This is a genomic window from Mycobacterium sp. IDUB_24 (genome assembly GCF_055419385.1).
The window spans coordinates 115,344-228,479 of the sequence record NZ_JBVAXO010000001.1 but is presented as its reverse complement, the minus strand read 5'-3'; the positions used below and the strand labels follow the sequence as shown (position 1 = coordinate 228,479).

General features: G+C 66.9%; 112 protein-coding genes and 1 pseudogene (2 of these 113 running past the window's edge). 37 read left to right on the top strand and 76 right to left on the bottom strand.

From position 1 onward, the window contains the following. Both ACZYZF_RS01105 and ACZYZF_RS01100 read left to right on the top strand, forming a co-directional pair. Positions 1-888, top strand: the 3' portion of a protein-coding gene (locus tag ACZYZF_RS01105; protein ID WP_463834313.1) for a sulfotransferase family protein. 375 nt of this gene lie to the left of the window's left edge; 888 of the gene's 1,263 nt are visible here — the last part of the coding sequence; its start codon lies beyond the left edge, outside the window; its stop codon occupies positions 886-888. Between the two features lie 67 nt (positions 889-955). Then, on the top strand, positions 956-1,957 hold the full coding sequence (locus ACZYZF_RS01100; RefSeq protein WP_463834312.1) for a zinc-binding dehydrogenase: 1,002 nt from the start codon (positions 956-958) through the stop codon (positions 1,955-1,957). A 28-nt stretch (positions 1,958-1,985) separates the two neighbouring features. Here ACZYZF_RS01100 and ACZYZF_RS01095 read toward each other — a convergent pair whose 3' ends face one another. After that, entirely contained in the window at positions 1,986-3,188 is a 1,203-nt protein-coding gene (locus tag ACZYZF_RS01095; RefSeq protein WP_463834311.1) for a winged helix-turn-helix domain-containing protein, read from the bottom strand. Between the two features lie 130 nt (positions 3,189-3,318). Between ACZYZF_RS01095 and ACZYZF_RS01090 the strand changes: the two genes are divergently transcribed. Next, a complete protein-coding gene (locus tag ACZYZF_RS01090; RefSeq protein ID WP_463834310.1) occupies positions 3,319-4,560 on the top strand; it encodes a hypothetical protein in 1,242 nt (413 codons plus the stop codon). Here the strand turns inward: ACZYZF_RS01090 and ACZYZF_RS01085 are convergent. Then, complete coding sequence (locus ACZYZF_RS01085; protein ID WP_463834309.1) at positions 4,542-5,033, bottom strand: dihydrofolate reductase; 492 nt, start codon at positions 5,031-5,033, stop codon at positions 4,542-4,544. The two genes, ACZYZF_RS01090 and ACZYZF_RS01085, sit on opposite strands and share 19 nt — an antisense overlap. Beyond that, positions 5,030-5,830, bottom strand: coding sequence for a thymidylate synthase (locus tag ACZYZF_RS01080; protein WP_463834307.1), 801 nt, complete (start codon positions 5,828-5,830; stop codon positions 5,030-5,032). Before ACZYZF_RS01080 ends, ACZYZF_RS01085 begins: the two co-directional genes overlap by 4 nt. Before the next feature lie 42 nt (positions 5,831-5,872). Here ACZYZF_RS01080 and ACZYZF_RS01075 point away from each other — a divergent pair, with 42 nt between their 5' ends. Together ACZYZF_RS01075 and ACZYZF_RS01070 are read left to right on the top strand one after the other, a co-directional pair. Beyond that, the gene (locus ACZYZF_RS01075; RefSeq protein ID WP_463834306.1) at positions 5,873-6,622 is read left to right on the top strand and encodes a dienelactone hydrolase family protein; all 750 of its coding nucleotides are present in this window, start codon (positions 5,873-5,875) and stop codon (positions 6,620-6,622) included. A 22-nt stretch (positions 6,623-6,644) separates the two neighbouring features. Further along, positions 6,645-7,562, top strand: a complete 918-nt coding sequence (locus ACZYZF_RS01070; RefSeq protein ID WP_463834304.1) for an HpcH/HpaI aldolase/citrate lyase family protein — start codon at positions 6,645-6,647, stop codon at positions 7,560-7,562. 7 nt (positions 7,563-7,569) lie between these two features. Here ACZYZF_RS01070 and ACZYZF_RS01065 read toward each other — a convergent pair whose 3' ends face one another. The 4 genes from ACZYZF_RS01065 to dapB are packed head-to-tail and all read right to left on the bottom strand — an operon-like array spanning position 7,570 to position 9,703. Further along, on the bottom strand, positions 7,570-8,034 hold the full coding sequence (locus tag ACZYZF_RS01065; protein WP_463834303.1) for a hypothetical protein: 465 nt from the start codon (positions 8,032-8,034) through the stop codon (positions 7,570-7,572). A 12-nt stretch (positions 8,035-8,046) separates the two neighbouring features. After that, a complete protein-coding gene (locus ACZYZF_RS01060) occupies positions 8,047-8,502 on the bottom strand; it encodes a flavodoxin family protein (protein WP_463834302.1) in 456 nt (151 codons plus the stop codon). Beyond that, positions 8,499-8,969 carry a hypothetical protein gene (locus ACZYZF_RS01055; RefSeq protein ID WP_463834301.1) on the bottom strand — a complete coding sequence of 157 codons (471 nt, stop codon included), beginning with the start codon at positions 8,967-8,969 and terminating at the stop codon, positions 8,499-8,501. Before ACZYZF_RS01055 ends, ACZYZF_RS01060 begins: the two co-directional genes overlap by 4 nt. Further along, entirely contained in the window at positions 8,966-9,703 is a 738-nt protein-coding gene (dapB, locus tag ACZYZF_RS01050; protein WP_463745507.1) for a 4-hydroxy-tetrahydrodipicolinate reductase, read from the bottom strand. Before dapB ends, ACZYZF_RS01055 begins: the two co-directional genes overlap by 4 nt. A 126-nt stretch (positions 9,704-9,829) precedes the next feature. On the opposite strand from dapB, the gene ACZYZF_RS01045 reads away from it, so the two are divergent. Together ACZYZF_RS01045 and ACZYZF_RS01040 are read left to right on the top strand one after the other, a co-directional pair. After that, positions 9,830-10,432: a DUF222 domain-containing protein gene (locus ACZYZF_RS01045; RefSeq protein WP_463834299.1), complete on the top strand. Its 603-nt coding sequence runs from the start codon at positions 9,830-9,832 to the stop codon at positions 10,430-10,432. Between the two features lie 172 nt (positions 10,433-10,604). Then, positions 10,605-11,372: an META domain-containing protein gene (locus tag ACZYZF_RS01040; RefSeq protein WP_463834298.1), complete on the top strand. Its 768-nt coding sequence runs from the start codon at positions 10,605-10,607 to the stop codon at positions 11,370-11,372. A 2-nt stretch (positions 11,373-11,374) separates the two neighbouring features. On the opposite strand, the gene aldR is transcribed toward ACZYZF_RS01040, so the two are convergent. Further along, positions 11,375-11,887: an HTH-type transcriptional regulator AldR gene (gene aldR, locus ACZYZF_RS01035; protein ID WP_463745504.1), complete on the bottom strand. Its 513-nt coding sequence runs from the start codon at positions 11,885-11,887 to the stop codon at positions 11,375-11,377. Between the two features lie 93 nt (positions 11,888-11,980). Between aldR and ald the strand changes: the two genes are divergently transcribed. The 3 genes from ald to ACZYZF_RS01020 all read left to right on the top strand — a co-directional run bounded on the left by ald (position 11,981) and on the right by ACZYZF_RS01020 (position 14,356). Continuing rightward, the gene (gene ald, locus ACZYZF_RS01030; RefSeq protein ID WP_463834297.1) at positions 11,981-13,108 is read left to right on the top strand and encodes an alanine dehydrogenase; all 1,128 of its coding nucleotides are present in this window, start codon (positions 11,981-11,983) and stop codon (positions 13,106-13,108) included. Positions 13,109-13,206: 98 nt separating this feature from the next. Further along, positions 13,207-13,758 carry a DUF4334 domain-containing protein gene (locus tag ACZYZF_RS01025; RefSeq protein ID WP_463834296.1) on the top strand — a complete coding sequence of 184 codons (552 nt, stop codon included), beginning with the start codon at positions 13,207-13,209 and terminating at the stop codon, positions 13,756-13,758. Positions 13,759-13,885: 127 nt separating this feature from the next. Next, positions 13,886-14,356, top strand: coding sequence for an Hsp20/alpha crystallin family protein (locus ACZYZF_RS01020; protein WP_463745501.1), 471 nt, complete (start codon positions 13,886-13,888; stop codon positions 14,354-14,356). Here the strand turns inward: ACZYZF_RS01020 and bla are convergent. The 6 genes from bla to ACZYZF_RS00990 all read right to left on the bottom strand — a co-directional run bounded on the left by bla (position 14,348) and on the right by ACZYZF_RS00990 (position 21,018). After that, a complete protein-coding gene (bla, locus tag ACZYZF_RS01015) occupies positions 14,348-15,232 on the bottom strand; it encodes a class A beta-lactamase (RefSeq protein WP_463834295.1) in 885 nt (294 codons plus the stop codon). The two genes, ACZYZF_RS01020 and bla, sit on opposite strands and share 9 nt — an antisense overlap. Positions 15,233-15,250: 18 nt before the next feature. Beyond that, a complete protein-coding gene (locus ACZYZF_RS01010; protein ID WP_463745967.1) occupies positions 15,251-16,540 on the bottom strand; it encodes a M16 family metallopeptidase in 1,290 nt (429 codons plus the stop codon). Between the two features lie 29 nt (positions 16,541-16,569). Beyond that, positions 16,570-18,825: a polyribonucleotide nucleotidyltransferase gene (locus ACZYZF_RS01005; RefSeq protein WP_463745499.1), complete on the bottom strand. Its 2,256-nt coding sequence runs from the start codon at positions 18,823-18,825 to the stop codon at positions 16,570-16,572. Between the two features lie 303 nt (positions 18,826-19,128). Then, positions 19,129-19,629 (bottom strand): LppU family putative lipoprotein, encoded by a 501-nt coding sequence (gene lppU / locus ACZYZF_RS01000; protein WP_463834294.1) that lies wholly within the window; start codon positions 19,627-19,629, stop codon positions 19,129-19,131. A 10-nt stretch (positions 19,630-19,639) separates the two neighbouring features. Next, a complete protein-coding gene (rpsO, locus tag ACZYZF_RS00995) occupies positions 19,640-19,909 on the bottom strand; it encodes a 30S ribosomal protein S15 (protein ID WP_163662220.1) in 270 nt (89 codons plus the stop codon). 113 nt (positions 19,910-20,022) lie between these two features. Further along, a complete protein-coding gene (locus ACZYZF_RS00990) occupies positions 20,023-21,018 on the bottom strand; it encodes a bifunctional riboflavin kinase/FAD synthetase (protein ID WP_463745497.1) in 996 nt (331 codons plus the stop codon). An 80-nt stretch (positions 21,019-21,098) separates the two neighbouring features. Here ACZYZF_RS00990 and mntR point away from each other — a divergent pair, with 80 nt between their 5' ends. From mntR to ACZYZF_RS00975, 3 genes are all read left to right on the top strand, one after another. Continuing rightward, positions 21,099-21,821, top strand: a complete 723-nt coding sequence (gene mntR / locus ACZYZF_RS00985; protein WP_463834293.1) for a manganese-binding transcriptional regulator MntR — start codon at positions 21,099-21,101, stop codon at positions 21,819-21,821. 68 nt (positions 21,822-21,889) lie between these two features. Then, entirely contained in the window at positions 21,890-23,059 is a 1,170-nt protein-coding gene (locus ACZYZF_RS00980; RefSeq protein ID WP_463745495.1) for an LLM class flavin-dependent oxidoreductase, read from the top strand. Beyond that, positions 23,056-24,270, top strand: a complete 1,215-nt coding sequence (locus tag ACZYZF_RS00975; protein ID WP_463745494.1) for an SfnB family sulfur acquisition oxidoreductase — start codon at positions 23,056-23,058, stop codon at positions 24,268-24,270. Before ACZYZF_RS00980 ends, ACZYZF_RS00975 begins: the two co-directional genes overlap by 4 nt. Positions 24,271-24,277: 7 nt before the next feature. On the opposite strand, the gene truB is transcribed toward ACZYZF_RS00975, so the two are convergent. Genes truB through ACZYZF_RS00960 form a run of 3 tightly spaced genes read right to left on the bottom strand, consistent with a single transcriptional unit; the run spans position 24,278 to position 26,851 of the window. After that, on the bottom strand, positions 24,278-25,192 hold the full coding sequence (gene truB, locus ACZYZF_RS00970) for a tRNA pseudouridine(55) synthase TruB (protein WP_463745493.1): 915 nt from the start codon (positions 25,190-25,192) through the stop codon (positions 24,278-24,280). Continuing rightward, positions 25,189-25,863: a 4'-phosphopantetheinyl transferase PptT gene (gene pptT, locus ACZYZF_RS00965; protein ID WP_463745492.1), complete on the bottom strand. Its 675-nt coding sequence runs from the start codon at positions 25,861-25,863 to the stop codon at positions 25,189-25,191. Before pptT ends, truB begins: the two co-directional genes overlap by 4 nt. Positions 25,864-25,891: 28 nt before the next feature. Continuing rightward, entirely contained in the window at positions 25,892-26,851 is a 960-nt protein-coding gene (locus ACZYZF_RS00960; RefSeq protein WP_463834292.1) for a metallophosphoesterase family protein, read from the bottom strand. 158 nt (positions 26,852-27,009) lie between these two features. Between ACZYZF_RS00960 and ACZYZF_RS00955 the strand changes: the two genes are divergently transcribed. Next, entirely contained in the window at positions 27,010-27,594 is a 585-nt protein-coding gene (locus tag ACZYZF_RS00955; protein ID WP_463745490.1) for a DUF3558 domain-containing protein, read from the top strand. A 49-nt stretch (positions 27,595-27,643) separates the two neighbouring features. Further along, positions 27,644-29,323, top strand: coding sequence for a CocE/NonD family hydrolase (locus tag ACZYZF_RS00950; protein WP_463834290.1), 1,680 nt, complete (start codon positions 27,644-27,646; stop codon positions 29,321-29,323). On the opposite strand, the gene ACZYZF_RS00945 is transcribed toward ACZYZF_RS00950, so the two are convergent. Both ACZYZF_RS00945 and ACZYZF_RS00940 read right to left on the bottom strand, forming a co-directional pair. After that, the gene (locus ACZYZF_RS00945) at positions 29,312-29,860 is read right to left on the bottom strand and encodes a DUF1802 family protein (RefSeq protein WP_463745488.1); all 549 of its coding nucleotides are present in this window, start codon (positions 29,858-29,860) and stop codon (positions 29,312-29,314) included. The genes ACZYZF_RS00950 and ACZYZF_RS00945 overlap by 12 nt on opposite strands. After that, a complete protein-coding gene (locus ACZYZF_RS00940; RefSeq protein WP_463745487.1) occupies positions 29,857-30,123 on the bottom strand; it encodes a DUF2277 domain-containing protein in 267 nt (88 codons plus the stop codon). Before ACZYZF_RS00940 ends, ACZYZF_RS00945 begins: the two co-directional genes overlap by 4 nt. A gap of 45 nt (positions 30,124-30,168) precedes the next feature. Here ACZYZF_RS00940 and ACZYZF_RS00935 point away from each other — a divergent pair, with 45 nt between their 5' ends. Then, a complete protein-coding gene (locus ACZYZF_RS00935; protein ID WP_463745486.1) occupies positions 30,169-30,924 on the top strand; it encodes an enoyl-CoA hydratase in 756 nt (251 codons plus the stop codon). A gap of 8 nt (positions 30,925-30,932) precedes the next feature. Here ACZYZF_RS00935 and ACZYZF_RS00930 read toward each other — a convergent pair whose 3' ends face one another. Then, on the bottom strand, positions 30,933-31,370 hold the full coding sequence (locus tag ACZYZF_RS00930) for a MerR family transcriptional regulator (RefSeq protein ID WP_463745485.1): 438 nt from the start codon (positions 31,368-31,370) through the stop codon (positions 30,933-30,935). A 45-nt stretch (positions 31,371-31,415) separates the two neighbouring features. Between ACZYZF_RS00930 and ACZYZF_RS00925 the strand changes: the two genes are divergently transcribed. Next, positions 31,416-32,033: a class I SAM-dependent methyltransferase gene (locus ACZYZF_RS00925; protein WP_463834289.1), complete on the top strand. Its 618-nt coding sequence runs from the start codon at positions 31,416-31,418 to the stop codon at positions 32,031-32,033. A 9-nt stretch (positions 32,034-32,042) separates the two neighbouring features. On the opposite strand, the pseudogene ACZYZF_RS00920 reads toward ACZYZF_RS00925, so the two are convergent. Next, positions 32,043-32,225, bottom strand: a pseudogene (locus ACZYZF_RS00920) (class I SAM-dependent methyltransferase); the annotation flags it as partial. Positions 32,226-32,512: 287 nt separating this feature from the next. Here ACZYZF_RS00920 and ACZYZF_RS00915 point away from each other — a divergent pair. After that, positions 32,513-33,856, top strand: coding sequence for an FAD-dependent oxidoreductase (locus tag ACZYZF_RS00915; protein WP_463745483.1), 1,344 nt, complete (start codon positions 32,513-32,515; stop codon positions 33,854-33,856). Here ACZYZF_RS00915 and ACZYZF_RS00910 read toward each other — a convergent pair. The 7 genes from ACZYZF_RS00910 to rimP all read right to left on the bottom strand — a co-directional run bounded on the left by ACZYZF_RS00910 (position 33,853) and on the right by rimP (position 41,658). Continuing rightward, positions 33,853-35,187 carry an MATE family efflux transporter gene (locus tag ACZYZF_RS00910; protein ID WP_463834287.1) on the bottom strand — a complete coding sequence of 445 codons (1,335 nt, stop codon included), beginning with the start codon at positions 35,185-35,187 and terminating at the stop codon, positions 33,853-33,855. The genes ACZYZF_RS00915 and ACZYZF_RS00910 overlap by 4 nt on opposite strands. A gap of 32 nt (positions 35,188-35,219) precedes the next feature. Then, positions 35,220-36,224 carry a DHH family phosphoesterase gene (locus ACZYZF_RS00905; RefSeq protein WP_463745481.1) on the bottom strand — a complete coding sequence of 335 codons (1,005 nt, stop codon included), beginning with the start codon at positions 36,222-36,224 and terminating at the stop codon, positions 35,220-35,222. Continuing rightward, a complete protein-coding gene (gene rbfA, locus ACZYZF_RS00900) occupies positions 36,217-36,720 on the bottom strand; it encodes a 30S ribosome-binding factor RbfA (protein ID WP_135453742.1) in 504 nt (167 codons plus the stop codon). The genes ACZYZF_RS00905 and rbfA overlap by 8 nt, the downstream gene beginning before the upstream one ends. Positions 36,721-36,734: 14 nt before the next feature. Then, on the bottom strand, positions 36,735-39,563 hold the full coding sequence (gene infB, locus ACZYZF_RS00895) for a translation initiation factor IF-2 (protein ID WP_463745480.1): 2,829 nt from the start codon (positions 39,561-39,563) through the stop codon (positions 36,735-36,737). A gap of 134 nt (positions 39,564-39,697) precedes the next feature. Continuing rightward, positions 39,698-39,910, bottom strand: a complete 213-nt coding sequence (locus ACZYZF_RS00890; protein ID WP_463745479.1) for a YlxR family protein — start codon at positions 39,908-39,910, stop codon at positions 39,698-39,700. A gap of 177 nt (positions 39,911-40,087) precedes the next feature. After that, complete coding sequence (gene nusA / locus ACZYZF_RS00885) at positions 40,088-41,116, bottom strand: transcription termination factor NusA (protein WP_463745478.1); 1,029 nt, start codon at positions 41,114-41,116, stop codon at positions 40,088-40,090. Further along, on the bottom strand, positions 41,113-41,658 hold the full coding sequence (rimP, locus tag ACZYZF_RS00880; RefSeq protein ID WP_463834286.1) for a ribosome maturation factor RimP: 546 nt from the start codon (positions 41,656-41,658) through the stop codon (positions 41,113-41,115). The genes nusA and rimP overlap by 4 nt, the downstream gene beginning before the upstream one ends. A 208-nt stretch (positions 41,659-41,866) precedes the next feature. On the opposite strand from rimP, the gene ACZYZF_RS00875 reads away from it, so the two are divergent. Together ACZYZF_RS00875 and ACZYZF_RS00870 are read left to right on the top strand one after the other, a co-directional pair. Further along, a complete protein-coding gene (locus ACZYZF_RS00875) occupies positions 41,867-42,388 on the top strand; it encodes a hypothetical protein (protein ID WP_463834285.1) in 522 nt (173 codons plus the stop codon). Further along, on the top strand, positions 42,385-42,864 hold the full coding sequence (locus ACZYZF_RS00870) for a ferritin-like domain-containing protein (protein ID WP_463745475.1): 480 nt from the start codon (positions 42,385-42,387) through the stop codon (positions 42,862-42,864). Before ACZYZF_RS00875 ends, ACZYZF_RS00870 begins: the two co-directional genes overlap by 4 nt. A 108-nt stretch (positions 42,865-42,972) precedes the next feature. On the opposite strand, the gene ACZYZF_RS00865 is transcribed toward ACZYZF_RS00870, so the two are convergent. The 9 genes from ACZYZF_RS00865 to mqo are packed head-to-tail and all read right to left on the bottom strand — an operon-like array spanning position 42,973 to position 54,012. Beyond that, positions 42,973-44,733 carry a proline--tRNA ligase gene (locus ACZYZF_RS00865; protein ID WP_463745474.1) on the bottom strand — a complete coding sequence of 587 codons (1,761 nt, stop codon included), beginning with the start codon at positions 44,731-44,733 and terminating at the stop codon, positions 42,973-42,975. A gap of 24 nt (positions 44,734-44,757) precedes the next feature. After that, positions 44,758-45,429 (bottom strand): VOC family protein, encoded by a 672-nt coding sequence (locus tag ACZYZF_RS00860; protein WP_463745473.1) that lies wholly within the window; start codon positions 45,427-45,429, stop codon positions 44,758-44,760. Continuing rightward, on the bottom strand, positions 45,410-46,957 hold the full coding sequence (locus ACZYZF_RS00855) for an MFS transporter (RefSeq protein ID WP_463745472.1): 1,548 nt from the start codon (positions 46,955-46,957) through the stop codon (positions 45,410-45,412). Before ACZYZF_RS00855 ends, ACZYZF_RS00860 begins: the two co-directional genes overlap by 20 nt. Positions 46,958-46,990: 33 nt before the next feature. Further along, positions 46,991-48,208, bottom strand: a complete 1,218-nt coding sequence (cobA, locus tag ACZYZF_RS00850) for a uroporphyrinogen-III C-methyltransferase (protein ID WP_463745471.1) — start codon at positions 48,206-48,208, stop codon at positions 46,991-46,993. Next, on the bottom strand, positions 48,205-49,560 hold the full coding sequence (locus ACZYZF_RS00845; protein ID WP_463745470.1) for a cobyrinate a,c-diamide synthase: 1,356 nt from the start codon (positions 49,558-49,560) through the stop codon (positions 48,205-48,207). Before ACZYZF_RS00845 ends, cobA begins: the two co-directional genes overlap by 4 nt. A gap of 2 nt (positions 49,561-49,562) precedes the next feature. Next, positions 49,563-50,177, bottom strand: a complete 615-nt coding sequence (cobO, locus tag ACZYZF_RS00840) for a cob(I)yrinic acid a,c-diamide adenosyltransferase (RefSeq protein ID WP_463745469.1) — start codon at positions 50,175-50,177, stop codon at positions 49,563-49,565. Between the two features lie 34 nt (positions 50,178-50,211). Continuing rightward, complete coding sequence (locus tag ACZYZF_RS00835) at positions 50,212-52,086, bottom strand: magnesium chelatase subunit D family protein (RefSeq protein ID WP_463745468.1); 1,875 nt, start codon at positions 52,084-52,086, stop codon at positions 50,212-50,214. Continuing rightward, the gene (locus ACZYZF_RS00830) at positions 52,086-52,559 is read right to left on the bottom strand and encodes a GNAT family N-acetyltransferase (protein WP_463745467.1); all 474 of its coding nucleotides are present in this window, start codon (positions 52,557-52,559) and stop codon (positions 52,086-52,088) included. The genes ACZYZF_RS00835 and ACZYZF_RS00830 overlap by 1 nt, the downstream gene beginning before the upstream one ends. A 13-nt stretch (positions 52,560-52,572) precedes the next feature. Then, positions 52,573-54,012 (bottom strand): malate dehydrogenase (quinone), encoded by a 1,440-nt coding sequence (gene mqo / locus ACZYZF_RS00825; protein ID WP_463745966.1) that lies wholly within the window; start codon positions 54,010-54,012, stop codon positions 52,573-52,575. A 325-nt stretch (positions 54,013-54,337) separates the two neighbouring features. On the opposite strand from mqo, the gene ACZYZF_RS00820 reads away from it, so the two are divergent. Then, positions 54,338-55,375 carry an alpha/beta hydrolase gene (locus ACZYZF_RS00820; protein WP_463834284.1) on the top strand — a complete coding sequence of 346 codons (1,038 nt, stop codon included), beginning with the start codon at positions 54,338-54,340 and terminating at the stop codon, positions 55,373-55,375. A gap of 8 nt (positions 55,376-55,383) precedes the next feature. Beyond that, positions 55,384-56,769: a mycothione reductase gene (mtr, locus tag ACZYZF_RS00815; protein WP_463834283.1), complete on the top strand. Its 1,386-nt coding sequence runs from the start codon at positions 55,384-55,386 to the stop codon at positions 56,767-56,769. Between the two features lie 24 nt (positions 56,770-56,793). Here the strand turns inward: mtr and nicT are convergent, their stop codons facing one another. Genes nicT through ACZYZF_RS00780 form a run of 7 tightly spaced genes read right to left on the bottom strand, consistent with a single transcriptional unit; the run spans position 56,794 to position 63,311 of the window. Further along, positions 56,794-57,900: a Nickel transporter NicT gene (nicT, locus tag ACZYZF_RS00810; protein WP_463745464.1), complete on the bottom strand. Its 1,107-nt coding sequence runs from the start codon at positions 57,898-57,900 to the stop codon at positions 56,794-56,796. Between the two features lie 57 nt (positions 57,901-57,957). Further along, on the bottom strand, positions 57,958-58,287 hold the full coding sequence (locus ACZYZF_RS00805) for an ArsR/SmtB family transcription factor (RefSeq protein WP_463745463.1): 330 nt from the start codon (positions 58,285-58,287) through the stop codon (positions 57,958-57,960). 9 nt (positions 58,288-58,296) lie between these two features. After that, on the bottom strand, positions 58,297-59,022 hold the full coding sequence (locus tag ACZYZF_RS00800; RefSeq protein WP_463745462.1) for a FadR/GntR family transcriptional regulator: 726 nt from the start codon (positions 59,020-59,022) through the stop codon (positions 58,297-58,299). A gap of 17 nt (positions 59,023-59,039) precedes the next feature. Then, positions 59,040-59,813, bottom strand: a complete 774-nt coding sequence (locus tag ACZYZF_RS00795; protein WP_463745461.1) for a 3-oxoacyl-ACP reductase — start codon at positions 59,811-59,813, stop codon at positions 59,040-59,042. Continuing rightward, positions 59,814-61,193, bottom strand: a complete 1,380-nt coding sequence (locus ACZYZF_RS00790) for an aldehyde dehydrogenase family protein (protein ID WP_463745460.1) — start codon at positions 61,191-61,193, stop codon at positions 59,814-59,816. Then, on the bottom strand, positions 61,190-61,942 hold the full coding sequence (locus ACZYZF_RS00785) for a gamma-glutamyl-gamma-aminobutyrate hydrolase family protein (protein ID WP_463745965.1): 753 nt from the start codon (positions 61,940-61,942) through the stop codon (positions 61,190-61,192). The genes ACZYZF_RS00790 and ACZYZF_RS00785 overlap by 4 nt, the downstream gene beginning before the upstream one ends. 1 nt (position 61,943) lies before the next feature. Continuing rightward, on the bottom strand, positions 61,944-63,311 hold the full coding sequence (locus tag ACZYZF_RS00780) for a glutamine synthetase family protein (RefSeq protein ID WP_463834282.1): 1,368 nt from the start codon (positions 63,309-63,311) through the stop codon (positions 61,944-61,946). Between the two features lie 201 nt (positions 63,312-63,512). Here ACZYZF_RS00780 and ACZYZF_RS00775 point away from each other — a divergent pair, with 201 nt between their 5' ends. After that, positions 63,513-65,102: an amino acid permease gene (locus ACZYZF_RS00775; protein ID WP_463745458.1), complete on the top strand. Its 1,590-nt coding sequence runs from the start codon at positions 63,513-63,515 to the stop codon at positions 65,100-65,102. On the opposite strand, the gene ACZYZF_RS00770 is transcribed toward ACZYZF_RS00775, so the two are convergent. Then, complete coding sequence (locus ACZYZF_RS00770) at positions 65,103-68,432, bottom strand: DEAD/DEAH box helicase (protein ID WP_463834281.1); 3,330 nt, start codon at positions 68,430-68,432, stop codon at positions 65,103-65,105. A 97-nt stretch (positions 68,433-68,529) separates the two neighbouring features. Here ACZYZF_RS00770 and ACZYZF_RS00765 point away from each other — a divergent pair, with 97 nt between their 5' ends. Continuing rightward, positions 68,530-70,335 carry an N-acetylglutaminylglutamine amidotransferase gene (locus ACZYZF_RS00765; RefSeq protein ID WP_463745456.1) on the top strand — a complete coding sequence of 602 codons (1,806 nt, stop codon included), beginning with the start codon at positions 68,530-68,532 and terminating at the stop codon, positions 70,333-70,335. Beyond that, positions 70,332-72,119 carry an N-acetylglutaminylglutamine synthetase gene (gene ngg / locus ACZYZF_RS00760; protein ID WP_463745455.1) on the top strand — a complete coding sequence of 596 codons (1,788 nt, stop codon included), beginning with the start codon at positions 70,332-70,334 and terminating at the stop codon, positions 72,117-72,119. Before ACZYZF_RS00765 ends, ngg begins: the two co-directional genes overlap by 4 nt. A 60-nt stretch (positions 72,120-72,179) precedes the next feature. Here ngg and ACZYZF_RS00755 read toward each other — a convergent pair whose 3' ends face one another. The 4 genes from ACZYZF_RS00755 to map all read right to left on the bottom strand — a co-directional run bounded on the left by ACZYZF_RS00755 (position 72,180) and on the right by map (position 75,957). Continuing rightward, the gene (locus tag ACZYZF_RS00755) at positions 72,180-72,743 is read right to left on the bottom strand and encodes an alpha/beta fold hydrolase (RefSeq protein WP_463745454.1); all 564 of its coding nucleotides are present in this window, start codon (positions 72,741-72,743) and stop codon (positions 72,180-72,182) included. A gap of 63 nt (positions 72,744-72,806) precedes the next feature. Beyond that, a complete protein-coding gene (locus ACZYZF_RS00750; RefSeq protein ID WP_463745453.1) occupies positions 72,807-73,481 on the bottom strand; it encodes a hypothetical protein in 675 nt (224 codons plus the stop codon). Between the two features lie 9 nt (positions 73,482-73,490). Next, entirely contained in the window at positions 73,491-74,996 is a 1,506-nt protein-coding gene (locus tag ACZYZF_RS00745; protein WP_463745452.1) for a cobyric acid synthase, read from the bottom strand. A 103-nt stretch (positions 74,997-75,099) separates the two neighbouring features. Further along, a complete protein-coding gene (gene map, locus ACZYZF_RS00740) occupies positions 75,100-75,957 on the bottom strand; it encodes a type I methionyl aminopeptidase (RefSeq protein ID WP_463745451.1) in 858 nt (285 codons plus the stop codon). A 134-nt stretch (positions 75,958-76,091) separates the two neighbouring features. Between map and ACZYZF_RS00735 the strand changes: the two genes are divergently transcribed. After that, positions 76,092-76,472 carry a PaaI family thioesterase gene (locus tag ACZYZF_RS00735; protein ID WP_463745450.1) on the top strand — a complete coding sequence of 127 codons (381 nt, stop codon included), beginning with the start codon at positions 76,092-76,094 and terminating at the stop codon, positions 76,470-76,472. 2 nt (positions 76,473-76,474) lie between these two features. On the opposite strand, the gene ACZYZF_RS00730 is transcribed toward ACZYZF_RS00735, so the two are convergent. The 3 genes from ACZYZF_RS00730 to ACZYZF_RS00720 form a co-directional block, all read right to left on the bottom strand. Beyond that, positions 76,475-77,062, bottom strand: a complete 588-nt coding sequence (locus ACZYZF_RS00730; RefSeq protein ID WP_463745449.1) for a DUF1707 SHOCT-like domain-containing protein — start codon at positions 77,060-77,062, stop codon at positions 76,475-76,477. Positions 77,063-77,085: 23 nt separating this feature from the next. After that, positions 77,086-78,909: a penicillin-binding transpeptidase domain-containing protein gene (locus ACZYZF_RS00725; RefSeq protein ID WP_463745448.1), complete on the bottom strand. Its 1,824-nt coding sequence runs from the start codon at positions 78,907-78,909 to the stop codon at positions 77,086-77,088. Between the two features lie 91 nt (positions 78,910-79,000). Next, positions 79,001-79,609 (bottom strand): TetR/AcrR family transcriptional regulator, encoded by a 609-nt coding sequence (locus ACZYZF_RS00720; RefSeq protein WP_463745447.1) that lies wholly within the window; start codon positions 79,607-79,609, stop codon positions 79,001-79,003. A gap of 74 nt (positions 79,610-79,683) precedes the next feature. Between ACZYZF_RS00720 and ACZYZF_RS00715 the strand changes: the two genes are divergently transcribed. Next, the gene (locus tag ACZYZF_RS00715) at positions 79,684-80,241 is read left to right on the top strand and encodes a peroxiredoxin-like family protein (protein ID WP_463745446.1); all 558 of its coding nucleotides are present in this window, start codon (positions 79,684-79,686) and stop codon (positions 80,239-80,241) included. Between the two features lie 18 nt (positions 80,242-80,259). Here the strand turns inward: ACZYZF_RS00715 and ACZYZF_RS00710 are convergent, their stop codons facing one another. The 5 genes from ACZYZF_RS00710 to sigI are packed head-to-tail and all read right to left on the bottom strand — an operon-like array spanning position 80,260 to position 85,631. Continuing rightward, a complete protein-coding gene (locus ACZYZF_RS00710) occupies positions 80,260-81,114 on the bottom strand; it encodes a GNAT family N-acetyltransferase (protein WP_463745445.1) in 855 nt (284 codons plus the stop codon). A 55-nt stretch (positions 81,115-81,169) separates the two neighbouring features. Beyond that, on the bottom strand, positions 81,170-82,312 hold the full coding sequence (gene ispG, locus ACZYZF_RS00705) for a flavodoxin-dependent (E)-4-hydroxy-3-methylbut-2-enyl-diphosphate synthase (protein ID WP_463745964.1): 1,143 nt from the start codon (positions 82,310-82,312) through the stop codon (positions 81,170-81,172). A gap of 29 nt (positions 82,313-82,341) precedes the next feature. After that, on the bottom strand, positions 82,342-83,562 hold the full coding sequence (locus ACZYZF_RS00700) for a M50 family metallopeptidase (RefSeq protein WP_463745444.1): 1,221 nt from the start codon (positions 83,560-83,562) through the stop codon (positions 82,342-82,344). Next, complete coding sequence (gene dxr / locus ACZYZF_RS00695) at positions 83,559-84,752, bottom strand: 1-deoxy-D-xylulose-5-phosphate reductoisomerase (protein WP_463745443.1); 1,194 nt, start codon at positions 84,750-84,752, stop codon at positions 83,559-83,561. The genes ACZYZF_RS00700 and dxr overlap by 4 nt, the downstream gene beginning before the upstream one ends. Positions 84,753-84,785: 33 nt before the next feature. Next, the gene (sigI, locus tag ACZYZF_RS00690) at positions 84,786-85,631 is read right to left on the bottom strand and encodes an RNA polymerase sigma factor SigI (RefSeq protein ID WP_463745442.1); all 846 of its coding nucleotides are present in this window, start codon (positions 85,629-85,631) and stop codon (positions 84,786-84,788) included. 93 nt (positions 85,632-85,724) lie between these two features. Between sigI and ACZYZF_RS00685 the strand changes: the two genes are divergently transcribed. Further along, a complete protein-coding gene (locus ACZYZF_RS00685) occupies positions 85,725-86,567 on the top strand; it encodes an NmrA family NAD(P)-binding protein (protein ID WP_463745441.1) in 843 nt (280 codons plus the stop codon). 12 nt (positions 86,568-86,579) lie between these two features. Continuing rightward, entirely contained in the window at positions 86,580-87,032 is a 453-nt protein-coding gene (locus tag ACZYZF_RS00680; RefSeq protein ID WP_463745440.1) for a nitroreductase family deazaflavin-dependent oxidoreductase, read from the top strand. On the opposite strand, the gene ACZYZF_RS00675 is transcribed toward ACZYZF_RS00680, so the two are convergent. The 5 genes from ACZYZF_RS00675 to ACZYZF_RS00655 form a co-directional block, all read right to left on the bottom strand. After that, positions 87,029-87,838, bottom strand: coding sequence for a DUF4097 family beta strand repeat-containing protein (locus ACZYZF_RS00675; RefSeq protein ID WP_463745439.1), 810 nt, complete (start codon positions 87,836-87,838; stop codon positions 87,029-87,031). The two genes, ACZYZF_RS00680 and ACZYZF_RS00675, sit on opposite strands and share 4 nt — an antisense overlap. Positions 87,839-87,860: 22 nt before the next feature. Then, positions 87,861-88,334 carry a histidine kinase gene (locus ACZYZF_RS00670; protein ID WP_463745438.1) on the bottom strand — a complete coding sequence of 158 codons (474 nt, stop codon included), beginning with the start codon at positions 88,332-88,334 and terminating at the stop codon, positions 87,861-87,863. Between the two features lie 98 nt (positions 88,335-88,432). After that, positions 88,433-89,785 (bottom strand): APC family permease, encoded by a 1,353-nt coding sequence (locus ACZYZF_RS00665; protein WP_463745437.1) that lies wholly within the window; start codon positions 89,783-89,785, stop codon positions 88,433-88,435. Further along, positions 89,785-90,666 (bottom strand): carbon-nitrogen hydrolase family protein, encoded by an 882-nt coding sequence (locus tag ACZYZF_RS00660; protein WP_463745436.1) that lies wholly within the window; start codon positions 90,664-90,666, stop codon positions 89,785-89,787. The genes ACZYZF_RS00665 and ACZYZF_RS00660 overlap by 1 nt, the downstream gene beginning before the upstream one ends. A 28-nt stretch (positions 90,667-90,694) precedes the next feature. Beyond that, a complete protein-coding gene (locus ACZYZF_RS00655) occupies positions 90,695-91,576 on the bottom strand; it encodes a TIGR03619 family F420-dependent LLM class oxidoreductase (RefSeq protein WP_463745435.1) in 882 nt (293 codons plus the stop codon). Between the two features lie 49 nt (positions 91,577-91,625). On the opposite strand from ACZYZF_RS00655, the gene ACZYZF_RS00650 reads away from it, so the two are divergent. Together ACZYZF_RS00650 and ACZYZF_RS00645 are read left to right on the top strand one after the other, a co-directional pair. Further along, positions 91,626-92,960 carry a cryptochrome/photolyase family protein gene (locus ACZYZF_RS00650; RefSeq protein ID WP_463745434.1) on the top strand — a complete coding sequence of 445 codons (1,335 nt, stop codon included), beginning with the start codon at positions 91,626-91,628 and terminating at the stop codon, positions 92,958-92,960. Between the two features lie 82 nt (positions 92,961-93,042). After that, positions 93,043-93,297: a DUF2631 domain-containing protein gene (locus ACZYZF_RS00645; RefSeq protein ID WP_463745433.1), complete on the top strand. Its 255-nt coding sequence runs from the start codon at positions 93,043-93,045 to the stop codon at positions 93,295-93,297. Between the two features lie 22 nt (positions 93,298-93,319). Here the strand turns inward: ACZYZF_RS00645 and ACZYZF_RS00640 are convergent, their stop codons facing one another. Continuing rightward, on the bottom strand, positions 93,320-94,186 hold the full coding sequence (locus ACZYZF_RS00640) for an acyl-CoA thioesterase (RefSeq protein ID WP_463745432.1): 867 nt from the start codon (positions 94,184-94,186) through the stop codon (positions 93,320-93,322). Continuing rightward, positions 94,186-94,776, bottom strand: a complete 591-nt coding sequence (locus tag ACZYZF_RS00635) for a hypothetical protein (RefSeq protein WP_463745431.1) — start codon at positions 94,774-94,776, stop codon at positions 94,186-94,188. Before ACZYZF_RS00635 ends, ACZYZF_RS00640 begins: the two co-directional genes overlap by 1 nt. Positions 94,777-95,002: 226 nt before the next feature. Here ACZYZF_RS00635 and ACZYZF_RS00630 point away from each other — a divergent pair, with 226 nt between their 5' ends. Beyond that, positions 95,003-95,710, top strand: a complete 708-nt coding sequence (locus ACZYZF_RS00630) for a DUF427 domain-containing protein (RefSeq protein ID WP_463745430.1) — start codon at positions 95,003-95,005, stop codon at positions 95,708-95,710. Between the two features lie 111 nt (positions 95,711-95,821). Here ACZYZF_RS00630 and ACZYZF_RS00625 read toward each other — a convergent pair whose 3' ends face one another. The 8 genes from ACZYZF_RS00625 to ACZYZF_RS00590 form a co-directional block, all read right to left on the bottom strand. Continuing rightward, entirely contained in the window at positions 95,822-97,060 is a 1,239-nt protein-coding gene (locus ACZYZF_RS00625) for a MinD/ParA family ATP-binding protein (RefSeq protein ID WP_463745429.1), read from the bottom strand. Positions 97,061-97,236: 176 nt separating this feature from the next. Then, positions 97,237-98,160 carry an alpha/beta hydrolase gene (locus ACZYZF_RS00620; RefSeq protein ID WP_463745428.1) on the bottom strand — a complete coding sequence of 308 codons (924 nt, stop codon included), beginning with the start codon at positions 98,158-98,160 and terminating at the stop codon, positions 97,237-97,239. 3 nt (positions 98,161-98,163) lie between these two features. Further along, positions 98,164-99,696: a flavin-containing monooxygenase gene (locus ACZYZF_RS00615; protein WP_463745427.1), complete on the bottom strand. Its 1,533-nt coding sequence runs from the start codon at positions 99,694-99,696 to the stop codon at positions 98,164-98,166. Next, complete coding sequence (locus ACZYZF_RS00610) at positions 99,678-100,382, bottom strand: SDR family NAD(P)-dependent oxidoreductase (protein ID WP_463745426.1); 705 nt, start codon at positions 100,380-100,382, stop codon at positions 99,678-99,680. Before ACZYZF_RS00610 ends, ACZYZF_RS00615 begins: the two co-directional genes overlap by 19 nt. A 35-nt stretch (positions 100,383-100,417) precedes the next feature. Then, positions 100,418-101,230, bottom strand: a complete 813-nt coding sequence (locus ACZYZF_RS00605) for an HpcH/HpaI aldolase family protein (protein ID WP_463745425.1) — start codon at positions 101,228-101,230, stop codon at positions 100,418-100,420. Next, on the bottom strand, positions 101,227-102,195 hold the full coding sequence (locus ACZYZF_RS00600; RefSeq protein ID WP_463745424.1) for a zinc-binding dehydrogenase: 969 nt from the start codon (positions 102,193-102,195) through the stop codon (positions 101,227-101,229). Before ACZYZF_RS00600 ends, ACZYZF_RS00605 begins: the two co-directional genes overlap by 4 nt. A gap of 1 nt (position 102,196) precedes the next feature. Beyond that, positions 102,197-103,426 (bottom strand): cytochrome P450, encoded by a 1,230-nt coding sequence (locus ACZYZF_RS00595; protein WP_463745423.1) that lies wholly within the window; start codon positions 103,424-103,426, stop codon positions 102,197-102,199. A gap of 7 nt (positions 103,427-103,433) precedes the next feature. Then, positions 103,434-104,138 (bottom strand): NIPSNAP family protein, encoded by a 705-nt coding sequence (locus ACZYZF_RS00590; RefSeq protein ID WP_463834279.1) that lies wholly within the window; start codon positions 104,136-104,138, stop codon positions 103,434-103,436. A 76-nt stretch (positions 104,139-104,214) separates the two neighbouring features. Here ACZYZF_RS00590 and ACZYZF_RS00585 point away from each other — a divergent pair, with 76 nt between their 5' ends. Beyond that, positions 104,215-105,081: an SMP-30/gluconolactonase/LRE family protein gene (locus ACZYZF_RS00585; RefSeq protein WP_463745421.1), complete on the top strand. Its 867-nt coding sequence runs from the start codon at positions 104,215-104,217 to the stop codon at positions 105,079-105,081. 9 nt (positions 105,082-105,090) lie between these two features. After that, complete coding sequence (locus tag ACZYZF_RS00580) at positions 105,091-105,927, top strand: thioesterase family protein (RefSeq protein ID WP_463745420.1); 837 nt, start codon at positions 105,091-105,093, stop codon at positions 105,925-105,927. A 12-nt stretch (positions 105,928-105,939) separates the two neighbouring features. Here ACZYZF_RS00580 and ACZYZF_RS00575 read toward each other — a convergent pair whose 3' ends face one another. Together ACZYZF_RS00575 and ACZYZF_RS00570 are read right to left on the bottom strand one after the other, a co-directional pair. Further along, the gene (locus ACZYZF_RS00575; RefSeq protein ID WP_463745419.1) at positions 105,940-107,136 is read right to left on the bottom strand and encodes an alpha-hydroxy acid oxidase; all 1,197 of its coding nucleotides are present in this window, start codon (positions 107,134-107,136) and stop codon (positions 105,940-105,942) included. After that, the gene (locus ACZYZF_RS00570) at positions 107,133-108,041 is read right to left on the bottom strand and encodes a cyclase family protein (RefSeq protein ID WP_463745418.1); all 909 of its coding nucleotides are present in this window, start codon (positions 108,039-108,041) and stop codon (positions 107,133-107,135) included. The genes ACZYZF_RS00575 and ACZYZF_RS00570 overlap by 4 nt, the downstream gene beginning before the upstream one ends. Positions 108,042-108,070: 29 nt before the next feature. On the opposite strand from ACZYZF_RS00570, the gene ACZYZF_RS00565 reads away from it, so the two are divergent. From ACZYZF_RS00565 to ACZYZF_RS00555, 3 genes are all read left to right on the top strand, one after another. Then, the gene (locus ACZYZF_RS00565) at positions 108,071-109,300 is read left to right on the top strand and encodes a cytochrome P450 (RefSeq protein WP_463745417.1); all 1,230 of its coding nucleotides are present in this window, start codon (positions 108,071-108,073) and stop codon (positions 109,298-109,300) included. A 722-nt stretch (positions 109,301-110,022) separates the two neighbouring features. Next, complete coding sequence (locus ACZYZF_RS00560; protein ID WP_463745416.1) at positions 110,023-111,024, top strand: hypothetical protein; 1,002 nt, start codon at positions 110,023-110,025, stop codon at positions 111,022-111,024. Positions 111,025-111,145: 121 nt separating this feature from the next. Continuing rightward, the gene (locus tag ACZYZF_RS00555) at positions 111,146-111,718 is read left to right on the top strand and encodes a DUF2510 domain-containing protein (protein ID WP_463745415.1); all 573 of its coding nucleotides are present in this window, start codon (positions 111,146-111,148) and stop codon (positions 111,716-111,718) included. Here ACZYZF_RS00555 and ACZYZF_RS00550 read toward each other — a convergent pair. Both ACZYZF_RS00550 and ACZYZF_RS00545 read right to left on the bottom strand, forming a co-directional pair. Next, a complete protein-coding gene (locus ACZYZF_RS00550; protein ID WP_463745414.1) occupies positions 111,715-111,906 on the bottom strand; it encodes a ferredoxin in 192 nt (63 codons plus the stop codon). The genes ACZYZF_RS00555 and ACZYZF_RS00550 overlap by 4 nt on opposite strands. Positions 111,907-111,917: 11 nt before the next feature. Beyond that, positions 111,918-113,136, bottom strand: partial view of a cytochrome P450 gene (locus ACZYZF_RS00545; protein ID WP_463745413.1) — the 3' portion only. 38 nt of this gene lie beyond the right edge of the window; the window shows 1,219 of its 1,257 coding nt (coding positions 39-1,257); its start codon lies beyond the right edge, outside the window; it ends in the stop codon at positions 111,918-111,920.

Sequence of the window (113,136 nt, the reverse complement as noted above, 5' to 3'; positions counted from 1 at the left end):
GGTCTCCCCCGCACCGGGACCACGCACCTGCACAACCTGCTCGCCGCGGATCCCGCACTGCGTTACCTGCCCTACTGGGAAAGCCTAGAACCCGTGGCCGGCCCCGGCGAAGACTCACCGGCACCGCGTCAGGAGCGCTGCGCCACCGGCCTGGAACTGGTGCACTCCTCGATGCCGGAGTTCCGGCGGATGCACGACATGACCGTCGAGCATGCTCACGAGGAGATCCAGCTGCTGGCCAACGACATCTCCGGCATGCTGTTCGAAACTTCCTATTACGTACCGAGTTTCGCCGCCCACTACAAGGCGCACGATCAGGCGGCGTCCTACGCGTACGTCAAGCGTAGCCTGCAGGCGATGCAATGGCTGCGCGGCGGAAACCGCTGGGTACTCAAATCACCCCAGCACCTGGAACAGTTCCCGACCCTGGCCGCCACATTCCCGGATGCGACTTTCGTTGTCACCCATCGTGATCCAGTCGAAGTGACGCTATCGATGATGACGATGATCTGCTATGCGGCGCGGATGACGGTGGACCGTCCCGATGTGGCAAAAGTGACCGGGCACTGGCTGAACCGTGTCGACGATCTGCTCGCCGGCTGTATCCGCGATCGCGACGCGTTGCCGGCCGGGCAATCCATCGACGTCCGGTTCGACGATTTCATGGCCGACGAGCGGGCCACGCTGGCCGGCATCTACCGGCTCGCCGACCAGCCGTTCGGCGACGATGTTCGCGCGGCAATGACGGACTTCCTCACCGAACATCCCCGTGGACGCTACGGGGGCGTCATCTACGACCCTGCCCCCCTAGGGCTCGATCCGGGCTCCTTGGCCGAGCGATTCCGCGCCTACCGGGAACGCTTTCTCACCACCACGGAGGACAAGTGAATCACACTGCACCACAGCCAATCTCGGCGGGGCGTGGGTTGCCACCGCGCTCGGTGAGCCCACCGAGGTGCTGGAGCGCCAGACCGTGGAGGTGCGGGCGCCCGGCCCCAACGAAGTCCGGGTGGCGGTCCGCGCGTTCTGCCTGAACTTCAACGACATCGACATCATCAAGGGGCGTTACACCACGCTGCCCCTGCAGCCGCCGTTCGTGCCGGGTATGGAAGCGGTCGGTGTGGTCGAAAGCGCGGGCCTGGGCGCCGAACACTTGATCGGCCGCCGCGTGGTCGGGATCCCGGTGATGGCGTTCGGCGGGTATGCGTCCTACGCCATCGTCGACGCCGCAACGGTGCTCGATCTGCCGGAGTGGGTCAGCGACGTCGAGGGCGCCGCCCTGCACTATCCGTTCCATCTGGGCTGGTTCGCATTACGCGAACGCGGTCGCCTGAAGCCCGGCGAAACGCTGCTGGTGCACGCGGCTGCGGGCGGAACCGGATCGGGCGCCCTGGTTCTCGGAAAGGCGCTGGGCGCCAAGGTGATCGCCACCGCCGGCAGTGAAGAGAAGCTCGAGCTCTGTCGCAAACTCGGCGCCGACCATGCCATCAACTACCGCGAGAGCGACTGGGTCGAGCAGGTCATGGACCTCACCTACGGCCGGGGCGTGGACGTTGCGTTCGACGCGGTGGGCGGCAGCGTGACGACAGATACGTTCCGTTGCATGGGATTCAACGGACGTCACCTGATGGCCGGGTTCGCCGAGGACATCGCCCTGGAGGACGGTGACTACATCTCACCGCGACCCATCGCCTACGGCAACTTCGACGTGTGCGGGGTGTGTCTGGTCTATGTGACCGATCCCCTGGCCGTACGCCGCACACTAGGGTTCAACTGGCCGGCCCGCTCCGAAGGCCTCGACGCCCACGTGCAGATTCTCGAGCTGATGCGCACCGGCCGGCTACAGACCGTGGTGGGCGACAACGTGGCGTGGGATCAACTGCCGCATGCATTGGCGCGGATGGCCGCCCGCGAAACCACCGGACGATTGGTGGTGAGCACCGGGGCGCACGACTAGACGGCTACCCAATGTCGGGGCGCACAGGTTATCCCCGCAGGCTCCGGACCAATGATGTGGCGAGATCGCCCCGCCGGGCGACCGTCACGTCATCGGCCCCGAGCCACGAGGCCATCGAGCGCAACTCCCCCGCCAAGGCGTCTGCCACCCGAGAACGGTCGCGGCCGTCTTCGGTGAAAGCGCCCAACACCTGCAACGCGGCATCGGAGCGTTTGAGATCCACCCGCGCCACCAGCTCCCCGTCGAGCAGAAACGGCCATACGTAGTAACCGAATTGGCGTTTGGGCGCGGGCACGTAGATCTCGATGCGGTAGTGAAAGTCGAACCACCGCTCCACCCGGGGCCGGAAGAAGACCAACGGGTCGAACGGGCACAGCAGGGCGGTGCCACGGTCCCGGCTCGGCACCGTCTGGCCCGCGCGCAGGTAGGCGGGGGTGCCCTCGACGTCGACGGGCTCAAGTTCGCCGTCCGCCACCAGCTTGGCGAGCGCCGGCTTGACCTGTCTGGCTCCCATCCGGAAGTAGTCGCGGATGTCGGCTTCGGTGCCGACGCCCAGCGCCGAGGCCGCGCGTAGGGCCAGCTCCCGAACCGCCTCCTCGTCGTCGACCTGCCGGGCCACGACCTCCGGTGGCAGTACGCGCTCGGTGAGGTCGTAGTGCCGGGCGAAGCCGACGCGCGTCGCCGTCGTCAGGACACCAGAGGACCACAGTGCCTCGGCCACCCACTTGGTCTCGCTGCGGTCCCACCACGGTCCTTTGCGGCCGCGCGGCTCGGACTCCAGATGTGCCTCGATCTGGCCGGCGGTCGACGGCCCGAGCTCGGCGACGGCGGCCACGATGTCCTCCGCCAGCTTGGGGTTCTTCCGGACGATCTCGGTGCCCCACCGGCCGTGGGTGTACTCCCGCATCCGCCATCGCAGCAGCGGCCAATCCTCGACCGCCATCAGCGCGGCCTCGTGCGCCCAGTACTCCACCAGAAGCCGCGGCGAACGCGCACTGTGCGACCACGCGGCCCGGTCCAGCGCATCCCGGTCATACGGACCCAGCCGACTGAACACCGGCGCGTAGTGCGCCCGCACCGCCACCGACACCGAATCCAGCTGCAGCACCTGAATCCGGGAGATCAGCTTGCGCAGATGCGCGCGGGTCACCGGGCCGCGGGGTTTGGGTGCGTGAAACCCCTGTGCGGAGACGGCGACGCGGCGGGCCTGCGCGATCGTGAGGGTGGCCACTTGGCCATCGTTCCCTATGCCACCGACAAGTAGCGGAGCGGATTGGAGCGAACAGACCGACAAGTAGCGGAGCGGATTGGAGCGAGGTGACCGACAGGTCCCCCGCCCCGGTTGGCCGATACTGGTCCGCGTGACGTTGGACTGGGATGCGTTCGAGACCGAGTTGACCCTGGCCGCGGCGGAATCGGTACGTGCGCTGGTCGCTGCGGCCGCCGCAGAGAGGCCCTATGCCGTGGCGTTCAGCGAGTTCTATGCCGAGACCACCGGCGTGATCTACCTCCCCAACCTGGCGCTGGCCACCGAGGAGTCGGTCGAGGATCCGGATTGCCGGTTCAGTCCACCGGACTGGGGGTACCAGGACTACGAGTGGGGCGAAACCGATTCGCAGTGGGGCACCCGGCTGAGCGCCGCCGTGACAGGCCTTCCCCGCGCACAGTGGGAGCAGGAGTGGGACCGGTTCGCCCTGGCGATGCTGAACATCGCCGCCGGGACTCGGATCGCTTTGGTCGCCGACGGGACCCTGCCCGACGATGCGGTCGTCTACCTCGATGACGAGGACGCGGATCTTCTGGTTCGGTCGGTGACCGAGGAGGAACTGCGCCGTCACTTCCCCTACTACGTCGCCGTGGCGGAAGCCGAACGAGACCTCCTAGCCATGCCGGTCGAGCAACGCGTGACAGCCCTCGCCGTAGCGGCGGGTCTGGCCGCCGGACCGGACAACGCACTCGGCCGTGAACGGGCGATCGAGCTTCTGCTCGATACCGGTGCGGCCGCGGTACCGGTCGGAATCGCGGCGCTCGGGCACTCCGAGAACGCCTGGACCGGCGCCAAACTCCTCGCCGACCTCAACATCGCGACGCCCGAGGTGTTGGACGCATTGTGGGCTGCACTACCTCTGCGCGGCAACGCCCACGACTGGGTGGCAACGGCCCTGGGCCGCCTCGGCGCCGGGCTGGAGGTGCTGGCACGCCGTGACCTACCGGCCGACAGCAGATCGGCCGCCGTCGCCGCACCGTACCGTTCGTTTCGCGATCATGGGCGCGGGCACCTGCCGCTGGACTACACGTTGCTGGCCGCCGGCCTCGCAGACCCGGCCGTCGCGGCGCTCCTGGCCGAGGACCTGAAACCGGGGCGCGGATTCTGCACGCTCGACGCCGCCGACCTCCCGGGTGTCCGGCCCGGCCTCAAGCATCCCGAGCCGCTGATCCGTCGCCACGCGGTCATCGTCATCGGTGATCTGATCGGGCCCATGGGGCCGAGCGATCTCGACAGCGACGACGTCGCGGCGCTGGAAAAGCGGATCGACGAGCTTGCCGCTGCAGACCCGGACAGCGAAGTACGCAGGCTGGCCGGTTACCGCGCTCGCACGTAGCTGGAAAATCGGTACCGAAGTCCCGAACCGCTGGTCAGCCACTCACCCGTGGTTTTGCTCCAGGAGTCGTCGAGCACCGGCGCCAACGCGTCGCCCTCGGCCGGGGCCAGGTCGATGTCGACCTCGGTCACCTCACACCTGACCGCGAACGGAAGGGCCTGCGCATAGATCTGCGCTCCGCCGATCACCCAGCCGCGGAAGACGTCGTCGAGTCCGCTCAGCACCTCGGCACCGTCGGCGACGTACCCAGGGTTGCGAGTGATGACGACGTTGCGCCGCTCCGGCAACGGACGGACCTTGGCCGGCAGCGACTCCCACGTCAGCCGGCCCATCACCACGGTTTGTCCGAGGGTGAGTTGTTTGAACCGGGCCTGGTCTTCCGGGAGATTCCAGGGGATACCGTTGTCGCGGCCGATGATGCCCGAGGTCGACTGTGCCCAGATCATCGCCAGCGCTCGAAGATCACCGGTCATACCGCGACGGGCGCCTTGATCGCCGGGTGTGGGTCGTAGTTCAGAATCGCAATATCCTCGTACTCGTAGTCGAAAATCGAATCACGTTCAGCCAGAACAAGTTCCGGGTACGGTCTGGGTTCTCTGCCGAGCTGGGTGGCCACCTGCTCGACGTGATTGTCATAGATGTGGCAATCGCCACCGGTCCAGACGAACTCACCGACGCCCAACCCGGCCTGCGCGGCCATCATGTGGGTCAGCAGGGCATAGCTGGCAATGTTGAACGGCACACCGAGAAACAGGTCCGCACTGCGCTGATACAGCTGGCAGGACAACTTCTCGTCGGCGACGTAGAACTGGAAGAAGGCGTGGCACGGCGGCAGTGCCATCTGCGGAATCTCGCCGACATTCCACGCCGAGACGATATTTCGGCGTGAGTCAGGGTCGCGTTTGAGCAACTCGAGGGCATTCGAGATCTGATCGATGTGCTCACCCGACGGGGTCGGCCACGACCGCCACTGCACCCCGTAGACCGGACCGAGATCGCCTGTCTCGCTGGCCCATTCATCCCAGATTGTGACACCGTGGTCTTGCAGCCATCGCACGTTGGAATCGCCGCGCAAGAACCACAGCAACTCGTAGATCACCGATTTGGTGTGCACCTTCTTCGTGGTGATCAACGGAAAACCAGCGGCCAGGTCGTAACGCAGCTGATGCCCGAACAGGCTGCGGGTGCCGGTACCGGTGCGATCGGATTTCGACACCCCCTGCTCGGTCACCTTCCGCAGCAGGTCCTCGTAGGGCGTCTGGATCAGCACACAGTCAGCTTACGTGCCGGCCCTGGGAGTAAAACGGTAGCCATGCCGACCACCACAGACACAATCACCACATCTGATGGCACCTGCCCCGTCACCGTCGCCACGCCGGAGGGTGACGGCCCCTGGCCCGGTGTCGTGCTGTTCCCCGACGCCGGCGGCCTGCGCCCCACCATGGAACAGATGGCGGACAAGCTGGCCGGATTCGGTTACGTCGTACTGGTACCCGACGTCTATTACCGCACTCCGGGCTGGGGCCCGTTCGACCTCAACACCGTGTTCACCGATCAGGAGCAGCGCAAGCAGCTCTTCGAGCTGATGGGCACGCTCACCCCCGAGATCATCGCCTCCGACGCCGAGGCGTTCTTCGATTACCTCGCCGCCCGGGACGATGTCGACGGTGAGACATTCGGCACCACCGGTTACTGCATGGGCGGTCGGGCGTCCCTCATCGTCGCAACCCGCGTCCCGAAGCGGGTCGCGGCCGCGTTGTCCTTCCACGGCGGCAGACTCGCCGTCGAAGACGATCCGGACAGCCCGCACCTGCTGGCCGACAAGATCCAGGCGGTGGTCTATGTGGGCGCCGCCGAGAACGACGCCTCGTTCACCGAGGACGACAGCAAGAGGTTGGAGGACGCGCTGGCCGGCGCCGCCGTCGAGCACACCATCGAGTTCTACCCCGCTGCGCACGGTTTCGCGGTGCCCGATCATGCGGCGGTGTACGACGAGGCAGCCGCGAAACGGCATTGGGAGAACACCGAGCGGGTGTTCGGGGCCGCTTTTGCCCCGGTATAGGCCGTGAGCGACGATTGACGGCGTGTACGACCAGCCTTTCTCCGACGAGTCCCATTCCAGCGAACCCGGGTTCCGCATCGACCCGGTACTGGCCCGGAGCTGGTTGCTGGTCAATGGCGCGCAGTATGAGCGCTTCACCCCCGCAGCCCGCTCCCGCGCCGACATCGTCGTTCTCGACATCGAGGATGCGGTGGCACCCAAGGACAAGGTCGCCGCGCGCGAAAAGGTGACCCGCTGGCTGGCCGACGGCAACAGTGACTGGGTCCGGATCAACGGCTTCGGCACCCCGTGGTGGGCCGACGACCTGGAGATGCTGGCCGGCACCTCGGTGGGCGGCGTCATGCTCGCCATGGTCGAGTCGGTGGACCACGTCACCGAGACCGCCCGGCGGCTGCCCAACGTGCCGATTGTCGCGCTGGTCGAGACTGCCCGTGGCCTCGAGCGGATCACCGAGATCGCCTCGGCCAAGGGCGCGTTCCGGCTGGCGTTCGGCATCGGCGACTTCCGGCGCGACACCGGCTTCGGCGACAGCCCGGCGACGCTGGCGTACGCGCGGTCGCGGTTCACCATCGCAGCCAAGGCCGCTGGACTGCCGGGGGCCATCGACGGACCCACGGTGGGATCCAGCGCGTTGCGGCTGTCAGAGGCCACCGCAGTCTCGGCCGAGTTCGGCATGACCGGGAAGATCTGCCTGACGCCCGACCAGTGCGCGACGGTCAACGAAGGCTTGGCGCCCTCTCAGGACGAGATCAGCTGGGCCAGGGAGTTTTTCGCCGAATTCCAGCGCGATGGCGGGGAGATCCGCAACGGGTCAGACCTGCCCCGCATCGCCCGGGCCAACAAGATCCTCGATTTGGCGCGGGCGTACGGCATCCACGAGCCGGAGTACAGCGACGACCCGGATCACGTGCCGGCCCCGTCCGACACCTACCACTACTGACGCCGGCTCAGGCCTGCGGTTTGTCGTCGTTGCGGTGCATGAAGCTGTTGACGGCGCGGGCGATACCGCGGCCCGCGTAGATTCCCGCGGCCACCGAGACCACGATCATCAACACGAAGGTCAACGTCCAGTTGGGCCGGCTGTGGCTGACGTTCCACCAGATGAACGTGAACAGCAACGCGCAGACGAACACCAGAATGTCGCGCCAATTTCCCCGATAGGACAACGCGGCTTCACGGAGCTCACGGGTCCGTTCACCGGCATCGATCAATTCGTCGATCCGGCGGTCGATGCTGGCCTGCATTCTGGCGCGCCGATCGACCTGGTCCGCCGGAATGCGGGCCAGCAGATCGAGATCCTTGGTGATCAAACCGCGTACGTCTGGTGGTTTGAGGTTGCCTGCAGCCGCTCCCAGCAGGGCACCACCGGCAATGGGCGCCGCCCCCAGCGCAAGTTCGGCAATTCCTGGCATTACGTCCCTCCATCACTCCATCAGCGTTGCGGCCAGGGTGCCACCCAGCTCGTAGGCCCGTTCCCGGATCCCGGCATCGACTGCGCCCACGACTTCGAGCACGTCCGCTGCCTTGACCAACGCCAGTCCCGTCACGATCTTGTCGACCGCATTCGCCGCACCCACGGTGTCGTTGTTGCCATGCACCCACAGTCCGTAGGGACGCCCGGCCACATGGTCGAGGCTCGGGTAGTACACCGTATCGAAGAAGTGCTTGAGCGCACCGCTCATGTAGCCGAAATTGGCTGTGGTTCCGAACAAATAGCCGTCGGCGGCCAGCATGTCCGGGACAGTCGCAGCTAACGCCGGCTTGAGTTCGACTGTGACCCCTGAGATGTCCGGATCGTTTGCCCCGGCCAGCACCGCTTCCAGGAGCTCTCGCGTTGCCGGCGACGGCGTGTGATGCACCACCAGCAGCGTCTTGGTCATGAGGCCTGCTGTTCCTGCATCCGCACCGCCGTGCGCATGGTCTCGCGCGCGCGGCCCCGATCACCGGCGAAGTCGTAGGCACGCGCCAGCCGGTACCAGCGAACCCAATTGTCGGGATCGGCTTCCAATTCGGCCTTCACCGTCCCGAACAGTTCATCGGCGGCGTCCCGTTCGATACGACCGGACGGCCGCGTCGGCAGCGCGCTGACGTCCAGTTCCATGCCCTGTTCACGGGCAAGGCGGGCCAACCGTTGATGCGCCAGCCCGGCCCGCAGCGTGGTGACCAGTACCCAGATGCCGATCAGCGGGAATACCAGCAGCGCCAGGCCCAGTCCGATGGCGGCCGGCTCACCCGAGGTGATGAAGATCCACGCGGTACGACCGAGCATCAGGAAGTAGGCGATCAGCGCCAGGCACATGAAGCCGATCACCAGTTGGATGCGCAGCGACCGCGCGCCGTCGTTCACGACAGGTCGAGCAGCGGTTCAATGCCGATGGTCAGGCCCGGCCGCTCGGCGATCTTGCGCACGGCCAGCAGCACGCCCGGCACGAACGATGACCGGTCCAGGCTGTCGTGCCGGATCGTCAGCGTCTCCCCCTGCGTTCCGAACAACACCTCTTGATGGGCGACCAGCCCGGCTACCCGCACTGAGTGCACCGGCACGCCGTCCACATCGGCACCGCGAGCTCCCTCCAGGCCGGTGCTGGTGGCGTCCGGGTTGGGCGGCATGCCTTTCCGCGCCTCGGCGATGAGCTTCGCTGTGCGAGCGGCCGTGCCGGACGGCGCGTCGGCCTTGTGCGGGTGGTGCAGTTCGATGATCTCGACGGACTCGAAATAGCGTGCCGCCTGCTGAGCGAAGTGCATGGACAGCACCGCGCCGATGGCGAAGTTCGGCGCGATCAGCACAGCGGCTTCGGGCTTCGCCTTGAGCCAGGCCTCCACCTGTTCGATGCGGTCCCAGGTGAATCCGGTGGTCCCGACGACGGCGTGAATACCGTTGTCGATGAGGAACTTCAGGTTGTCCATCACCACGTCGGGATGAGTGAAGTCGATGACGACGTCGGTCTTGGTGTCGGTGAGCAAGGTCAGCGGATCACCCACATCGACTCCCGTCGAAAATGTCAGGTCTTCTGCGGATTCGACCGCATGCACCATGGTCGCGCCGACTTTGCCCTTAGCTCCGAGAACACCAACTCGCATGATTGGGAGCCTACTGCCCGGGGTTGTGCGGGTATTGGGGCCGGTGCAAGGAAAACACTGGTCTCGTTTGTCACTACAGCCCCAAATCACGCAAACGTGTCGGGGCATCGAACTAGTGTTCGAATCATGGACGACGGAGTGGCTGCCAAGCTGGTCGCGTTGGCGGCCGCGGTCGCCAACCTGCAGTCTCTGCCTTTCACCGCCCTGTCCACCGCGCAGTTGCTGGACGTGCGCTCGGGGATGCAGCAGGCCCGCAACCTCATTCCCACCATCGAACACCCGGCGATCGCCGCATTGGCCGAGCAAGGCACCGCGGCGCGCATAGGCGCGAAGTCCTGGCCCGAAGCACTGCGTATCCGGTTGCGGATCCCTGGGACCGAGGCCCGTCGGCGCTACCGCGACGCCCTCAACTTCGCGCCACGCATCTCGACAACCGGAGAGTCGTTGCCGCCGTTGCGGTCGGCGACTGCAGCCGCCCAAGCCGGCGGCTGGGTCAGCGCCGACCACATCGAGATCCTGGAATCGTTCTTCCGCAAATGCCCGCCCTGGGTCGACGCGGTCGGCCGGGCCAGGTTCGAGGAGAAACTGGTCGCCGTCGCCGCCACCAACTCCCCGGAGACTCTGCAGCAAGCGGCCAACGAGGCGCTGTACCCTCGGCTGCGGGCCAGATCAACGCCTCGTCGGCCCCGGCAAATGGACCACCCACATCAACCACCGCGGCCAATGTGAGTGGGTCCCGCCTCCACTCCTGGATACCGGCCAGGCTCGCATCAACACGCACCACCACCCCCAGCGCTACTTCACCGAAACCAACAGCAAAGGCGACGACGAAACCGACTGCCGCCCAGGCTGATTGCACACAGTAGAGACCACACCGACAACCGGTCTCTAGGGTGGAACCATGCGCCTGATCTCGCTGACACCATTCGCCATCGCTGTTCTCGCGTTCGTGGGGTGCTCCGACGATGCCGCCGCCGACGATGCCGACCTCAACGGTCGCACGTTCGTGTCGGTGCAGGTTGAGGGCGATCAGATCCCCGGAAACGGGCCGCTGACGGTCGGTTTCGACGGGAACCGGATCAGCACTTTCGCGGGCTGCAACCACGGTTCGGGCACCGTCGACCTGTCCGGAGGGCGGATCGCCACCACCGCGTTGGCCATGACCATGATGGCCTGCCCGCCACCAGTCGGCGATTCGGACGCGTGGGTGTCGAAGTTCTTCGACGCCAAGCCAACCTGGTCTCTGGCGGGCGACGATCTCACGTTGCGTACCGACGCCGCGACCGTCACGTTGCGAGACAAGAAGGTGGCCGATCCCAACCGCCCGATCACGGGTACCACGTGGCGCGTCACCAGCCTGGTATCCGCGCAGGCGGTCACCACCTCGGTCGCACTTGAGAAGTCCAAGCCCACCTTGACCATCGCCGACGACGGCGCCGTGAGCGGTTCGACGGGCTGCAATCGAATCACCGGCCACGCAACCGTTTCCGGATCGAGCCTCGAGTTCGGCCCGCTGGCCACCACCAGGATGGCCTGCCCACCGGAGGTCGACGAGATCGAACAGGCCGTCCTGGGAGTCCTCAAGGGCACGGTGCAGACCACCGTCGACGCCGATCAACTGAAGCTCGTCGGCGCAGACGGCAATGGATTGGTCCTGCAGGCACAGTGAGCTCAGAGCGGTGACGCCCCCCGCAGATGCTCGAAGATCAGCGAGGTCTGTGTTCCGGCGACATCGGCGTCGGCGTTGAGGTTCTCCACCACGAAGGCTCGGAGGTCATCGGTGTCGCGCGCGGCCACATGCAGGATGAAGTCGTCTCCCCCGGCCAGGAAGTAGACGTCCATCACCTGTGGCCGGGTGCGGATATGGGCGATGAAGTTGCGGATCTTGCCCCGCGCGTTCGATTGCAGACTCACCGAGATCATCGCCTGCAGGCTCAGTCCGACGGCCGCCGGATCGATGTCGGTGTAGAAGCCGCGGATCACCCCGATCTCCTGCAGCCTGCGCACCCGGCCGTGGCACGTCGACGCGGCGACACCGACCGCGTCGGCCAGCGCACTGTTGGACATGCGGGCATCGGCATGCAACGCGAGCAGGATGCGACGGTCCACCTCGTCGAGATCCGGCCGAACATCCTTCGGTGAACGGGTCGCACGCACGGCTGAGATTGATGATTCTTCTGCCATGCACGGAGCCTAGCGAATCTTCATCCGAGATATTGCTCATTAATCGAAGGTTCTTCACAATTATTTCAGCACATCAACTTTGAAGGAGCCAGCATGCTCGTCGGTATCCCGACCGAGATCAAGAACAACGAGTACCGAGTGGCGATCACCCCGGCGGGCGTGGCGGAGCTGACCCGACGCGGCCACGACGTGATCATCCAGGCCGGCGCGGGCGAGGGCTCGGCCATCACCGACAACGACTTCAAGGCCGCCGGAGCCGAGATCGTCACCACGGCCGACCAGGTGTGGGCCGAGGCCGAACTGCTCCTCAAGGTCAAAGAGCCCATCGCGGCGGAGTACTCGCGCATGCGCAAGGGCCAGACGCTGTTCACCTACCTGCACCTGGCAGCGTCCAAGGAATGCACCGACGCCCTGCTGGCATCGGGCACCACCTCGATCGCCTATGAGACGGTGCAGACCACTGGACCAGACGGGTCGGTGTCCCTCCCCCTCTTGGCCCCGATGAGCGAGGTCGCCGGCCGGTTGTCTGCACAGGTCGGCTCGTACCACCTGATGCGCACCCAGGGCGGCCGCGGCGTGCTCATGGGTGGCGTCCCCGGAGTCGCACCGGCCGAGGTCGTCGTCATCGGCGGTGGCGTGGCGGGTTACAACGCCGCCCGCATCGCCAAGGGCATGGGCGCGCACGTCACGGTGTTCGACCTGAACATCAACACGCTGCGCAAGATCGACAACGAGGCGAACAGCAGCATCGAGACCCGTTACTCGTCGTCACTGGAGCTCGAAGAGGCCGTCAAGAAGGCAGACCTGGTGATCGGCGCCGTGCTGATCCCGGGCGCCAAGGCCCCCAAATTGGTCACCAATTCGATGGTGTCCCACATGAAGCCCGGCGCGGTGCTGGTGGACATCGCCATCGACCAGGGCGGCTGCTTCGAGGATTCACGGCCCACCACCCACGACGATCCGACGTTCGCCGTGCACGACACCGTGTTCTACTGCGTGGCCAACATGCCGGGCTCGGTGCCGCGTACGTCAACATTCGCGCTGACCAACGCGACCATGCCGTACGTGCTCAAGCTGGCAGACAAGGGCTGGCAGGCAGCCTGCGCGGATGACCCGGCGCTGGCCAAGGGCCTGTCGACACACGAAGGCGGGCTGCTGTCCGAGCAGGTCGCCTCCGACCTCGACATGCCGTTCACCGATCCGGCCGCCCTCCTGGCCTGATACCAAACACGATCGCCCGGCTGGAGTTGGCTCCGGCCGGGCGATCGCGCATTCCGGCCCGTAGCCATTCTTGACACGTGTCAAGTATGGTGGCGTCCATGTTGCAGCAGCTGTTCCCCACCGTCCCGTCGACCACAACCGAGGCGCTCGACGTGTTCGACGCGGCCGAGGCGGTCGAACCGGAATTCATGGTCGGCACCTGGCACGGCGCCGAACTGCCCACCGGACATCCGATGGACGGCCTACTAGCGGCCAGCGGCTGGTGGGGCAAACAGTTCGTCGACGGCGAGACCGTCCATCCGCTGCTGTTCCCCGCGAGCGACGGCGCATCGCTGTGGGCCCTCAACCCGACTCTGGCCTTCGGCGGCCTCGCGGTGTCGACCAAGATCCCACTGCTTCGGAATCGGTCGATGGTGGCGCCGATCGCAGCATTGCGCCCCGTGCTGCAAACCCGCGCACCCAAAGCCAGGTTGCGCACCACCCGCTACCGCGGCATCGACACCGCGACCATGATCTACGACCAGCTGCCCATCAACGACGTGTTCCGGCGACTGGCCGACGACGCCGTGATCGGGGCCATGGACCTACGCAACTCGGGTAAGCCCTATTTCTTCGTTCTGCAGCGCGACGACTCGCTGCAGGTGACTTAGCAGCCGCACGTACCCGTGCTGTTCACCGCGCATTCGACCGGCGGCTCCACGCCAGTGCTTGGATCGAAAGGGCAAGCGTTACAAGGCCTTTTCCTCCGATCTACGTTCCAAGACTGAGGAGTCACCCATGGTCAACCTGCCCGTCGCGCACCAGCCCCGCCCGTTGCTGCCCGAGCTTTCGGAGTTCTTCGCCGGGATCACGCCGTTCGCCGGCCTGCGCCCCATCTTCGAGCGCAACCTCATGCGCATCGAGGACGAGGTCACCGAGGATCACTACGAACTGCGCGCCGAAATCCCCGGCATCGATCCGGCCGCCGATGTTCAGATCACCGTGGCCGACGGCCAGCTGACCGTGAAGGCCGAGCGCTCCGAACGCGCCGACACCACGGCACGGTCGGAGTTCTCCTACGGTTCGTTCCTGCGCACCGTGACGCTGCCTGCAGAGGCTGACGAAGACAACATCACCGCCGGTTACGAGCGCGGCATTCTCACCGTGCGCGTGCCGTTGTCGCAGAACCCCGCCGGAGCCCGCCAGATCGAGATCCAGAACACCGAGAACGGCTCGGCCGCAATCGGATCCGCGGAGCACTCAGAGTAACGACGGCACCACGAGCCCCGTCAACTCACCGATGAGCGGACGCAGGTTGTCGGCCTTCGGGTCATCGGCCTGCGACCGCGTCATCACCGCCAACAACAGCCTTTGACCGGCGGGCCCGTAGGCGATCCCGACATCGTTGGTGCTGCCGTAATCGCCGCTGCCCGTCTTGTCGGCCGTGGTCCAGCCCTCGGGAAGTCCGGCTCGCACGCTCGATGTCTGATTGGCCCGCATCCAGTCCTCCAACTGGCGGCGCTGCGGCGGGCTCAAAGCGTCACCGGTCAGCACCGCGCGGTACCCGGAAGCCAGCGCAGCCGGGGTGGAGGTATCCCTCGGATCGCCTGGAATCGCCGAGTTCAACTCGACTTCCCAGCGGTCAAGCCGGGTGCGCTCGTCACCGACGCTGCGGGCGAACGCGGTAATTCCTGACGGCCCGTCAATGGTTTTCAGCAGCAGGTTGCCCGCAGTGTTGTCACTGCGCTGCAGCGCTGCCTGACACAACTGCGCCAGCGTCATCTCGGCACCGGCGTGGGTCTCGGTGACCGGTGAGTTCGGCACGATCGCGTTCCGGTCGACGAAGACGCGGTTGTCCAGCGACAGCTGTCCGCGCCCGACCATCTGCAGTACCCGCGCAGCGGCGTAACCCTTGAATGTCGAGCACATCGCGAACATCTCGTCGGGCCGATGGGTGAGGGCCTGCCCGGAGTCCAGATTGGCCGCGTACAAGCCGATCAGGGCATTGTCCCGACGTTCCAGCTCAGCAATCTGGTCATCGATCGGGGCGGCAAACGCCGGTGCGGCGGCCCCCACACCGGCACCGACGGCCGCTGCCGCCGCGAGCGAACCGATCAGAACATTGCGCCGTGAGAGTCCCGTCATCGGACCCACCCTAGCGGGTCAGCCGGCGATGGTTAGAAGCTGTTGCGGCAGAGCCTTTTTCGACCTATATGGGCCGAGCACCGCAGCACCGTACTCGCGGGACAGCAACTGGTGAGCGATAGCGTTGACCTCTTCGAGCGTGACCGCCTCGATCTGAGCCAGCGTGTGGTCGATGGTCCGGTGCTCACCGTAATTGAGCTCGCTGCGCCCTATCCGGTGCATGCGCGAACCGGAATCTTCCAGCCCGAGCACGAGCCCACCGCGCAACGAGCCCTTCGCGATCCGGCATTCGTCGGCGGTGATCCCGTCTCTGGCAACGCCTTCCAGAACGTCGGTGGTCACCCGGATCACTTCGTCGAATCGTTCCGGCTGGCACCCGGCATACACCGAGAGCGCCCCGCTGTCGGCGAAGGTGTCCACCGTCGAGTACACCGAGTAGGCCAGACCACGAGATTCCCGAATCTGCTGGAACAGGCGCGAACTCAGGCCACCGCCGAGTGCGGTGTTGAGCACCGACAGAGCCCACCGGTGTTCCCAGTGCCGGCCGGGCGTGCGAACGCCCAGTGACACGTGGGTCTGTTCTCCGTCGCGGTCGACCACGAGCAACGACGGCTTGCCCCCGACCCGGCCTGCACCCTTACGCGGAGCCACCGCGGTGCGACCGGCTTCGAGCCGCGGACCGAAATGCTGCCGCACCAACGACACGACCACGTCGTGGTCGATGTTGCCCGCGACCGCCACGATCATCCGTTCGGGGGTGTAGCGACGGACGTGGAACGAATGCAGCTGCGCGCGCGTCATCGTCTCGATCGACTCGACGCTGCCGATCACCGGGCGTCCCACCGGGTGATCGCCGAACATCGCCGAGAGGAAGACGTCGCCGAGACTGTCCTCGGGATCGTCGTCGCGCATGGCGATCTCTTCGAGGACGACGTCGCGTTCCACCTCGACATCCTCGGTGGCGCAACGGCCTCGCAGCACGACGTCGGCGACCAGGTCGACCGCGAGCTCCAGATCGGAGTCGAGCACATGCGCGTAATAGCAGGTGTGCTCACGCGTGGTGAACGCGTTCAGCTCACCTCCGACGGCATCGACAGCCTGCGCTATGTCGACTGCGCTACGCGTCGGGGTGGCCTTGAACAACAGGTGTTCCAGGAAGTGTGCGGCGCCCGCGACGCTTCGTCCTTCGTCACGGGAACCGACACCTACCCAGACCCCGACCGATGCCGAACGCACCGACGGGATGTACTCAGTGACCACCCGGAGTCCGCCGGGCAGATCTGTCCGGCGGACATCAGTGGTATTCAGTGCAAACGCCTTATGTCGAGCTGAGGCGATCAGGACTCGGCAGCCGAGGCAGCTTCGGCCGGCGCCGGGGCACCGTCCACTGCACCGGCGGCCTGATCCGCCGACTCCTCTTCGACGAGCACCAGCGAGATCTTGCCGCGGTTGTCGATATCGGCGATCTCGACGCGCAGCTTGTCGCCGACCTTCACCACGTCCTCGACCTTGTTGATCCGCTTGCCGCGGCCCAGCTTCGAGATGTGGACCAGGCCGTCACGGCCCGGCAGCAGCGACACGAATGCGCCGAAATCGGTGGTCTTGACCACGGTTCCGAGGAACCGCTCACCGATCTTGGGCAGCTGCGGGTTCGCGATGGCGTTGATCTTGTCGATCGCGGCCTGCGCCGCTTCGCCGTTGGAGGCTCCGACGAACACCGTGCCGTCATCCTCGATCGAGATCGACGCGCCGGTCTCCTCGGTGATCGAGTTGATCATCTTGCCCTTGGGTCCGATGACCTCACCGATCTTGTCGACCGGAACCTTGATGGTGGTGATCCGCGGTGCGTACGGGCTCATCTCGTCCGGCGCGTCGATGGCCTCGGCCATCACGTCCAGGATGGTCAGCCGTGCGTCCTTGGCCTGGCTCAGCGCACCGGCGAGCACCTTGGACGGGATGCCGTCCAGCTTGGTGTCGAGCTGAAGCGCGGTGACGAAGTCCTTGGTGCCTGCGCACTTGAAGTCCATGTCGCCGAAGGCATCCTCAGCGCCGAGGATGTCGGTGAGGGTGACGTAGCGGGTCTCGCCGTCCACCTGATCGGACACCAGGCCCATGGCGATACCGGCGACCGGCGCCTTGAGCGGCACACCGGCGTTCAGCAGCGACAGCGTCGAGGCGCACACCGAGCCCATCGAGGTCGAACCGTTGGAGCTCAGGGCCTCGGACACCTGACGGATCGCGTAGGGGAACTCCTCCACGCTGGGCAGCACGGGAACCAGTGCCCGCTCGGCCAGCGCGCCGTGGCCGATCTCGCGGCGCTTGGGCGAACCCACTCGGCCGGTCTCACCGGTCGAGAACGGCGGGAAGTTGTAGTGATGCATGTAGCGCTTGGAGGTCTCCGGTCCCAGCGAGTCGATCTGCTGGGCCATCTTGACCATGTCGAGTGTGGTGACACCCATGATCTGGGTCTCGCCGCGCTCGAACAGCGCGCTGCCGTGCGCCCGCGGAATGATAGCCACCTCGGCCGAGAGCGCGCGGATGTCGGTCACACCACGGCCGTCGATACGGAAGTGATCGGTCAGGATGCGCTGGCGCACAAGCTTTTTGGTCAGCGAGCGGTAGGCCGCGCCGATCTCCTTCTCGCGCCCGGCGTAGGTCTCGCCCAGGCGCTCGAGCACCTCGACCTTGATCTCGTTGGTGCGGTCGTCGCGCTCGTGCTTACCGGCGATGGTCAGCGCCTCCGACAGCGCCTCGGTGGCCACCGCGGCCACGGCGTCGTAGACGTCGTCGGCGTAGTCGGGGAACAACGGGTACTCGGCGATCTCCTTGGCGGCCTTCTCGGCCAGCTCGGCCTGAGCGTCGCACAGCACCGAGATGAACGGCTTGGCCGCCTCAAGGCCCTCGGCCACAACGGCCTCGGTCGGCGCACCGGCGCCGCCGGCGATCAGCTCGATGACGTTCTCGGTGGCTTCGGCCTCGACCATCATGATCGCGACGTCGTCGCCCACCTTGCGGCCCGCGACGACCATGTCGAAGACAGCCTTCTCCAGCTGCTCGACGGTCGGGAAGGCGACCCACTGGCCATCGATCAGGGCAACGCGCACGCCGCCGACCGGGCCGGAGAACGGCAGGCCGGAAATCTGCGTCGACGCAGAGGCGGCATTGATGGCGAGCACGTCGTACAGATCCTTCGGATCCAGGCTCAGCACGGTCACCACGACCTGGATCTCGTTACGCAGACCGCTGACGAACGACGGGCGCAGCGGCCGGTCGATCAGGCGACAGGTGAGGATCGCGTCGGTCGACGGACGGCCCTCACGCCGGAAGAACGAGCCGGGGATACGACCCGCGGCGTACATCCGCTCCTCGACGTCGATGGTCAGCGGGAAGAAGTCGAAGTGGTCCTTCGGCGTCTTGCTGGCGGTGGTGGCGCTCAGCAGCATGGTCTCGTCGTCGAGGTAGGCGACGACGGAGCCGGCGGCCTGCTGGGCCAGCCGGCCGGCCTCGAATCGGATGGTGCGGGTGCCGAAGCTCCCGTTGTCGAGGATTGCGGTGGATTCGAACACACCGTCTTCAAGTTCAACTACAGACATAGAGTCCGTTGGCCTCTTTCGATTCATTCAACTGTTTTCGCGGCGTCACGGTGGCGATACGCCACGGGCCCTGGATACGGCTACGGCCGTCGATCGAAGCGGCCGGATGGCCCCCCAGAGATAGTCCCTGTGTCGGGGTCCGGCAGCCACTACCGAAGACCGCCCGTCCAGGCGGGCCCGATATGACTCGCAGGAACAGCGCCCGCCGGATCGCGGATGCCGCACCTGAGTTCAGCGCAGAATTGAGCCACTGAACGCCCTCATGTTACACGGCAGCAACGGCCCAACAGCCATCCGTGCCAGCTAGGACACGTCCTCCACACATACGGTGAACTGGCGTTCCGGGTAGGCGTAGCCCACCCCGCTGGCGCACTGATCGACGTTCGACACCCCGCGTAGAACCTCGGTGGCCCGTTGCCGGTGCGGCGCAGAAGAATCCGCGCAGTCCACCCGATACGGGTCTTTGTCGTTCGCGGGGTCGATGCTCATGCAGCCGCCGGTGATCCAGTCGATGTCCAGACAGAGCGTCTGGGTCTCCTCACTGAATGCACTGCGCACCGAGTAGTAGGTGTCGACGTCGCCCGGGCACTGGTCGCTGTCGGTGACCGTGGAGATCACCTTGTAGTTCGACGCGTCGCTGCCGCACTCCGCCCGGCTGGAGTCCGGGCGCTCGTAGGTGCCGCTCATCTTCAGGCAGTCCCCTGCCTTCATGTCCGCGGCCGCCGCGGACGAGCATGCGGTCAATCCGCCGACGAAAAGTATCGCGGCTGCCCCGAGAGGGGCAGCCGCGGAAAGTGGTGGCATCGACGCCGCGTCAGCGACGCAGCCCGAGGCGCTCGATCAGGGAGCGGTAACGCGCCACATCAACCTGGGCGACGTACTTGAGCAGCCGGCGACGACGGCCGACGAGCAGCAGCAGACCGCGCCGCGAGTGGTGGTCATGCTTGTGCTGCTTGAGGTGCTCGGTCAGATCCGTGATCCGCTTGGTCAGGAGGGCGACCTGGGCCTCCGGCGAACCGGTGTCGGTCTCGTGCAGACCGTAGCTGGTCAGGATTTCTTTTTTCTGCTCGGCAGTAAGCGCCACGAAAGTAACTCCATCATTTCAGTCCCGCGAACATATTCTCGGCACAGCCACCGCGGACTGCAGCATGCACCGGATCGGGGCAAAGTCTAGCAGGACCGCGGCGAGCCGCGAATTCAGCTTTGCGAGTGCGCAGCCAGAATCGCGCGGGCCCGGTCGGTATCGGCCTCCATGGCCACCACCAGATCCTTCACCGAATCGAACTTCTCCTGCCCGCGAATCCGGGAGACGAAATCGACCGCGACATGCTGCCCGTACAGGTCGGCATTGGTGTCGAGCACGAACGCCTCGACCGTGCGGGTACGCCCGGAGAAGGTCGGGTTGGTGCCCACCGAGACGGCGGCCTGATATCGCTCGCCCGGAATCACGGTGCCCATCACCGGACCGTGCCCCAGCACGGTGAACCAGGCGGCGTACACGCCGTCGGCGGGAATCGCCGAGAACATCGGAGGCGCCACGTTCGCAGTCGGGAAACCCAGCACCCGGCCCCGCCCGTCACCGCGGACCACCACGCCCTCGACGCGGTGCGGTCGGCCCAGGGCCTCGGTGGCGGCCACCACGTCACCGGCGTCGACGCAGGACCGGATGTAGGTCGAGGAGAAGGTGACCCGCTCGTCGCGATGCTCGGCGTCGAGCGTTTCGGTCACCAGCGACATGCTCTCGACCGCGAATCCGAACCGCTCCCCGGCCGTACGCAGCATTGCCACGTTGCCTGCCGCCTTCTTGCCGAAGGTGAAGTTCTCCCCCACCACGACCTCGACCACATGCAGGTCTTCCACCAACAGCTCATGGATGTACCGCTCGGGGGTGAGCTTCATGAAGTCCGAGGTGAACGGCATGACCAGAAAGACGTCGACGCCGAGTTCCTCGACCAGTTCGGCCCGGCGGGTCAGCGTCGTCAACTGCGCCGGATGACTCCCCGGAAATACCACCTCCATCGGATGTGGGTCGAAGGTCATGAGAACCACCGGTACTCCGCGTGATCGGCCCGACTTCACCGCATGGCTGATCAACTCCGCGTGTCCACGGTGAACCCCGTCGAACACCCCGATGGTGACTACACACCTGCCCCAGTCCGTGGGGATCTCGTCCTGCCCACGCCAGCGCTGCACGCGATCAGCCTACGACCCGAACGCGCCGCGGTCTGCTCTAGATCCCCCGATCAGGTGATGATTGCCTAAACTTTCCTACTGTGAGTCCAGACGGTAACCACCAAGACCTCTCCACGGTTGCCCAGGACTATCTGAAAGTCATCTGGACAGCCCAGGAGTGGTCTCGCGAAAAGGTCAGCACGAAACTGCTGGCCGAGCGGATCGGCGTGTCCGCCTCCACGGCGTCGGAATCCATTCGCAAACTCGCCGATCAGGGCCTGGTCGACCACGAGAAGTACGGCGCGGTGACGCTGACCGATGCGGGCCGGCGTGCCGCGCTGGCGATGGTGCGACGGCACCGGCTCATGGAGACCTTCCTGGTGTCCGAGCTCGGTTACAGCTGGGACGAGGTGCACGACGAGGCCGAGATCCTCGAGCACGCGGTCTCCGACCGGATGCTCGATCGCATCGACGCCAAGCTGGGCCACCCCACCCGCGACCCGCACGGCGATCCCATCCCGGCCGCCGACGGTCAGGTGCCCACCCCACCGGCCCGGCAGCTGTCGGCATGCCAGGACGGCGACGCCGGCACGGTGGCCCGCATCTCCGATGCCGATCCGGAGATGTTGCGTTATTTCGACAGCGTCGGCATCAGCCTCGATTCCCGGGTTCGGGTGGTCGCGCGGCGCGATTTCGCGGGCGTGATCTCGGTGGCCGTAGGACGACCGGGCAAACCCGACGATCCGTCCGGCCGCGACGACACGAGCGTTCTCGTCGAGCTGGGCAATCCGGCGGCTGAGGCGATCTGGGTTGTCGCCAGCTGAATCATCAGTGAATCATCGCGATTTTTACCCGTGTGCCATAGCGGGATCGGCACCAACATGTCCTGTTCGTGACTGTCTCTCTGCACTGGTTCCTGCCCACCTACGGCGACAGCCGGCTCATCGTCGGCGGTGGCCACGGCACGCCCGCCGGTTCTGCCGGTGGTGACCGCGAAGCCTCGATCGACTACCTGGCGTCGATCGTCCGCTCGGCCGAGCGGTTCGGGTTCACCGGCGCGCTGATCCCGACCGGGGCCTGGTGCGAGGACGCGTTCATCACCGCCGCGCTGCTGGCCCGCGAGACCACCTCACTGGCGTTCCTGGTGGCGTTCCGCCCGGGTCTGGTGAGCCCGACGCTGTCGGCGCAGATGGCCGCGACGTTCGCCCGGCACGCACCCGGACGGATCCTGCTCAATGTCGTCGTCGGCGGCGAGGCCCACGAGCAGCGGGCATTCGGCGACCACCTGGACAAGGACGCGCGGTATGCGCGTTGCGACGAGTTCCTCGACGTGGTCCGGCGACTGTGGGCCGGTGAGACGGTCACGCACAAGGGCGAGTACATCGACGTCGAAGAGGCCTCGCTGGCGCTCCCGCCGACCCCGGTGCCGCCGCTGTACTTCGGCGGCAGCTCGCAGGCGGCGGGCCCGGTGGCCGCACGGCACTCCGATGTCTACCTGACCTGGGGTGAGCCGCCCGCGGCGGTGCGCGAGAAGATCGAGTGGATCCGCGCGCTCGGCGAGGAGCAGGGACGCAAGCTGCGCTTCGGTATCCGCCTGCACACCATTTCGCGGGACACCTCCGAGGAGGCGTGGGCGCAGGCCGACCGCCTGGTCGCCGCGCTGGACGAGGAGACGGTCGCCGCAGCGCAGGCCGGGCTGGCCCGCAGCCAGTCCGAGGGCCAGCAACGTATGCGGGCACTGCACGAGGCCAACCGTGTGAACGGCACCTGGAGCGACGCCCGCAGCTTGGAGATCGCCCCGAACCTGTGGTCGGGTGTCGGGCTGGTGCGCGGCGGCGCAGGGACCGCGTTGGTGGGCAGCCACACCGAGGTGGCCGACCGGATCGCCGAATACGCCGAGATCGGTATCGACGAGTTCATCTTCTCGGGCTATCCGCACCTCGAGGAGCTGTTCTGGTTCGGCGAGGGTGTCGTGCCGATCCTGCGCGAGCGCGGCCTGTTCGGCGGCGGCGAGCAGGCCGGTGCGCCCGCCTCGATCCCGTTTGTCGGTACGCCGCGATGACCGATCTGGCCGGCGCCGCCCGCATCTCGTCGGCGGAGACCGCGCTGACCGCCGCGGCACGACTGTCGAAAGCCTTCGCCGCCGACGCCGGAGCCCGCGACGCGCACCGGATACCGCCGCACGAGCAGGTTCGGGCGCTGAAGGAGTCAGGACTGCTGGCCTTGACCGTGCCCGCCGAACACGGTGGGCTCGACGTGCCGGTCACCGTCCTCGCCGAGGTGATGCGACTGCTGGCACACGGCGACCCGTCGATCGGCCAGATCCCGCACTCGCATTTCACATTTCTGGAGGCCTTGCGCTTGCAGGGCACGCCGGCGCAGCAGGCGTACTTCTACGGCCTGGTGCTGGATGGGGCGTTGTTCGCCAATGCCCAGTCCGAACGCGGGCCGCATCCCGTCGACGTGGACACCACCACGCTCACGGCGTCCGACATCGGCTATGTCCTACGCGGCCGCAAGTACTACTCGACCGGGGCGCTGTTCGCCGACTGGCTGATCGTGCGGGCCTCGCTCTCCGATGGTTCGGGGGTGCCGACGGCCGCCACGCCGAAAGCGATCGCATTCGTTCCGCGCGATACCGACGGGGTCGACGTTGTCGATGACTGGGACGGCATGGGACAGCGGACCACGGCCTCGGGCACCGTCACCCTCGATGCCGTCGAGGTACCCACGGCCCATGTCGTCGAGTTCAGCCCGATCTTCACACGACCCACGGTGTACGGGGCGCGGGCGCAGCTGCTTCACGCCGCCCTGGACGTAGGTATCGCCACCGCCGCGCTGGAGGAAGGGGTGCGCCAGGCGGGCAAGGCCCGGCCGCATTTCGAGGCGGCGGTCCCGAGCGCCGTCGAGGATCCCACGCTGGTGCAGGCGGCCGGTGAGCTGACCGTGACAGTGCGCGGTGCGGTGGCACTGCTCGCCGAGGCGGCCCGCCAGGTCGACGCGGCCCGCGGCGATCTCACCGAAGACAGCGCGGCGGCCGCCTCGATTGCGGTGGCGGTCGCCAAGGTGTCCGCGGCCCGGGCCGCGGTGGACGCCGGCAGCGCGCTGTTCGAGTTCGGCGGCACCCGCAGCGCCTCGGCGTCAGGCAACCTGTCGCGGTACTGGCGTGATGCCCGCACCCACACGCTGCACGACGCCACCCGATGGAAGATCCGCCACATCGGCAACTACACCCTCTCGGGCACGAAACCGCCTCGCCACGGCCAACTTTGAGTAGCCGCTACAACGTCGCGGGTCGCAGTACGACCACGTTCTTGGTGCGCGACGAGCCGTCCTGCAACAGTGCGATGACCTGACCGTCCGGTGCGGTGGCGGCATAGATCCCGCCGATCCCGGCCGGCGCCAACGCCCGCCCGTGGCGGGTGTCCTCGGTTTCCTCGGCGGTCAGGTCACGGCGCGGGAACCCGACCAGGCAGGCCTCGTCGAGCGAATAGCTCAGCCGCGCCTCCTCGGAAAGTTCATCGAGCGTGCGGGCCTCGTCGAGGCCGTAGCGGCCAACCTTGGTGCGGCGCAACGCTGTCAGGTGGCCACCCACCCCGAGTGCCACGCCGACGTCGCGGGCCAGGGCGCGGATATAGGTGCCCGAAGAACAGTCCACATCGACGTCCACGTCGACGAATTCGTCCACTCGACGGACAGCCAGGATGTCGAATCGGCCGATGCGCACCGGCCGGGCGGCCAGCTCGACGGTCTGCCCTTCGCGGGCCAGCTTGTAGGCCCGCTGTCCGGCGATCTTGATGGCGCTGACCGCCGACGGCACCTGCTCGATGTCTCCGCGCAGTGCCGCGACGGTGGACTCAATCTGCTCATCGGTCACATGCGCGGCCGAGACCGACTGCAGCACTTCACCTTCGGCATCTTCGGTGGTGGTGGTCTGACCGAGCCGGATGGTCGCGGCATAGGACTTGTCCGTGGCGGTGAGCAGACCGAGGATCTTGGTGGCACGTTCGATTCCGACCACCAGCACCCCGGTCGCCATCGGGTCGAGGGTGCCGGCGTGACCGACCTTGCGGGTGCCGAACAACCGCCGGCAGCGCCCCACCACATCGTGACTGGTCATGCCGGCCGGTTTGTCGACGATTACCAGGCCGGGTTTTGGACTGCTCCTCGCGTGCGCAGATTCTGGACCACTCACAGCACGATCGCCGTCAGCGTCACACCGTCACGCACCGACCATCGCCCGTCCAGCGCCGTCAGCGGTGGCCCGTGTTCGGCAGCCGGATCGATGAGTATCTGGGATCGGAATGTTCCGGCCGCGCCCGTCCCGTCCACCCCGAACGTGATGTGGGCATCTTCGAACCCGAGCCAGCGGTGCGTCAGCGGATACCACGCCTTGTAGGTGGCTTCCTTGGCGCAGAACAGGATTCGATCCCAATGCAGGCCGTCGGGAAGTCCGCCGAGTTCAACGCGCTCCAGCGGCAGCGAGATGGCGCCCAATACCCCCTCGGGCAGCACGTCATGCGGTTCGGCGTCGATGCCGACCGAGCGCACCCCGCCGACAAGCCCGACCACCGCACCGCGGAAGCCCTGGCAGTGGGTGAGGCTGCCGACGATGCCGTCAGGCCAGCACGGCTCGCCCTTGTCCCCCTTGAGGATCGGCACCGGGCCCACCCCCAGTTCGCCCAGCGCCTGGCGGGCGCAGTAGCGCACCGTGGTGAACTCGTTGCGTCGCTTCGCGACTGCGCGGGCCACCAGCGCCGCCTCCTCGGGCAGCGCAGTCAGGCCCGGCGGGTCGTCGTACAACTCGGCCGCGGCGAGCTTGTCCGGCATCTCGGGCAGGACCTGCCCCAGCAACGTGTCGCTCATCGTGCCACTCTGTTCTTCGCGCAAGCGCTCATCCGCGCCTGGCCTTGATCCGGTCCTGCACCTGCTGCGCGTGAGTCCGCATCTCATCGGTGATCTGGAAGTGTCCGCCGAACTCGTTGAGATAGCCCGGCGTGTAGTTGGGGTCGGGCAGGATCTGACGCAACCAGCGGAAGGGCTTGCGGCGGCGCCACTCCCGCGGATAACCGACCGAAACCTCCTCGAAGCGCACGTCGTCGTACCACGTGGTCCGCGGAATGTGCAGATGGCCGTACACCGAGCAGACCGCGTTGTAACGGGTGTGCCAGTCCCTGGTGGCCGTGGTACCGCACCACAACGAGAATTCCGGATAGAACATCGCATCGCAGGGTTCGCGGACCATCGGAAAGTGGTTGACCAGGATTGTCGGGGTCATCCAGTCCAGGTCGTCGAGTCGCTTGCGGGTGGCCGCCACCCGGTCACGACACCAGGCGTCGCGGGTCGCGTAGGGCTCACTGGACAGCAGGAACTCGTCGGTGCCGACGACGTTTCGGTCGCGGGCGATGGCCAGCCCCTCGGCCTTGGTGGAGGCACCCTCGGGCAGGAATGTGTAGTCGTAGAGCAGGAACATCGGCACGATCGTCGCCGGGCCACCCTGTTCGGTCCACACCGGGAACGGATGCTCGGGGGTGATGACACCCATCTGGTCGCACATGTCGACCAGGTAGTCGTAGCGCGACCGGCCGAAGATCTGCATCGGGTCCTTGTTGGTGGTCCACAGCTCGTGGTTGCCCGGAACCCAGATGACCTTCGCGAACCGTTTGCGCAGCAGATCCAGCGCCCATCGGATCTCATCGGTGCGCTCACCGACATCACCCGCGACGATCAGCCAATCGTCCGGTGAGGCCGGGTACAACGACTCGGTGACCGGCTTGTTCCCGTTGTGCCCGGTATGCAGATCGCTGATCGCCCAGAGGACAGGCTGCCGATCTCTCGACTCGTGATCATTCACAGTTGCACCACCACAACAGACCAGCCTAACGGTGCGCCGGAACCGCGAGGCATTGACAACTAGAACAGGTTCTCGTTTATGGTCGAGTCGGTCGCGGCGGACCGCTACACTCCCCGCAAGCCGGGGAACGTTTTGCCACCAAACTGCGAGGGAGTGTGATGGCTGCCAAGTTGCGCCTGTTGTCGGCATTGACGGCACTGGTTTCGGCGGTGATCGTGCTGTGGCAGTCGGGCCCGTCCGAGGGCGCGGCCGCCGGGCCGCTCCACCTCGACGTCACCGACCTCCCGATGACCAACGTGTCCACGACGATCAAATGGCCGATCGTCGAGACCACGGATCCGTCGCCCTTCGATCCGTGCAATGACATCCCGTTCGATGCGGTCCAGCGGATCGGCCTGGCCTACACGCCGCCGGAGCCCGAGGACAGCCTGCGCTGCCACTACGACGCCGGCGACTACCAGATGGCCGTCGAGGCGTTCGTCTGGCGCACCTACGAGCAGACCATCCCGCCCGATGCGGTCGAGCTGGACGTCGACGGACACCGGGCCGCCCAGTACTGGATCATGAAGCCCACCGACTGGAACGACCGGTGGTGGGTCACCTGCATGATCGCGTTCAAGACCAGCTACGGCGTCATCCAGCAGTCGTTGTTCTACTCGCCCGTCCACTCCCCGGACCGGCCGGACTGCTTGGCTGTCAACCTGCAGCGGGCCCACGAACTGGCGCCGTACTACAAGTTCTGAGTCGCGCCGCATTGCGAGAAGCACAGCGGGCGATCCGTAGCCTGGTCGCGTGAGCACATTGCGCCGGTACGCCGGCAAGGCCGTCAGCAGGGTTCTCGGGTTGCCGCCGCACACCACCGACTTCTCCGTGCAGCACGGACTGCGGGTCCCCATGCGCGACGGCGTCGAGCTCATCGCCGACCACTACGCGCCCCTCACCGACCGACCGGCAGGCACCCTGCTGGTGCGCGGACCGTACGGCCGTCGCTTCCCGTTCTCACCGCTGTTCGCGCAGGTATATGCGGCGCGCGGCTATCACGTGGTGTTGCAGAGCGTGCGCGGCACGTTTGGCTCGGGCGGCCAGTTCACCCCGATGGTCCACGAGATGGCCGACGGCGCCGACACCGTGGCCTGGCTTCGGGACCAGCCGTGGTTCACCGGTTCGTTCGCCACCGTGGGCCTGTCCTATCTCGGCTTCACCCAGTGGGCCCTGCTGGCCGACCCGCCGCCGGAGATGAAGGCCGCCGTCATCACCGTCGGCCCGCACGACTTCAGCACGTCATCCTGGGGCACCGGAGCGTTCAGCCTCAACGACTTCCTGGGCTGGAGCGCGATGGTCGCCCGCCAGGAGGAGCCCGGCATGATGCAAGCCCTCTCCCGGCAGCTGCGCGGGCCCGCCGAGCTCGCCAAGGCTACCGCCGGACTGCCGATGGGTACGGCCGCCCGTCAGTTGCTGGGCAGCGGTGCACCGTGGTTCGAATCCTGGCTGGAACACCCCGAACTCGACGATCCGTTCTGGGACCAACTGAGGTTCGACGAGGCATTGCAGCGGGCCGAGGTACCGATCCTGCTGCTCAGTGGATGGCAGGACCTGTTCCTGGACCAGAGCTTGAAGCAGTACGAGCAGCTCCACCGGCGCGGCGTCCCGGTGGCGTTGACAGTCGGCCCGTGGACGCACACCCAGTTGATGACCAAGGGAGTCGCCACCGTGGTCGGCGAATCGCTGGACTGGCTGGGCGCCCATCTGGCCGAGCAGGGTGAGACCAACCGCGGCAGCACGGTACGTATTCATGTGAACGGGCACGGCTGGGTGGAACTGGCCGACTGGCCGCCGGTCATGCCGGAGCACGAGTTGTTTCTGCAACCGGCTGGGCGGCTGGGCGCGATTGCGCCGCCTGACACTGCCCCACCGTCAGACGACAGTTGGTCTTCGCGCGAGCGCTCATCGACGTTCACCTATCACCCGGCCGATCCCACTCCGACCATCGGCGGCCGGCTCTTGGCCGCCAGCGGCGGCTACCGCGACGACACCCGACTGGCCCGGCGCAGCGATGTCCTGACGTTCACCGGCGACCCGCTGCCGGCCGACCTGTACCTGGCAGGCAGCCCCGTCGCAGAGCTTGCCCACAGCTGCGACAACCCGTATCACGACATCTTCGTCCGGATCAGTGAGGTGGATGCAAAAGGCCGGTCCCGCAACGTAACCGACGGATTCCGCCGGTTGAACGGCCATACCGGGCCGGTTCGGCTCGAGCTCGATGCGGTCGCGCACCGGTTCAGAGCCGGGTCCCGGATCCGGGTGCTGATCGCCGGTGGTTCACACCCACGCTTCGCCCGTAATCTGGGCACCGGCGAGCCGCCGGTCTCCGGTTCCCAGCTGGTGCGCGCCACCCACACCGTGCACCACGGTCAGGGCGGGATTTCCCGGGTGCTGCTGCCGGCCGGACCGAAGCCGCCGTCAGCCGACTGAGGTTCGCACCCGCTCGGCGACGTCGTGCAGCGTCGCATCGTCGCACACCGGCAGGCCCCGGACCGCCGGCACCGGCAGGTCGACCCAGCTCTTGCATCCGGCGAATTCGGGCGTGCGTATCAGCTGGATCGGCGTCAGCAGCGGGGCCACCTGGACGATCACGACGGTCAGTCGGTGCCTGGGGCGGAAATCGAGCCGGTCGGTGCGCACCGACTCGGCGGTCCAGATGTGCAGGTCGGAGAGTTCCTCGATCGCCTCAGGACGGTTCACCTCCACTGCTGCAACAACTTTCGCGCCGGCCCTGATGGTCACGGCGTCCTCGGTGCTGTCGGCCGCCGCGGCAGCGAGCAGGTGCTGATGTTCGGGGCGCACCCGCTCGGCGTGGCTGTGTGCAATCGTCGGGAACAACACAAACTCCGGCGCCGCCACCGAGAACCGCTTCTCGTGGATGCCACCCTTGCGCAGCAGCACGGTCTGGCGGCCGTCGAGCAGGGCGTGCACGGCCGCGCCCCACTCCTTGAGCCCAGGCTGCGTCACTGAGCGGCCAGCCGGGCGCGGACCTCCGGACGGCGCAGTGGCGGAACGGTTTTTGGTGGCTGCCGGCGCGGGGCCAGCCCGTCGAGCAGCCTGGTGGTGGTTTCGGTGACTTCGGCGACGGCAGCCTCGAACGTCTCGATATTGGCCCCGGTCGGACGGGTGATTCCGCTGACCTTGCGCACGTACTGGCGCGCCGCGGCCTCGATTTCTTCGTCGGTGGCGGCGGGCTGCAGCCCCCGCAGCTCAGTGATGTTGCGGCACATGACACCCACGATAGGCGCGTTGGGCCCGGCGGTTACGGTGAGCGCATGACCGATCCCGTACTGCTCGTCGACACCACCGACCGGGTTCGCATTCTGACCCTGAATCGGCCCCGATCGCGCAATGCCCTCTCGGCGCAGCTGCGCACGGAGTTCTACAGTGCGCTGCGTACCGCGCAGGCCGATGACGATGTCGACGTGGTCATTCTCACCGGGGCCGATCCGGTGTTCTGCGCAGGGCTGGACCTCAAAGAACTCGGCGACACCACCGAGTTGCCCGACATCTCCCCCAAATGGCCTTCCATGACCAAGCCGGTGATCGGTGCCATCAACGGTGCCGCGGTCACCGGAGGCCTGGAATTGGCGCTTTACTGCGACATCCTGATCGCCTCCGAGCAGGCCAAGTTCGCCGACACCCACGCGCGGGTCGGGCTGCTGCCGACCTGGGGTCTGAGCGTGCGGCTGCCGCAGAAGGTCGGGGTGGGCCTGGCCCGGCGGATGAGCCTGACCGGCGACTACCTTTCAGCCGACGAGGCGTTACGGGCCGGCCTGGTCACCGAGGTGGTCCCCCATGACGAGCTGCTGCCTACCGCTCGACGGGTGGCCACCTCGATCGTCGCCAACAATCAGGCCGCTGTCCGGGCCCTGCTCGCCTCGTATCACCGGATCGACGAGTCCCAGACCAATCAAGGCCTATGGATCGAAGCGGCATCGGCCCGCGCCTGGATGGCTACGGCGTCCGGCGACGACATCGCGGCCAGCCGCAGCTCCGTGATCGAGCGGGGACGCGCGCAGGTGCGGTGACAGGTTGATCAGTCGACGACCCACCCGGCCTGGCCGCTGGCGAGTTCCTCGACGCTCATCCCGTCGACGAGCCGGTCCAGCGCGCCGATCATCGTGTCGCATTCGCGTGCCGGGTGGTCTTTGGGGCATCGCAGCGCATGGGTCAGAAACTGCTGCGCCCCTTGCGCTTGCGCGATGACCCGATCCAGCGCGGCGATCTGCTCGCGCACCGTCTCGCGCCACTGTTCACTCGGCGCGTCGAGCACTGCGGCCGCGGTGTCGAGCGGAAGGCCCAACCGGTTCACAATCTTGAGCAGTGCGAGCCGGCGAAGCTCCTCGGGCCCGTACATGCGCTTCCCGGCCTGCCGCAGGCACGGGGACACCAGCCCACGTTCGTCGTAGTACCGCAACGCCGACGGACTCATCTGCAACCTCGCCGCGGCCTCGCCGATCGGGATCAGGTCCATGCCGCCATTTGACTTCAACCCGCCTTGAACCGGCAAGGTCTACCTATGAACGCCGCGCGTGCGATCAATCACCATGCCGAACACCCCGGGTTCGCGGGGGTCACCGGGGTGTTGTGCGGCTTGGTCTTCCTGCTGGTGGGCCGGGCGAAGGCCCGGCTGGCCGCGGATGTCGCGCAGGTCTCGGCCACAGACCACGTAGTCGATGTGGGTTGCGGACCTGGTACCGCTGCCCGAGTGGCCGCCCGGCGCGGTGCGCGAGTGACCGGCGTCGACCCCTCGTCCACCATGTTGCGCATCGCGCGGCTGGTCACGCCGAAACGCGCGCCGATCACCTGGGGTGAGGGCACTGCCGAGGCCCTGCCGGTGACCGACGGATCGGCGACCGTGGTGTGGGCGCTGGCAACGGTGCACCACTGGCAGGACGTCGACAAGGCGGTTGCCGAAGCCCGCCGCGTACTGACGCCGGGCGGGCGGCTGATCGCGATCGAACGCCAATCACCTGACGGGGCCACCGGATTGGCCAGTCACGGCTGGACGCAGCAGCAGGCCGAGGCCTTCGGTACCTTGTGTCGCGACGCCGGATTCGACGACGTCTCAGTGGCCGAGCGCGGCAGGGGCAAGCAGGCCACCTGGGTGGTCAGCGGTACGCGTCGGACTCACTAGTCTCCGGTACAGCGATGCCACCCCGAGTGCCAGGTCGATCTTGGCCGGCTGCGCCTCCTCCAGAGTCATTTCGCTACGCTCGAAGTATGCGCAGCTGTACGTCTGTGTCGGGTCCAGGAACAGCCGGAAGAAGGCGTCGGACAGGTCATAGTGGGTCCGAACGTCCTCGAAGTACGGGGTCAAACCGGACATAGTCGAATCCACCTTTCTGACACGTGCGGATGAGCGCGCCGGTTCATCAGGTCCGCGCAGGTAATTCGGAGCCGACGCCCTCGCGGATCACCTCGACTTCGTCGCGCCCGGTCCCCTCCGCGAGGTGCATCGCTCCGAATGTCAGTTGAGGTGGCCGTTGAGTGCCAATCTGTAGACGAGTGGAGACATCCGTGACATCAGCGCGCCAGTGCACTGGTTTATCTGCAGCCGACCGAAAAGGTCGACGTCATGAGCCGATTACGAGGATTCAGGTCAAGGAGGGCCAGGTGGACAGCGCCGCGTCGAGCCACGCCGTGGTCATCGGCGGCAGCATCGCAGGCCTCTGCGCAGCTGGTGTGCTGTCCGGCTATTTCGACCGCGTCACCCTGTACGAACGCGATGAACTACCCGACGAACCAGTCAATCGCCCGGCGATACCCCAGGGCCAGCACGTTCACCTGCTGATGGCCCGTGGAGCGCAGGAACTCGAAGGTGTTTTTCCGGGACTGCTGGACGACATGGCCGCCGCCGGCGTTCCGGTCGTGCACAACCAGCCGGAGTCGATTCATTTCGATGCCGCCGGCCATATCCTCGGTACCGGGCACGGGTTGCACGACAGCTTTACCGCGTACGTGCCGAGCCGCGGACAACTCGAATGGCAGATCCGCAAGCGCGTCAACGCCATCCCGTCGGTCGGACTGGAACAGCGGGTGGTCGTGCACCCGCAATTCGATCCTGAGACCAACCGGGTCACCGGCGTGGTCCTCGACGACGGCCAGCGTGTGGCCGCTGACCTCGTTGTCGACGCCTCCGGACGGGGCAGCCGCCTGCCAGGCTGGATGCAGCAGTGGGGCTTTGAAAGCCCGAGGGTCGATACAGTCCACATCGGGGTCACCTACGCCTCGCACCGGGTCCGGATCCCCGCCGGTCTGATCGCGGAGAAGATGGTGCTGGTCAGCGCAACTCGAGACCGGCAACTCGGCATGGGCATGTTGTTCCACGAGGACGGCACCTGGATGGTGACATCCTTCGGAGTGGCCGATACCGAACCGCCACGGGACTTCGCCGGGATGTGCCGGCTTGCCCAAGCCATACTGCCGGCGCATATCAGTTCGGCCCTGCAGGCCGGCGAACCGCACGGCAGCATGATGTTTCACCGCTACCCCACCAGCAAATGGCGCCGATACGACAAGCTGGCGAGCCTGCCCGGTGGGATCGTGCCGTTCGGCGATGCCGTCGCGAGCCTCAATCCCACCTTCGGCCAGGGCGTGACGATGACGGCTATCCAGGCCAGCAATCTACGTGCAGTCCTCGACACCGGACCGAACGATGTTGCTGCCCGACTGGCACATGCGACGGCACGGACCACATATCCGGTGTGGCTCATGAACGCGGTCGCCGATTACGCCGAGCATGGCGCCCAAGGCGACCGCCCATGGTGGTATCGGCCGCTGTACGGCCTGTTCGATCAGTTCCTCGGCGCAGCCGAGACGGACCCCGTACTGGCCGAATGGTTTCTTCGGCGCACGAGTCTGCTCGACAGTCTCTATCTCGCACCATCACCCCGGCTGATCGGGCGTGCGGTCCGCAACAACATCGGACAGTGGCGCGCCGAACGCTCGCGCCGCTAACCGGTCCCTGGCACCAGCCAGCGACCGGATAACGCCCGCCAGCCGACGAAGATCAGTCTCAGCACCATGAAGGTGCTCAGCCCCGACCAGATGCCGAACAGGCCCCAGCCGTAGATGAGCGACAACCAGATCAGAGGCAGGAAGCCGACCAGTGCACTGGTCAGCGTGGCGTTGCGCATGAACTTCGCGTCGCCCGCACCCAACAGCACACCGTCGAGGGCGAAGACGATTCCCGCCACGGGCAATTGGGCCACCAGGAACCACCAGGGCACCCTGATCGCCGCAAGCACCGATCGATCATCGGTGAACACCGGCGGCAACACCGAGGAACCGACGGCGAATACCAGCGCCAGCACCACACCGGCCATCGTGGAAAACAGCGTCACCCGCCAGGCCACGCTCTTGGCATGCGCGAGTTGCCCCGCGCCCAACGCTGCGCCGACCAGTGACTGCGCGGCGATTGCGAGTGAATCCAGCACCAGCGCAAGGAAACTCCAGACCTGCAGAACGACCTGATGGGCCGCCACCGCCGCCGCACCGAACCGCGCCGCGACGGCCCCGGCCGACAGGAAGCAGGCCTGGAACGCCAACGACCGCAGCAGCAGATCGCGCCCCATGGTCAATTGGGCCCGCAGCACCGCCGGCTCTATGCGCAGCGCAACCTTCTCGATCAGCAGGGCCCGCAGAAACAACAGTGCCGCCACCCACTGCCCCACCAGGTTCGCCACGGCCGAGCCGGCCAATTCCCATCGCGGCAAGCCCAGCCAGCCGTACACCAGCAGCGGACACAGCACCGCTGACACGGCGAACCCGAACACCACGTAGCGCAGCGGCCGGACGGTGTCCTGCACCCCGCGCATCCAGCCGTTACCGGCCAACGACACCAGGATCGCCGGGGCGGCCAGAATGGCGATGCGAAGCCAGGGCAGCGCGGCGTCCGCGATGTCGGAGCGCCCGGCGATCACCGACAGCAGCGGTCCCGCGGCGGCCTCTACCACCGCGATGATCAGCAGCCCCAGACCCAGCGCCAGCCAGGTGGCCTGCACGCCCTCGCCGACGGCGGACTGCCGGTCACCTGCCCCGAACATGCGAGCCGAGCGCGCGGTGGTGCCGTAGGACAGGAACGTGCCCTGCGAGTTGACCAAGCCCAGGATCAGGCCGCCGATGGCGAGCCCGGCGAGACTGAGTGCGCCCAACCGCCCGACGATCGCAATGTCGAACAGCAGGTAAATGGGCTCGGCGGCCAGCACGCCCAGTGCCGGAAAGGCCAGGCCCGCAATCCGGCGGGTAGTCGCCGGCGTGACGGGAACATCGCCTTCGGGTTCAACCATGTGACCGCCTGGGAGAGGCGCTCCGCATGCCGTCAGGCAAGAGCTTGCGCGAGCGCCTGCACGACATCGTCGGCCGGCCCGGCTGCCGAGTATCCGGCCGCGTGCGGGTGTCCACCGCCTCCGAAGGAGCTGGCGACCGTGGCGAGGTTCAGCGACTTCGCCCGCATCGACACCGACCAGTGTTGTGGCTCGATCTCTTTGAACACCGCGGCGACCTCCGCCTGTTCAGTGGTGCGCACGATGTCGACGATGCTCTCCACTTCCTCGGGCCGAGCGCTTGACCATTCATCATGCGACACAACGGCATACACGAGTCCGCGGCCGCCGACTGCGCCCGGCAGGAGCCGGGCCGAGGCCAGCACCCGTGACAGCATCGGCAACCACGCGAACGGGTGGGTGTCGAGCAGCGCGCGGCTGATCGAGGCGTTGTCCACCCCGAGTTCGACCAACCGGGCCGCCAACCGGTGTGCCCGCGCGGTCGCCCAGCGGAACGAGCCCGTGTCAGTGGTCAGCCCGGCGTACAAGCAGTGCGCGACACGTTTGTCGATGGGCTTGTCCCAGGCGTCGAGCAGTTCGGCCACCAACATCGTGGTGGAATCCGCCGTCGGGTCGACGTAGTTGGCCGAACCGAACAGCTGATTGGACGCATGGTGGTCGATGACCAGAACCTCGCGGCCGGCAACGGCCAGTCCCGCCAGCGCACCAAGACGGTTGACGCTCGGAATGTCCACTGTGACAACCAGATCAGCGTCATCCCGGATGGCATGCGGCGCGACCATCAGGTGGCCGCCCGGCAGCGTCTGCAGCGATTCGGGCAGCTGATCGGGAGCCGCGAAGGCTACCTCGACCTGCTTGCCCGCGTCGTCGAGCACCTGCGCAAGCGCCAGCCCGGCGCCGATGGTGTCGGCGTCGGGGTAGACATGGCACACCACGCTGATGCTCGCCGCGTCGGAAAGGAGGTCGGCTGCCGCACGCGCGTCGACACGCTGACCGGAAGGGCGCCCGTTGGGAGCCCCCGAATGAGCAGTATCAGTCATCCGTTCGATCGCGGTCACCGGCATCCTCTGTGTCTGCCCCGTCGGCAAGCCCGTCCATGTCTTCCGCCCCGCTCACACGGTACGGGTCTTCATCACCGGCATGCTTGGCGCCCTCCCGAACTCTCGCCAGATCCTCGTCGGCGGCCCGCGCCCGGGCCAGCAGCTCCTCCATCCGGTGCGCCGCGTCGGGCACGGTGTCCCGGACGAACGCCAGGGTCGGGGTGAATCGCACCCCGGTCCCGGCGCCCACCTTGGTCCGCAACACACCCTTGGCGCTCTCCAGCGCCGCCGCCACACCGGCATAATCCGGTTCCTCATCGAGACTGGTCCCGATGACGGTGTAGTACAGCGTGGCGTCGTGCAGATCACCGGTCATCTTGGCATCGGTGATCGTCACGCCGTTCAGCCGCGGATCCTTGATCTCGTACTCGATCGCCGAGGCGACGATGGTGGAGATCCGTTTGGCGAGCCGCTTGGCCCGTGCAGGATCAGCCATTTATGTGGACACCTTTACGTCCGTACCTTCTCGACGAGTTCGTACGTCTCGATGACGTCGCCTTCCTTGATGTCGTTGTAGGTCAGAGTCAGACCGCACTCGTAACCTTCGCGCACCTCGGTGGCATCGTCCTTCTCCCGCTTGAGCGAGGACACCGTGAGGTTCTGCGCGACCACCAGGTTGTCACGCAGCAGCCGGGCCTTGGCGTTACGACGCATGATGCCCGAGGTGACCAGGCAACCAGCGATGTTGCCGACCTTGGACGACCGGAAGATCGCCCGGATCTCGGCGCGGCCGAGCTCCTTCTCCTCGTACACCGGCTTGAGCATGCCCTTGAGGGCCTTCTCGATCTCGTCGATGGCCTGGTAGATCACCGAGTAGTACCGGATCTCCACACCCTCGCGGTTGGCCAGTTCGGTCGCCTTGCCCTCGGCACGGACGTTGAACCCGATGATGATCGCGTCCGAAGCCGAAGCCAGGTTGACGTTGGTCTCGGTGACGCCACCGACACCGCGGTCGATGACCCGCAGCTCCACTTCGTCGTCGATCTCGATGCCCATCAAGGCTTCCTCGAGGGCTTCGACCGTACCGGCGTTGTCGCCCTTGAGGATCAGGTTCAGCTGGCTGGTTTCCTTCAGCGCCGAATCCAGGTCTTCCAGGCTGATCCGCTTGCGGCTGCGTGCGGCCAGGGCGTTGCGCTTGCGCGCGCTGCGCCGGTCGGCGATCTGGCGGGCGATGCGGTCCTCGTCGACAACCAGGAAGTTGTCACCGGCACCGGGCACCGACGTGAAGCCGATGACCTGGACCGGACGCGAGGGCAGCGCCTCTTCGACGTCGGCGCCGTGCTCGTCGACCATGCGGCGGACGCGACCATAGGCATCGCCGGCCACCACCGAGTCGCCGACACGCAGGGTGCCGCGCTGGATGAGCACCGTGGCGACCGGACCGCGACCGCGGTCCAGGTGCGCCTCGATGGCCACACCCTGGGCCTCCATGTCGGGGTTGGCCCGCAGGTCGAGGGATGCATCGGCGGTCAGGACGACCGCTTCCAGCAGCGCCTCGATGTTGGTGCCCTGCTTGGCGGAGATATCGACGAACATGGTCTCGCCGCCGTACTCCTCGGCCACCAGGTTGTACTCGGTGAGCTGCGCCCGGATCTTGGCCGGGTCGGCACCCTCCTTGTCGATCTTGTTGACCGCCACCACGATCGGCACATCAGCGGCCTGCGCGTGGTTGATGGCCTCCACCGTCTGCGGCATGACTCCGTCGTCGGCGGCGACCACCAGGATCGCGATATCGGTGGCCTTGGCACCACGGGCACGCATGGCGGTGAACGCCTCGTGACCCGGGGTGTCGATGAAGGTGATCGGCCGGACGTTGCCGTCCAGATCGACCTCGACCTGGTAGGCGCCGATGTGCTGGGTGATTCCACCGGCCTCGCCCTCGCGGACGGTGGCGTTGCGGATGGTGTCCAGCAGTCGGGTCTTGCCGTGGTCGACGTGACCCATGACGGTGACCACGGGCGGGCGGAACTCGAGATCGTCCTCGTCGCCCTCGTCCTCGCCGTAGGTGAGGTCGAAGGACTGCAGCAGTTCGCGATCCTCGTCCTCGGGCGAGACGACCTGCACCTTGAAGTTCATCTCGCTGCCGAGCAGCTCCAGCGTGTCGTCACCGACCGACTGGGTTGCCGTGACCATCTCACCGAGGTTGAACAGCGCCTGGACCAATGCGGCCGGGTTGGCGTCGATCTTCTCGGCGAAGTCGCTCAGCGATGCACCGCGGGCCAGCCGGATGGTCTCGCCATTGCCCTTCGGCAACCGCACACCACCGACGACCGGTGCCTGCATGTTCTCGTATTCGGCGCGTTTCGCGCGCTTCGACTTGCGGCCGCGCTTGGGAGCACCGCCGGGACGACCGAACGCACCGGCCGCGCCACCGCGCTGACCGGGACGGCCACCGCCGCCACCACCACCGGGGCGACCGCGGAAACCACCGCCGCCACCTGCGGGTGCGCCGCCACCTGCGCCGGCACCGCCGCCGCGGTAGTTACCGCCACCGCCGCCGCCACCGGGGCGAGCGCCCTGACCGGCACCGCCGGGACGTGGGCCACCACCGGGACGCGGGCCGGGACGCGGGCCGCCCCGTCCGGGCGCACCGGCGCCGGCCGGTCGCGGCGGCATGTTGCCGGGCGACGGACGCGGGCCACCACCGGGACGCGGGGCCCCGGGACGTGGCTGCGGACGCGGGATGGGCCGCTCGACAGGCTGCTGCGAGGAGAACGGGTTGTTACCGACACGCGGAGCGCGCGGAGCCGGCTTCGGGGCACCCGATGCCGGACCCGGACGCGGTCCGGGCGTGGCACCCGGGGTAGGCCGGGGACCGGGCGTGGTGCCCGGGGCCGGCGCTGCCGGGGCGCTGGGCGCAGCTGCAGCCGGTTCACTCGGCGCGGCCGGAGGCTGCGGAGCGGCGGGCTTGGGTGCTGCGGGCCGAGCCGGGGCGACCGGTGCGGCCTCAGCCGCCGGAGCCTGAGGTTCGGCCACCGGGGCCGCGGGCGCGGCGGGCTTGGCCGGTGCCGGCTTGGCCGCCGTGGCGGGGCTGGGAGCCGGAGCGCCCGGCTTGGGTGCCGGAGCAGCGCCACCCTGGGGGCGGGGCTTGTCTTCGGTCTTCTTGCCGCCGGCCGGTGAGCCGAGCGCTTCGCGCAACCGACGCGCGACCGGCGCCTCCACAGTGGAGGACGCCGACTTTACGAACTCGCCTTGCTCCTTGAGCTTGGCCAGTAGTTCCTTGCTGGTGACACCGAGTTCCTTAGCCAACTCGTGCACACGGGCCTTACCTGCTGCCACTACATCTCCTCGTCTGGAGGCAACAGCGGTGGTAGGCGCCGCGCCTCGGGTTTAGCTATGACGCATGGTCATCGGGACTTCACGGTGTGCTCATGTTCTTCGCTACCTGTTCTGTTGCCGGGCGTCCGAATGCTTCAAGAGTCTCGGTGATCTTCACCGAAGCTCTCGACGTACTCGATCACCGCGGATGTATCCGGTGAACCGGTGAGTCGCAACGCTCGGACGAAGGCTCGCCGCCGCACTGCCATCTGTGCGCACTGTTGGTCGGGGTGCAACCACGCACCACGCCCAGGCAGGCTTGCCGCGGGGTCAACGGTTACGGAACTCGTCCCGTTCCCGTCGGTCACCGCAACCACTCGGAGCAACTCGGCGGCCAACTCTCGCTTCCGGCACCCGATGCAGGTCCGCACTGGTCCGACAGAGGAGTCGGAGGTGCTTCGATGCGTCAGAGCCGGAGTCTCGCGCTGGATCACGGCTGAGTCTACCGCCCCGAGGGCTGTGCTCCGAAACGCCGGTCACTACTGTCAGTCGCGCACCGCCCCGGGCCGGACTTCAGCGTCCGGCTGCGGCGCCGCATCGCTGCGGATATCGATCCGCCAACCGGTCAGCCGGGCGGCCAACCTGGCATTTTGCCCTTCTTTGCCGATCGCCAGGGAAAGCTGGAAGTCCGGCACGATCACCCGCGCCGCGCGCGCGGCCTCATCGATCACCGATACCGATACGACCTTGGCCGGCGAAAGGGCGTTGGCGACGAACCGGGCGGGGTCCTCGTCGTAGTCGATGATGTCGATCTTCTCGCCGGACAGTTCGCTCATCACATTGCGCACGCGCTGGCCCATAGGGCCGATACACGCGCCCTTGGCGTTCAGTCCGGGCACCCGTGAGGCGACCGCGATCTTGGACCGGTGCCCGGCCTCCCGGGCGACCGCCACGATCTCCACCGACTCGTCGGCGATCTCGGGTACTTCCAATGAGAACAGCTTGCGAACCAGGTTCGGGTGGGTGCGTGACAGCGTGATCATCGGCTCGCGGGCACCGCGGGTGACGCCGACGACGTAGCAGCGCAGCCGGTCGCCGTGCTCGTAGCGCTCCCCCGGCACCTGCTCGGCGCTGGGGATCACCCCTTCGGATCCCTTGGTCTCGCTGCCGATCCGTACGATGACCAGGCCTCGAGCGTTGGCCCGCGCATCGCGCTGGATGACCCCGGCCACGATGTCGCCCTCGTGAGCCGCGAACTCCCCATAGGTCTTCTCGTTCTCGGCGTCGCGCAACCGCTGCAGGATCACCTGGCGAGCCGTCGTCGCCGCGATCCGGCCGAATCCCTCGGGCGTGTCATCCCATTCGTGCAGGACATTGCCGTCGGCATCGGTCTGACGGGCGATCACCTTGACCACACCGGTCTTACGGTCGATGTCGATGTGCGCGTCGGGCTCATGCCCCTCGGTGTGGCGATACGCGGTGAGCAGCGCCGATTTGATGGTCTCGACGACCACGTCGACCGTGATGCCCTTGTCGGCCTCGATGGCATGCAGCGCCGCCATGTCGATGTTCATTCGCCGGCCCCCTTCCCGGTTTCTCCCGACAGTTCCAATTCACGTCGGTTCGGAGGTGAAAACTCCACTTGGACAACAGCTTTGGCGATATCAACCAGGGCGATCTCACGGACGGCCAGATCGCGGCCATCCGGCACCACGACCTCCAGTACGGTGCCGTCGGTTTGCCCGATCCTTCCGGTGAGCACCGAACCGTCGGTCAGCGCGAGTTCGGCCTTGCGCCCGCGGGCGCGGCGGAAATGCTTGGCCTGGGTCAGCGGCCGGTCCACACCCGGCGAGGTGACGTCGAGCACATACGGCTTGTCGCCCTGCGCAAGCTGGTCGAGCAATTCCGAGGACCTCCGCGACAGCGCAGCCAGGGAATCGAGATCGAGACCCTCGTCGCCATCGGCGATCACGGTGATGCGGGGCGGACGAGTCGATGCGTCGATGACGACATCGTCGATTTCGTAACCGGCGCGCGCGAACTCGCCGTCAAGTAGCTCGATCACCTTCGTCTGCGACGGCAAATCCGCAGACCGCAACTTTGGATCCGGTGCCACGGCGAGCTCCTCATCTTGAATTGTCTCCGACACAAATCCCAGGGCCAGCCACCTGGATCAGCCCCGGAATTGCCTATCTACGATACGCCAGGCCCCCGGCAGCAACCGCCAATCGAAGTTCGGTGCGTGGCGAATGCCGTCGCACCGGTGCCGGGCGGCCAGTCAGCGCCCCGTCAGGCGAGTACCTGAGCAATGGCAGGATGTTCACGTGCCGAGCGCCCATGCAGACATCAGCCGGCGGCGCGTACTGCTCTCGGCCGCGGCCCTTGCCCTGCTGGGCGCCACCGCCGCCTGCAGTACGTCGACGTCTCAACCTGAAGTGGATGACCTGACCGCGCAGTGGGATCGGGCGCGCGCCGACAGCGCGCTGGCCGCCGACGCGGCCGCCGCACAGCCTCCGCAGGCGCAGGTCACCCGGGCGCTGAACGCGGTGGCGGCCGATCGCACCGCGCACGCCAAGGCCCTGTCTGACGAGTTGACCCGGATGACGGGTGCCGCCCCAGCGAACGCCGCCACCTCCACCACCGGAAGCACGGCCAAGGCCCCGCCCGGCGCCGGGGCAGACGCGTCGGCGCCCAGTGTCGATGACGTGGTCGACGCGCTAAAGGAGTCCGCCGACAAGGCCGCCGGCGTGGCCCGCAGGCTGTCCGGTTATCGCGCCGGCCTGCTCGGATCGATCGCCGCCTCGTGCACGGCCGGCTACACCGTCGCGCTGGGAGGTGCACAGTGACCTCACCCGGACCACGTTCGACCACCTCGCCCGCCCGGCCGACCACGGCCGCCGACGCCGCGCTGTTCGATGCGGTGGCCGTGGAACACGGGGCCATCTACGGCTACGGGCTGGTATCGGCCCATTCGACGGCCGAGGACAACGCCCTGGTGGCCACGGCGATGGCCGAACACCGGGCCCGGCGCGAGGCCGCCATGGCCATGCTCGAAGCACGCTCGGTCACGCCGCCGCTGCCGGCCGCCGGGTATCAGTTGCCGGCGCCGGTAACCGACCCGACCGACGCCGCCAACCTCGCGATTCGCATGGAGGAAGACACCTCGGTCGCCTGGCGTGCGGTGCTCGAACAGGCGACCAGCGCCGACGACCGCACCTTTGCGGTGACCGCACTGACCCAGACTGCCGTCAGCGCGGCCAAGTGGCGCGCGATCGTGAATGCCTGGCCGGTGACGGTCGCGTTCCCGGGCGGCGGTGAATAGCCCCACGCTGCGGTATTGCGCTGACGCCACGTCACCCGTTTCCGCCGATTTCTACCGGAGGGCGGCCGCTCGCGACCCGCAGCCGCCCTGGTGCAGAAAGCGGCAGCCTCAGCCGGCGGTCAGTGCCGCTGAGATCTCGGTGGCAGCGTCGTCGACGGCGATCTCGCGGTTCTCGCCGGTAAACCGGTTGCGAAGCTCCACCACACCGTTGGCGAAACCGCGGCCGACCACCACGATCCACGGCATGCCCAGCAGCTCGGCGTCCTTGAACTTCACCCCGGGTGACGCCTTGCGGTCGTCGAACAGCACCTCATGGCCCAGCCGGTCCAGCGCCGCGACGAGTTCGGTCGCCCCGGTCCGCGCGGCGTCGTCCTTGTTGGCCACCACCACGTGCACGTCGAATGGCGCGACCGACGCCGGCCAGCGCAGGCCCAGCTCGTCGTGCTGCTGCTCGGCGATCACCGCGACCATGCGGGACACCCCGATCCCGTACGAGCCCATCGTGAGCCGCACCGGCTTGCCGTCCTCGCCGAGTACGTCGGCGGTGAAGGCATCGGCGTATTTGCGGCCCAGCTGGAAGATGTGGCCGATCTCGATCCCACGCGCCGAGGTCAGCACACCGGCGCCGTCGGGTGACGGGTCACCGTCGCGGACCTCGGCAGCCTCGATCGTGCCGTCAGGCGTGAAGTCGCGGCCGGCCACCAGTCCGACCACGTGCCTGTTCGGCGCGTCGGCACCGGTGATCCACGCCGTGCCGTCCACCACGCGCGGATCGACGAGGTAGCGAACCCCGTTGTCCAACAATGCCTTCGGACCGACGTAGCCCTTGACCAGGAATGGATTCTTGGCGAAGTCCGCGTCATCGAGAAGGGCGAACTCGGCCGGCTCCAGCGCGGCACCCAGGCGCTTCTCGTCGACCTCACGGTCACCGGGCACCCCCACTGCCAGCAGCTCCCACTCGCCACCGGGCACGCGGGTCTTGAGCAGGACGTTCTTCAGGGTGTCTGCCGCGGTCACCTCACGATCCGAGAACTGTTCCAAGCCAACCGAATTGGCCCAATCCACCAGGGTCGCGATGGTCGGGGTGTCCGGGGTCTCGTGCACCTGTGCCTCGGGCAGACCCTCGATCGGCAGCGGCTCCGGCGCCCGGGTGATCACCGCTTCGACATTGGCCGCGTACCCGGAATCCAGGCAGCGCACGAAGGTGTCCTCACCGACCTCGCTCTCGGCCAGGAACTCCTCGGAGGCACTGCCGCCCATTGCGCCCGAGACCGCCGACACGATCACGTAGCGCACGCCCAGGCGGCCGAAGATCTTCTGGTACGCCTCACGATGGGCGTGGTACGCGTTCTTGAGACCGTCGTCGTCCACATCGAAGGAGTACGAGTCCTTCATGACGAACTCGCGGCCACGCAGAATGCCTGCGCGCGGCCGTGCCTCGTCGCGGTACTTGGTCTGAACCTGGTACAGAATCGTCGGGAAATCTTTGTAGGACGAGTACTCCCCCTTGACGGTCAGCGTGAAGATCTCCTCGTGGGTCGGCCCGAGCAGATAGTCGTTGCCTCGCCGGTCCTGCAAACGGAACAGGGTGTCGCCGTACTCGGTCCACCTGTTGGTGGTCTCATAGGCGCCACGCGGCAGCAGCGCGGGCAGCAGGATCTCCTGGCCGCCGATCGCGTTCATCTCGTCCCGCACGATGCCCTCGATGCGGCGCAGCACCCGCAGGCCCAGCGGCAGCCAGCTGTAGATACCAGGGCCTACCGGCCGGACATAGCCCGCCCGGATCAGCAGCTTGTGGCTGGGCACCTCGGCATCAGCGGGGTCGTCGCGCAGGGTTCTCAGGAACAGCTCGGACATGCGGGTGATCACAGGCGACAACCTTAAGGCGTGTCTTCAGTCACGGCCCTGCCAGGTACAGATGCAGGCCTCGTTCCCCTCCGCGTCGGCTAGTACCCAGAAGCGCGGCGCGACCCGGTCGTTGACCAATGTGCCGCCGGCGGCGAGTGCTGCGTCGACGCGGGCCTGCGCCGCATCGTGGGTGACATCGATGTCGAGGTGGATCCGATTACGTTGCGAGCGGGGCGCATCCATCTGCTGAAACCAGATGGCCGGGCCGCGGCCGAACGGATCGACGAGTCCCGCGTTGAGGTCGATGTTGCCCGGCTCGTCGATGTAGCCCGTGACGGCCTTCCAGAAGGGGCGTACGGCGCCGATGTCGAGGGCGTCGATCGCGATCTCGAATGCCTGGATGGCACCCGGTCCGGTGGACAGCTCGAAGCCATGGGCAGCAAGCGCCTGTGACACCGCGCCGGCCAGCGCGAGGTCCCGCTCGGTCGCCGCATGGGCGTCCTGAGTGCGCAGACGAAGTATGGCCCGGTCACTGCGGATGTCGATCGAAAGATGGCCGGACGCATCGGAACCGGCCGCGCGCACTGCGTGGGCGGCCGCCGAGGCGGCATCGGCCATCGACGGGACCAAGACCTCGGTGTAGATGGCCCCCAGTACCAGCCGCCAGCCCAGCGGACCGACGGCCTCGGAGATCTGCTTACGTGTCAGAGCGCTCACGGGTCGATTGGTCGACATCGATTTCTCCGGCGTCGATGGCTTCCTTGACGTCCTGGGCGTGGGCTACCTGTTTGGAGGTGTAACCGATGAACAACGCCGCAAGGCCGACCAGCACCGCGACCGCGGCCACCCACAACAACCCATAGGTATAACCCGCGTCGAGCGCCGCCAGCTGCGGCCCGTTCATGTCCTTGACCGGGCCGGTGATCCCACCGAGGTACAGGGTGCGCGACGTGATGACGGCCTGGATGATGGCCAGCACCAGCGGACCGCCGAGATTCTGCAGCATCAGCGCGATGGCCGAGGCCGGACCGATACGGTCGATGTCGACACCGGCGATGGCCGACAGGGTCAGGGGCACCACGATCATGCCGATGCCGATACCGCCGATGGTGATCGGCAGCACCAAGTTCGGGAAATACGGGATGCCCGCGTGCAGCGTGGAGCCGTAGAGCATCGCGCCCAGCACGAGGACGCCACCCGCTATGACCACGATGCGCGGCTGGAAGAACCGCACGATCTGGGAGGAGACCCCCAGGCCGATGCCCATCCCGATCACGAACGGGATGAAGCCGACACCGGCGTGCAGGGCGCTGTAGCCCAGGATGTCCTGCACGTACAGGCCGATCAGCACGGTCAAGGTGAACAGAACGCCGCCGGCCAGGAAGATCGCCGCGAACGTGGCGACCCGGTTGCGCTCGTGGAACAGGTCGAACGGCACCACCGGGTTCTCGGCGCTGCGTTCGGCGATGAGGAAGGCAATGCCGAAGACTGCTGCCGCGGCGCCGGAGCCCAGCGTGATCGGGGACAACCAGCCGCTCTCGGGGCCCTGGGTGAATGCGAACACCGCGGCCGTACAGGCCAGCGTGGCCAGCAGCGCGCCAGCGGCGTCCAACTTCATCCGCTCGCGGTGCGTTTCCTGCAGCGAGGTACGGGCCAGGTACAGCATCACCAGACCGATGGGCACGTTGACCAGGAACGCGAGTCGCCAGGACACCTCGGTGAGAGCTCCGCCGACCACCAGGCCCATCACCGAGCCGATGGCGGTCATTGCTCCGAACACTGCGGTGGCGGCGTTGCGGGCCGGGCCTTTGGGGAACGTCGTCGCGACGAGCGCGAGCCCTGTGGGTGCCGCGATCGCGGCGCCGACGCCCTGCAGCAGCCGGGCGACGACCAGGGTGGTCTCGTTCCAGGCGATGCCGCACAGGATCGAGGCGATGATGAACAACGCGACGCCGACGATGAAGGTGCGCTTACGACCGATGGTGTCGCCGAGCCGTCCGCCGAGCAGCATCAAGCCACCGAAGGTGAGGACGTAGGCGGTGATGACCCAGCTACGTCCCGCGTCGGAAAGGCCGAGCTCGTCCTGGATCTTCGGAAGTGCCACGATCGCGACCGTGCTGTCCATGGTGGCCAGCAGCTGCATGCCACCGATCGCGATGACCGCGGAAAGGAAGCCCCAGGACGGGAACCAGGACGGGAGGCGGGCAGCGAGGCCCTGGCGCTCGGCGTCGTTGAGTGCCGTCATAGCGGGTCACCTTACCGGAATCTTAAGAATCCTTTAACCGGCGAAGGCCGCCACCGGTCCGATCACGATGATCGCCGGAGGTCGAATGCCGTCCGCGCGGATCCGCTCGGGCGCGTCGCCGAGCGTGGCCCGCAGCGTGCGCTGAGCGACAGTCGTGCCGTGCTGCACCACCAGAACGGGCGTATCCGCAGGTCGGCCGCCCTCCAGAAGGGCCTTGGTGAACAGTTCGATGCGCTCGACGGCCATCAGCAGCACGATGGTGCCCGTCATCGCTGCCAGTGCGTTCCAATTCACTAACGATTCGGGGTGGCCGGGCGCAACATGGCCGCTGACCACCACGAACTCGTGGGTCATGCCCCGGTGCGTGACCGGAACCCCGGCCAGTGCGGGTACCGATATGGCACTCGTCACACCCGGGACGACAGTGACCGGGATACCGGCCTCGGTGCACGCCAGGACCTCTTCATATCCGCGCGCGAAGACGAACGGATCGCCGCCCTTGAGGCGGACGACGAACTTTCCGGCGCGGGCCCGGTCCACCAGCACCTGGTTGATCGCGTCCTGAGCCATCGCCCGCCCGTACGGGATCTTGGCCGCGTCGATCACCTCGACATGGGGGCCGAGTTCGGCCAGCAACTCCTGCGGAGCCAGCCGGTCGGCGACCACGACGTCGGCGCGGGCCAGCAGGCGTCGTCCGCGCACGGTGATCAGCTCGGGGTCGCCCGGACCACCGCCGACGAGGGCCACCCCGCTGGGAGTCTCCCCCGGCTCGCTACCGGCGTCTGTGGTGAGCAGACCGCGTTGCAGCGCTTCGTGGATGGCGGTGCGGATGGCCGCCGACCGGCGGTGCTCACCGCCGGCCAGGACGCCCACCGAGAGTCCATCGGAGTCGAATGTCGCCGGGGTCACCGCGGATCCTTCGCGAGCCACGTCGGCGCGGACGCAGAAGATGCGCCGCTCGTCGGCTTCGGCGGCGATGGCCGCGTTGACCTCGGAATCGTCGGTGGCGGCGAGCACATACCAGGCGCCGTCAAGATCCCCGGGGCGGAAGTCGCGCAGCTGCAGGGTGATCCCCGGTTCGTCGTGCGACAGTGCCTCCACCGCAGGGCTCGCCGCTCGGGCGATGACATGTACGTCGGCGCCGTGGGCGATCAGCAGGGGCAGCCGACGTTGCGCGACGGTTCCGCCGCCGACAACGACGACCTTCTTGCCCGACAGGCGCAGGCCGACGAGGTAGGCATTCTCGGTCACCCGCCGAGCTTAGAGGTTGCTGCCGTGGTCACGAAGCGGGTGATGGCCTCAGGGTGCGCGGCGGGGTGGGTGTGCAGATATCCGGCGTGCACACCGAGCTGCACCGCGCCGTCCCGCCGGGCTGCCTGGCCCGCGGTCGCGAATGCCCAGGCCGGCGGTTGATCGTCGACGAATTCCACTGCAGTTCGGTGGAATTCGTGGCCGGTAACCCGATTGCCTGCCGCGTGCAGGCTGGAGTCGACAACCGCGACGGCGTCGCGGTAGCCCAGCGTGAGGCGTTCGGTGAAGCGTGCCGAGCCGGCGAGCACACCGCACATCGGCACGCCGTCGAGATCGTCGACCAGATACGTCAGGCCCGCGCATTCGGCATGCACAGGGGCGCCCCGGGTGGCGAGATCCCTGATCTGCTGGCGGACAAGATCGTTGGCCGACAGCTCGGCGGTGAACTGTTCGGGGAATCCGCCGGGCAGTACCAGCGCATCCGCACCGGCAGGCAGAGCTTCGGACAGCGGGTCGAACTCGGCGACCTGCGCGCCGGCCCCGCGTAACAGTTCGGCGTGTTCGGCATAGCTGAAGCTGAACGCCTTACCGGCAGCCAGGGCCACCGTGACATTGGTCACCGATTCGGCGACCGGGCTCCACGACTCGGCGGTGACGTGGGCCGCGGATGCGGATACCAGGGCCTCGAGATCGACGTGGCGGGCCACCAGCGCGGTCATCGCGGCCACCGCGTCGCGCGCCTGACGGCCGTGCTCCACTGCGGTGATGAGACCGAGATGTCTTGACGGGACGGATAATTCGTCATTCCGAGGAATCGCGCCGAGCACCGCCACACCGGCATGCTCACACGCCTGGCGCAGGACCGCCTCGTGCCGGTCCGAGCCCACCCGGTTGAGGATGACCCCGGCGATCCGCACCGCGGGGTCGAAGGTGACGAAGCCGTGGATCAGCGCGGCGATGCTGTGGCTCTGCCCGCGGGCGTCGACCACCAGCACCACCGGGGCCCCCAGAAGCCCGGCGACCTGGGCCGCCGAACCTCGCGGGATACCGGTCATCTGCGACTCGATGCGGCCGTCGAACAGGCCCATCACACCCTCGACCACCGCGATGTCGGCACCGGCGCAGCCGTGCCGGTACAGCGGGCCGATCAGATCCTCACCGACCAGCACCGGGTCCAGATTGCGGCCCGGGCGGCCGGCTGCGAGCGCATGGTAGCCGGGGTCGATGAAGTCCGGGCCCACCTTGAACGGCGCGGGAGTGTGACCGGCCTGGCGCAGTGCACCTACCAAACCTGTTGCCACCGTGGTCTTCCCGCTGCCCGAGGCCGGTGCAGCGATCACCACCGCGGGCACAGTTACCACTCGATGCCTTTCTGGCCTTTGCGGCCGGCATCCATCGGATGCTTGATCTTGGTCATTTCGGTCACCAGGTCCGCGGCGTCGATCAGGGCCTGCGGGGCATCCCGGCCGGTGATCACCACGTGCTGGGTGCCCGGGCGGGCATTCAGTACCTCGACTACTTCTTCTACGGCAACCCAGCCCCACTTGAGCGGATAGGTGAACTCATCGAGCACGTAGAAGTCGTGACGTTCCTCGGCCAGCCGACGTTTGATCTCGGCCCAGCCGTCGGCGGCGGCCGCCGCGTGGTCGACGTCATCGCCGTGCTTACGCGTCCAGGACCAGCCCGAGCCCATCTTGTGCCACTCGACGGGGCCGCCCGCACCGTGCTCGTCGTGCAGCCGACCGAGCTGACCGAATACGGCCTCTTCCCCGACCTTCCACTTCGCGCTCTTGACGAACTGGAACACCGCCACCGAGAAGCCCTGGTTCCAGGCCCGCAGAGCCATCCCGAAGGCCGCGGTGGACTTGCCCTTCCCTGGCCCGGTGTGCACGGCGAGCAGCGGCGCGTTGCGGCGGGCCTTGGTGGTGAGGCCGTCGTCGGGGACGGTCAGCGGCTGTCCCTGTGGCATTGGGCGGTCCTCTCTTTCTGCGTCTCGGGCCGCGCTAGGCGGCGGTCTGGTGCTGGACGAGCCGGGTCAGTTCGGCCGCGCGCAACTGCTCGAGCCGGACTGCCGGCGACCCCAGCTGTTCGGCCAGTTGCCCGGCCAATCCGAGTCGCACAAACGATGTTTCACAGTCGACCACCACAGCGGCAGCACCCTCGGCCACCAGAGCGGCCGCGGCTTGTCTGGTGCGGCCCAGCGGATCCGGGCCACCCGTGGCGCGACCGTCGGTGAGCACCACCACCAGGCTGCGCCTGGCGCGGTCGCGGGCCTTCTCGCGGATCACCAGGTCACGGGCGGCCAGCAGGCCTTGGGCCAGCGGGGTCTTGCCTCCGGTGTCGAACCGCGCCAGCCGCCGACTGGCGATGTGCACCGAGGTGGTGGGCGGCAGCAGCACCCGCGCGTCCTGTTGGCGGAACGTGATCACCGCGACCTTGTCCCGCCGCTGGTAGGCATCGCGCAGCAGGGACAACGTCGCGCCGGTGACCGCCGACATCCGGTCGCGGGCGGCCATGGACCCGGAGGCGTCGACGACGAAGATCACCAGATTGCCCTCGCGGCCTTCGCGTACCGCACGGCGGATGTCTTCGGGCCGGGGGCGCGGCAGGCCGGCGCCCTGTTGGCGGCCTGCAGTGGCGAGCAGGGTGGCGAACATGTGCAACCCGTGCCCGGCGCCGGGCTCCGCGGTGGCCGCGATGGGAGTGCCGGTGCGATTGCGTGCGCGTGAGCGGCGGCCTGGGGCGCCCTCCCCGACACCGGGCACCACCAGCGCCCTGGTCCGGAATACCGACGACGGCGGGGCACTCGGCCGCGTCGAGGGTTGTTTCGAACTGCCCTGTGGCGCGCCACTTTCCGAGCCGGAATCTGCTCCACCACCGGGCGGATCGAAGTCGGGATCGAAGTCCGGGTCTGACGGCTCGGGATCCTGTCCGGCTTGCGCGGCCGACTCCCCTGCCTGCTGCATCGCCTCTTCGAGGCGTTCGGGGTCCAGCCCCGGATCGTCGAACGGGTCACGACGGCGCCGGTGCGGCAAGGCCAGTTCAGCAGCCACCCGGATGTCTTCTTCGGCGACCGTGGTGGCACCGCGCCAGGCGGCATGGGCGACAGCGGTGCGCGCCACCACCAGGTCGGCGCGCATCCCGTCGACGTCGAACGCCGCGCACAGGGCGGCAATACGGCGCAGTTCGCTGTCGGGCAGGACCACCGAGCCGATCGCTGCCCGGGCCGCGGTGATACGCCCGGCCAGTTCGGCGTCGGCAGCCGCGTGTCGATCGACGAAACCCCGCGGGTCGGCTTCGAACGCCATGCGGGCGCGGATCACCTCGACGCGGACGTCGACATCGCGTGAGGCGGCGACGTCGACGGTCAGCCCGAACCGATCCAACAGCTGGGGACGCAGTTCACCTTCCTCGGGGTTCATCGTGCCGATCAGGACGAATCGGGACTCGTGTGAGTGCGAAATCCCTTCGCGCTCAACATGGACCCGGCCCATGGCAGCGGCGTCGAGCAGCACGTCCACCAGGTGGTCGTGCAGCAGGTTGACCTCGTCGACGTAGAGGACGCCGCCGTGGGCGCGGGCCAGCAGGCCCGGCGAGAAGGCGTGTTCGCCGTCGCGGAGCACCTTCTGCAAGTCCAGCGATCCGACCACCCGGTCCTCGGTCGCGCCGATCGGCAGTTCCACCAGTCGGGCATCGTCGTCGACTGCGGAAAGCACCGCGGCCAGGCCACGGACCGCGGTGGATTTCGCGGTCCCCTTCTCACCGCGGATCAGAACGCCGCCGATCTCAGGGTGAACCGCGCACAGCAGCAGGGCCAGGCGCAGCCGGTCCTGCCCCACCAGTGCGCTGAACGGGTAGGTCTGGGTCTCCGCCGTCATCAGACTCGCTCTCGCGTCACATCGGCTCCGGGCCGCACCATCGGCACATGAGGGATACCGTCGTCAAGGAATTCGTCGCCGTCGCGGACGAATCCGTGCCGGCCGTACATGTCGACCAGGTAGGTCTGGGCGTTGATGCGGCACGGGTAGTCGCCGACCTCGGCCAGCGCGGCCTGCATCAGCCGGGTGGTGTGCCCGCTACCGCGAGCGCTGCGTTTGGTGCACACCCGGCCGATCCGGAACGCCTTCTCTCCCCCGGGATGCTCCTCCATCAAACGCAGTGTCGAAATGACTTCTCCGTCGGGTGTTTCCAGCCAGAAGTGGCGGGTCTCAGCGAGCAGATCGCGGCCGTCGAGCTCCGGGTAGGGGGTCGCCTGCTCCACCACGAACACCTCGACACGGAGCTTGAGCAGCTCGTAAAGCGTTGGTACGTCGAGGTCTTTGGCCCAGCTCCGGCGTAGCGCGACCGTCATCCGCCCGCCCCGGTCACGCTGTCACAGGGGCGTCCAGTAGGAGCGCCTTACTGCCCCACGCCCAGACCTCCTCGAACAAGCCCGGTTCGTCGGACAACTTGGTGCCCAGCGACGGCACCATCTCCTTGAGCTTGGGTAGCCAGCTCTGGTAGCGATCGGTGAAGCAGCGCTCCAGCACGTCGAGCATGGCCGGCACCGCAGTGGAGGCGCCCGGCGAGGCGCCCAGCAGACCGGCGATGCTGCCGTCGGCCGCCGTGAGCACGGTGGTGCCGAACTCCAGCACGCCGCCAGCGCCCTTGCGCCGGATCACCTGTACGCGCTGCCCGGCGATGTCGAGTTCCCAATCGGAATCGACTGCGCTGGGCGCGAATTCGCGCAACGTATCGACGCGCGCGGCCTCGCTCAGCAGCAGCTGGCCGACCAGGTAGTTCACCAGACCCATCTCGGTGAGACCGACACCGAGCATGGACATGATGTTGTTGGGCTTGACCGACAACGGCAGGTCGGTGAACTTGCCCTGCTTGAGGAACTTCGGCGTCCAACCGGCGAACGGGCCGAACAACAACCACGATTTACCGTTGATCACGCGGGTATCCAGGTGCGGCACCGACATCGGCGGCGCACCCAGCGGCGGCAACCCGTACACCTTGGCCTGGTGGCCTGCGGTCAGCGCCTGATTGTTGGTCCGCAGGAATGCGCCGCCGACCGGGAATCCGCCGAAGCCCTTGGCCTCCGGGATGCCCGCCTTCTGCAGCAGTGGCAGCGCACCGCCACCGGCGCCGACGAACACGAACTTGGCATTGAACTTGCGCTTGAGGCCGGTGCGCCGGTTGGTCACCTTGAGCGTCCAGGTGCCGTCCGATTCCTTGCGCAGATTGCGCACCTCGTGGCCGAAAAGGGTGTCCATCCCGCGCTGCGCAGTAAAGCCGATCAACTGGCGCGAGAGCGCGCCGAAGTCGACATCGGTACCGTGCTGCGACCAGTTCAGCCCGACCGGATCGGAGAAATCACGCTTGGCCGCCATGAACGGCAGCCGGCGGGCGAACTCGTCCTTGTCGTCGATGAATTCCATCGAGGCGAACAGCGGATTGCCGACGAGCGCCTGGTGCCGACGCTTGAGGTAGTCCACGTTGCCGGCACCGTGGACAAAACTGACGTGCGGGACCGGATTGAGGAAGCCGCGCACATCGGGCAGCACGCCGTTCTCGGCCGCATAGGCCCAGAACTGCCGCGACACCTGAAACTGCTCGTTGACGTTGATGGCCTTGGCGGTGTCGATCGAGCCGTCGGACAGTTCGGGGGTGTAGTTCAGCTCACACAGCGCCGAGTGTCCGGTGCCTGCGTTGTTCCACGGATCGCTGCTCTCGGCGGCAGCGCCGTCGAGACGCTCGATCATGGTGATGGACCAGTCCGGTTCCAGCATGCGGATCAGAGCGCCGAGGGTTGCGCTCATGATGCCGGCCCCAACCAGCACGACGTCAGTCTTCACGGTCGTACCCACGTTTGACTCAGACACCCTGATCGCTCGTCCTTTGCATTGCGCGGCCCGTCGCCGTCGACGGGCTTTCTGTTATTCCAAGGTTATCGCGCGACGAATCCCAGTTGGCCAGGCATGGTAGTGCGATCCGTCACCCATCCGTCCTCCTCAGCGCCACGACAGTCCGCCAACCACCCCCGATCTGGTGCGTGGCCCAGCAACCTTGCAGGTCCTCGGGCCGGCAACGGACTCCGCTACGTCATTACGACGCCGGTTTCCAGCGCGCAGCTAGGGTGGAACCGTGACGTCACGGGAGCCCGCTTGGGAGCCGGATGTGTTGCCGGGGTTCTGGCAGCAGACCATCGATTCAGGACCCGATCCCGACGGCGAAGGCGACCTGGTCGCCACGCTGGTACGCCGGGGTCCGGGCGCCACAGCGAACGGGGCGACACGGCCCGGCCACGCCGTGCTGGCACTGCACGGCTACACCGACTACTTCTTCCACACCGAACTGGCCGATCGATTCGTCGAGCGCGGCTTCGCGTTCTATGCGCTGGATCTGCCCAAGTGCGGACGCTCCCGGCATGACGGCCAGACCGCGCATTTCACCACCGATCTGGCGCGGTACGACAACGAGTTGCAGCGGGCACTGGAGGTGATCGCGGCCGACACCGGCGATGCCACGGTGTGCCTGTACGGGCATTCGGCGGGCGGGCTGATCCTGACGTTGTTCGCCGATCGCCTGCGCCGCAGCGGGCGGCTCGCCCAGCTTCGCGTCGGGGGGCTGATCCTCAACAGCCCGTTCTTCGATCTGCACGGACCGGCGATCCTGCGAACCGCACCCACGTCGGCGGCCCTGATCGCCCTGGCCCGCTTACGCAAGCTGTCGGTGATCCGTAAACCCACCGAAGGCGGTTACGGCACCACCCTGCATCGCGATTACGGCGGCGAGTTCGACTACAACCTGGACTGGAAACCGTTGGGGGGCTTCCCGGTGACGATCGGATGGATCAACGCCATCCGCCGCGGGCAGGCCCGGCTGCACCGCGGCCTGGACGTCGGCGTACCGAACCTGATCCTGCGGTCGGACCGCAGCGTCACCGAAACATCCGACCCCGCCTCGATGCAGCGCGGTGATGCCGTGCTCGATGTCACCCAGATCGCCCGGTGGTCCGGTTGCGTGGGTAACCACACGACCATCGCCCCTGTCACCGACGCCAAACACGACGTTTTCCTGTCGGTCGCCGACGCCCGCGCGGCGGCCTACCGCGAGCTCGACCGGTGGTTGGACTACTACCTCAATCTGCAAACCCGGCCGAGCACAACATCTTCGGGATAGGACCGCGCATGGAGCATTACGACCTGACCATCATCGGCACGGGCTCGGGCAACAGCATTCTCGACGAGCGCTACGACGGGAAGAAGGTCGCGATCTGCGAGCAGGGCACCTTCGGTGGCACCTGCCTGAACGTCGGCTGCATCCCCACCAAGATGTTCGTCTACGCCGCTGACGTCGCGGACACCATCCGGGCCGGCGCCGAGTACGGCGTCGACGCGCACATCGACAAGGTGCGCTGGCCCGACATCGTCTCCCGGGTGTTCGGCCGCATCGATCCGATCGCCGCCGGCGGCAAGGACTACCGCCGCAACGATCCCCACATCACGGTGTACGCCAGCCACACTCGGTTCGGCCCCAAAACCGCCGACGGCCGCTACACCCTGCGCACCGAAGCCGGTGAAGAGTTCAGCAGCGATCAGGTGGTGATCGCTGCCGGATCCCGCACCTTCATCCCGCCCGCCATCGTGGACTGCGGCGTCACCTACTACACCAGCGACGACATCATGCGGATCCCCGAACTGCCCGAGCACCTGGTGATCGTGGGCGGCGGATTCGTCTCGGCCGAGTTCGCCCACGTGTTCTCGGCTTTGGGCGTGCGGGTCACCATAGTGGTGCGTGGCGACTGCCTTCTGAGCCATTGCGACGAAACGATCTGTCATCGCTTCAGCGAACTGGCCGCCGAGAAGTGGGACCTGCGTACGCATGAGAACGTGATCGGCTCCCATCACGACGGCGACAAGATCGTCCTCGAACTCGACGACGGCAAGACCTTGCACGCCGACATGCTGCTGGTGGCCACCGGCCGGATTCCCAACGGGGACCTGCTCGACGCCGAACTCGCCGGGGTCGAGGTGGACGAGGACGGCCTGGTGATCGTCGACGAATATCAACGCACCACCGCGCGTGGCATTTTCGCACTCGGCGACGTGTCTTCGGATTATCAGCTCAAACATGTCGCCAACCACGAGTCACGGGTGGTGAAGGAGAACCTGCTGCGCGACTGGGATGACACCGAGGCGATGGTGCGCAGCGATCACCGGTTCGTGCCGTCGGCGGTGTTCACCGAACCGCAGATCGCCACGGTCGGTTTGACCGAGGCTCAGGCCCTCGACGAGGGCTACGACTTCGTCACCAAAGTTCAGGCGTACGGCGACACCGCGTACGGCTGGGCGATGGAGGACACCACCGGCATCGCCAAGCTGATCGGTGACCGCAACACCGGCAAGATCCTGGGTGCCCACATCATGGGCTATCAGGCATCGTCGCTCATCCAGCCGTTGATCCAGGCGATGAGCTTCGGACAGACCGCCCATGAGATTGCGAGGGGCCAGTACTGGATCCACCCGGCACTGGCCGAGGTGATCGAAAACGCGCTGTTGGGACTGGCCGAATAAGCCGTACCGCTGAGCACGGGCCGGTCAGGCCCGTGCAGCCCAGCGTTGCTCGATCCGACCGAACCGCCAGATCCCCAGGGCCACAGCCCAGCTCACCACGAAAAGGCCCACGATCGCGAAGCCGACGAACTCCAGATCGGCCGATCCGACGAAGGCCAGCGGCCCCGTGGTGATGCCGAGGCGCTCCACCAGCAGGCCGCTCAACACGATCACCCCGACCCCCAGTGCCACGACCACCGAGAGCACCGTCACGGTCAGGTTGTAGTAGACCTTGCGGACCGGCTGCAGGAACGCCCAGCCGTAGGCCCGCGCCATGAAGATTCCATCCAGGCTGTCGAAAAGGCTCATCCCCGCCGCGAACAACACGGGCAGGACCAGCATGGCGTACCAGGGCAGGGCGAAGGCCGCGGTTCCGGCCGCCAGCACCAGCAACGCCACCTGGCTGGCGGTGTCGAACCCGAGCCCCATCAGGAACCCGACCGGGTACAGATGCCAGGGCTTGTTGACCCGCCGCATCACCCGGCCCAACAGGCGGGCCACGAATCCCCGGCTGTCGAGTTGACGTTCGAGCTCTGCCTCGTCGTACTCGCCGCTGCGCATGGACCGGAAGACCTTGGCGATACCCACCGCGGCAAGCAGATTCGTGACGCCGATCAGGATCAGGAAGGTTCCGGCCACGAGCGAGCCGATCAGCCCCAGGGTCTGCAGCATCGCGGACCCCTCGTCCTGCACCGGCCCGACGAGCGCCCGGATTCCCAGTGCCAGCAGCAGGGCCAGGCCGAACACCACGCTGGAATGCCCGAGGGAGAACCAGAACCCCGCCGACACCGACCTGGTGCCCTCACCGACCAGCTTTCGCGTGGTGTTGTCGATGACGGCGATGTGGTCGGCGTCGAACGCGTGGCGCACGCCCAGCAGATAGGCGGTGACGCCGAGGCCCACCCCGAACACCCCGGCCGAGCCGAGTGTGATGTGCTGCGGCACCACTCCGAAGACGAGTACACCCCAACCGAGGACATGCAGCAGCAGGACGAATCCGGTGACCGCGACGATCGACGTCCAGTCGGAGCGGTCGAAACGGGTTGCCAATCGGGCAGATCGGGCGGTTGCCGGCGATGCACCGATGGTCATCGACCGAGCGTAAGGCGAGCGCTGATATCTGTCCAGATGAACAGATGAGATGGCGCTTCAGCCGTGCCGGGCCCCGATCCAGTGCAGCAGATCGTGCACGGTCTCGTCCCCGAGCCGGTAGTTGACCGTCCGGCCGACCCGAGTAGAGGTGACCCACCCCTGGTCACGGAGCACCCGCAGGGCCTGGGAGACGGCGTTCTCCGAACGGCCGAGGGCGGTGGCCAGATCGCTGACGCAGATCCCCGGTGCCCGGTGCAGACCGAGCAGGATCTCCAGCCGGTGCGGATCCGACAACAGGTCGAAGCGCTGTGCCCACCCTGGGGTGTCGACGTCGGCCAAGGCTGACGACGCGCGTTCGACCTGGACCTCTTTACCGTGGTGGTCCACGATACGAATCTAATCCAGAAAGCCGTGCAGCAACGCCGATGAACCGCCGACGTGGGCCAGCATGGCCTCGGCGGCTCGCTCACTGTCACCGGCCAGGATCGCCATCACGATCGCTTCGTGCTGCTCGTCGGAGTGGGCGATGTTGCGCGGCAACAGCGGAATCTGATCCAGCAGCGCGTTGAGCCGCATCCGATTCTCGGCGACCAGCGGCACCAGCGACGGCGACCCTGCGGCCTCCGCGATGGCGAGGTGCAGCCGCGAATCCAGACGGCGGTAGTCGTCGGGTTCAGCGGCGCGCACATCTGTCAGCCGGGACCACAGCCCCTCCCGCTCGGCTGCGCTCAACGTCCGTCCGGCCGCCATCCGTGCCGCACCGACCTCCAGGATCTCGCGCAGTCGCAATGCGTCGTCGATCTCCTCGCGCGTCGGCCGATGACTGGTCGCGGGAAGTGCAGGCAACTCAGCGGCCAGGAAGGTACCGCCGTACCGGCCCCGCTTGGACACCAGGTAACCGGCATCGGCCAGCGATTTGATCGCCTCCCGGACCGTGTCACGGCTGACGCCCAGGCGGGCAGCCAGCTCACGCTCGGGGGGCAACGACTCACCTGGGCCCAACACTCCCAGGCGAATGGTCTCCAACAACCGGCCGACGGTGTCCTCGAAGGCATTGCCGAGCCGAACGGGACGCAACAGTGCACCCGCGGTCGGCTGCTGAGGATCGGGTTCGGCTGTCATGGCGCGCTACCAGCGTGTCACAGGGGCGTGACGTAGGCGGAACTGATGCCGCCGTCGACGAGGAAGGTCGAACCCGTGATGAACGACGCGTCGTCACTGGCCAGGAAAGCGACAGCCGCCGCAAGTTCTTCGGGCTGCGCGAACCGTCCCAACGGGATGTGTACGAGCCGACGTGCGGCCCGCTCGGGATCCTTCGCGAACAACTCCTGCAGCAACGGGGTGTTCACCGGGCCGGGACACAGGGCGTTGACCCGGATTCCCTGCCGCGCGTACTGCACCCCCAGTTCGCGTGACATCGCCAGCACGCCGCCCTTGGATGCGGTGTAGGAGATCTGGGAGGTGGCCGAACCCATCACCGCCACGAACGACGCGGTGTTGATGATGGAACCCTTGCCCGCGGGCACCATGTGGCGCAGCGCCGCCCGGCAGGACAGATAGACCGACTTCAAGTTGACGTCCTGCACCCGTTGCCAGGCCGGCAGCTCGGTGGTCTCGATCAGGTCATCTTCGGGCGGCGAGATCCCGGCGTTGTTGAACGCGATGTCGACGGTGCCGAATGTGCTTGCCGCAGTGTCGAAGAGATGGTCGACGGCATCCTGGTCGGACACGTCGACACCGACGAACAGCCCGTCGAGTTCCTCGGCTGCGGCCTCGCCCGCGGCGGGGTCGACATCTCCCACCACGATCGTGGCGCCCTCGGCTCGCAGCCGCCGCCCGGTGGCCAGGCCGATGCCGCCGGCGCCGCCGGTGATGACGGCGACTTTGCCGGCCAGACGTTGGGTCAGATCCATCTAAAAGGACTCCTCTGCTCGATCTTCTACGGCGATGAAGACGTTTTTCATTTCGGTGAAAGACAGTGGCGCATCGGGTCCCAACTCGCGTCCAAGGCCGGACTGCTTGAAACCACCGAACGGAGTGTTGTACCGCACCGAGGAGTGTGAGTTGACACTGAGGTTGCCCGCTTCCACCGCCCGGGACACCCGCATCGCGCGCGAGAGGTTGTCGGTCCAGATCGAGCCCGACAAACCGTAGGGAGTGTCGTTGGCCAACGAGATGGCATCGGCCTCGTCATCGAACGGCAGCACGGTCACCACCGGCCCGAAGATCTCGTCGGTCACGGTGCGGTCGGTGCGCTGCGGGGTCAACACCGTTGGCGGGAACCAGAACCCGGGTCCGTCCGGTGCGGTCCCCCGGAACGCCACCGGGGCACCGTCGGGTACGTAGGACGACACCGACTCCCAGTGCGGACGCGATACCAACGGCCCCATCTCGGTGTCGCGCACCGTGGGATCTCCGACGGCGACGCCCTTGACCGCCGGTTCGAGCAGCTCCATGAATCGGTCGTAGACATTGCGCTGCACCAGTATCCGGCTACGTGCGCAGCAGTCCTGCCCGGCGTTGTCGAACACCCCGTACGGGGCGGTGGCCGCGGCCTTCTCAAGATCGCAGTCGTCGAACACGATGTTCGCGCTCTTGCCACCCAGCTCCAGGGTCACCCGCTTGACCTGAGCCGCCGCCCCGGCCATCACCCGCATCCCCACCTCGGTGGACCCGGTGAACACCACCTTGCGGACACCGGGGTGGGTGACGAACCGTTCCCCCACCACCGAACCCCTGCCCGGCAACACCTGGAAGAGCCCAGCCGGCAAACCTGATTCGACGGCAAGCTCACCGAGCCGGATCGTGGTCAGCGGGGTCCACTCGGCGGGCTTGAGCACCACGGCGTTGCCGGCGGCCAGTGCCGGGGCGAAGCCCCACGCGGCGATGGTCATCGGGAAGTTCCACGGCGTGATGATCCCGACGACACCGAGCGGTTCGTTGAACGTGACATCCAAGCCACCGGCCACCGGGATCTGCTTGCCGCTCAACCGTTCCGGGGTGGCGGAATAGAACTGCAGGACATCCCGGACGTGCCCGGCCTCCCACTCGGCCTGCCCGATCGGGTGCCCGGAATTGGCCACCTCGAGGGCGGCCAGTTCATCGATGTGGGTGTCGACGACAGCGGCGAAGGCACGTAGCGCCGCGGCCCGCTCGGCCGGCGCCAGCCGGGCCCACGCCCGTTGCGCCGCGGCGGCCCGCGCCACCGCGTCGTCGACGGCATCCACGTCCAGGAGGTCGACCGTAGTCAGCACCTCTTCCGTGGCCGGGTTGACGACCTGGCTGGAAGTCATGAAACCCTCTCTGTCGCGTAGGTTCTGGCCGCCTCGACCACCGCGGCGAACAGCCGTAGGTCGTCGAGGGTTTCTTCAGGGTGCCATTGCACGCCCAGCACAAACACATCGCCGGGCAGTGCGGGGTCACGTTCTACCGCCTCGATCACGCCATCGGCGTCCCGGGCGCTCACCACCAGTCCTTCGCCGAGCCGGTCGATCGCCTGGTGGTGATAGCACTGCGCGTCGGATGTCTCACCGACCAGATCTGCCAGTCTGGTGTCGGGCACTGTGCGCACCGCCGACGTGCCGAACACCGCGTTGCCCCTCTGGTGGTGGGTGTGCCCGATCACCTCGGGCAGATGCTGGTGCAGGGTGCCGCCCAGCGCAGCGTTGAGCACCTGCGCCCCTCGGCACACGCCGAGCACCGGAATATCGCGTCGCAGGGCGGCTTCCAGCAGAGCGAACTCCCAGGCGTCGCGCTCGGTGGCCGGCTCATTGGTGGCCGGATGGGGCTGCTGCCCATAGCGTGCCGGATCCACGTCCGGGCCGCCCGTGATGACCAGACCGTCGACGCGGTCGAGCACCCGATCGGCAATATCGCGGTCGACCGGCTGCGGCGGCAGCAGCAGTGCGATGCCGCCGGCACGGGTGACACCGTCGAAGTAGACCTGCGGCAGGAAACTCGCCCGCACGTCCCAGACTCCCGTCTGCGCCTGCTGCAGATAGGTCGTCATGCCGATCACCGGCCGCGCGCTCGCACCGCGCATCTCAGAGCCGCTCAAAACCGCGCACCCTTTCCCAGTCGGTCACCGCGGAATTGAATGCCGCCAGTTCGACCCGCGCGTTGTTCAGATAGTGCTCGACGACGTCGTCCCCGAAGGCCGTGCGCGCCACCTCGGACTTCTCGAACAGCTCGGCCGCCTCGGCCAAGGTGGTCGGTAGCCTTTGCGCCTCACTGGCATAGGCATTGCCCGGCAGCGCGGCGGGCAGTTCCAGTCCGTGATCGATGCCGTACAGACCTCCGGCGATCAGCGCCGAAACCGCCAGATACTGGTTGACGTCACCGCCGGGCGCCCGGCATTCGACCCGCATACCGGCCCCGTGGCCGACCACCCGCAACGCGCAGGTGCGGTTGTCCATGCCCCAGGCAATGGCGGTCGGCGCAAAGCTGCCGTCGGCGAATCGCTTGTAGGAGTTGATATTCGGTGCGTAGAACAAGGTGAGCTCGCGCAGTGTGGCCAGTTGACCGGCGATGAAACTGCCGAACATCGACGACATCCCGTGCGGCCCGGCCTCGTCGGCGAATACGGGTGACCCGTCGTCGCCGCGTAGCGAGATGTGGATATGGCAGCTGTTGCCTTCGCGTTCATCGAATTTCGCCATGAACGTCAGGGCCTTGCCGTGCTGGTCGGCGATCTCCTTGGCGCCGTTCTTGTAGATGGTGTGGTTGTCGCAGGTGTTGCGGGCATGGTCGTAGCGGAAGGCGATCTCCTGCTGACCGAGGTTGCACTCCCCCTTGACACCCTCGCAGTACAGCCCGGCGCCCTCCATGCCGCGGCGGATGTCATGCAGCAGCGGTTCCATCCGGGTGGAGGCCATCATCGCGTAGTCGACGTTGTAGTCGCTGGCCGGCGTGAGGTCGCGGTAACCCGCAGCCCAAGCCTCGCGGAAGGTGTTGTCGAACACCATGAATTCGAGTTCGGTGCCGACATAGGGCACCAGCTTCCGCTCGGCCAGACGGTCGATCTGCCGGTTGAGGATGCTGCGCGGCGCCTGCTCGACGGGCCGACCGTCGGGCCACGACAGATCCGCCATCACCAGCGCGGTGCCGGGTAGCCACGGGACCACCCGCAGTGTGCTGAAGTCCGCGGTCATCACCATGTCGCCGTACCCGGTGTCCCAGCTCGACATCGAGTAGCCATCGACCGTGTTCATGTCGACATCGACCGCGAGCAGATAGTTGCAACACTCGGCGCCGTGCGCGGCGACCTCTTCGACGAACAACCGCCCGGAAACCCGCTTGCCCGTCAGCCGGCCCTGCATATCGCAGAAGGCGACGATCACGGTGTCGATCTCACCCGCCGCCACCATTTGCTCCAGGTCGGCCCGTGCCAGCATGCCGGGGTTCTGGCTCATTGCGCACCCTCCTGCCCGTGTGGGATTCGCCGACCAACCGACCGTCCAGCCGACCATTGCGTCGCCGATGACGTGATGATCGTGCACCGAATTAGCATGATTGTCATCCTAAAAGGTAGGACAACAGACCAATAACGTTCTATTGTCCGTGTGCAGCGCAGGGTTCATCCGCTCAACCCGCCCGCATCACGAGGAGCCGCCATGCCCGAGGGGCACGAAGAACTCGCCGAACACCTCACCGACGACGAACAACATCTTGCCAAGCTCGGTTACGTTCAGGAACTGCAGCGGTCCTGGTCCGGCTTCTCCAACTTCGCCATCTCGTTCTCGATCATCTCGATCCTGGCGGGTTGCTTCACCTCATTCGGGCTCGGCTGGAACAACGGGGGCCCGGCCGCCATCGCCTGGGGGTGGCCGATCGTCTCGATCTTCATCCTGATCATCGGGTTCTGTCTGGCCGAACTCGTCTCCGCCTATCCGACCTCGGGCGGGATCTATTGGTGGGCATCCAAACTCGGCGGCTCCAAGGCCGGCTTCTACACCGGCTGGCTCAACCTCATCGGCCTGATCGCAATCCTGGCGTCGGTGTCCTACGGCAGCGCGACGTTCCTGGACCTCACCTTGGGCACGTTCAGTGAATCCTGGCTGGCGAATTACAGCCTGACCCGGGTATTCATCATGTTTCTGATCATCCTGGCGCTTTCGGCGGTGATCAACATCTTCTCGTCACACCTGCTGGCTGTCATCAACAACATCTCGGTGTGGTGGCATGTCGCCGGCGCCACCGCGGTGGTCGCCATCCTGTGGCTGCTCCCCGACCAACACGCCAGTGCCTCCGAGGTTTTCGCCAAGACCATCAACAATTCCGGCATCTTCTCGGGTTCGACTTCCGGTTGGGGCTTCCTGCTGTTCGTGCTCCCGATCTCGGCGATCCTGACCCAGTACACGATCACCGGATATGACGCGTCGGCGCACCTGTCCGAGGAGACCAAGAGCGCCGCCAATGCCGCCGCGAAGGGAATCTGGCAGTCCATCTTCTACTCGGCGATCGGCGGCTGGATCCTGTTGCTGTCATTCCTGTTCGCGGTGCAGAACTCTGACGAGGTGTCGGCCAACGGCGGAGCCGTCGCGACAATCTTCACCCAGGCGCTGACATCGAAATGGGCCGGCGTGGTGCTGCTGATCGCCACCGCGGGTCAGCTGTTCTGCACCACCGCCTGCCAGACCAGCGCATCGAGAATGCTGTTCGCATTCAGCCGGGACCGCGCAGTCCCCGGGCACCAACTGTGGTCGAAGGTCAACGCGACGCGCGTTCCGGCCAACGCCGTGATGATCACCGCGGTGATCGCGGCGATCATCACACTGCCTGCCATCGTGCCGGTGAAAATTCCGGTCAACGGCGTCGAGGTGCCTTCACCGGTGGCGTTCTACGCAGTGGTCTCGATCGGTGTGGTCGGGCTCTACCTGTGCTTCGCGGTACCGATCTACTACCGGTGGAAGGCCGGCGACTCGTTCGAGCAGGGCCGATGGAACCTCGGGAACAAGTACAAGTGGATGGCCCCGGTGGCGATCGTCGAAATCATCGTCACCTCGGTCATCGCCATGTTCCCCACCTCGCTCGGCGGCATGCCGTGGGATCCGAGTTTCCAGTGGAAGTTCGTGAACTACACCCCGCTACTCGTGGGCAGCGTGCTGATACTGCTCTTCATCTACTGGCATGCGTCGGTGAAGCACTGGTTCACCGGCCCGATCAAACAGGTGGACGCCCCGACCGCTGACCTGCCCGGCTGATCACCCCAGCAGTTCACGGATGTCGGAGGCGGAGATGGTCGAGCCGAACAGATCCCCGTCATCGACCACCGCGGCGAACAGGGCCCGCTTGCGGTCCTGCAACGCAACCACCTTCTCCTCGATGGTGTTCTCCGCGACCAGGCGGTAGACGCTGACCGGCCGGGCCTGCCCGATGCGGTGGGCCCGGTCGACAGCCTGTGCCTCGGCCGCCGGGCTCCACCACGGGTCACAGAGGAAGCAGTAGTCGGCAGCGGTCAGGTTGAGCCCGAATCCGCCCGCCTTCAGGCTGATCAGAAATACTTGCTTGGCACCGGCACCGAATTCCTCGATGGCTCTGGCCCTTCCGTCGGAGTCGACGGAACCGTCGAGGTAGCTGTAGGCGATGCCTGCGGAATCCAGATGTGCCCGGACGATGGCGAGGAACCCGGTGAACTGGCTGAACACCAGCGCACTGTGCCCCTCGGCTACCAGCTGATCGAGTTGTTCGACCAGGAAGTCGATCTTGGCCGACCCCACCGAGCGCGCGGAGTCGTCGACCAATCCCGGATGCAGGCTCAGCTGACGCAGCAGGGTCAGTGAACGGAAAATCTGGAACCGGTTCTTCTCCCAGTCCCCCAGCAGTCCCAACACCTTCTGGCGTTCCCGGGCCAGCCGCGTGTCGTAGATCTTGCGATGCTTCACGCTCAGGCCGATGGTCAGCACCTGCTCGGTCTTCGGGGGCAGCTCGGCGAGCACCTGGCTTTTCGTCCGGCGCAGCAGCACCGGCTTGATCCGCCTGCGCAACACCGGTAGCAAATCGTCGGCAGTTCCCGATTCGATCGGCTTACGGAAATATGTCTCGAACACTTTCGGTGACGGGAACAGCCCGGGCACCGTGATCGACAGCAGCGACCACAACTCCATCAGGTTGTTCTCCATCGGCGTGCCGGTGATGGCCAACTTGAACGGCACGTCGAGCAGCCGGGCCGCCTGATGGGTCTTGCTGTGATGGTTCTTGACGAACTGGGCTTCATCGAGAATCATTCCGGCCCAAGGGATTTGCGAATAGGCGGCAACGTCCATACGCAGCAGCGTGTAGGAGGTGACCACGATGTCCGCCGCGGCCACCTGTTCGGCCAACCCCACCGACGCCCGCGCAGCGGTGGAGGTCACCACCGCCGCGTTCAGGCCGGGAGTGAACTTGCGGCATTCGACCACCCAGTTGCGGGCGACGCTGGTGGGCGCCACCACCAGAAACTTCCCGGCTCCACCGCTGACGGCACGCGCGATGAGCGCCAGGGTCTGCACGGTCTTCCCCAGGCCCATGTCGTCAGCGAGGACTCCGCCGATTCCGTTGTCCCACAGGAAGGAAAGCCAGTCCAGCCCGTCACGCTGGTAGTCACGCAGTTCGGCATCAAGGCCCGCCGGCGGTTCGACCGGCACGGGCGGGCGGGCGGCGGCCAAACGCGCCAGATTGGCCCGCCACCGGGCCAGCTGCTCGTCGACGACACCGAGTTCGAGCAGTTCGTCCCACAACGTGATGTTGAGTGATGCGGCGTTGACCCGGTCCCCGTCGATCTCGCCGAGTGCGCGCGCCTCGTCGAGCAGGGCCCTCAGCCGGACCACCTCAGGCGTGTCCAGCCGGAAGTAGATACCCGAAGGCAGCAACATATGCGTTGCGCCGGCGGCCAATTCGCGGATTACCTCGGCCAGAGCCACCGTCTCACCGTCCACGCTCACCGTGACGTTCAGGCTGAACCAGTCACCGGGCAGTGAGGTATCCCCGGAAAAGGACAGGACCGGGTCGGCACCGGCAGCACGGTACCGGCCATCGGCGTCGACGATCAGATCTGCGAAACAGCTCAACTGAGGCAGGGTCTCGTCACACAGCACCGCGGCCTCGACCGCGGTGAGATTCACCCCGCACAGCAGCGTGCGCTGGGACGCCACCGCGACCGCGTCGAGGGAGCTCACGGTATTCACGATGGCCCGTAACTCGTGGACGGCGTCGGTGTCGAGCGTCGTGGAGATGCGACGGTTGACATGCTGCGCTGCTTGACGTTTCCAGTCCTGCGCGGCCGCTGCGACCGCCTGCAGCGCGGGCATCACCCGCTGCCAGAGCTCCTCCTCGGCGGCGGGGTCGCGGTACCCGATCAGGCCGGCCGAGGACACCGGGTCGAAGTCGTGATGCTGATCGTTGACCTCATACCGCGTGCTCCAGAAGACCCGTGCTCCGCCGTCGACGACATTGACGGTCAATGCCGGCAGCGGGCCGGTGATGGTCGGCGGGACGAAGAGCCCGTCGGCGACGTCCATGTCGACGCTGCCGGCCAGCCGCGGCAGGATGTCCACCGCGAGTTCGCGCGCCATGTCGGCTGGGATGTGCACCTGCTCGTGATGCCCCAGTAGTTCGGCCATGGTGCGCCCGGGCACCGGATCGAAGGCGCCCAGCCGTAGCACCGAATCGACGACCTGGAACATCCCGTGGGGCGCCGGCATCCCGATCAGCCCGACGCCGTCGGGATCGCGTTCCTGACCGTCGACGATCAGGGACACCGACATCACGGCACCGCCTCCCCCCTCGGCGGCGAAGTCGAGCCGGAGATGGACGTTCTTGGTCAACTCGACCGCACGAATGTCCGATGCCGGGTCGGCCAGGATGGTGACGCCGGCATCCAGCACCTCGGCGAGCCGCGGCCACAACGTGGCGGGCATCCCGTTGAGCATCATCCCGTCGCCGCTGTGCTGCGGTGAGGAATACCGAACCATCTCCGACACCAGCGCCCGCACCGCCCGGTACTGGTCGTGATCGAACTCGCCGGCGTCGGGATAGTCCGCGAGGCGGCGCCACGTCAATGCCCGGCTGATCCAGGTGCCCCGTTTACCGAGGGTGAGGGGGCGCAGCATCAGCAATGTCCCCGGGCGGTAGCGAGTGGGCGCGCCGATGGAGAATTCCAGCGCGATCGGTTTGCCGCCCTCTGCGGGAAGGGCGACCTCGTCGAGCACCTTGTCGAGCAGGTAACGCCAGCGCTCCGCCGGGGGATGCGCTGAGTCCGAAGGTGCAGCCGTCAGCACCAGAGCGACGGCATGTTTGCAGAACGACCCCACGGGGCATGAACACAAGGCCCACTCGACGACAGCGCGGCTGCCCGGCGACAGGCCGACCTCAAGGACGTAGAGCTGACCATGCGAACCCACACACCGTCCGCGCAGCACCCGGTCGTCGTCATCGAACTCGATGTCGCGGACGCGCCCCTCGGCGGCATAGCGTTCACCACGCACCGTGGACTGTGCGCCGAAATCGCGAATCAGCTCGTCACGGGCTATGCCGAAGCCGAATCCAGGCCTCATGTGAGGAGGATAGAGCCAGCCCCCGACATGTCCTGGCCACACCCCCGACACACCACGGGTGGCGCGCCGCCGACAGATCCTGTGTAGGGTCGAACTGATGTGTGGAGCCGCCGGGGAGGTGCGTCTCGATGGCCGGACACCGGATATTTCAGCGGTGTCGGCCATGGCAGACGCGATGGCGCCCAGGGGTCCGGACGCGGCCGGTGTGTGGTCGCAAGGCCGGGTCGCGCTGGGTCACCGCCGCCTGAAAATCATTGACCTGACCGAAGCGGGCGCCCAGCCCATGGTCGATCCCGAATTGGGGTTGACCGTTTGCTGGAACGGCTGCATCTACAACTACCAGGAGCTGCGCCGGGAACTGTCCGGGCACGGCTACCGCTTCTTCTCGCACAGTGACACCGAGGTGTTGCTCAAGGCCTATCACCACTGGGGTGACCGGTTCGTCGAACATCTGATGGGCATGTTCGCGTTCGCCATCGTCGAACGTGACACCGGCCGGGTGCTGCTGGGCCGCGACCGGCTGGGCATCAAGCCGCTGTACCTCACCGAGGACGCCCACCGGATCCGGTTCGCCTCGTCGCTACCGGCGCTGCTGGCCGGCGGCGGTGTCGACACCAGGATCGACCCGGTCGCACTGCACCACTACCTCACCTTCCATTCGGTGGTGCCGCCTCCGTTGACGATCCTGCAGGGCATCAAGAAGGTGCCGCCCGCTTCCGTGGTCGCGATCGAACCCGACGGCACCCGGCATTCGACTGTCTACTGGTCACCGGACTTCACCCGGCACTCCGACCGGGCCGACTGGTCGGACAAAGACTGGGAGGACGCCGTACTGGAGTCACTGCGGCGCGCTGTCGAGCGTCGCCTCGTGGCCGACGTGCCGGTGGGGTGCCTGCTGTCGGGCGGGGTCGATTCCAGCCTCATCGTCGGCCTGCTCGCCGAGGCCGGCCAGCACGGGCTGTCCACGTTCTCGATCGGCTTCGAGTCGGTGGGCGGGGTTGCCGGTGACGAGTTCCAGTACTCCGACATCATCGCCGAGCACTTCGAAACCGATCACCACCAGATCCGGATCGGGACCGACCGCATGCTGCCCGCCCTCGACGGTGCGATCGGCGCGATGAGCGAGCCGATGGTCAGCCATGACTGTGTGGCCTTCTACCTGCTCAGCCAGGAAGTGTCCAAGCACGTCAAGGTGGTGCAGTCCGGACAGGGCGCCGACGAGGTGTTCGCCGGTTATCACTGGTATCCGCCGATGGCCGAGCCGGGCGCGGCAAGCCTGGACGGTTCGGTGGCCAGCTACCGGAGCGCGTTCTTCGACCGTGACACCACCGCGGTGAGCGCCCTGATCAGCGACGCATACCGGGCCGAGGGAGATCCCAGCGGGGTGTTCGTCTCCGATCACTTCGCCGCGGCGGGCGCCCAGACCGGTGTGGACCGGGCACTGCGCCTGGACACCACGGTGATGCTGGTCGACGATCCGGTGAAGCGGGTCGACAACATGACCATGGCGTGGGGGCTCGAGGGCCGGGTGCCGTTCCTCGATCACGAACTCGTCGAGCTGGCCGCCACGTGTCCGCCCGGCCTCAAGACCGCGTACGGGGGCAAGGGTGTGCTCAAACAGGCTGCCCGCCGGGTGATCCCGGCAGCAGTGATCGACCGGCCCAAGGGGTACTTCCCGGTCCCGGCGCTCACCCACCTTGAGGGGCCGTACCTGGATCTCGTTCGCGACGCGCTGTATGCGCCAGAGGCCAAGGAGCGCGGTCTATTCCGCCCCGAGTCCGTCGACCGGCTGCTGGCCGATCCGAACGGCAAGCTGACCCCGCTGCGCGGCAACGAGTTGTGGCAGATCGCGCTGCTCGAGTTGTGGCTGCAACGCCACGGAGTGACGGGGGCCGCGGCATGACCGCCACCGACCATGACGCGTCGGCCTCGGCACTGGAGCCCGACCACACCGAGGCGATCACGCTCGGGTTGCACGATGCCTCACCTCAGCACCTGGTCGATGCCATGGCCGACGACGTGGTTCTCGAATTGGGCTGGGGCCGGCTGATTTTCGGGCAGACCTTCGCCGACCCTGAGCAACTCGCCGAGGTGCTACAGCAGGAAGGTCCGGGCCGCCGCGACATCTGCATCTACGCCCGCGAATCGCATGTCCTGATCGCCCGCTCCCCCGCGGAGCTGTTCATCGACCCCAGTCACACTTACCGGCTGCGGTTCACCGATGAGCTCACCGCCGCCGACCCCGTCGGGTTCACCGTGCGCACCCTGCAGACACCGAGCGACGCCGACGCGATGAATCGGGTGTATGTGCGGTGCGGGATGGTGTCCGCACCCGTGGACGTCATCTGGCACAACCACACCCTCACCCCGGCCGTGGTCTATCTGGTCGCGGTGCGTGACGACGACGGCAGCGTGGTGGGCACCGTCACCGGTGTCGACCACAAGCGCTTGTTCGCCGACCCCGAGGACGGGTCGAGCCTGTGGAGCCTGGCGGTCGACCCAGCGGCCGGACTGCCCGGCGTCGGCGACGCGCTGACCCGGACGCTGGCCGGGATCTTCCGTGAGCGGGGCCGGGCATACCTGGATCTGTCTGTGGCCCATGATAATTCCGCCGCCATCGCGCTGTACGAGAAGCTGGGTTTCCATCGGGTCCCGGTACTGGCCGTCAAACGCAAGAACGCGATCAACGAGCCGTTGTTCACCCATCCTCCGGAGACCGTCGACGATCTGAATCCGTATGCCCGCATCATCGCCGACGAGGCGATGCGTCGCGGTATCCGGGTCGAGGTGCTCGACGCGGGCGCCGGCGAGATGCGGCTGTCGCACGGTGGCCGCAGCGTCATCACGCGAGAGTCACTCTCGGAGTTCACTTCTGCGGTGGCCATGGCCCGCTGCGACGACAAGCGGCAGACCAGACGGATCGTCTCCGACGCCGGCATCTCGGTCCCCAAGGGCCGGCTGGCCACCTTCGACGGTGAGGATCACGAGTTTCTGGCCGAGGTCGGCGATGTGGTGGTCAAGCCCACCCGCGGCGAGCAGGGCAAGGGCATCACCGTGGGGGTGGACGGCAGCGACGAGTTGGACGCGGCGCTGCACCGGGCCCGCGAGCAGTATCCAGAGGTGCTGATCGAGCAGCGCGCCGCCGGCGACGATCTTCGCCTGGTGGTGATCGACGGCAAGGTGGTGGCTTCGGCGATCCGCAAGCCCGCCGAGGTGGTCGGTACCGGAAAACACACGGTGCGTGAGCTCATCGAGACGCAGTCCCGGCGCCGGGCTGCTGCCACCGGCGGGGAATCGCGCATCCCGATGGACGACGTCACCATGGGAACAGTTGCCGACGCCGGCTGGTCATTCGACGATGTGCTGCCCGAGGGCGAGCGTCTGCGGGTGCGGCGGACGGCCAATCTCCATCAGGGCGGGACAATTCACGACGTCACCGCGGAGGTGAACCCCGAACTGTGCCGGGTCGCCGTGACCGCGGCCGAGGCGATCGGCATTCCGGTCACCGGGATCGACCTGCTGGTGCCCGATGTGACGGGCCGCGATTACGTCTTCATCGAGGCCAACGAACGCCCCGGGCTGGCGAACCATGAGCCACAGCCCACCGCAGCGGCGTTTGTGGATTTCCTGTTTCCGCAGCAGCCGGGGTTGCCGCAAGCCTGGACACCTTCGGAGGCGGCTGACTGAGCGCCCGCGCGAAGGCAGGCCGCCGACCCTAGAACACCGTGGCGGCTGACTGAGCGCCCGTCACCAGCTACTGGTGCGGAGCACGATCTCGGCAGCCAGCTGCGCGGTCGAATCGCCGGCGTTGCGGCGGCCCGCAATCTCAACCAGCCGGAAGTCGCCGTACACATAGCGCTGGCTGGCCTTGGCCACCGCGCGAGCCGCGGGAGTGCTGACCAGCACGGTGGTGTTCATCTCCACCGGCGGGCATTCGTCGTCGCGGATGACGCCGGTGGCGTCGGCGACACGAGGGTGACCGCGATCCACCACCACCAGGCCGATGAACTTGTCCAACCGCGTCGCGGCCAATTCCCAGGCGAGTTCTCCCCCGAGTCGGTCGCCGACCAGGAGCGCCCATTTGATGTCCAAGGAATCGAGGATGCCCACCACCGACTTGGCGGTCAGGCGAGGGTCGGGGCCGATGATCACAGTGCGCAGTGACGCGGTGTGCAGGCGCCGGCAGATCGGCTCGTAGGCAGCGGGGCCGTGATGGCCGGCGCTCAGCACCACCACGGTGGAACCCTTCTCGGGTCCCGAGACGTCGACGGGTGTGGTGTATCCGTCGATCGTCGCGACGGTCGTAAGCATTCGGACAAACTACCGTCCAGTAGCGGCGAGCGGGCCGGAATCACCATTGTCTTGACGCCTGCGTCAGCGGGTGGCCAGACGGTCGGCCTGGTGGCTGAAAACGTCCAGAAACGTCTGGGGCAATACACCTTTGGCGACAATCGACGGATCCGGGGTAGGGAACGCAATGCCCAAAACCGCCCAGTTGCCGACATTTTCGAAAGCGAAGAAGATGCTCTGCTCACTCGCTCCCAGCCGCATGGTCTGCTGATATGCCAGCGCCGAAGCGTGCGGTGCGGCCAGCTTGGTGGTGGTCATCGGAATGCCGCTCTCCGACGGATCGAAGTAGGTGGAGAACTCTGCGCATCGCTGCGCGGTGGCGGCCAGCCGGTCCAACGGCAGCGGTGAGGTCAGCACGGTCAGCACGATGCGCGCTCCGTCGTAGGCCGCGATGAGCTGCGCAGCACTGCCCGGGCCCCGCTCGGCGGATTCGGCGATCACCCGGGTGAGCCCGTCACTGCATCCCTCCGGGGTGGACAACATCGGTGGCGGTCCACCCGAGCCCCCCGGACCGGCGCCGTCATCGGTGACCCGATCGACCTGCACGCCGGGCGGGAAGTCGGCGCGTGTCAGCAACACCTTCTCCAGCGTGGCGCCGGGCCAGGTGGGCGATCCGTCGACCACGGGCGCACAGCCGGCCACCATCGCCAGGGCGGCCAGCCCGACTGAAGTTGCCACCCATCGGTGGCACCGAATCATCTGCCCAGGTTACCGAGGTGGACCGAGGAGCGCAGTGCTCATGGTGGGCCGTGGCGGAGCCCCGTGCCGCACCAGGTCCATCACGGCCTCGGTGTCGAGATGGGCGGCTAGCAGGTCGGCCATCAGGTCCAGCTGCGCATCGCGCCGACCCCGTACGTCGATGTCGTCAGCAACCACGAACCCGGTGCGGCCGGCACTATGGGCGATCTCGGTGAGCCAGGCGCGGCGCAAATGATCGTTGTCGAGCAGGCCGTGCCAGTGGGTGCCGTAGACCGCGCCATCGCGCAGCCCGACGCCGAGCCAGTCCTCTGCGGCTGCGCGGGTCACCTGCCCATGATGAATCTCATAGCCCCACAAGGGTTTTTCCCAGTGCCGCAGGGTCTTCTCGGGCGCGAACTCGATGTCGGCGTCGAGTAGTCCCAACCCCTCGACGGACACGGCTCCGGCTGCGCCGGCCTCGACGGCGTCGTCGATGCGACCGCACAGCATCTGGAACCCGCCACACACCCCGAGCACGGGCCGTCCCTGCGCGGCGTGCGCCAGGATGGCTTCCGCCAGGCCGCGTTGCCGCAACCAGGCCAGGTCGCTGACGGTGGCCTTGCTGCCGGGGATCACCACGAGGTCGGCCCCGGTGAGTTCGGCGGCATCGGCGACCCAGCGCACCACGACGCCCGGTTCGCAGGCCAGGGCCTCGATATCGGTGGAGTTGGAGATGCGGGGCAGCCTGATCGCGGCGACGGTGAGTGTCTGCGCCCCACGGGGTGGTTGGGGTGTGCCCACCATGCCGCCGGGCCGGACCGACAACGAATCCTCGGTGTCGAGCCAGATTCCGTCATCGAACGGGATCACGCCGTAGGTCGGGCGACCGGTCAGCTCGCGCAGCTGATGCAGGCCAGGTTCGAGTAGGGCCGGGTCACCGCGGAACTTGTTGACGACGAATCCCGCGATGAGCGCTTGGTCCTCGGGTTCCAGGACGGCCACCGTGCCGTGCAGGTGGGCCAGCAGACCGCCGCGGTCGATGTCGCCCACCACGATGACCGGCAGGTCCGCCGCGCGGGCGAGCCCCATGTTGGCCAAGTCGGTGGCGCGCAGGTTGATCTCGGCCGGTGAGCCGGCCCCTTCACAGATCACCACGTCGAATTCGGATCTCAGTGAGGCCAATTCGTCAGCGACGACCGCGCCGAGCCGGTCCCGGTGGGTGAAGTAGTCGCCTGCGGCCACGGTTCCGGCCACCTGGCCGCGGATCACCAGCTGCGACGTACGGTCCCCGCCGGGCTTGAGCAGGATGGGGTTGAACCGGGTACTGGGTGCCAGCCCCGCAGCCCTGGCCTGCATAGCCTGAGCGCGGCCGATCTCGCCGCCGTCGACGGTGACCGCCGAGTTGTTCGACATGTTCTGTGCTTTGAACGGCGCCACCGACAGACCTTTGCGGGCCAACAGCCGGCACAGCCCCGCCACGACCATCGACTTGCCGGCATCGGAGGTGGTGCCGGCGACCAGGAGCGCGCCGCTCATCTTCCCTGCGCGAGCAGACACAAAACTGCCCTATTTCCGCCCGAATGGGGCGGTTTTATTGGGGGCCCCTCCCGCTTGCGGGGGACTGCTCGCGGAGAGAGTGTCACGGCAGGGTGAGGATCTCGGCACCGTCCTCGGTGACCACCAGAGTGTGCTCGAACTGAGCGGTCCACTTGCCGTCCTTGGTCACCACAGTCCAGTCGTCGTCCCAGATCTCGTAGTCCAACGACCCGAGGTTGATCATCGGTTCGATGGTGAAGGTCATGCCCGGTTCCAGCACGGTCTCGACGGCGGGCTGATCGTAGTGCAGCACCACCAGGCCGTTGTGGAAGGTCGTGCCGATGCCGTGGCCGGTGAAATCGCGAACAACGTTGTAGCCGAACCGGTTTGCGTAGGCCTCGATCACCCGGCCGACGATTGACAGGGCACGCCCGGGCTTGACCGCCTTGATGGCGCGCATGGTCGCCTCGTGGGTGCGCTCGACGAGCAGCCGGTGTTCCTCGGAGACGTCGCCGGCCAGGAAGGTGGCATTGGTATCGCCGTGTACGCCGTCGATATAGGCGGTCACGTCGATGTTGACGATGTCACCGTCCTCGATCACGGTCGAGTCCGGGATGCCGTGGCAGATCACCTCATTCAGCGACGTGCAGCAGGATTTGGGAAATGCCTTGTAGCCCAACGTGGATGGATAGGCGCCGTGATCGACCATGTAATCGTGGGCGATGCGGTCCAGCTCATCGGTGGTGACGCCGGGCGCCACGGCCTTGCCGGCCTCGGCCAGGGCGGCAGCCGCGATCCGTCCCGCGACGCGCATCTTCTCGATCACCTCGGGTGCCTGCACCCACGGTTCGCTGCCCTCCTGCACCGTCGACTTCCACGCGTACTCGGGCCGCGGGATCGACTTGGGAACCGGCAGGGTCGGTGACTGGACGCCGGGGCGCAGGGCGGTACGAACGGGCATGTGGACAGCTTAATCGTCGGCCCACCCGCACGGTCTCCAGTGCTGTGCGGATCGGCGGCGGTGACACCGTAGGAGAGCGGTCCTCTCGGCAACCGGTAATGGTGTTACCGTACGGGGATGATTGAGGCACGGCGATGACCGAAACCGTTCATGTGCTGCAACTACTGGACTACCGCGAGGTTGAGTCGACCGCGGACCGCCTGGTGCTGGAGATGGACAACCGGCCCGACCTCGCCAATGTCCGCGGCGCCCTGCAGGGCGGGCTGGTGGCCACCCTGATCGATATCGCCGCGGGCATGCTGGCCGGCAATGCCAGCGGTGTCGGTTATGACGTGACGACCGCCGATCTCAACATCCACTTCCTGGCCCCGATCATGGGCACGGCCCGCGCGGAGGCGAAGGTGGTGCGGGCCGGCAAACGGCTGATCGTGACGTCGGTCGATGTCACCGACGTCACCCGCGATCGGCTCGCCGCTCGGGCGACCCTGACGTTCGCGGTGCTCGAGCCGCGTTGACATCAGGTCCGGCGCAGCATCAGCTTCCAGTTCCGGCGCGGCCCACGGACATCCACCGAACCGCACACCACCTTGCCGGTGAGAATGATGTGCGGGGTGCCGTCGGCGGGTGCGTCGCGGCGGTGATCGTCGGCGCTGCCCACGATCACCTCGACATCGTCGATCGACGCGCTGGCCCCTTCGGGCAGCCGGATCTCCAGGGACCCGAATTTCATATCCAGCTCGATGACCACCATCGGCCCGGCGAACCGGGCCCGGGTCAGGTCCAGCTCGACCGAACCCATCCGGCGCACCAATGCCAGCCGGGTCGGAACCGTCCATTCACCCTGGCGTTTCAGCGAACCGAGCACACCACGCAACTCGACGCGGTCGGTGGCGGTGGTGACGATCGCTCCGGGCCCGGGCAGGTCCCCCACCAACGCATCGAGGTCCGAATGCAGCCGGGCGTGCGACACCATCGCCGAACGCTCCTCGAACTCGGCGATGTCGATCAGGCCGAGTGCGACAGCGTTGTGCAGCCGTCGCAACGTGCCGTTGCGATCGGCATCGGAGATGCGCAGCTCCACGGATTGTTCATTGATCCCGGTCATGACAGGTTCAACGGTACCGCCGTTCAGGCCAGGTAGGCCGGGGGCAGGCCATCGAACATGGTCTTGCACATCCGCACCGCGTACTCCGAACTGCCGCCGCCGACGATCAACGCCGCAAACGCCATGTCCCCGCGGTAACCGGCGAACCAGGAGTGCGAACCGCCCATGAACTCGGCCTCACCGGTCTTGCCGCGCACATCGCCGAGTCCGTTGAGGTCCTTGGCCGTCCCGTTGGTCACCACCAGCCGCATCATCGGCCGCAATCCGTCGATCATCTTCGGGCTGATCGGACTACCCGCGCGGTCGACCATGGTCTGGCGACCCTCGATGAGTTGCGGCACCGGCGTCCGGCCCGCTGCGACCGTCGCGGCCGCCAGCGCCATGCCGAACGGGCTGACCAGCACCTTGCCCTGGCCGAAACCATCCTCGGTGCGCTCGGCCAGGTCGACCGTCGGTGGCACCGAACCGGTCAGCGTGCTGATCCCGTCCACTTGATAGTCGGTGCCGATGCCGTACCGGGCGGCGGCCTGGGTGAGACCGCGCGGAGGCATCCGGCTGGCCAGTTCACCGAAGGTGGTGTTGCACGAATTGGCGAATGCCCGTGACATCGGCACCGTGCCGAGATCGAATGCGTCGTAGTTGGTGACGGTCCGGTGCCCGATGTCGAGCGTGCCAGGACACCCCAAAAGAGTGTTGGGCGTTGCCATGTCACGCTCGATGGCCGCCCCCGCGGTGATCATCTTGAACGTCGAACCGGGCGGGAACTGCCCCATGGTGGCAAGCGGTCCGACGGCGTCGGCGGCCCCGTTCTGCGCGACCGCCAGGATCTCGCCGGTGGACGGCTTGATCGCGACGATCATCGCCTGCTTGCCCGTGGTGTTGACCGCGTTCTGCGCCGCGTCCTGCACAGCGCGGTCCAGGCTGATGGTGATCGACGGTGCCGGGTCGCCCGACACCTCGTTGAGCACGTCGACGTCGACGCCGTTCTGATTGACCGTGACCACCCGCCAGCCCGGCTGCCCGTCGAGCTGGTCGGCCACCGACTTCTTGACCTCGTTGACGATCGCCGGGGCGAAAGTTTCGTCGGTGGGCAACATTTCGGGCTGCGGGGTGATGACGACGCCGGGCAGCCGGCCGATGGCGGGCGCGATCCGGTCGTTATCAGCCTGCCTCAGCGTGATCAGGCTCATCGGCTGCGCAGATGCGCTGGCCTGCTCGGCGAGCCGCTGCGGATCCCCCAGGGCGGGGTCGAATCCCCGCAGCGCGTCGGCGACCGCCCGGGACGTGGGCATCAGCGCCGCACCGGCCGCTCTGGCGTCGAGTGCATAGGAGTAGATGTAGCCGGGGACCAGCACATCGGTACCACCACGCTCGTTCACCGATGCCCGTCGTGGTGCGTCGGCCCGCAACGCGAAAGTCTGGTGCTCACCCAGCCTCGGATGCAGTCCGGTGGCGCTCCAGCGCACCTGCCACTGGCCCTCGTCGCGGATCATGTTGAGCTGTCCGTCGTAGGTCCAAGTGCGGTTCTTCGGCAGGTGCCACGTGTAGCGGTAGGCGACGCTGCCGGTGTCTCCGGCGTACTTCGAACCCAGGATCTGCGCATCGAGTCCGGTGGCCTGCAAACCGTTCCACGCTTCGCCGAGGGCAGTCTTGGCATCGTCGGGCCGGTCGGCCATCACCGCGGCGGCCGCAGTGTCACCAGTGGCCAGTGCCGCGAAGAACTGTTCGGCGGCGGGCTCGGGCCCGTCGGGCCGCGGGGTGCAGGCACTGAGCGCCGTCGCCCCGAGGACCGCGATGACCGTCAGCAGGCCCGCGGTCCGTGTGACTGATGATGTTTGAGTTGCCATTGAGGCTGATGTTAGAAACGTGCGCGCCGGTTTCGTCGGAGGCGCACCGATACCGAACCGAGACTGTGGTGAGACCGACCGGTGGCCCGCTTCATACGTCCAGTGCGCTCAACAGGATTTCGAGGCCGCGCCGGAACTCCTCGTCGGGTCGCATGCCGCAGGCCTCCGCCGCGGTTTGCGACAACAACGGATATTCGCTCGTGGGCAAACTCGCCAGTGCCTGAGTGCCTGCCCCGGTCAGGCTGCCCAGCATCTCGATCTCGAGCGCTCCGAAAATGTAGGCGAGCAGCGCCCGGAACGCATGGACCCGTCGTCTGCCGTCATATCCGGCGGCGGTGAGCACGCCGAGCACCGATTCCCCCCAGCACAACGACGCCGGCGAGCGGTGCCGGTGTGTGAGTATCAGCGGTGCCACTGCGGGATGCCGTGCGGTCGCATTGCGCACACGCTCAGCGAGTTCGGCGAGCTGGTGTCGCACCGATCCGCGAGGCAACCCGGGATCGACCCCGTCGAGCACGAGGTCCACCACCATGGCTTCGAGCGCGTCGCGATCGGCGACGTACCGGTACAGCGACATGGTGCCGATGCCCAGCCGACGAGCGACCGCACGCATCGACAACCCCGCAAGACCGTCGGCGTCGACGACCTCCAGCGCGGCGGCGGCAACCTGACCTTGGGTGAGTGAACGTGGACGAGGCATGGCATTGACAGCGTACACCGTACGCTTATAGGCTCGTAGCGTAGGCGTACATCGCACGCCAACAAGGAGGAGTCATGACCGCATCCACCTCGCCCAACACACCCAAGACCATCGATCGACAGCAATTCCTCAGTGTCACAGGCGAACACATCCCGGTACCCGATCCGCGGGGTCTGGTCCACCTGCAGTTCCGGCGCTTCGCGGGTTGCCCGATCTGCAATCTGCACCTGCAGTCCTTCGTTGCCCGGCATGCGGAGATCGACGCCGCGGGTATCCGTGAGGTGGCCTTCTTCCACTCCCCCGCCGCCGAATTGGCCGAGCACACAGCGGATCTGCCGTTCGCCACGGTCGCCGATCCAGACAGAGACGTCTATCGCCAGTTCGGCGTCGAATCCAGCCCTCGCGCCCTGCTCGACCCCCGCAGCTGGCCGGCGATCATCCGGGGCGGCGCCCTGACAGTGCGCGGCCGGTTCCGCGCCCCGGCCGCCAGGCCGGCCGGTGGACGGCTCGGGCTGCCCGCAGATTTCCTGATCGCGCCGGACGGTGTGGTGCTCGCGGCCAAACACGGCACTCATGCCGACGATCAATGGTCGGTCGATGACGTGCTGGAACTAGCCGCCGCATACCGCTGACACCAGCGCGGAACGCGCTCAGTCCAGCAAGATGGTGGCGAACGTGCCGACCTGCTCGAATCCGATGCGGGCGTATGTTGCCCTGGCCACTGTGTTGTAGCTGTTGACGTAGAGGCTCGCGACGCGGCCCGAGGCCACCACGGCGGCCGCCAGCGCCGCTGTCCCGGAGGTGCCGAGGCCGTGGCCGCGCCACTCCGGATGCACCCACACCCCCTGGATCTGGCCGACCGAGGGCGACTGCGACCCCACCTCGGCCTTGAACACCACCTCGCCGCGCTCGAATCGGGCCCACGCCCGTCCCGCGGCGATCAGGCTCGCAATGCGGCGACGGTAACCACGGCCGCCGTCCCCGAGCCGCGGGTCGACACCGACCTCGCCGATGAACATGTCGATCGCCGCCACCAGGTAGGTGTCGAGCTCCTCCATACGCACCGGGCGGACCGCCGGGTCGATCATGCAATACGGCATCGAGTTCAGCGCCATCAACGGCTGTTGCTCACGGACGTCACGGGCGGTACCCCACACCGATTCCAGCCGCCGCCACATCGGCATCACCAACTCGGCGCGGCCGACCAGGGATGAGCACCGACGAGCGCTGCTCATCGCCTTGTCCGAGAACGCCTTGAGGTCCTCGGCGTCACCGCGCAACGGGATCAGATTGGGCCCGGCGTAGCACAGCGATTCGGTGACACCGCGCCGCGTCCACAGCTCCCCGCCGATCGCGCCGTGTTCGACACCGAACTCGGCGACGCGCGCGGCAACCATGCAGGACCCCACCGGGTCCTCGTCGAACACCTGCAGGCAGGGAGTGGCGTCGCGCACCACGGAAACCCGTCGCTCATCGACGAGTCGGAACAGCGGCGGTGCCGACATTGGCGATTCCCTCTGCTCAAGCCAAGGCTGGGTGACCCCGCTCACAGGGTCGCTATCAGCTTACGGTCACCACTGGCGAACCGCTGGAAGGATCGGCTCCGGCCTCACCCATTTCGGACGCCAGGCGCATGGCCTCTTCGATCAGGGTCTCGACGATCTGCGCCTCGGGCACGGTTTTGATGACCTCACCTTTGACGAAGATCTGGCCCTTGCCGTTGCCGGAGGCAACCCCGAGATCGGCCTCGCGGGCCTCGCCCGGCCCGTTGACCACGCAGCCCATCACGGCGACCCGCAGCGGGACGTCGAGCCCGTCCAGGCCTGCACTCACCGCGTTGGCCAGCGTGTAAACGTCGACCTGCGCCCGCCCACAGGACGGGCAGGACACGATCTCCAGACCACGCGGCCGCAGGTTCAGCGACTCCAGGATCTGATTGCCGACCTTGACCTCTTCGGCCGGCGGCGCCGACAGGGACACCCGGATGGTGTCGCCGATACCCTGCGACAGCAATGCGCCGAACGCCACCGCGGACTTGATGGTGCCCTGGAACGCCGGCCCGGCTTCGGTGACACCGAGATGCAGCGGGTAGTCGCACTGGGCGGCCAGCTGGCGGTATGCCTCGACCATGATCACGGGATCGTTGTGCTTGACGCTGATCTTGATATCGCCGTAGCCGTGCTCCTCGAACAGCGACGCCTCCCACAGCGCGGATTCGACCAGCGCCTCGGGGGTGGCCTTGCCGTACTTCTGCATCAACCGTGGATCCAGCGAGCCGGCATTGACGCCGATCCGGATCGGGATGCCCGCGGCACCCGCGGCCTTGGCCACCTCTTTGACCCGGCCGTCGAACTCTTTGATGTTGCCGGGGTTGACGCGGACCGCTGCACAGCCGGCGTCGATCGCGGCGAAGATGTACTTGGGCTGGAAGTGGATGTCGGCGATCACCGGTATCTGGCTGTGGCGGGCGATCTCGGCGAGCGCATCGGCGTCTTCCTGCCGGGGGCAGGCCACCCGCACGATGTCGCAGCCGGACGCGGTGAGCTCCGCGATCTGCTGCAGCGTGGCGTTGACGTCGTGCGTCTTGGTGGTGCACATGGACTGCACCGCGATGGGGTGCTCGCTGCCGATGCCGACACCACCCACGTCGAGCTGACGGGTCTTGCGCCGCGGCGCCAGTGTCGGAGCCGGGGGCGCGGGCATTCCCAAACCGATGGACGTCACGAGTTCTCCTACTGGAAGATGCTGAGTGGGTTGACCAGGTCTGCGGTCACTGTGAGCAGCATGTAACTGACCACGACCAGCAACACCACATAGGTGGCAGGCATGAGTTTGAGGTAGTTCACCGGGCCTGCGGCGCCTTTGCCGAGGGCCGCCCGGAACATGTCGCGGATCTTCTCGTATGTGGCCACCGCCATATGGCCGCCGTCGAACGGCAGCAGCGGAACCAGGTTGACCGCGCCGAGCACGAAGTTCAACTGAGCCAGGAAGAACCAGAACGCCACCCACAGCCCGGCCTCGACCGTCTCGCCGCCGATGATGCTCGCGCCGACGACGCTGATCGGAGTTTCCTTGTCGCGCTCGCCGCCGCCGATCGCGTCGACGAGGGCGCCGATCTTGGTGGGGATCTTGGCCAGTGACTTGGCCAGCTGGACGCTCATATCGCCGGTGAACGATATGGTCGCGGGCACCGCGGTGATCGGGTTGTACTGCGTGGGCGGTTCACCCCTGGCCTCGCTGACGCCGATCGCGCCGACGGTGGTCGCCGCTTTGGCCTCCGTGCTGGTGAACCGCTGGGTCTGGGTCACATCGACGACGGTCGTCACGGTCTGACCGTCGCGCTTGAGCTCGATCGATACCGGACCGTTGAGTTTGCGGATCTCGGTGGCCATCTGCTTGAAATCCGAGACCGGGGTGTCGCCGACCTTGACGATCTCGTCGCCGGCCCGGATACCCGCCTTCGCCGCGGGGCCCGCACCCTGGCACTCACCCATCTTTTCGAGGCTCAGTTGCGGTGCGACACAACCGGTTTCACCCACGATTGCGGTGGTGGGCTGATTGATGTTGGGCAGGCCCCACATGAGGGCGACGGCGTAGAGCAGCACCAGGCCGATGATGAAGTTCATCGCCGGGCCGGCGAACAGCACCGCGACGCGTTTCCAGACTTTCTGCTTGTACATCGCATACGGCCGGTCTTCTGGTGCGATCTCGTCGACCGAGGTCATTCCCGCGATATCGCAGAATCCGCCGAGCGGAATCGCCTTGATGCCGTATTCGGTCTCACCAAGCCGGTTGGGGCGCCGGGTCGACCACAACGTCGGCCCGAAGCCCACGAAGTAGCGGCGCACCTTCATCCCGGTGGCGCGCGCCACCCACATGTGCCCGCATTCGTGCAGGGCCACCGATACCAGGATGGCCAGCGCGAACAGCGCGATGCCGACAACGAACATCATTTGGTGACGAGCCCTTTTCTCGTGGATTTCTCCTCGACCCTTTGCTCAACGGCACGCCGGGCTCGATCCCTGGCCCACCGCTGCGCGTCGAGTACTTCTTCCACGGTAGCGGGTTCGGCCGCCCACTGGTCAGCAGCGTGCAGCACGTCACCGACGGTGTCGACGATCGCGGGGAACGAGATGCGCCCCTGAAGGAAGGCTTCCGCTGACTCTTCGTTGGCCGCGTTGTACACCGCGGTCAGGCAGCCGCCGCGCGTTCCGGCCTCGCGGGCCAGATTCACCGCGGGAAACACCTGGTTGTCCAACGGGAGGAATTCCCAGGTCGAAGCGGTGGTGAAGTCGCAGGCCAGGGCTGCCCCCGCAACGCGCTCCGGCCAGCCCAGCGCCAGCGCGATCGGCAGTTTCATGTCCGGTGGGCTGGCCTGAGCCAGTGTCGAGCCGTCGGTGAAGGTGGCCATCGAGTGCACGATCGACTGCGGATGGACCACGACCTCGATGCGGTCGTAGTCGATGCCGAACAGGAGATGGGTTTCGATCAACTCCAGGCCCTTGTTGATCAGAGTCGCCGAGTTCAGTGTGTTCATGGGGCCCATCGACCAGGTCGGATGCTTGCCGGCCTGCTCCGGGGTGACCGATTCCAGGTCAGCGGCCGACCATCCCAGGAACGGCCCGCCGGACGCGGTGAGCACGATCTTGGCGACCTCGTCGGCCGTGCCGCCGCGCAGGCACTGGGCCATGGCGGAATGTTCGGAATCCACCGGGACGATCTGCCCCGGTGCGGCGGCCTTGAGCACCAGCGGACCCCCGGCGACCAGAGACTCCTTGTTGGCCAGGGCCAGGCGTGCACCGGTGGCCAAGGCAGCCAGGGTGGGCTCCAGCCCCAATGCCCCGACCAGCGCGTTGAGCACCACATCGGCCTCGGTGTTCTCGACCAGACGGGTGGCCGCGTCAGCCCCGGCATAGGTGACGTCGCCGACCTTCTCCGCGGCGGCCGCGTCGGCTACCGCGATGTTGGTGACGCCGGTCGCGGCACGCTGGGCGGCGAGCAGGTCGGGGTTGCCCCCACCGGCAGCCAGACCGACGACCTCGAACCGGTCCGGGTTGGCTGCGATGACGTCGAGTGCCTGCGTGCCGATGGATCCGGTACTTCCGAGGATCAGCACGCGCTGCCGTGCCGGGGAATCGCTCACCTGTCCATTGTGCCGCGCTGTGACCGGCGTCCCCTAATGTGTCCGGGCCGACGGGTCGGCGGTGGCCTCGATCTGGAACACCAGCCCGTCGCGGATGGTCAGCACCACGACGGCGAACAGCCGGCGTCGGTCGTACGCCAGCAGCACAGGCTCGGCCGCGCACACCACCGTCGCCCCCGGCCCGAGGTAGCGGAGCAGGTTTGTCGCGACGTCCTGGCGGCCGTGGTTGACCTGACGCAGATCCGGGTCGGTGAGCACTGTCCCGACACCCCAGACAGCCGGGTCGAGCACCGAGGCCAACGCCTCCACGTCACCGTTGGCGCACGCCGTGATGAACGCATCGGTGACGTGCCGGTGCTCGTCGGTGCTGACCTCGCCCAGTGCCGGCGCGGCGCCGGTCACCTTCGTCCGGGCCCGACGCGCCAGCTGGCGACACGTTCCGACCGGGCGTCCCACCGTGTCGGCGACGTCGTCGAACGGGATGCGGAAGATGTCGTGCAGTACGAACGCGACGCGTTCGCCGGGACTGAGCCGGGTGAGCACCGCCAGAAGCGCCGAGCCGACCTGATCGTCGAGAGTGACGCGATCCGCCGGGTCGGCGCCGACAGCCGCGGCGGTGCCCAACGCCGCCGAGCCGTCGGGGCGCTCGAATCGGGCCCGCGCGGACCGCAACACATCCAGGGACAGCCGACCGGCCACCACGGTCAGCCACGCCCGAACATCGTCGAGGTGGTCCTGGTCGGTGCGGGCCAGCCGCAGGAACGCCTCCTGTGCGATGTCCTCTGCGTCGCCGATGTCGCCCAGCATCCGGTAGGCGAGGTTGACCAGATATGGATGGTGGGCGCGCCACGCCGCCTCGAGACCGGCAGATCTGTTCATGTGTTTACGACGGATCCGGAGCCCGGAAAGTTACCGGATCTCCGATCCGGCTTCCGTTGTAACTTTTTGGACGGCCGCCCCGTCCTTGATCGCATGAACACAATTCTCGTCACAGGCGCAACCGGCAATGTCGGCCGCCCGCTTGTCACCGAACTCGTCCGTGCCGGCGCCCGCGTGCGCGCCGTCACCCGCAATCCTGAAGCCGCCGGGTTCCCGTCCGGTGTCGAACTGGTCCCGTCCGCCGCCGACGGCGTGACCGGCGCATCGGCGGTATTCCTCAATTCGCGGGCGCTGGGGCAGGAACTGGCCGCGACGGTCGAACTGGCCCGCGCCGCCGGGGTGCAACGCCTTGTCGCGTTGTCGGCGATCAACGCCGATGACGACGACTCCCGACAACCGTCACGTGTGCGCGGGGACCGCAACCGCGAAGCGGAGCAGCTGGCCGTGGCCTCCGGCCTGGAGTGGGTCAGCCTGCGCCCCACGGTGTTCGCCTCCAACTTCGCCGGCATGTGGTCGGCGCAGATCCGGGCCGGCGATGTGGTGAGCGGACCGTATGCCGGCGCATCCACTGCGGTGATTGTCGACGCCGACGTCTCCGCCGTCGCCACGGTCGCGCTGCTCACCGACGACCTTGTCGGACAACGCATCCCGCTGACCGGGCCACAGGCGCTGACCAACACCGAACTGGTGGCCACGATCGGGCGGGTGCTGGACCGGCCGCTGCAGTACCGCGAGGTACCCACCGACGTGGTGCGGCAGCGGTTCGTCAGCCTGGGCTTTCCGGCCGCGTTCGCCGATGCCTACATGGGCCTGTTGGCCGACACGGTCGACCGGCCCGCACTGGTCACCCACGAGGTGGACAAGATTCTCGGTCGGCCGGCCACGCCGTTCGCCGAGTGGGTAGGCGACCACGGCGAACTTTTCGCCAATAGCTGAGGAGGACAAGACATGTCAGAACACGCAACCGAACCGCGCCCCCCACGCTGGCTCAAGCCGATGAACAAATTCATGATGGCGGTGCAGCGCCTCGGCATCCCGACCGGGCCGGCGATGGTGCTGACCGTTCCCGGCCGCAAGACGGGCAAACCCCGTAGCACTCCGATGACGCCGTTCGACCACGACAGCGGGCTCTACACGGTGGCGGGGTACCCCGGCTCCGACTGGGCGGCCAATGCCCGTGCCGCCCGTACCGGAACCCTGACCCGGGGCCGACGGTCCCGGACGGTCAGGATTGTCGAACTCACGCCGGACCAGTCGCGTCCGGTGCTGCGAGCGTTCGCAGTCAAGGTTCCGGTCGGCGTCGGCTTCGCCAAGCGCAGCGGCCTGGTGGTCGACGGCACACCCGACGAGTTCGAGGCACTGGCAGGGCGTTTGACGGTGTTCCGGCTCGACCCGGCCTAGGAGGTGGCCGCCGACGCGACGGCACGGCGGATCGAGATGTCGCCGGAGCCGGTGCGGGCCTGCAACCTGAATGTCTCGTCGCCGTCGCCCGGGCCGTCGGAGGACTGCAATCCGTTGTCGACGGTGCCGGAGTGGGTCTTCAGTTCGAGCTGCGCCGCGGTGCCCTCCGGAATGCCGACTTCCACCTCACCGCTGCCGGTTTGGGCGCTCAGCGCACCGCTGACCGCGGTCGCGACCGTGACAGAGCCCGACGCGGTCTGATGCTTGACGTGACCTCGCATCGTCCCGACGGCGAGGCTGCCACTGGCTGCCTGGAACTTCACGTCTCCGTCGACGCGGTCGATGGTCGCGTCACCGGAGGCCGTGGCGATCCGTGCATTACCCGCGACATCGCCGATCACGATGTCTCCAGATGCGGTGTCCGCCTTGAGGTTCCCGGTGATGGTCGCCACCCGCATCGCACCGCTGGCAGAAGCGCAGCGGCAGTCCGAGTAGACGCCGTCCGCATCGATGTCGGCCGACGCCGAGGACAGGTTCAGCCGGGAACCCGCGGGCAGCGCGATGTCGACGCGAACCGCTCCCCCTCGTCCAAGGGACAAGACCTTTCTGCCTACGGTCACGACAAGGGTGCCATCGTGGAAATCGATGCGCGCCTGTTCGGCCGCGCGCACATCGGAGGCGCGTTCGGGATCCCGCGGCCTGATGTCGACGACGGTGTCGTCACGGTCGGCGGCTGCCAGGTGTACTGCACCTGCCACCACCTCGACGACGGCGGTGATCGGTTGGGGTGTGTGGAACGTGGTCATCGGTTTCTCCTATCGGTCAGGTTCAGCGGACCCAGCCGCTGAAGGTCTTGCCCGCGGACCGGGTCTGGCGACCCGCCCCACCGAGTGCCGCCGCGGCCGCACGCACGAGCCAGGCGTTCACGGACACACCGTCGCGGCGGGCGGCTCCCTCCACGCCGGGGCGAAGGTTTTCGGGAAGGCGTAGCGAGACCCGCCAGGTACCGCCGTCGCCGTCATCGGGAACGTCCACCGAGTACGGCGCGGGGACGTCGCCCTCGGCGGTCTCGACGCTGAACTCGGGGTCGCGGCCGTTGAGCCGGACATGGACGGATCCGGGGGCGAGTTCACGCGTGATCTGCTCGGCGCTCTCGGCCAATGCCTCCAGCAGAGCCAGACGCAGTGCGGATTCCAGCGGCGCGGTAAGTCGCTGGGCCAACGCCTCGGCCTCGGGCCCTCCCGCCGCCGCAGCCACACCGAGTTCGTGCCGGACACCGTCGATGTACGGTTGCAAATCCATGGTGTCATGGTGACATCATTCTGATGTCATATCAAGCGTCATGTTGACGCGATTGCTCTACGGCGCTGCGTGGTCTCAATGACGGCCGGTGAGCCGCGTCATTTTGGTTCTTGTGCCGTCGTGTCTTCTTCGGTGAGGCCAGACATCTCCGGCGGTTGCCGCGTAAACCCGCGAGTCAACACCAGGAGGTACACGACACCGATCGACAGCCACGACAACCCGAGGATCAGCGCGTGGGGGTCCAGTTTCGTCAGCAGGTAGACGTCGACGACCGCGCCGACGACGGGCAGCAGGACGTAACGCCATGGATTGAGCCGCTTTCCGCGGTGCCGCAGGAAATAGGCGATGACCGCGAGGTTCACCAGGGTGAACGCGGTGAAGGCGCCGAAATTGATGAACGAGGTCGAGGTGGAGATATCCAGGAATATCGCTGCCAGCCCGATCCCACCCGCCAGTCCAATGTTGAACACAGGGGTGTGGAACCGCTCCGACACCCAGCCGAACGCTCGCTTCGGCAACACACCGTCGCGTCCCATGGCGTAGAGCAGTCGGGAGACCGCCGCCTGGGCCGCCAGACCGGAGGTGAACTGGCCGATGATCAGCGCGGCGAGGAACACCGCGCCGAACACACTGCCGCCGATGGTTCTTGCGATATCGGATGCCAATGAATCGGCGTTCTCAAAGGATCTGCCCGGGGAAACAAGGCTGACGACATAGGACACCAGCACGTAGATGCCGCCACCGATCAGCGCCACCAGCACGATCGCCCGCGGGATATTGCGTTGAGCATCGCGGGTTTCCTCGGTCAGCGTGCTGACCGCGTCAAAGCCCAGGAAGGAATATGCCGCTATCGCCGCACCTGCGGCTATCGCCGAAAACCCGACTTCACCGGTAAAGGGCGTGACCGACACCAACGGTTGCGTGTCTCCGACCAGATGGATGATCGTCAGCACCACGAACAACCCAAGGATCAACAGCTGAAACGACATGAGGACAAAGTTCGCTCGGTCGGCCACCTTGAGTCCGACGACGTTGAGCGCTGACGTGATGAGGATGAACCCGACGATCCAAACCCAGAACGGCACACCCGGAAACTGTCCGTTGAGGTACGCACCGCCGATCAGCCAGATCACCAACGGCAAGAACAGATAGTCGAGGAGAATCGCCCAGCCGACGAGAAATCCGAGCCGCGAGTCCAGCGCCTTGCGGACGTAGGTGTAGGCGGACCCGGCGACCGGATAGTGCCGTGCCATCGCCCCGTAGCTGAGCGCGGTGAACAACATCGCAACGGTGGCAAGGAGATACGACCCCGCGCTGCCGCCGCCGGAGGTCTCGGCGATCACTCCGAAAATCCCGAGAACGATGATCGGCGTCATGTAGGCCAAGCCGAACAACACGACCGAGCGCAGGCCGATGGTCTTCTCAAGCGTTCCGTGGTGTTCGGTCGTCATCAAATGCCTCTCTCGGTGCCCGGCGTCCAGTGCGCAGGGTCGATGCGCCCCTGATAGATCGGCAGATCGATGAGTGGGTCGTCGGGTGCCATCTGCGACCACATCCGGTTGAATCCCTCGGTGCCCACCTGCCGAACCCGGCTGACCTCGTCAAGATCCAGGTGCATGGTCAGCACGCCTGGTTCGGCACCGGGGAGGTCGGCGATCACCTCGCCCTCGGGGTCGCTGACGACCGATCCACCGGCGCCGACGGGTCCGGCCGCGTTCACACTGAGCATGAACACCTGGTTCACAATGGCATTGGCGCGCGCCAGGATTCGTTCTTGCTTGCGGTCCGGTCCGATCGTCTTGACGACGTTGACGACGAACTCCGCACCCATCCACGCCATGCTGCGGGTCGACTCGGGAAACCAGGCATCGTAGCAGATCGACAACCCGCCCCGGCCGATTCCGGGCATCTCGAACACCACGAATTCGTTTCCGCACGACCATGTTTCGTAGGGCCGCCAGGGAAAGACCTTGCGGTAGCCGGCGGCCAACTCACCGGCCGGGTTGAAAACCACCGCGGTGTTGTACACCCTGCCATCGGCACCGAGTTCGGGGACCGAGCCCGGGATCAACCAGACGTCGAGGTCGGCGGCGATCCGCGCCAGTTGCGTCACCCGGGGCCCATCCAGCGGTTCCGCTGCGGCATTCAGCCAGGCGTTGCTGTCGGCGGCGTTATCGGCGTCGCCGCACAGATGAATCTCGGGGAACACGATCATCGACGGGGCCGGCATGCCCTTGCGGATCGACGTCGCCTGGCTGCGCAACTGACCGACGGGATCGGGCCCGGTGATCGGCGGGTACTGCGCCAGCGCTACCTCGAGCGAACGTCCCACCCGTTCACGTTAATTCAGCAGCTGCGCGCTATTTCACCTTTTCCATGATCGCCTCGGCGAACTGCTCGATTGGGCCCCTGAAGTAGTCAGGCGACCGGTCGACGCCGGTGGCACCGTTGGGCATCGAGAGCCAGGGCGCACACATCACCGCGGTGATGCCGAGATCCTCGGCCCGCTTGTACAGATCCGGCGACGGCGGATCCAGCAGCGCCAATATGACATCGAACGGCTCGTGTTCGCGCCCGTATTCACGGCGAAGTTCGGCCAAGCGGACGGTGTAATGAGAAGCCTGCTCGAGTGTGTACGCGTAGCCGATCCAGCCGTCGCACGTGCGGGCCGCGCGCCGCAGCGCCGCCTCCGATTCACCGCCGCACAGGATCGGCACCGGTGCCGGCGGGTGCGGCTCGATCATCATCTCGGGAACCGAGTAGTAGCGCCCCTCGTACGACACCCAGCCGCCGCGCCACAGTTCACGCAAGGCCGGGATCATCTCGTCGAGGCGCTTTCCGCGGGTATCGAAATCCTGGCCCAGAAGCTCGAACTCCTCCCGCATCCAGCCGACGCCCACACCGAGGGATACCCGCCCACCGGAGATCACCGCGGCCGTCGCCACCTGCTTGGCAACCTCAAGCAACGGGCGCGCCGGCGCCACGTAGATGGCGTTGGAGAAGCGCAACCGGCGGGTGAGGGCGGCCATCGCACCGATCAGGACCCACGAGTCCGGCCAGCCGGTCTCCGGCGCCCACGGGGGCTTACCGGTCGGCGAGTCCGGGTAGGGCGAAGACAGTTCACGCGGGTAGATCATGTGATCGGAGCAGACCATGCCGTGGTAGCCGGCCTCATCGAGCAACGGCGCCACCGTCAGCGCGTCGGCGGTGTCCATGAATGCCGTACCGCTCCAAAACTGCATGTTCAACCTTCCGTGTGTATTCCGGTTCGCTCACGGGCAGCATGTACGCGTGCCCACGCTGCTCTGGTTCCGCCGAGATCTGCGCTGCCACGACCATCCCGCCCTGCTGGAGGCCGCACAACCGGACGGCGAGGTCCTGGCCTGCTACGTGCTCGATCCGCGGCTGGAGTCGTCGGCGGGCGCGCGTCGCCTGCGATATCTGTACCGGGCTCTGCGGGCGTTGTCCGAGACCCTCGACGGAAATCTGCTGGTGACCCGCGGCCGGCCGGAAGAACGGATTCCCGCGTTGGCCCAGGCAATCAGCGCTACCTCGGTGCACATCTCGCAGGATTACACGCCGTTCGGGCGGCGCCGCGACGACACGGTTCAGGCCGCCCTCGGCGAGATCGCTCTGTGCGCAACGGGATCGGGCTACCTCGTGTCGCCCGGCCGGGTTACCAAATCGGACGGTACGCCCTATCAGGTCTTCACACCCTTCTACCGCGCCTGGCGCCGGCACGGCTGGCGTGCCCCGGCGCAGTCCGGATCCGACTCGGCGCGCTGGATCGATCCCACGGACACGTCGGTCGGTATCGGCAATCGCATCGAGATCCCGTCTGTCACCGACGGCCTGATCTTCGATGCGGGTGAACACGCGGCTACGTCGCAGTGGCGGGAGTTCGTGGAGCAAAGATTGGCCGATTACCCGGTGCACCGTGACCGTCCCGACCTCGAAGCCACCAGTCAGATGTCGGCTCACCTCAAGTTCGGCACCATCCACCCCCGGACCATGGCCGTTGACCTCGAATCCGGCAATGACGCCTACCTGCGAGAGCTGGCCTTCCGAGATTTCTACGCGGCGGTGCTGCATCACTGGCCCGACAGTGCGTGGCGCAACTGGAACCGCGATTTCGACGCCATCGAACTCGATGACGACCAGTCGGCCCGGCAGGCGTTCGAGGCGTGGAAGGAGGGCCGGACCGGATTCCCGATCGTCGATGCCGGGATGCGCCAACTGGCCGCCACCGGGTTCATGCACAACCGGGTGCGCATGATCACGGCCTCCTTCCTGGTCAAGGACCTGCACCTGCCGTGGCAATGGGGAGCGCGCTGGTTCCTCGACCAGTTGATCGACGGCGATATGGCCAACAACCAACACGGCTGGCAATGGGCAGCCGGCTGTGGCACCGATGCCGCGCCCTACTTCCGCGTTTTCAATCCCGGCCTGCAGGGCGCGAAGTTCGACCCAGAGGGCGACTACATCCGACGCTGGGTCCCGGAGTTGGCCGATGTCGGCGACGTGCACAAATTGGGCGCGGGCCGGCCGGTGTCCTATCCGGAACCGATCGTCGACCACACGGAGGAGCGCCTCGAGGCGCTCCGGAGATACCGACGTCTGGGTTGACCCCCCAGGGCCGGCATACGACACAGCGTCGTATGCCAGAATGTGCGCAAGCCAGAAGCCAGTTCGATCCGGAGGAGCAACCGTGGCCAGCACCGAAGTGGAGCGCAACAACGGCGTCGACGTCGAGGACGTGCCGTCCGCAGCGTGGGGCTGGTCGGATCTGAACATCAAGGTGATCCACCTCGGCGGCATCCTGTCCGCAATCTTCCTGCTGGTCATGATGCACGGCAACCACATCGGACACGTCGAGAACGCGTTCCTCATCACGTTCGCGGCGCTCATCTTCCTGGCAGTCGTCCGCAACATCTGGCTGCGTCGCCGCGGCTGGATCCGCTAGCCGCACATCCCACGCGTCGGCCCTACAGCCGGGCCGACGTCTCGATGGCCGAATCCACCGCTCGCATCGGACGGATCAGCCCCTCCTGGGCGAATGACGCCAGCAGTTCACCGTCCTCGGTGTGCACCTGACCGCGGACATATGACATCCCCCGTCCGGCCGCGGTGCTCTCGTGGCTGTACAGCAGCCAGCCATCCCACTCCACAGGTTCGTGGAAGCTGACCGACGTCGACATCACCGCTGTGGACACCGTGGTGTGAGCCTGTGCGGTACCGACCCCGAGATGTGGCCGCATGGTGGTCGAGATGCCGAGTTGCCCGGTGAAGTACGCCAGCAGCGCCTTGGCGAGGTCGTCACGTTCGGGGATGGGGTCGTAACGCAGCCAGGCATAGAGTTCGGGCGGCCCCACCTCCGCGGGGCTGTTCACGTCGACCACGTCGACGAGGCGCAACTCGTGGCCGGCCATGACCGGCCCAGCCGGGTGCGCATCATCGGGCGTTTCGACATCGGGCCGCAGTGTGTGGTGACAGACGACGTCGCCCGTCGGCACATCGGTCAGGACGGTCACGGTCGCGCACAGCCGTGAATCCTGTGCGACGGCCACCACCGCTGTCGCCGTCGAACGGCCCTCGTGCACCGCGTTGACCGACAGCTCGACGGTGGAGTCGATCTCGACCGGTCTGGCGAAGACCGCATGCGCCGAACGAATCATCTTGTCCGGGAACCGCTTTGCCACCGCGACGATCGCCTGGCCCAGCGTTTGCGCGCCCTTGACCACCTGCCTGCCGTCTGTTCCGGCCGGCCCGGTGACGCCGACGAATCGATCCGGCCCGACGGGCGTCACATCGAACACCTCGAGCAGACCGGCGATCGACGCCTGTTCGGTCATCAACACACCGGCACCAGGTCGGCGTCGAGCAGATCCGCAGACCGCCCGCTCCGGAACAACGTCTCCGCCCGCCCCGCCGACCCCGGATCCGCCCCGGCCACCGCCAGCGCGTGGGCTTTGAACGCCACTGCCGCCGCGCTCGGCCGGTACTGGACGCGGCCCCCGCCCCCGCCGAGCCCATCGGGACCGGATGCCCCGAAAAAGATCACGTCGGCACCCGAGGTGTGCACGGTGAGCCCGTGGTCACCGGATTCGAAGCGATCCGTGTCGATCGCCGTCATCGCGACTGCGTCCGCCCCGGCCGAGCGCCACAGGCTGTTGAGGCCGACGGATTTCAGCCCGAGGATCCGCAGTGCACGCTCGCCCGTGGAGTCGTCGGCGGCGACACTGACGCGCCAGCCCGCCATGGCCCGGTCGAACAACCATCCGCCGATGTGCGACACCATGCCGGCGACGTCGGCCGCCACCACGTTGAGTTCGTACTGCAGGGCTTTCTCGGTATGCACCCGCGGGCGGGAGAGGAGGGCCGGGAGCGAAACCGTGCCGAGCGCATTGCCGCCGTCGCGCGCTCCGGACAACTGTGCGGACATTCCTGACTGTAGGGACATAGGGCATCCAATCCGGGTCCGAAGGGCTGATAGGCCGGCTCTCTCGACGGGGTGTTGCGGTGTGGCCCGCCTCATCCAACAGCGTGACATTCTCAAGAGAATCTGTAAAGCTTCTATCTGGACGCGACGATCGGCCGCACGATCGGACACCGCTGCGTCCAGGAGACGCGCCCGCAACCAGTGGGTCAGCCAAAATGGAGGTACCGCAATGAGTCTCGTCGCAGGGCGGGGTCCGTTGAGTACACAACCGGCCGGTTGGTTCACGCCCCCGCTCGCCGATGGCACGGTCTACGTCGAACCGCATCCCCGTCGCATACAAGCTTTCCGTGGCGAAGTCGCCGTGCTCGACACCGAACACGCCCTGATGGTGCACCGCGCCGGCCACCCACTCGGTTATGCCTTCCCCGGCGACGAAGTCGGCGGCCTTCCGCACGCGCCGGTAGCCGAGGCACCGGGATACGTGGCGGTGCCCTGGGATGCTGTCGATGCGTGGTTCGAAGAGGGTCGCAAACTCGTGCACTACCCGCCGAACCCCTACCACCGGATCGACTGCCGGCCGACCCGCCGCGGGCTGCGGGTGAGCGCCGCCGATACCGTTCTGGTCGACACGGACGACACCGTGATCGTCTTCGAGACAGCCTTGGAACCGCGGCTGTATGTGGACCCCGCCCGGGTCCACACCGATCTCCTGCAACCCAGCCCGACCACGTCGTACTGCAACTACAAGGGCACGGCCACCTACTGGTCAGCGGTCGTCGGCGACACCGTCATCGCCGACGTGGCATGGAGCTACCCCGAAACCCCACCGGAGTCCCGGCCCATCCAGGGCTACCTCAGCTTCGATGCGACCCGCGTGGACGTGCTCGCCGAACTCCCGTCCTCCGGGACGTCGGCCACGTGTGGTTGCGAAGTCTGACCTGGCAACTGCACAACCGAGTAGAGCGGCGGATCAAACCACCGCGGCTGAGCCGCGAATCAAACCACCGCGGCTGAGCCGCGAATCAAACCACCGCGGCTGAGCCGCGAATCAAACTAGCGCGGCACTGCCGTCGAAATCGTCGGACAGCGCCGCCGCCAGCTGAAGCGTGCGTCGCCGGAACACTGGCCGTAGCAGGTCGAAATGGATCTCGGTACCCGCGGCGATGTGCTTGTCCCACGGCAACACGAACACGCGGCCCGGGGCCACATGCTTCTGGAACTGATGCACCAGGTCACCGGTGTTCACGTTGGGTTTGCGTGGCCCGACATGGTTGACCACCACGCAGGAGCGGTTCAGCAGATCCTGGTAGCCGTTGTGCCGCAGCCAGTCCATGGTCACCGCCGCCTGTCGGGCACCATCGATCGAGGCGCTGGCCACGATGACGGCGCTCGAAACCGTCGACAGCACACCGCGGCCCGCCGGGGCGAACATGTCGGCGGCGCAGTCGGCCAGCACCAGGTTGTAGTGCTTGGAGACCGCGGCGGTCGCTGCGTTCCAGTCCGCGTCGTTGAAGGCCCGGGCGGCGCCGCTGTACTCGTCGCTGGACAGCACTTCGAGCTTCGACTCGTTCATGCTGGTGTAGGCCCGGACATCGTTGTAACGCGACAGGTCCTTGGCGGCCAGGAGATCGCTCACCGTCGCCGCGGACTGCCGTCCGGCGCGGTCGGCCAGGTTGCCGCCGGCCGGGTCGGCGTCGACAGCCAGGATCCGATCGCCCCGAACCGCGCTGAGCACCGATCCGAGCGCCACGGTGACGGCGGTCTTACCCACGCCACCCTTGAGGCCGAAGACACCGATCTGGTGGGACTCGCGCGCCGTCCGGCGCACCCTGGCGTAGAGGTCCAGTTCGTACAGTTCGTCACGGGAAAGGCCGAGATTGAGGCGGGTGGTGACGTAGACGGCCCGCCGCCAGCCGCTTCGTGGCTGCATCTTGACCGAGGAGCGCACGCCGACACGGGAGAGATTGTCGATGGCGCGCGGCTCGCCGGGTGCGGCCGCCGGGATCGGCTGTTCCAGGATCCAGCTCCCGGCGGAGGACGACCCGCTGATCGGGCGGCCCGGAACCGGCGGGAGCTTGGTGGTGATCTCCGCTTCACGGGGAGCGGCGAAATTCGAGGTCAAAACAACAGGAGGGGTCGATACCCTGGCGTCGCCGTGCCGGGACCGTCCGTTCGGCAGCGCCGCGACCGGTCCGCCCAGCAGGGCGTCAAGTCCGCCGTACGCCAGTGGTTCTCTGGCGTGTTTGGCGTCTCCGGAGTACATGAGCCGGTCGTCGTCGGCCGACATAGTTACCTCTCAATCGCTCACTCGCTCCCGACGTACCCGGGTTGACCCGTTGGGCGTGCCGCGGCCATCGTCGCACCGGGCGCACCGACTTGTCCGTGCGAGATCCGGATAGAACAGACCTGCATTATTGCCCACAACGTCGATCACAACCACCGCCGAGCTGACCAGCTACCGGATCATCCGTGCAGGGCACGGCGCAACGCCGCGCCTTGTAATGCGAAAAGTTGCTGGCTGACGTCCCACTCCGGAAGCAACGAATCGAATCCATGGCACGTCCCGGGAAACAGATGCAGTTCGGTGGCAACGCCCTCGGTCAACAGCCTGCGCGCATAGTCGAGTGCCTCGTCGCGGAGCGGATCGAGTTCCGAACACGTGATCAGTGCCGGCACCACACCGGTCAGGGTCGCAGCCCGCGCGGGTACGGCCGCCTCCGGAACGTCCCGTCCACCGGCGTAGTGCCGCCACATCGCTACGGTCGCCGGGCCGTCGAAGCCCGGGGTGTCGGAGAACTCCTGCTTGGACCGGGTCGGACGGTCATCGAGTACCGGCTGGTGGAGTGCCTGGAACACGACCGTGGGCGCCGAGCCGGCCGCGGCGTGCTGGGCCAGCAGCGCGGCCAGCGCGCCGCCTGCGCTGCTGCCGGCCACGGCGATCCGACCCGCGTCGATGCCGAGCTCGCCGGCTAGCGTGGCCGCCCAGTTGAGCACCACCATCGCGTCGTCGAACCCGGCCGGATACGGATACTCGGGGGCCAACCGGTAGTCCATGGCTATCACCGTGCACCGCGCCCGCCGCGCCAACTCCACGCATTGGATCTGGTCGGTGTCGAGGTTGCCCAGGACAAACGCACCGGAATGGCAGTAGACCACCGCGGGTGACGGCGACGGCCCGCCCCGATAGATGCGCACCGGGATCGTGCGCCGTCCGAGTCCGACGCCGGCCCCGACGATTTCGACACCCGGGGTGTCCAGGACCTGTGCAGCATCGCGGCGACGCTGATCCAGCGAGGCACGCACCGCCCCCAGCTGATCAGTGGTCAGATCGGTCCGGGCCTCGGCAAATCCGCGCAACGCGGGGTCGAGGCGCTCCAGCCAGGCCATGGCTCAGCCGTCCGTCCGATCGGCGGCCGCGGTGACCGGGGCCGGGTAATTGGTGGGCGGTTCGAAAGTGTAGTCCGCGGACCGGAACCGGCGGGTCATCGACCAGAAGACTCGGGCGCTGCGCGGCCATTGGGTGACCACCCGGCCGCTGGGGGCGCGGAAATAACTGCTGCACCGGGTCAGCCACACCGTGCCCTGCATCCACCGGTCGATGTCGGCGAGAAACGCGGCCATCGCGCTGGGACGCACCGCCATATATGACTTGCGTTTGCGCCGAAGGTGTTTCAACGCCCGCACCACGTAGCGGGCCTGCGCCTCCAGGATGAAGATGACGCTGTTGGAGCCGACATTGGTGTTGGGCCCGTAGAGCATGAAGAAATTCGGGAAGCCGGGCACCGTCATTCCGAGGTAGGCGAATGCCCCATCACTCCACGTGTCGTGCAGCGACGCCCCACCTTCGCCGGTCACGTCGATCTGCCCGAGGTAGTCGGCGGCCGCATAGCCGGTGGCGCACACCACCACGTCGACGTCGAGTTCCCGACCGTCCTCGGTGACCAGCGACCGAGCCCGTAGCGCACGGGCGGGACTGGACACCACCTCGACGTCAGGCCTCGTCAGGGTCGCGATGAAATCGGGCGAGAACACCAGCCGCTTGCACCCCAGCGGATGGTCCGGGGTCAGTTGGGCGCGCAATTCCGGGTCGGCCACAGTCGAGTCGAGGACGCTGAGCGCCAGCGCCTTGAACTCCTGGGTCTTGTCGCTGCCGTTTTCGATGACCGCGATGTTGGACTCACTGCGCAGCCACAGCCGCGTCCGGTAGATCTTCTTTGCGAACGGCACATGGGCAAAGAGCCAGCGTTCCCGCTCGGTGTACGGACGGTCGGGTTTCGGCAGCACCCAGGTGGGCGAGCGTTGCACCGAGTACACCTTCTCGGCAACTTTCGCCATTTCCGGAACTACTTGGGACGCAGTCGATCCGGTGCCGAGCACAGCCACCTTGGCACCGTCGAGTGCGATGCTGTGATCCCAGTTCGCGGTGTGCATGACGGTGCCGGTGAACGGCTCTTCCTCTACCAGGTCCGGTTGCAGCGGTTGGGTGAACAGGCCGATCGCCGACACCACGATGTCGAAGCGGTGCTGCGCACCGGTCTCCGTGGTCAGCACCCAGCTGTTGGCGTCGGCGTCCCACCGCGCCGAGGCGATCTCGGTGTTCAGGTGTAGATGCGGACCCAACCGGTACCGCTCGGCACACCGCTCGAAGTACTCCAGGATCTCTGGTTGTCCCGCCCACAGCCGGCTCCAGTCGGCGTTGAGTTCGAACGAATACGAGTACAGGTGCGACTTCACGTCACAGGCCAGGCCCGGGTAGGTGTTGATCCGCCATGTCCCGCCGACCCCGTCTTCGCGGTCGAAGATCGTGAAATCGTCGAAACCGGCCTTTTTCAAGAAGATTCCGAGTGCCAGTCCACCCGGACCGGCCCCGATGATCCCCACCGAGGGTGCAGGCGACATTCGACCTATCCGATCTGCAGACATTGGCCGCCGTCGACGAGGAGCTCGGAACCGGTGATGAACGCCGCCTGGTCCGACAACAGGAACGCCACGGCGTCGGCCATCTCGGTCGGCTTGCCCAGCCGCCCCAACGTAGCCCGCTCTGCCAGCCTGGCCTGGGTGGACGCGTCGAGCATCGGCGTCTCGACGGGTCCGGGAAAGATCGCGTTGACCCGGATCCCGTCACGGCCCAGTTCGGCGGCCGCCAGCTGGGTGAGCCCGCGCAGCGCCCACTTGGACGAACCGTAGGCCGCGTGGTGCGGAAACGGTCGGATCGCGCCGGTGCTGCAGGTGTTGACCACAGCGGCGCCTTCTGCGTGGCGCAGCGGTTCAAGAGCTGCCTGCAATCCGAGGAACGGTCCCAGACAGTTGACGCGCCACAAACTTTCGAACCCGGCCGGCGTTTCCTCTGCGATCGGGGCGCGGTGCAATACGCCGGCGTTGTTGACGAGTGCGTTGAGCCCGCCGAATCGGGCCACAGTGGCTGCCACCGCGGCCTGCCAGTGCTCTGGCGATGTCACGTCCAGTTCGACCGCCAACACATTGTCGCCGAACTCTGTTGTGGTGGGGGTCAGTTCGTCGATCAGATGATCCCCGGCGGTAACCCGGTAGCCGTCGGACACCAGTCTGCGCACGATGGCCGCGCCCTGGCCACGGGCGGCACCGGTCACCAGTGCGACACGGCTCCCCGACCCAGTTCCTGCGTTCAGTTGTAGCCTCCTCGTTCGGTGCCGGTCGCGGCCACTCCTGTTGCGGACGGGCCGCCGGCGTTTCCTGTTGCTTCGTTGAGGTGCTCGGTGGCACCGCGGCGCAGTGCCTGAGATTCCGAGGCCAGGGTGATCATCTGAAAGCCCAGCTCTGCCGCGGTCTTTCCCAGTTTGCCCGCCCCGGCATGGATTCCGGCGACGAGGCCGGCCGCGTGGGCGGCGGTTCGAATCGCGGCCATCGCCGTGCGCACCTCGGGATTTGTCCAGGCCTCAGGCAGCCGGTATCCCATCGAGATTGCCAGGTCCGCCGGGCCGACGTAGATCCCGGTAAGTCCCGGCACCGCGCAGATCTCCTCGGCCGCGGCCAGGCCCCGTGCCGTCTCGATCATCGCGAACACACTCACCCGGGCCTCCAGTTCGGCGGTGTCGTGTCCCAGGGCGGCCCGCAACGGCCCGAAGCTGCGCACCCCGGCCGGCGCATATCGGGTAGCCGCCACCGCTGAGGCAGCCTGGTCAGCCGATTCCACCATGGCGATGATCACCGCGTCGGCACCCGCGTCGAGCACCCGGCCGATCGGTGCCGGATCGGCCGAGGGCAACCGCACCGCGGTGGCGATCGGCACATGCTCGAGCCGACGCAACAGCAGGGCCACGTCGGCGTCGTCGAGATATCCGTGCTGCACGTCGAATCCGACGTAGTGGTAACCGGCCGCGGCGAACTCCTCGGGACCCAGCATCGTGGGCCCGACCACCCAGCCGCCCCAGACCTGGGCATGAGCAGCCAGCGCGTCCTGCAGTCGGCGGGGGCTCATCGGGTGATCGCGATCTTGACGCGTTCGGGCACCGGGCGGCACGCGAAGTCGAATGCCGCCTGGACGTTGTCGGCGCCGAAGGTGTGGGTCACATAGCGTTCCAAAAGGTCGGGATGCTCGCGCGCGAACTCGTCGGCCCGGCGTAGCACGCGCTGACGGTCCAGGGTGACACCGGATTTCAGTGTGAGGTTGTTACGGAGCATGGTGCGCATGCTGATCGGGTAGCTGTCGTCATCGGGTACGCCGAAGTAGAACACCGTGCCTCCGAACGCGGCGGCTTCCAAAGCGTGGTTGAGCGTGGCGACCTGATGCCCCACGGTCTCGATGACGATCTCAGGCTTGCCGGTGCCCGCCAGATGCCTGACCCACCGATCGCTCGTGGCCCGGACCGGGGTGTCGACGCCGAACCGTGCGCTCACCGAGGAGCGGTCCACCGGATCGACACCGGTCACCCGTGCAGCGCCGAAAGCCTTTGCCACATAGGAAAAAAGCAACCCGATAGAACCCTGCCCGATGACCGCGACGTGACGGCCCGCGACGTCGGGTAACTGTTCCATGGCGTAGAGCACACAGGCCAGCGGTTGCAGGCCGACGGCCAGCTGCGGGGACAGCGCAGGGTTGTAGGACACCAGCCCGGCACCGTCGGCGACGACGCGTCCCATCAGACCGTCGAAGCCCGACGCCCAACCGACCACCCGGTCCCCCGTTCCGTGATCTGGATGACGACTGGCCAGTACCTCACCGACGATCTCGTGGATCGGGAAGCCGGTCATCTCCGCGGCGCAGGGACCGGTATCACCGGGCAACTTGCCCTGGGTGCCCCGGAATCCGGGAAGATCACTTCCGCAGATCCCGGCGGCCAGGAAGTCCAGCAGTACCTGCCCGTCGGCCAGCGATTCTGCCGATGACTCTGAGATCTCTTGCCGCTCAAACGTATACGGAGCGACGAGCCGGTATGACCACACGTCACACCTCCACGGGAATATTGTTCCAGCCCCACTGGAAGCTCGACGGTGGCCGGGAGGCCGCAGCCTCGTCGATGCGGTAGTCGGGCACGCGTTTGAGGAACTCCTGGATCATGATGGTGATCTCCAGCCGGGCGACGTGGACGCCGAGGCAGAAATGCTGGCCGTGGCCGAACGACAACAGCCGGTCGATGGGCCGGTTCCACACGAAGTCGTCCGGATTGTCGTACTCCCGTTCGTCGCGGGCAGCCGAGGCCAGCAGGGTGATGATGCGCTGGCCGGGATTGATCGTGGTGCCGTGAACGGTGTAGGCCCGCCGCACCGTTCGGGCGAACCACTGCGCGGGTGCGCTGTGCCGGATGATCTCTTCCCGGGCCACCGGCACGTTCCCGTCGAGATCGGAACGGACCGCGGACAATTGGTCGGGATGCCGCAGCAGCTGCCACAGCCCGGTCGCCGTGATCTTCGGGACGGTCTCGGTACCGCCGATGAACACGCCGAGCATCTGCACGGCGGCCTCCATGTCCCCGAGGGCCGATCCGTCGGGCAGCCGGAAGTCGATCAGGGCATCGGCGATCGGGACGCTGCCGTCATGACCGTCGGTGCGCCGGCGCTCGATGATCGGGGTGAGGTAGGACAGGTAGCCGGGGCGGGCGTTGCCGACCTCGACGCCTTCCCCGGGTTGCGCGAGGCTGCCCGCATTGACCGTCGCCAGCACTTCCGGCGCGAGATCCACCGACAGTCCGACGAATTCGCACACCATCGCGGCGGCCACGATGCCACCGTAATCCTGCGTCAAGTCGAAGGTGCCGAGCGGCAGCAACTCGTCGAGTCGCTCGTTGGCCAGCGTTCGGATCCGATCGGCCAGCCTGGCCGCCGACCGCGGCCGGAACTGCGCCGAGGTGCAGCGCCGCACGTTCTCGTACAGCGGCGAATCGAAGTTCGCATGAAAAGGCATGGGGTGCAGCGCCGGGTCGGGCACGGGACCGTCGTTGCGGTGCGCCAGCACGGTCGCTGCGGGCAGCGTCCCCTCGGAGGCGACGAAGGTTCCGTCGTTGACCCCCAGCATGTTCCAGATATCGTCGAACCGGGACAGCGCATACGTGTCCCACTTGTCGATGTAGTACACCGGATACTCGTCGCGCAGGATCCGGTAGTACGGCAGCGGGTCGGCCATCACGTCCGGATCGAACGGGTCGTAGGTGAAATCCTGCAGCACAGTCTGGTCCATGACAGACCTACTTGAGCGGCGACGGGGGCAAGGCCGAAAGGATGGAATCCTCCCAGCCGTCACGGAGCGCGGGGGCCACGCTCATCCAGGTGACGATCTCCGCGGGCGGAGCTCCCTTCCATGACGGGTAGTGGTTCTCGAAGCAGTCCCAGCCGCCATCGAGCGCCCAGTAGTGGATCACCTCGTTGAACCGGAAGGTGGTGATGAACGAGCCCAGCCAGCGCTTGCCGGTGCTCTCCGACCACGGTACGTACAGCCGCTCCAGTTCCCGGATGTAATCGTCCTGACGTCCGGGCTTGGTCTCCATGATCTCCTGGATCACCAACCCCGCACCGAAGTTCGCCTCTCGAAGCTGTGCAAGCGTCCGGTTGTACTTGCCGGCGTACATAATTCGACCCTCACCGCGGGCCCCGAGCTCGGACAGGTATGCCGCCCACTGCAGTGCGGGCTTCTCATGAGTGCCGCCGACCGCCTGTGCCTTGCCGATGCGGGCATAGTCGGCGAATGCGTCGATCTCCCAGATGATCGTCACCTGGGGCCAGTGCCCGTTATAGGGCGTGGTTTCCCAGATCGCGAACAGCCGGGCACCCAGCTCCTCCATCATCGGTCGGTAGACCTCGCCGAAAGTCTCCGTGAACTGGTCCGTCCGACCCGACCCGAGATCGATGGTCTCGTGCAGATATAGCAGCGTGTGGCCGTAGAACTTCTTCATCTACCGCACTCCGGTGGTTGACAGTGACACCCTGCGAGCGTGACACTTGGGGCGTGTTTTGTAAAGGCGCGAGGACATGACAGCGGGAACCGAACAAACCGGGACAACTGAACTGGCGCATGGTTTCTGTTTCGGCGAGGGCCCACGCTGGTTCGAAGGCCTGCTGTGGTTTTCCGACATGCTGGGCGAGGCGGTGCACACGGTCACGTTGTCAGGCGCCATGACCACCCTGCCCCTCCCCGGCCATGCCCCGTCCGGTCTGGGTTTTCGGCCCGACGGCACCCTGCTGATCGCGTCCACCGAGCGCCGCCAGGTACTGCGTTACGACGGTGACACGGTCGAACTGCTGGCCGATCTCAGCGACCTGGTCCCCGCCGCCCTGGGCGACATGGTGATCGACGCGCACGGTCGGGCCTATGTCGGATCGCAAGCCCGCGCCAACGGGGTGATCGTGTGCATCGATCCCGATCCCACAGAGCCCGTCAGGGTCGTGGCCGATGATCTCGACTTCCCCAACGGCATGGTGATCACCCCGGACGGCACCACCTTGATCGTCGCGGAGTCCACCGCGCGGCGACTGAGCGCCTTCACGATCCGCAACGACGGCAGCCTCACCGACCGGCGGGTGTTCGCCGACGGTCTCGACGGCCCACCGGACGGTCTCGCCATCGACGCCGAGGGCAGCGTGTGGGCGGCACTGACATTGGCGCAGGAGTTCCAGCGCATCGCGCCCGACGGCTCCGCGGTTACCGATCGGATCGACGCCGACGGACGCACCGCCATCGCATGCGCCCTCGGCGGGGTCGAGGGGCGCACTCTGTTTCTGGTCACCACCACCGACGCCTATCCGGAGCGTCTCGTCGGCACCAAACTGTCGCGGGTCGACGCGCTGCTGGTCGAAACACCCGCACCGGGCGATCACGACACCCATCATCACCACTGAACGGTAGATATGTCTGACTCTTACTACGAGCCGATCGACGAGAGTGATCCGATCGGCGAGAAGTTTCGCGCCACCGACATGGCGCGCGGTACCTGGTCGGCGGCCATCCAGCACGGCGCACCGGTGTCGGCGTTGCTGGTGCGTGCACTGGAACGCTGCGAGCACCGCGCCGACACCCGACTGAGCCGGGTCGCCATCGATCTGATGGGCGGAGTGCCGTCGGAGGGCGATCTGTGGGTGCGTGCACAGTTGGAACGGCCGGGCAAGCAGATCGAACTGGTCAGCGCCGAGATGCTCGCGACGGGGCCCGATGGCGCGCCCCGCGTCGTGGCGCGGGCCAGCGGTTGGCGGATGCTGCAGATGGACACCACGGCGATCGCGCACACGGGCGCCGAACCGCTGGCTTTACTGGAGCAGGCGCGCAGCCGAGACATGGCCAAGAACTGGGAACCGAACTACGTGCACAGCGTGGACTGGCGCTGGCTGACCGTGCCGCAGGCCCCGGGTCCCGGTGAGTCCTGGCTGAAGCCGACGGTCGACGTGGTCAAGGGTGAGACGATGACGCCGTTGCAGCGGTTGTTCGCGGTGGCCGACGACGCCAACGGCATCGGCTCCAAGATCGACATCCGCAAGTGGACGTTCCTCAACACCGACTTGGTGGTTCACATTCACCGGGTGCCCGATGGGGAGTGGATCGGTATCCGTGCCGACACCAACTACGGGCCCGACGGTATCGGCGCCACCGTCGGGACATTGTTCGACCAGAGCGGCGCGGTCGGCGCGATCCAGCAGTCGGTGCTGGTGCGGCCGCGTCCGCCCAAGACTTCCCAGCGCGAACAGACATAAAACTGCTCTTTTTCAAGGGTTTTCGGGCAGTTTTGTGTCTGCTCGGCGGAGATGCGCGGGGCTCAGGTCGGCCACACTCGCCACTCCCATCAGGGTGAGGGTCGAGCGGATCTCGACGGCCAGTATGTCGAGCACGGCTTGGACACCGGCGCCGCCGGCCACGGCCAACCCGTAGATGTAGGGCCGGCCGATCATCACCGCGTCGGCGCCCAGCGCCAGTGCCGTGACGACGTCGCTGCCGGTCCGCACGCCGCTGTCGAGAAGGACGGTGGCACGGTCGCCGATCGCATCGGCGATATCGGGCAGTGCATCGAGCGACGCGATGACGCCATTGAGTTGGCGCCCACCGTGATTGGACACCACTACGCCGGTGGCCCCCACCTCGTCGACCGCTCGCACCGCATCCTCGGGCTCCAGCACGCCCTTGACCACGAACGGCCCGTCCCAGCGCTCACGCAGTGCCGCCACGTCACGCCAGCTCAGGTCGGGGCGGATCCGGCGGTTCTGGATACCGACGGATTCCACCGCTCCCTTGGCGCCGGCAATGTGGGTCAGGCTGCGCATCGTCATTCGCTGGTGCCGCAGCAGCCCGTACCACCAGTGCGGGCGGATCGCGGCGTCGGCGACGCGCCGCGGCGTCAGGATCGGCGGGTGCCCCATGCCGGTTCGCCGCTCCCCGGTTCTGTTGCCCTGCAGCGGAACATCAACGGTCACCACCAGGGTGCGGTATCCCGCGTCGGACGCCCGGCTCAGCATGGAATCCGAGAACGTGCCGTCGCCCCAGGGATACAGCTGGAACCAGTGGGCTTCCGAGGTCCCTGCCGCGACCTCTTCGATGGAGTATGACGACGCCGTCGACAGCGTGAGCCGCGTACCGGCACGTTCGGCGGCTCTCGCGGCAGCCAGCTCACCTGACCAGTGGGCAAGCCCAGTCAGCCCGGTCGGCGCCAGCAGTACGGGTAGTTCGAGCTGTTGGCCGTCGATCGTCACGCCGATTTCGGCGCCGGGATTTCCGGCCAGAACACGTTGGCGCAGATTCCAATTCGCGAATGCACTGCGGTTGGTCCGCATGGTGCGCTCGTCGTCGGCGCCGCCGTCCAGATAAGCCCACACCATGGTGGGCAGGGCCCGGCGCGCACTCCGACGATAGTCGTCGACGGTGACCAACGCGGCGGGGGTGCGCAACCGATACTGGAAGGCCGGGCTCATTTGATCGCGATGGGCGTGACCGGCGACCCGACGGCATTGCTGATGTGCAGCGGCGGTGCGACGAACAGGAAACTCCACACACCGTCACCGGCGCAGTCGGCGGCCAGCGCGTCAAGGTCGAGAATCTCGGCCAACGGCATACCCATGTCGCGGATCAGAATGCAGTGCAGCGGCAGGGTCTCCCCCGTTTCACTGGGGATCACCTCGATGGCCCAGTTGTCACTGCCCACTGCCGCGACACCGCGGTCATGCAGCCAGCGGGCGCAATCGATGCCGAGCCCCGGTTCCGTGGACATCCAGCCGTCACGGCCCTGCGCGAGGAGTCGACCACGCCAGCCGGTGCGTACCAGCAGAAAATCCGCCTCCCCGACGCTGACACTCTGCGCTGCTTCGGCGGCCTCAAGGTCGGCCGGGGTGATCGGGGTACCCCCGTCGAGCCAGTCCACCCCGTGCAATCGGGCGATATCGAGCAGCACCCCTCGCCCGGCGATCCGGTCGGTGAAGGCGTCGACGGCCAGCGTGCGGGCTCCGGCCCGAGCCCCTACCTCGTCGGCCGAGTGTCCGTTGTAGAGCTTGCCGTCGTAACCGACGTGGGACAACGCATCCCACTGCGTGCCCGATTGCAGCGGCATGATGATCCAGTCGTCGGCGACCTGCAGGCCGTGCTGCTCGAAATCGCTGTGCTGCATCGACATCAGGTGCACCGGGTTGTTCCGGCCGCCCACACCGCTCTGCGGACCGTCCTTGCCCACCGGAATGCTCAGCTGGAACACTTTGCCCGAGCGGACTTCACCGGCAGCGGCCTGCACGTGCCGCGGCTCGACGAGATTGAGGGTGCCGATCTGGTCTTCGGGCCCCCACCGGCCCCAGTTGGACAGTTCGCGGCCGAGGTCTTTGAAACTCATGCTTTACAGAATTGCATAAAATTGTCAACATGACAGCCATGGTGTCGCCCCATTTCCCGCTGATGTCCTTCGACACCACCGACCCGGCGTTCGTGGCCGATCCGTGGGCCCGCTACCGCGAGATCCAGAAACTCGGCGGAGTGGTCTTCAACGAGCGCATCAACCGTTGGATGGTCGCCGATTTCGATCTGATCAAACAGATCCTCAGCACACCTGCGCGGTTCGGCTCCGAACGCGGCCAGGTCGAACATGCGGCGGTGTTCGGCGGGCCGACGATGGAGTTCTACGACGGCCCTCATCACGATCGGATCCGGTCGATCTGGTCGGTTGATTTCCGGCCGAGGACGCTGGCACGGTTGCGCCCCGTCATCACGGACATCGTGCGAGCTCGCCTGGAACCCGTCGCAGCCCGGCTGCGCGACGGCGATACCGTTGAGGTGGTCTCCGAACTCACCCGAGGCATCCCGACCGAGGTGATCGCGCACATGCTCGGCGTACCGCCGGAGATGGTCGACCAGTTCACCGCATGGAGCGATGCAATGGGCGCCTCCGCGGAGGGCTACAGCATGCCGGGAGAGCACGGTGCCGAGCTGATCGCAGCCGGCAAACAGGCTACGGCACAACTGAATTCCTACATTCGCGAACAACTCCCCCGCCGGAGCTGCCCGGCTGACGGCGACTGGGATCTGATCGGGACCATGGTCGGCCACGACTATGCCCGTGAGCACATGACCGAACAGGAGATCGTCGCCGGCAACACCCAATTGGTGTTCGCCGGCAATGAGACCACCGCCAAGCTGCTCGCGCAGATCGTCGCGACGCTGGCGACGCATCCGGATCAGCGCCGCACCCTGCAGGCCGATCGCACCTTGGCGCTCGACGCTGCCGAGGAGGTACACCGCCTGGAAACGGTGTCGCACTCCATCTTCCGCGACGTGGTGGGCGATGGCGCCGCCGTCGGCCAGGTGGCGGTCGCCGACGGCGAGCGAATCACTCTGCTGCTGGGAGCGGCCAACCGCGATCCGCGGCGCTGGGAGCGGCCCGACGACTTCGACATCACCCGCCGCAAGCTGTCACACCTGGGCTTCGCCTTCGGCCTGCACTCTTGCCTGGGCATGAATCTGGCCCGCCTGGAGGCCCAGATCTTCCTCGAGGAGATGATCGATACCGTGGGTGACTGGCAGCTGGTCGGCCCCCTGGAGTACGGCACCAACTACACCGTGCGCGGGCCGAGTCGGGTGCTGGTGGCCGCCGCCTGATCCGGCGCCAAAACGAGTAGCGCACTACTCACGACACCGGCACCGAGCGGCGCGATGCTACTGAGGTGACACCAGACGGCCGACGAGTCGAGCACCGCCGGATGTGGCATGCCGGGGCAATTGCGTTCGCGTCGATATGCGGGCTGTTGCCGGCAACGATGTGGGGTAACCCCGCACTCGCCGATCCGAGCCCATCGTCCTCGACGTCTGCACCAACGACTTCGACGAGCCCAACCGAGTCGACGACGAGTACCCCCGAGTCCACGACGAGCGTCAGCCCCACCACAACCGAACCGTCGAGGGAACCCGATAGAACGGGACGGGTCGGCTTCTGGCTCAGCTCCGAACAAGGTTACCCAGCAACACATTTCACAGGAACTTTGACGGGCATCAGGGCATGCGTCGACACAGGCGACGAGCAGCTGACCGCACCGTCGTCACAGCCGGACCTTTTCCGGTGGGATGAGGGAGGCGATGGTCGCCTGGAAGGGCAGATCGTCGGGCACTCGGGCGAGGATAGAAACAGTGCCACGATCGATTTCACCGTACCCGCGACAGCTGGCCCCGGTCCGCACACGGTGACGGTGTTGTGCCCGAGCGGGCCGGTCAGTGCGAGCTTTACCGTCTTGGCGCCCACCCTCGCAGTCCAACCCGAACAGGGTTACGCGGGATCGCCATTCGACGCGACGGTGAGCGGATTCGACAGGTGTACCCCCGCCGACATGTCATTTCGATGGGACGACCAGCAGCTGACCCCAACAGATCGAGGCACCGACGGTAGGTTCGCGTTCACGGTGCCGGAGGATGCAACGGCCACCTCATACTCCGTCACCGCATCCTGCGGGAGTACGGCGGCGCCACCGGCCACCTTCACGGTGCTCGCAGCCTCGAAACCCACGCTGACCCTCACACCGGGATACGGACAACCCGGCGTCGGGGTGACTGCTGAGGGCACTGGATTCGCCTGCGATGGAGATGTCGAACTGTACTGGGACGACACACTATTGGCCGAGCGCCTCCCAGGCACGTTCGCGTCGTCGTTCCAGGTTCCGTCGGCGGAACCCTCACTCGTCCACACTGTGACGGCATCGTGTCGCCTGGACTCGAGCATCGCGGACACTCAGACCTTCACGGTGACGAGCCAGCTCAAGCCGATACCTGAACAGCCCGATCCGACATTCACGCTTCAACCTACGAGCGGACACACCGACGACGAGATCGTGGCCACCGGCGACCGCTTCCCGTGCGCAGACCGCTCCGGGTCCGTCAGTTTGGTCTGGGACGACGGTACGACACTGACGGGGGCATCGCTCGATCAATCAGGCCATTTCACCACGTCCCTCCTGGCCCCGGCAAAGACCGACGGTGGCCGTGTGACGTTGCGCGCCACATGTTCGGACGGAGTCGTACTGGCCGCCGACTTCACGGTCTTGAGCAGCCCACTACCGCCGCCCAAACACGATTACTGGTGGGTGCTGTGGCTGTTCGTCGGCGTCACCGCCATCGCGGCCCTCGTCCATGCCCTTCGTCAGCATCGGCCGGTCAAGCCGCCGCCTCCCCCGCACATACATGCCGTCGGACGTGCCGATGGCGCCCCGACCGTCATCGCACGGGAAACACCCGATGCCGGGGAAACGACGCACACCCTCCGAATGGAAACGCACTCAGACCTAGGAAGCCAAACCCTCAGAGAGGTGGACGATGACTACTCCAACACGCGTTGAGACACCCATCGGGAACGCGACCGTGCGCGACCTCCTTTTCGGAGATGCGGCCCAGTCATCCACCGATGTGCTAGAGGCATCACTACACGACCACGGCACGGTCCGAGCCCTGGTCCCTCCCATGCACGCCGCAGAGGCAGAGCGTCAAATAGCAGACGCCACAGACGGACTGCTCTCACTGAATCTCGCCGACGTGGCCGCCGAGGGTTGGAAGAAGTACGCCGCGCTCCGTAAAGCGGCACGCAGCACTCGCGGCAGCCCGTCGGCCACCGAGGTCGTCACGTTGGTGACACACAAAATCGAGTCGAGTCACCACCCCACCGTCGACGTGACCCTGGACGGCACGCCGCTCGCCACCATCAACATCGATCTCCAACTCTGCTTCACCATGGCCGGAGTGAGCGCTGTGATTCAACGTGGCCGGCTGATGGAAATTCGAACGGGTACGTGCACGGTCACCGGTTCACTGACAGTGCAGCAGATCTCGGTAGCGAAGAAGGAGCGCAAATTCGCCCTTCCCGGTGCGATCCGATTGCCCGAAGGCATCCCACTGCTCGACCTCGGCGCGTCCTCATCAGAACCGACGGCACAGGCCTGGTACTCCGATCCCACCGGGCGATACGAATTCCGGTGGTGGGACGGAGAGCAATGGACCCGGCGCGTCTGGCAACACGGACAGGCCATGTCGGATTAGCCCTGCAGCCTCAAAGCCCCGGCCGGGCACTGAGTTACCGCCATCTGCACCTTTTCTCGATTAGTCTCCGGCTGATCGTCGCCGTGGATGTGCACCATGCCCTCGTCGGAAACCTCGAACACGTCCTCGGCGATCGATTCGCAGATGCCATGCCCGGTGCACTTGCCCAGGTCGACTTCGACGCGCATCGTGTCCCGGCCTATGCGATGTGCGCGGGAACGCGCTTGATGCCGTGCACGAAGCTGCTGTACAGCAATTCCGGCTCACCGAACTCGATGGTCTTGAGCCGGGTCAGCAACTCGCGGAACAGATGTCGCAACTCAGTCTTGGCCAGCTGATTACCCAGGCAGAAGTGCGGACCGCCACCACCGAACCCCACCTGCGGGTTGGGTGAACGGCTCAGGTCGAAGCGGCCGGGCTCGGTGAACACCGATTCGTCACGGTTACCCGAACAGTAGAACAGGCCCACCTTGTCGCCGGCCCTGATCTGCTGGCCGGCCAGCTCGACGTCCTCGGTGGCATGCCGAGCGAACTGGATCACCGGAGTCGCCCACCGCACGAATTCCTCGGTGGCCAGGCCGATCCGGTTGTCGAAATCCTCCAGCAGCCAATCTTTTTGGCCAGGATTGGCGGCCAGGGCCATCATCGCGTGGGTGGTGGTCTGCTTGGTGGTGTCATTGCCGGCCGAGGCCAGCAGGATCAGGAATGCCCCGATCTCCTCGTCGGTGAGCCGGTGGCCGTCGACCTCGGCATTGACGATGCTGGTCATCAGGTCATCACCGGGATTGGCTCGACGGAACTTGGCCAGCTCCACGCCCGTGTTCGAGATCAGCATGATCTCGTTGATGGTGGCCATGGCGCGTTCTTCAAGCGACGAGTACTCGTCATCGCTCATGCTGAAAAGCTTCTCGGCGGCCTTGGCCAGGGCGGGCTGATCGGCAGTGGGCACGCCGAGCATGTCGGAGATCGTCCGCATCGGCAGCTGTGCCGAGCACGCCGCGACGAAGTCGACATCGCCGGCACCGATCAGGTCGTCGACGACGGCGACGGCGTTGCGGTGGATCTGCTCTTCGATCTTGCGCACGTTGCGCGGGGTGAACGCCGAGCTGATCAGGCGGCGGTACGTGGTGTGCTCCGGCGGATCCATCATCAGGAAGAAGGTGGCGAACTTCTGCACGTCTGACGGCATCGGGTCCAGCGCGACACCCTGGGTCGAGGTGAACAGCTCCGGATGCTGGCTGACGAACTGGATGTCGGCACGGCGGGTGATGGCCCAGAAGCCTGGCTCTTCCACGTCGAACAGTGACGACAGCGGCTGATGCCAGCTCAGCCCGTCAGCGGCACGCAACTGCGCGAACGTCTCGTCACGTTCGGCAAAGGGCCGGCTCCAGAAATCGTGTGACGTGATGTCGAATGGG

Excerpts from the sequence above, each read along its gene's own strand:
- ACZYZF_RS01065 (WP_463834303.1), bottom strand. The coding sequence starts at position 8,034 with ATGCCAGGAATTGCCGAACTTGCGCTGGGGGCGGCGCCCATTGCCGGT.
- ACZYZF_RS00770 (WP_463834281.1), bottom strand. The coding sequence starts at position 68,432 with ATGAGGCCTGGATTCGGCTTCGGCATAGCCCGTGACGAGCTGATTCGC.
- ACZYZF_RS00675 (WP_463745439.1), bottom strand. The coding sequence starts at position 87,838 with ATGACCACGTTCCACACACCCCAACCGATCACCGCCGTCGTCGAGGTG.
- ACZYZF_RS00550 (WP_463745414.1), bottom strand. The coding sequence starts at position 111,906 with ATGCGCGTCGAAGTCGACCTGGGCAAGTGCACCGGGCATGGCATCTGC.
- ACZYZF_RS00795 (WP_463745461.1), bottom strand. The coding sequence starts at position 59,813 with ATGGATCTGACCCAACGTCTGGCCGGCAAAGTCGCCGTCATCACCGGC.
- lppU (WP_463834294.1), bottom strand. The coding sequence starts at position 19,629 with ATGCCACCACTTTCCGCGGCTGCCCCTCTCGGGGCAGCCGCGATACTT.
- ACZYZF_RS00575 (WP_463745419.1), bottom strand. The coding sequence starts at position 107,136 with ATGAGCCCGGCCTTCCAGTATCGGTTGCGCACCCCCGCCGCGTTGGTC.
- nusA (WP_463745478.1), bottom strand. The coding sequence starts at position 41,116 with ATGAACATCGACATGGCGGCGCTGCATGCCATCGAGGCCGACAAGGGC.
- ACZYZF_RS00730 (WP_463745449.1), bottom strand. The coding sequence starts at position 77,062 with ATGACCGGGATCAATGAACAATCCGTGGAGCTGCGCATCTCCGATGCC.
- ACZYZF_RS00555 (WP_463745415.1), top strand. The coding sequence starts at position 111,146 with ATGCACGCCGCAGAGGCAGAGCGTCAAATAGCAGACGCCACAGACGGA.
- ACZYZF_RS00710 (WP_463745445.1), bottom strand. The coding sequence starts at position 81,114 with ATGTCGGCACCGCCGCTGTTCCGACTCGTCGATGAGCGACGGGTTTCC.
- ACZYZF_RS00855 (WP_463745472.1), bottom strand. The coding sequence starts at position 46,957 with ATGACGGCACTCAACGACGCCGAGCGCCAGGGCCTCGCTGCCCGCCTC.
- ACZYZF_RS01085 (WP_463834309.1), bottom strand. The coding sequence starts at position 5,033 with ATGACCGGTGATCTTCGAGCGCTGGCGATGATCTGGGCACAGTCGACC.
- dapB (WP_463745507.1), bottom strand. The coding sequence starts at position 9,703 with ATGCGAGTTGGTGTTCTCGGAGCTAAGGGCAAAGTCGGCGCGACCATG.
- ACZYZF_RS00905 (WP_463745481.1), bottom strand. The coding sequence starts at position 36,224 with ATGACTGATACTGCTCATTCGGGGGCTCCCAACGGGCGCCCTTCCGGT.
- ACZYZF_RS00745 (WP_463745452.1), bottom strand. The coding sequence starts at position 74,996 with ATGAGCGGCGCGCTCCTGGTCGCCGGCACCACCTCCGATGCCGGCAAG.
- ACZYZF_RS00955 (WP_463745490.1), top strand. The coding sequence starts at position 27,010 with ATGGCTGCCAAGTTGCGCCTGTTGTCGGCATTGACGGCACTGGTTTCG.
- ACZYZF_RS01040 (WP_463834298.1), top strand. The coding sequence starts at position 10,605 with ATGCGCCTGATCTCGCTGACACCATTCGCCATCGCTGTTCTCGCGTTC.
- ACZYZF_RS00930 (WP_463745485.1), bottom strand. The coding sequence starts at position 31,370 with ATGGACCTGATCCCGATCGGCGAGGCCGCGGCGAGGTTGCAGATGAGT.
- ACZYZF_RS00725 (WP_463745448.1), bottom strand. The coding sequence starts at position 78,909 with ATGGCAACTCAAACATCATCAGTCACACGGACCGCGGGCCTGCTGACG.
- ispG (WP_463745964.1), bottom strand. The coding sequence starts at position 82,312 with ATGCCCGCGCCCCCGGCTCCGACACTGGCGCCGCGGCGCAAGACCCGT.
- rbfA (WP_135453742.1), bottom strand. The coding sequence starts at position 36,720 with ATGGCTGATCCTGCACGGGCCAAGCGGCTCGCCAAACGGATCTCCACC.
- cobO (WP_463745469.1), bottom strand. The coding sequence starts at position 50,177 with ATGCCACAGGGACAGCCGCTGACCGTCCCCGACGACGGCCTCACCACC.
- ngg (WP_463745455.1), top strand. The coding sequence starts at position 70,332 with ATGACCGCCACCGACCATGACGCGTCGGCCTCGGCACTGGAGCCCGAC.
- ACZYZF_RS00670 (WP_463745438.1), bottom strand. The coding sequence starts at position 88,334 with ATGGATTTGCAACCGTACATCGACGGTGTCCGGCACGAACTCGGTGTG.
- mtr (WP_463834283.1), top strand. The coding sequence starts at position 55,384 with ATGGAGCATTACGACCTGACCATCATCGGCACGGGCTCGGGCAACAGC.
- ACZYZF_RS00680 (WP_463745440.1), top strand. The coding sequence starts at position 86,580 with ATGTCAGAACACGCAACCGAACCGCGCCCCCCACGCTGGCTCAAGCCG.
- mqo (WP_463745966.1), bottom strand. The coding sequence starts at position 54,012 with ATGAGCGCAACCCTCGGCGCTCTGATCCGCATGCTGGAACCGGACTGG.
- aldR (WP_463745504.1), bottom strand. The coding sequence starts at position 11,887 with ATGGCAGAAGAATCATCAATCTCAGCCGTGCGTGCGACCCGTTCACCG.
- ACZYZF_RS00940 (WP_463745487.1), bottom strand. The coding sequence starts at position 30,123 with ATGTGCCGCAACATCACTGAGCTGCGGGGGCTGCAGCCCGCCGCCACC.
- ACZYZF_RS01020 (WP_463745501.1), top strand. The coding sequence starts at position 13,886 with ATGGTCAACCTGCCCGTCGCGCACCAGCCCCGCCCGTTGCTGCCCGAG.
- ACZYZF_RS00720 (WP_463745447.1), bottom strand. The coding sequence starts at position 79,609 with ATGCCTCGTCCACGTTCACTCACCCAAGGTCAGGTTGCCGCCGCCGCG.
- ACZYZF_RS00635 (WP_463745431.1), bottom strand. The coding sequence starts at position 94,776 with ATGTCCGCACAGTTGTCCGGAGCGCGCGACGGCGGCAATGCGCTCGGC.
- ACZYZF_RS00615 (WP_463745427.1), bottom strand. The coding sequence starts at position 99,696 with ATGTCTGCAGATCGGATAGGTCGAATGTCGCCTGCACCCTCGGTGGGG.
- ACZYZF_RS00775 (WP_463745458.1), top strand. The coding sequence starts at position 63,513 with ATGCCCGAGGGGCACGAAGAACTCGCCGAACACCTCACCGACGACGAA.
- ACZYZF_RS00585 (WP_463745421.1), top strand. The coding sequence starts at position 104,215 with ATGACAGCGGGAACCGAACAAACCGGGACAACTGAACTGGCGCATGGT.
- ACZYZF_RS00780 (WP_463834282.1), bottom strand. The coding sequence starts at position 63,311 with ATGAGCCAGAACCCCGGCATGCTGGCACGGGCCGACCTGGAGCAAATG.
- nicT (WP_463745464.1), bottom strand. The coding sequence starts at position 57,900 with ATGACCATCGGTGCATCGCCGGCAACCGCCCGATCTGCCCGATTGGCA.
- sigI (WP_463745442.1), bottom strand. The coding sequence starts at position 85,631 with ATGAACAGATCTGCCGGTCTCGAGGCGGCGTGGCGCGCCCACCATCCA.
- ACZYZF_RS00595 (WP_463745423.1), bottom strand. The coding sequence starts at position 103,426 with ATGGACCAGACTGTGCTGCAGGATTTCACCTACGACCCGTTCGATCCG.
- ACZYZF_RS01060 (WP_463834302.1), bottom strand. The coding sequence starts at position 8,502 with ATGACCAAGACGCTGCTGGTGGTGCATCACACGCCGTCGCCGGCAACG.
- ACZYZF_RS01025 (WP_463834296.1), top strand. The coding sequence starts at position 13,207 with ATGTTGCAGCAGCTGTTCCCCACCGTCCCGTCGACCACAACCGAGGCG.
- ACZYZF_RS00625 (WP_463745429.1), bottom strand. The coding sequence starts at position 97,060 with ATGTCGGCCGACGACGACCGGCTCATGTACTCCGGAGACGCCAAACAC.
- ACZYZF_RS00715 (WP_463745446.1), top strand. The coding sequence starts at position 79,684 with ATGACCGCATCCACCTCGCCCAACACACCCAAGACCATCGATCGACAG.
- ACZYZF_RS00590 (WP_463834279.1), bottom strand. The coding sequence starts at position 104,138 with ATGAAGAAGTTCTACGGCCACACGCTGCTATATCTGCACGAGACCATC.
- ACZYZF_RS00835 (WP_463745468.1), bottom strand. The coding sequence starts at position 52,086 with ATGACGGCGGAGACCCAGACCTACCCGTTCAGCGCACTGGTGGGGCAG.
- ACZYZF_RS00630 (WP_463745430.1), top strand. The coding sequence starts at position 95,003 with ATGAGTCTCGTCGCAGGGCGGGGTCCGTTGAGTACACAACCGGCCGGT.
- ACZYZF_RS00700 (WP_463745444.1), bottom strand. The coding sequence starts at position 83,562 with ATGATGTTCGTTGTCGGCATCGCGCTGTTCGCGCTGGCCATCCTGGTA.
- ACZYZF_RS00765 (WP_463745456.1), top strand. The coding sequence starts at position 68,530 with ATGTGTGGAGCCGCCGGGGAGGTGCGTCTCGATGGCCGGACACCGGAT.
- ACZYZF_RS00685 (WP_463745441.1), top strand. The coding sequence starts at position 85,725 with ATGAACACAATTCTCGTCACAGGCGCAACCGGCAATGTCGGCCGCCCG.
- ACZYZF_RS00605 (WP_463745425.1), bottom strand. The coding sequence starts at position 101,230 with ATGAGCCCCCGCCGACTGCAGGACGCGCTGGCTGCTCATGCCCAGGTC.
- ACZYZF_RS00620 (WP_463745428.1), bottom strand. The coding sequence starts at position 98,160 with ATGGCCTGGCTGGAGCGCCTCGACCCCGCGTTGCGCGGATTTGCCGAG.
- ACZYZF_RS00785 (WP_463745965.1), bottom strand. The coding sequence starts at position 61,942 with ATGCGCGGTGCGAGCGCGCGGCCGGTGATCGGCATGACGACCTATCTG.
- ACZYZF_RS00735 (WP_463745450.1), top strand. The coding sequence starts at position 76,092 with ATGACCGAAACCGTTCATGTGCTGCAACTACTGGACTACCGCGAGGTT.
- ACZYZF_RS00560 (WP_463745416.1), top strand. The coding sequence starts at position 110,023 with ATGTCATTTCGATGGGACGACCAGCAGCTGACCCCAACAGATCGAGGC.
- ACZYZF_RS00565 (WP_463745417.1), top strand. The coding sequence starts at position 108,071 with ATGACAGCCATGGTGTCGCCCCATTTCCCGCTGATGTCCTTCGACACC.
- ACZYZF_RS00830 (WP_463745467.1), bottom strand. The coding sequence starts at position 52,559 with ATGACGGTCGCGCTACGCCGGAGCTGGGCCAAAGACCTCGACGTACCA.
- ACZYZF_RS00655 (WP_463745435.1), bottom strand. The coding sequence starts at position 91,576 with ATGCAGTTTTGGAGCGGTACGGCATTCATGGACACCGCCGACGCGCTG.
- ACZYZF_RS00790 (WP_463745460.1), bottom strand. The coding sequence starts at position 61,193 with ATGACTTCCAGCCAGGTCGTCAACCCGGCCACGGAAGAGGTGCTGACT.
- ACZYZF_RS00925 (WP_463834289.1), top strand. The coding sequence starts at position 31,416 with ATGAACGCCGCGCGTGCGATCAATCACCATGCCGAACACCCCGGGTTC.
- ACZYZF_RS00580 (WP_463745420.1), top strand. The coding sequence starts at position 105,091 with ATGTCTGACTCTTACTACGAGCCGATCGACGAGAGTGATCCGATCGGC.
- bla (WP_463834295.1), bottom strand. The coding sequence starts at position 15,232 with ATGACGGGACTCTCACGGCGCAATGTTCTGATCGGTTCGCTCGCGGCG.
- pptT (WP_463745492.1), bottom strand. The coding sequence starts at position 25,863 with ATGAGCGACACGTTGCTGGGGCAGGTCCTGCCCGAGATGCCGGACAAG.
- ACZYZF_RS00755 (WP_463745454.1), bottom strand. The coding sequence starts at position 72,743 with ATGCTTACGACCGTCGCGACGATCGACGGATACACCACACCCGTCGAC.
- ACZYZF_RS00910 (WP_463834287.1), bottom strand. The coding sequence starts at position 35,187 with ATGGTTGAACCCGAAGGCGATGTTCCCGTCACGCCGGCGACTACCCGC.
- ACZYZF_RS01045 (WP_463834299.1), top strand. The coding sequence starts at position 9,830 with ATGGACGACGGAGTGGCTGCCAAGCTGGTCGCGTTGGCGGCCGCGGTC.
- ACZYZF_RS01005 (WP_463745499.1), bottom strand. The coding sequence starts at position 18,825 with ATGTCTGTAGTTGAACTTGAAGACGGTGTGTTCGAATCCACCGCAATC.
- ACZYZF_RS00935 (WP_463745486.1), top strand. The coding sequence starts at position 30,169 with ATGACCGATCCCGTACTGCTCGTCGACACCACCGACCGGGTTCGCATT.
- ACZYZF_RS00640 (WP_463745432.1), bottom strand. The coding sequence starts at position 94,186 with ATGACCGAACAGGCGTCGATCGCCGGTCTGCTCGAGGTGTTCGATGTG.
- ACZYZF_RS00665 (WP_463745437.1), bottom strand. The coding sequence starts at position 89,785 with ATGACGACCGAACACCACGGAACGCTTGAGAAGACCATCGGCCTGCGC.
- ACZYZF_RS00750 (WP_463745453.1), bottom strand. The coding sequence starts at position 73,481 with ATGATTCGGTGCCACCGATGGGTGGCAACTTCAGTCGGGCTGGCCGCC.
- ACZYZF_RS00800 (WP_463745462.1), bottom strand. The coding sequence starts at position 59,022 with ATGACAGCCGAACCCGATCCTCAGCAGCCGACCGCGGGTGCACTGTTG.
- map (WP_463745451.1), bottom strand. The coding sequence starts at position 75,957 with ATGCCCGTTCGTACCGCCCTGCGCCCCGGCGTCCAGTCACCGACCCTG.
- ACZYZF_RS00975 (WP_463745494.1), top strand. The coding sequence starts at position 23,056 with ATGACCGATCTGGCCGGCGCCGCCCGCATCTCGTCGGCGGAGACCGCG.
- ACZYZF_RS00570 (WP_463745418.1), bottom strand. The coding sequence starts at position 108,041 with ATGAGTTTCAAAGACCTCGGCCGCGAACTGTCCAACTGGGGCCGGTGG.
- ACZYZF_RS01075 (WP_463834306.1), top strand. The coding sequence starts at position 5,873 with ATGCCGACCACCACAGACACAATCACCACATCTGATGGCACCTGCCCC.
- ald (WP_463834297.1), top strand. The coding sequence starts at position 11,981 with ATGCTCGTCGGTATCCCGACCGAGATCAAGAACAACGAGTACCGAGTG.